111 protein-coding genes, 2 tRNA genes, 1 other RNA gene and 1 pseudogene (2 of these 115 running past the window's edge) are annotated in these 111098 nt (G+C 64.4%); 67 read left to right on the forward strand and 48 right to left on the reverse strand.

From position 1 onward, the window contains the following. A protein-coding gene (locus tag LDZ27_RS04220; RefSeq protein ID WP_244815470.1) for an FAD-dependent monooxygenase crosses the window boundary here: on the forward strand, positions 1-530 show its 3' end. 1219 nt of this gene lie to the left of the window's left edge; the window shows 530 of its 1749 coding nt (coding positions 1220-1749); its start codon lies beyond the left edge, outside the window; the stop codon is at positions 528-530. A gap of 68 nt (positions 531-598) precedes the next feature. Here the strand turns inward: LDZ27_RS04220 and LDZ27_RS04225 are convergent, their stop codons facing one another. The 4 genes from LDZ27_RS04225 to LDZ27_RS04240 all read right to left on the reverse strand — a co-directional run bounded on the left by LDZ27_RS04225 (position 599) and on the right by LDZ27_RS04240 (position 5884). After that, complete coding sequence (locus LDZ27_RS04225; protein ID WP_244815471.1) at positions 599-844, reverse strand: formate dehydrogenase subunit delta; 246 nt, start codon at positions 842-844, stop codon at positions 599-601. A gap of 3 nt (positions 845-847) precedes the next feature. Next, positions 848-3775 (reverse strand): formate dehydrogenase subunit alpha, encoded by a 2928-nt coding sequence (fdhF, locus tag LDZ27_RS04230; RefSeq protein WP_244815472.1) that lies wholly within the window; start codon positions 3773-3775, stop codon positions 848-850. Between the two features lie 70 nt (positions 3776-3845). After that, the gene (locus tag LDZ27_RS04235; RefSeq protein ID WP_244815473.1) at positions 3846-5402 is read right to left on the reverse strand and encodes an NADH-quinone oxidoreductase subunit NuoF; all 1557 of its coding nucleotides are present in this window, start codon (positions 5400-5402) and stop codon (positions 3846-3848) included. Then, complete coding sequence (locus LDZ27_RS04240; RefSeq protein ID WP_244815474.1) at positions 5399-5884, reverse strand: NAD(P)H-dependent oxidoreductase subunit E; 486 nt, start codon at positions 5882-5884, stop codon at positions 5399-5401. The genes LDZ27_RS04235 and LDZ27_RS04240 overlap by 4 nt, the downstream gene beginning before the upstream one ends. Positions 5885-6012: 128 nt before the next feature. Between LDZ27_RS04240 and LDZ27_RS04245 the strand changes: the two genes are divergently transcribed. The 3 genes from LDZ27_RS04245 to LDZ27_RS04255 all read left to right on the forward strand — a co-directional run bounded on the left by LDZ27_RS04245 (position 6013) and on the right by LDZ27_RS04255 (position 8932). Next, positions 6013-7083 (forward strand): substrate-binding domain-containing protein, encoded by a 1071-nt coding sequence (locus LDZ27_RS04245; protein WP_244816035.1) that lies wholly within the window; start codon positions 6013-6015, stop codon positions 7081-7083. A gap of 163 nt (positions 7084-7246) precedes the next feature. Continuing rightward, complete coding sequence (locus LDZ27_RS04250; protein ID WP_244815475.1) at positions 7247-7516, forward strand: hypothetical protein; 270 nt, start codon at positions 7247-7249, stop codon at positions 7514-7516. Positions 7517-7855: 339 nt separating this feature from the next. Then, entirely contained in the window at positions 7856-8932 is a 1077-nt protein-coding gene (locus LDZ27_RS04255; RefSeq protein ID WP_244815476.1) for a glycosyltransferase family 4 protein, read from the forward strand. A gap of 65 nt (positions 8933-8997) precedes the next feature. Here LDZ27_RS04255 and LDZ27_RS04260 read toward each other — a convergent pair whose 3' ends face one another. The 8 genes from LDZ27_RS04260 to ompA form a co-directional block, all read right to left on the reverse strand. Further along, on the reverse strand, positions 8998-11436 hold the full coding sequence (locus LDZ27_RS04260; RefSeq protein WP_244815477.1) for an FG-GAP-like repeat-containing protein: 2439 nt from the start codon (positions 11434-11436) through the stop codon (positions 8998-9000). Positions 11437-11916: 480 nt separating this feature from the next. Further along, positions 11917-12231 carry a hypothetical protein gene (locus tag LDZ27_RS04265; RefSeq protein ID WP_244815478.1) on the reverse strand — a complete coding sequence of 105 codons (315 nt, stop codon included), beginning with the start codon at positions 12229-12231 and terminating at the stop codon, positions 11917-11919. Continuing rightward, complete coding sequence (locus LDZ27_RS04270) at positions 12228-12758, reverse strand: peptidoglycan recognition family protein (protein ID WP_244815479.1); 531 nt, start codon at positions 12756-12758, stop codon at positions 12228-12230. The genes LDZ27_RS04265 and LDZ27_RS04270 overlap by 4 nt, the downstream gene beginning before the upstream one ends. A gap of 197 nt (positions 12759-12955) precedes the next feature. After that, positions 12956-13552 (reverse strand): PAAR domain-containing protein, encoded by a 597-nt coding sequence (locus tag LDZ27_RS04275; protein WP_244815480.1) that lies wholly within the window; start codon positions 13550-13552, stop codon positions 12956-12958. 1222 nt (positions 13553-14774) lie between these two features. Beyond that, positions 14775-15133, reverse strand: a transfer-messenger RNA (tmRNA) gene (gene ssrA, locus LDZ27_RS04280). A 78-nt stretch (positions 15134-15211) separates the two neighbouring features. Next, positions 15212-15976 carry a phosphoglycolate phosphatase gene (gene gph / locus LDZ27_RS04285; protein WP_244815481.1) on the reverse strand — a complete coding sequence of 255 codons (765 nt, stop codon included), beginning with the start codon at positions 15974-15976 and terminating at the stop codon, positions 15212-15214. A gap of 4 nt (positions 15977-15980) precedes the next feature. After that, positions 15981-16679 carry a bifunctional 2-polyprenyl-6-hydroxyphenol methylase/3-demethylubiquinol 3-O-methyltransferase UbiG gene (ubiG, locus tag LDZ27_RS04290; RefSeq protein ID WP_244815482.1) on the reverse strand — a complete coding sequence of 233 codons (699 nt, stop codon included), beginning with the start codon at positions 16677-16679 and terminating at the stop codon, positions 15981-15983. A 209-nt stretch (positions 16680-16888) separates the two neighbouring features. Further along, positions 16889-17554, reverse strand: coding sequence for an outer membrane protein OmpA (ompA, locus tag LDZ27_RS04295; protein ID WP_244815483.1), 666 nt, complete (start codon positions 17552-17554; stop codon positions 16889-16891). A 668-nt stretch (positions 17555-18222) separates the two neighbouring features. Between ompA and gyrA the strand changes: the two genes are divergently transcribed. From gyrA to cysM, 16 genes are all read left to right on the forward strand, one after another. Further along, positions 18223-20889: a DNA gyrase subunit A gene (gene gyrA / locus LDZ27_RS04300; protein ID WP_244816036.1), complete on the forward strand. Its 2667-nt coding sequence runs from the start codon at positions 18223-18225 to the stop codon at positions 20887-20889. A 174-nt stretch (positions 20890-21063) separates the two neighbouring features. Then, on the forward strand, positions 21064-21672 hold the full coding sequence (locus LDZ27_RS04305) for a DUF2059 domain-containing protein (protein WP_244816037.1): 609 nt from the start codon (positions 21064-21066) through the stop codon (positions 21670-21672). 167 nt (positions 21673-21839) lie between these two features. Beyond that, positions 21840-22922 carry a 3-phosphoserine/phosphohydroxythreonine transaminase gene (gene serC / locus LDZ27_RS04310; RefSeq protein ID WP_244815484.1) on the forward strand — a complete coding sequence of 361 codons (1083 nt, stop codon included), beginning with the start codon at positions 21840-21842 and terminating at the stop codon, positions 22920-22922. 88 nt (positions 22923-23010) lie between these two features. Then, positions 23011-24093: a prephenate dehydratase gene (gene pheA / locus LDZ27_RS04315; RefSeq protein WP_244815485.1), complete on the forward strand. Its 1083-nt coding sequence runs from the start codon at positions 23011-23013 to the stop codon at positions 24091-24093. Positions 24094-24152: 59 nt separating this feature from the next. Continuing rightward, positions 24153-25079: a prephenate dehydrogenase/arogenate dehydrogenase family protein gene (locus tag LDZ27_RS04320; protein ID WP_244815486.1), complete on the forward strand. Its 927-nt coding sequence runs from the start codon at positions 24153-24155 to the stop codon at positions 25077-25079. Between the two features lie 9 nt (positions 25080-25088). Then, entirely contained in the window at positions 25089-26393 is a 1305-nt protein-coding gene (aroA, locus tag LDZ27_RS04325; protein ID WP_244815487.1) for a 3-phosphoshikimate 1-carboxyvinyltransferase, read from the forward strand. Between the two features lie 57 nt (positions 26394-26450). Beyond that, a complete protein-coding gene (gene cmk / locus LDZ27_RS04330; protein ID WP_244815488.1) occupies positions 26451-27131 on the forward strand; it encodes a (d)CMP kinase in 681 nt (226 codons plus the stop codon). Between the two features lie 132 nt (positions 27132-27263). Continuing rightward, positions 27264-28997, forward strand: a complete 1734-nt coding sequence (gene rpsA, locus LDZ27_RS04335) for a 30S ribosomal protein S1 (RefSeq protein ID WP_244815489.1) — start codon at positions 27264-27266, stop codon at positions 28995-28997. A gap of 22 nt (positions 28998-29019) precedes the next feature. Continuing rightward, on the forward strand, positions 29020-29349 hold the full coding sequence (locus LDZ27_RS04340; protein WP_008342376.1) for an integration host factor subunit beta: 330 nt from the start codon (positions 29020-29022) through the stop codon (positions 29347-29349). A 290-nt stretch (positions 29350-29639) separates the two neighbouring features. Then, a complete protein-coding gene (locus tag LDZ27_RS04345; protein WP_244815490.1) occupies positions 29640-29933 on the forward strand; it encodes a lipopolysaccharide assembly LapA domain-containing protein in 294 nt (97 codons plus the stop codon). Positions 29934-30012: 79 nt separating this feature from the next. Beyond that, the gene (gene lapB / locus LDZ27_RS04350; RefSeq protein WP_244815491.1) at positions 30013-31188 is read left to right on the forward strand and encodes a lipopolysaccharide assembly protein LapB; all 1176 of its coding nucleotides are present in this window, start codon (positions 30013-30015) and stop codon (positions 31186-31188) included. Positions 31189-31260: 72 nt separating this feature from the next. Beyond that, entirely contained in the window at positions 31261-32664 is a 1404-nt protein-coding gene (locus tag LDZ27_RS04355; protein ID WP_244815492.1) for a UDP-glucose/GDP-mannose dehydrogenase family protein, read from the forward strand. Further along, positions 32630-33607, forward strand: coding sequence for a D-glycero-beta-D-manno-heptose-7-phosphate kinase (gene rfaE1 / locus LDZ27_RS04360; RefSeq protein ID WP_244815493.1), 978 nt, complete (start codon positions 32630-32632; stop codon positions 33605-33607). The genes LDZ27_RS04355 and rfaE1 overlap by 35 nt, the downstream gene beginning before the upstream one ends. Positions 33608-33629: 22 nt before the next feature. After that, positions 33630-34622, forward strand: coding sequence for an ADP-glyceromanno-heptose 6-epimerase (gene rfaD, locus LDZ27_RS04365; RefSeq protein ID WP_244815494.1), 993 nt, complete (start codon positions 33630-33632; stop codon positions 34620-34622). 74 nt (positions 34623-34696) lie between these two features. Beyond that, positions 34697-35056 (forward strand): helix-hairpin-helix domain-containing protein, encoded by a 360-nt coding sequence (locus LDZ27_RS04370; RefSeq protein ID WP_244815495.1) that lies wholly within the window; start codon positions 34697-34699, stop codon positions 35054-35056. 235 nt (positions 35057-35291) lie between these two features. Next, positions 35292-36194: a cysteine synthase CysM gene (gene cysM / locus LDZ27_RS04375; protein ID WP_244815496.1), complete on the forward strand. Its 903-nt coding sequence runs from the start codon at positions 35292-35294 to the stop codon at positions 36192-36194. Positions 36195-36263: 69 nt separating this feature from the next. Here the strand turns inward: cysM and mltB are convergent, their stop codons facing one another. Beyond that, positions 36264-37421: a lytic murein transglycosylase B gene (mltB, locus tag LDZ27_RS04380; RefSeq protein WP_244815497.1), complete on the reverse strand. Its 1158-nt coding sequence runs from the start codon at positions 37419-37421 to the stop codon at positions 36264-36266. A 374-nt stretch (positions 37422-37795) separates the two neighbouring features. Here mltB and LDZ27_RS04385 point away from each other — a divergent pair, with 374 nt between their 5' ends. After that, positions 37796-38719, forward strand: coding sequence for a histone deacetylase family protein (locus tag LDZ27_RS04385; RefSeq protein WP_244815498.1), 924 nt, complete (start codon positions 37796-37798; stop codon positions 38717-38719). On the opposite strand, the gene LDZ27_RS04390 is transcribed toward LDZ27_RS04385, so the two are convergent. Further along, on the reverse strand, positions 38716-39561 hold the full coding sequence (locus LDZ27_RS04390) for a lysophospholipase (RefSeq protein WP_370653390.1): 846 nt from the start codon (positions 39559-39561) through the stop codon (positions 38716-38718). The genes LDZ27_RS04385 and LDZ27_RS04390 overlap by 4 nt on opposite strands. A 113-nt stretch (positions 39562-39674) precedes the next feature. Continuing rightward, on the reverse strand, positions 39675-39824 hold the full coding sequence (locus tag LDZ27_RS04395) for a hypothetical protein (RefSeq protein WP_244815500.1): 150 nt from the start codon (positions 39822-39824) through the stop codon (positions 39675-39677). Between LDZ27_RS04395 and LDZ27_RS04400 the strand changes: the two genes are divergently transcribed. From LDZ27_RS04400 to LDZ27_RS04425, 6 genes are all read left to right on the forward strand, one after another. After that, complete coding sequence (locus LDZ27_RS04400; RefSeq protein ID WP_244815501.1) at positions 39823-40857, forward strand: methionine ABC transporter ATP-binding protein; 1035 nt, start codon at positions 39823-39825, stop codon at positions 40855-40857. The two genes, LDZ27_RS04395 and LDZ27_RS04400, sit on opposite strands and share 2 nt — an antisense overlap. Continuing rightward, the gene (locus tag LDZ27_RS04405) at positions 40847-41500 is read left to right on the forward strand and encodes a methionine ABC transporter permease (protein WP_244815502.1); all 654 of its coding nucleotides are present in this window, start codon (positions 40847-40849) and stop codon (positions 41498-41500) included. The genes LDZ27_RS04400 and LDZ27_RS04405 overlap by 11 nt, the downstream gene beginning before the upstream one ends. 25 nt (positions 41501-41525) lie before the next feature. Continuing rightward, the gene (locus LDZ27_RS04410; RefSeq protein WP_244815503.1) at positions 41526-42323 is read left to right on the forward strand and encodes a MetQ/NlpA family ABC transporter substrate-binding protein; all 798 of its coding nucleotides are present in this window, start codon (positions 41526-41528) and stop codon (positions 42321-42323) included. Positions 42324-42483: 160 nt separating this feature from the next. Continuing rightward, positions 42484-43233, forward strand: coding sequence for an electron transfer flavoprotein subunit beta/FixA family protein (locus LDZ27_RS04415; RefSeq protein WP_244815504.1), 750 nt, complete (start codon positions 42484-42486; stop codon positions 43231-43233). 22 nt (positions 43234-43255) lie between these two features. Continuing rightward, on the forward strand, positions 43256-44191 hold the full coding sequence (locus LDZ27_RS04420; RefSeq protein ID WP_244815505.1) for an electron transfer flavoprotein subunit alpha/FixB family protein: 936 nt from the start codon (positions 43256-43258) through the stop codon (positions 44189-44191). 96 nt (positions 44192-44287) lie between these two features. Beyond that, positions 44288-46078 (forward strand): acyl-CoA dehydrogenase, encoded by a 1791-nt coding sequence (locus tag LDZ27_RS04425; protein WP_244815506.1) that lies wholly within the window; start codon positions 44288-44290, stop codon positions 46076-46078. A 58-nt stretch (positions 46079-46136) separates the two neighbouring features. Here LDZ27_RS04425 and LDZ27_RS04430 read toward each other — a convergent pair whose 3' ends face one another. Next, entirely contained in the window at positions 46137-47429 is a 1293-nt protein-coding gene (locus LDZ27_RS04430; protein ID WP_244815507.1) for a D-amino acid dehydrogenase, read from the reverse strand. 120 nt (positions 47430-47549) lie between these two features. On the opposite strand from LDZ27_RS04430, the gene LDZ27_RS04435 reads away from it, so the two are divergent. Further along, complete coding sequence (locus LDZ27_RS04435; RefSeq protein WP_244815508.1) at positions 47550-48038, forward strand: Lrp/AsnC ligand binding domain-containing protein; 489 nt, start codon at positions 47550-47552, stop codon at positions 48036-48038. 68 nt (positions 48039-48106) lie between these two features. Next, on the forward strand, positions 48107-49246 hold the full coding sequence (locus tag LDZ27_RS04440; protein WP_244815509.1) for a PA0069 family radical SAM protein: 1140 nt from the start codon (positions 48107-48109) through the stop codon (positions 49244-49246). A 10-nt stretch (positions 49247-49256) separates the two neighbouring features. On the opposite strand, the gene LDZ27_RS04445 is transcribed toward LDZ27_RS04440, so the two are convergent. Next, entirely contained in the window at positions 49257-49748 is a 492-nt protein-coding gene (locus LDZ27_RS04445) for an NINE protein (protein WP_244815510.1), read from the reverse strand. Positions 49749-50004: 256 nt separating this feature from the next. On the opposite strand from LDZ27_RS04445, the gene rpsP reads away from it, so the two are divergent. From rpsP to LDZ27_RS04475, 6 genes are all read left to right on the forward strand, one after another. After that, positions 50005-50259, forward strand: coding sequence for a 30S ribosomal protein S16 (rpsP, locus tag LDZ27_RS04450; protein WP_175944588.1), 255 nt, complete (start codon positions 50005-50007; stop codon positions 50257-50259). Between the two features lie 90 nt (positions 50260-50349). Continuing rightward, positions 50350-51102, forward strand: a complete 753-nt coding sequence (rimM, locus tag LDZ27_RS04455) for a ribosome maturation factor RimM (RefSeq protein ID WP_244815511.1) — start codon at positions 50350-50352, stop codon at positions 51100-51102. 28 nt (positions 51103-51130) lie between these two features. Further along, the gene (gene trmD, locus LDZ27_RS04460) at positions 51131-51901 is read left to right on the forward strand and encodes a tRNA (guanosine(37)-N1)-methyltransferase TrmD (RefSeq protein ID WP_244815512.1); all 771 of its coding nucleotides are present in this window, start codon (positions 51131-51133) and stop codon (positions 51899-51901) included. A 130-nt stretch (positions 51902-52031) separates the two neighbouring features. Then, a complete protein-coding gene (gene rplS, locus LDZ27_RS04465) occupies positions 52032-52421 on the forward strand; it encodes a 50S ribosomal protein L19 (protein WP_244815513.1) in 390 nt (129 codons plus the stop codon). A 154-nt stretch (positions 52422-52575) separates the two neighbouring features. Then, positions 52576-53232: a CoA pyrophosphatase gene (locus LDZ27_RS04470; RefSeq protein WP_244816038.1), complete on the forward strand. Its 657-nt coding sequence runs from the start codon at positions 52576-52578 to the stop codon at positions 53230-53232. Positions 53233-53354: 122 nt separating this feature from the next. Then, complete coding sequence (locus tag LDZ27_RS04475) at positions 53355-54293, forward strand: CobD/CbiB family protein (RefSeq protein WP_244815514.1); 939 nt, start codon at positions 53355-53357, stop codon at positions 54291-54293. Between the two features lie 6 nt (positions 54294-54299). Here the strand turns inward: LDZ27_RS04475 and LDZ27_RS04480 are convergent, their stop codons facing one another. From LDZ27_RS04480 to LDZ27_RS04490, 3 genes are read right to left on the reverse strand one after another with little or no spacing between them, the layout of a single operon-like run. Further along, positions 54300-54623: a DUF2007 domain-containing protein gene (locus LDZ27_RS04480; RefSeq protein WP_244815515.1), complete on the reverse strand. Its 324-nt coding sequence runs from the start codon at positions 54621-54623 to the stop codon at positions 54300-54302. Then, the gene (rsgA, locus tag LDZ27_RS04485) at positions 54620-55555 is read right to left on the reverse strand and encodes a ribosome small subunit-dependent GTPase A (protein WP_244815516.1); all 936 of its coding nucleotides are present in this window, start codon (positions 55553-55555) and stop codon (positions 54620-54622) included. The genes LDZ27_RS04480 and rsgA overlap by 4 nt, the downstream gene beginning before the upstream one ends. Continuing rightward, entirely contained in the window at positions 55552-56820 is a 1269-nt protein-coding gene (locus tag LDZ27_RS04490) for a M48 family metallopeptidase (RefSeq protein WP_244815517.1), read from the reverse strand. Before LDZ27_RS04490 ends, rsgA begins: the two co-directional genes overlap by 4 nt. 119 nt (positions 56821-56939) lie before the next feature. Here LDZ27_RS04490 and orn point away from each other — a divergent pair, with 119 nt between their 5' ends. Beyond that, complete coding sequence (gene orn / locus LDZ27_RS04495) at positions 56940-57551, forward strand: oligoribonuclease (protein WP_244815518.1); 612 nt, start codon at positions 56940-56942, stop codon at positions 57549-57551. On the opposite strand, the gene mog is transcribed toward orn, so the two are convergent. Together mog and yjgA are read right to left on the reverse strand one after the other, a co-directional pair. Beyond that, positions 57548-58180, reverse strand: a complete 633-nt coding sequence (gene mog, locus LDZ27_RS04500; RefSeq protein ID WP_244816039.1) for a molybdopterin adenylyltransferase — start codon at positions 58178-58180, stop codon at positions 57548-57550. The two genes, orn and mog, sit on opposite strands and share 4 nt — an antisense overlap. Then, the gene (yjgA, locus tag LDZ27_RS04505; RefSeq protein ID WP_244815519.1) at positions 58152-58772 is read right to left on the reverse strand and encodes a ribosome biogenesis factor YjgA; all 621 of its coding nucleotides are present in this window, start codon (positions 58770-58772) and stop codon (positions 58152-58154) included. The genes mog and yjgA overlap by 29 nt, the downstream gene beginning before the upstream one ends. Positions 58773-58982: 210 nt before the next feature. On the opposite strand from yjgA, the gene pmbA reads away from it, so the two are divergent. Next, positions 58983-60353, forward strand: coding sequence for a metalloprotease PmbA (pmbA, locus tag LDZ27_RS04510; protein WP_244815520.1), 1371 nt, complete (start codon positions 58983-58985; stop codon positions 60351-60353). Between the two features lie 7 nt (positions 60354-60360). On the opposite strand, the gene LDZ27_RS04515 is transcribed toward pmbA, so the two are convergent. Together LDZ27_RS04515 and LDZ27_RS04520 are read right to left on the reverse strand one after the other, a co-directional pair. Next, positions 60361-60858, reverse strand: coding sequence for a dihydrofolate reductase (locus tag LDZ27_RS04515; protein ID WP_244815521.1), 498 nt, complete (start codon positions 60856-60858; stop codon positions 60361-60363). A 104-nt stretch (positions 60859-60962) separates the two neighbouring features. Next, positions 60963-61310, reverse strand: coding sequence for a hypothetical protein (locus LDZ27_RS04520; protein ID WP_244815522.1), 348 nt, complete (start codon positions 61308-61310; stop codon positions 60963-60965). Positions 61311-61835: 525 nt separating this feature from the next. Between LDZ27_RS04520 and LDZ27_RS04525 the strand changes: the two genes are divergently transcribed. Both LDZ27_RS04525 and LDZ27_RS04530 read left to right on the forward strand, forming a co-directional pair. Then, on the forward strand, positions 61836-63215 hold the full coding sequence (locus tag LDZ27_RS04525) for a sigma-54 dependent transcriptional regulator (RefSeq protein WP_244815523.1): 1380 nt from the start codon (positions 61836-61838) through the stop codon (positions 63213-63215). Positions 63216-63352: 137 nt separating this feature from the next. Continuing rightward, a complete protein-coding gene (locus LDZ27_RS04530; RefSeq protein WP_244815524.1) occupies positions 63353-64324 on the forward strand; it encodes a thymidylate synthase in 972 nt (323 codons plus the stop codon). Between the two features lie 60 nt (positions 64325-64384). On the opposite strand, the gene LDZ27_RS04535 is transcribed toward LDZ27_RS04530, so the two are convergent. Beyond that, the gene (locus LDZ27_RS04535; RefSeq protein ID WP_244815525.1) at positions 64385-65128 is read right to left on the reverse strand and encodes a helix-turn-helix transcriptional regulator; all 744 of its coding nucleotides are present in this window, start codon (positions 65126-65128) and stop codon (positions 64385-64387) included. A 142-nt stretch (positions 65129-65270) separates the two neighbouring features. Here LDZ27_RS04535 and LDZ27_RS04540 point away from each other — a divergent pair, with 142 nt between their 5' ends. Next, positions 65271-65411: a hypothetical protein gene (locus LDZ27_RS04540; protein WP_244815526.1), complete on the forward strand. Its 141-nt coding sequence runs from the start codon at positions 65271-65273 to the stop codon at positions 65409-65411. A gap of 21 nt (positions 65412-65432) precedes the next feature. Next, on the forward strand, positions 65433-65951 hold the full coding sequence (locus LDZ27_RS04545) for an acyl-CoA thioesterase (protein WP_244815527.1): 519 nt from the start codon (positions 65433-65435) through the stop codon (positions 65949-65951). A 41-nt stretch (positions 65952-65992) separates the two neighbouring features. Here the strand turns inward: LDZ27_RS04545 and fumC are convergent, their stop codons facing one another. The 5 genes from fumC to LDZ27_RS04570 form a co-directional block, all read right to left on the reverse strand. Continuing rightward, positions 65993-67399, reverse strand: a complete 1407-nt coding sequence (gene fumC, locus LDZ27_RS04550) for a class II fumarate hydratase (protein WP_244815528.1) — start codon at positions 67397-67399, stop codon at positions 65993-65995. Positions 67400-67424: 25 nt separating this feature from the next. Next, the gene (locus LDZ27_RS04555; RefSeq protein ID WP_244815529.1) at positions 67425-69068 is read right to left on the reverse strand and encodes a phospholipase D family protein; all 1644 of its coding nucleotides are present in this window, start codon (positions 69066-69068) and stop codon (positions 67425-67427) included. 372 nt (positions 69069-69440) lie between these two features. Then, positions 69441-70880 carry an MATE family efflux transporter gene (locus LDZ27_RS04560; RefSeq protein ID WP_244815530.1) on the reverse strand — a complete coding sequence of 480 codons (1440 nt, stop codon included), beginning with the start codon at positions 70878-70880 and terminating at the stop codon, positions 69441-69443. A gap of 140 nt (positions 70881-71020) precedes the next feature. Then, positions 71021-71242: an RNA-binding S4 domain-containing protein gene (locus tag LDZ27_RS04565; protein ID WP_244815531.1), complete on the reverse strand. Its 222-nt coding sequence runs from the start codon at positions 71240-71242 to the stop codon at positions 71021-71023. Positions 71243-71264: 22 nt separating this feature from the next. After that, positions 71265-71447, reverse strand: a complete 183-nt coding sequence (locus LDZ27_RS04570; RefSeq protein WP_244815532.1) for a hypothetical protein — start codon at positions 71445-71447, stop codon at positions 71265-71267. A 73-nt stretch (positions 71448-71520) separates the two neighbouring features. Between LDZ27_RS04570 and LDZ27_RS04575 the strand changes: the two genes are divergently transcribed. The 3 genes from LDZ27_RS04575 (at position 71521) to LDZ27_RS04585 (ending at position 74513) form a co-directional block, all read left to right on the forward strand. After that, the gene (locus tag LDZ27_RS04575; protein ID WP_244815533.1) at positions 71521-71934 is read left to right on the forward strand and encodes a hypothetical protein; all 414 of its coding nucleotides are present in this window, start codon (positions 71521-71523) and stop codon (positions 71932-71934) included. Between the two features lie 78 nt (positions 71935-72012). Continuing rightward, positions 72013-72273 carry a hypothetical protein gene (locus tag LDZ27_RS04580; RefSeq protein WP_244815534.1) on the forward strand — a complete coding sequence of 87 codons (261 nt, stop codon included), beginning with the start codon at positions 72013-72015 and terminating at the stop codon, positions 72271-72273. A 113-nt stretch (positions 72274-72386) separates the two neighbouring features. Next, the gene (locus LDZ27_RS04585) at positions 72387-74513 is read left to right on the forward strand and encodes an ATP-dependent helicase (protein WP_244815535.1); all 2127 of its coding nucleotides are present in this window, start codon (positions 72387-72389) and stop codon (positions 74511-74513) included. 2 nt (positions 74514-74515) lie between these two features. Here the strand turns inward: LDZ27_RS04585 and LDZ27_RS04590 are convergent, their stop codons facing one another. From LDZ27_RS04590 to LDZ27_RS04615, 6 genes are all read right to left on the reverse strand, one after another. Continuing rightward, positions 74516-75280 carry a DUF4088 family protein gene (locus LDZ27_RS04590; protein ID WP_244815536.1) on the reverse strand — a complete coding sequence of 255 codons (765 nt, stop codon included), beginning with the start codon at positions 75278-75280 and terminating at the stop codon, positions 74516-74518. A 142-nt stretch (positions 75281-75422) separates the two neighbouring features. Next, positions 75423-75746, reverse strand: coding sequence for an AzlD domain-containing protein (locus LDZ27_RS04595; protein ID WP_244815537.1), 324 nt, complete (start codon positions 75744-75746; stop codon positions 75423-75425). Further along, entirely contained in the window at positions 75743-76423 is a 681-nt protein-coding gene (locus LDZ27_RS04600) for an AzlC family ABC transporter permease (protein ID WP_244816040.1), read from the reverse strand. Before LDZ27_RS04600 ends, LDZ27_RS04595 begins: the two co-directional genes overlap by 4 nt. 159 nt (positions 76424-76582) lie before the next feature. Next, positions 76583-77413, reverse strand: a complete 831-nt coding sequence (locus tag LDZ27_RS04605; RefSeq protein WP_244815538.1) for an AraC family transcriptional regulator — start codon at positions 77411-77413, stop codon at positions 76583-76585. A 77-nt stretch (positions 77414-77490) separates the two neighbouring features. After that, complete coding sequence (locus LDZ27_RS04610) at positions 77491-77979, reverse strand: CreA family protein (RefSeq protein ID WP_244815539.1); 489 nt, start codon at positions 77977-77979, stop codon at positions 77491-77493. Positions 77980-78349: 370 nt separating this feature from the next. Continuing rightward, positions 78350-79042 carry a FadR/GntR family transcriptional regulator gene (locus LDZ27_RS04615; protein WP_244815540.1) on the reverse strand — a complete coding sequence of 231 codons (693 nt, stop codon included), beginning with the start codon at positions 79040-79042 and terminating at the stop codon, positions 78350-78352. A 120-nt stretch (positions 79043-79162) separates the two neighbouring features. On the opposite strand from LDZ27_RS04615, the gene LDZ27_RS04620 reads away from it, so the two are divergent. Genes LDZ27_RS04620 through LDZ27_RS04630 form a run of 3 tightly spaced genes read left to right on the forward strand, consistent with a single transcriptional unit; the run spans position 79163 to position 81884 of the window. Continuing rightward, complete coding sequence (locus tag LDZ27_RS04620) at positions 79163-79906, forward strand: (Fe-S)-binding protein (RefSeq protein WP_244815541.1); 744 nt, start codon at positions 79163-79165, stop codon at positions 79904-79906. Next, complete coding sequence (locus LDZ27_RS04625) at positions 79903-81294, forward strand: lactate utilization protein B (RefSeq protein WP_244815542.1); 1392 nt, start codon at positions 79903-79905, stop codon at positions 81292-81294. The genes LDZ27_RS04620 and LDZ27_RS04625 overlap by 4 nt, the downstream gene beginning before the upstream one ends. 8 nt (positions 81295-81302) lie before the next feature. Then, a complete protein-coding gene (locus LDZ27_RS04630) occupies positions 81303-81884 on the forward strand; it encodes an LUD domain-containing protein (RefSeq protein WP_244815543.1) in 582 nt (193 codons plus the stop codon). Here LDZ27_RS04630 and LDZ27_RS04635 read toward each other — a convergent pair. From LDZ27_RS04635 to fdxA, 4 genes and pseudogenes are all read right to left on the reverse strand, one after another. Further along, positions 81878-82126 (reverse strand): annotated as a pseudogene (locus LDZ27_RS04635) (lipid A hydroxylase LpxO); the annotation flags it as partial. The gene LDZ27_RS04630 and the pseudogene LDZ27_RS04635 sit on opposite strands and share 7 nt — an antisense overlap. A gap of 361 nt (positions 82127-82487) precedes the next feature. Continuing rightward, positions 82488-82563 (reverse strand) — tRNA-Asn (locus LDZ27_RS04640). A gap of 77 nt (positions 82564-82640) precedes the next feature. Further along, positions 82641-82716: transfer RNA gene (locus LDZ27_RS04645), tRNA-Asn, on the reverse strand. A gap of 126 nt (positions 82717-82842) precedes the next feature. Continuing rightward, positions 82843-83166, reverse strand: a complete 324-nt coding sequence (gene fdxA / locus LDZ27_RS04650) for a ferredoxin FdxA (protein WP_244815544.1) — start codon at positions 83164-83166, stop codon at positions 82843-82845. A gap of 273 nt (positions 83167-83439) precedes the next feature. On the opposite strand from fdxA, the gene pncB reads away from it, so the two are divergent. The 5 genes from pncB (at position 83440) to LDZ27_RS04675 (ending at position 89257) form a co-directional block, all read left to right on the forward strand. Beyond that, positions 83440-84630: a nicotinate phosphoribosyltransferase gene (pncB, locus tag LDZ27_RS04655; RefSeq protein ID WP_244815545.1), complete on the forward strand. Its 1191-nt coding sequence runs from the start codon at positions 83440-83442 to the stop codon at positions 84628-84630. Between the two features lie 96 nt (positions 84631-84726). Continuing rightward, complete coding sequence (locus tag LDZ27_RS04660) at positions 84727-85398, forward strand: lactate utilization protein C (RefSeq protein WP_244815546.1); 672 nt, start codon at positions 84727-84729, stop codon at positions 85396-85398. A gap of 47 nt (positions 85399-85445) precedes the next feature. After that, positions 85446-86813: a sodium:proton antiporter gene (locus LDZ27_RS04665; RefSeq protein ID WP_244815547.1), complete on the forward strand. Its 1368-nt coding sequence runs from the start codon at positions 85446-85448 to the stop codon at positions 86811-86813. Between the two features lie 9 nt (positions 86814-86822). Continuing rightward, entirely contained in the window at positions 86823-87803 is a 981-nt protein-coding gene (locus LDZ27_RS04670; protein WP_244815548.1) for a D-glycerate dehydrogenase, read from the forward strand. Next, positions 87800-89257: a DNA recombination protein RmuC gene (locus LDZ27_RS04675; RefSeq protein ID WP_244815549.1), complete on the forward strand. Its 1458-nt coding sequence runs from the start codon at positions 87800-87802 to the stop codon at positions 89255-89257. Before LDZ27_RS04670 ends, LDZ27_RS04675 begins: the two co-directional genes overlap by 4 nt. 9 nt (positions 89258-89266) lie before the next feature. On the opposite strand, the gene LDZ27_RS04680 is transcribed toward LDZ27_RS04675, so the two are convergent. The 6 genes from LDZ27_RS04680 to LDZ27_RS04705 form a co-directional block, all read right to left on the reverse strand. Further along, complete coding sequence (locus LDZ27_RS04680; RefSeq protein WP_244815550.1) at positions 89267-89755, reverse strand: GNAT family N-acetyltransferase; 489 nt, start codon at positions 89753-89755, stop codon at positions 89267-89269. Further along, a complete protein-coding gene (locus LDZ27_RS04685) occupies positions 89752-90027 on the reverse strand; it encodes a hypothetical protein (protein WP_049655276.1) in 276 nt (91 codons plus the stop codon). Before LDZ27_RS04685 ends, LDZ27_RS04680 begins: the two co-directional genes overlap by 4 nt. 72 nt (positions 90028-90099) lie before the next feature. Beyond that, positions 90100-91413 (reverse strand): gephyrin-like molybdotransferase Glp, encoded by a 1314-nt coding sequence (gene glp / locus LDZ27_RS04690; protein ID WP_244815551.1) that lies wholly within the window; start codon positions 91411-91413, stop codon positions 90100-90102. Positions 91414-91569: 156 nt separating this feature from the next. Further along, positions 91570-92124, reverse strand: a complete 555-nt coding sequence (gene mobA, locus LDZ27_RS04695; protein ID WP_370653391.1) for a molybdenum cofactor guanylyltransferase MobA — start codon at positions 92122-92124, stop codon at positions 91570-91572. Between the two features lie 83 nt (positions 92125-92207). Continuing rightward, on the reverse strand, positions 92208-93317 hold the full coding sequence (gene moaA, locus LDZ27_RS04700; protein WP_244815553.1) for a GTP 3',8-cyclase MoaA: 1110 nt from the start codon (positions 93315-93317) through the stop codon (positions 92208-92210). Positions 93318-93536: 219 nt separating this feature from the next. Continuing rightward, complete coding sequence (locus LDZ27_RS04705; RefSeq protein ID WP_244815554.1) at positions 93537-96914, reverse strand: Rne/Rng family ribonuclease; 3378 nt, start codon at positions 96912-96914, stop codon at positions 93537-93539. 935 nt (positions 96915-97849) lie between these two features. Here LDZ27_RS04705 and LDZ27_RS04710 point away from each other — a divergent pair. From LDZ27_RS04710 to LDZ27_RS04725, 4 genes are read left to right on the forward strand one after another with little or no spacing between them, the layout of a single operon-like run. Next, entirely contained in the window at positions 97850-98845 is a 996-nt protein-coding gene (locus tag LDZ27_RS04710) for an RluA family pseudouridine synthase (protein ID WP_244815555.1), read from the forward strand. Continuing rightward, positions 98846-99505, forward strand: coding sequence for an HAD-IA family hydrolase (locus LDZ27_RS04715; protein ID WP_244815556.1), 660 nt, complete (start codon positions 98846-98848; stop codon positions 99503-99505). Further along, entirely contained in the window at positions 99502-99885 is a 384-nt protein-coding gene (locus LDZ27_RS04720; protein WP_244815557.1) for a Rieske 2Fe-2S domain-containing protein, read from the forward strand. The genes LDZ27_RS04715 and LDZ27_RS04720 overlap by 4 nt, the downstream gene beginning before the upstream one ends. A gap of 47 nt (positions 99886-99932) precedes the next feature. Continuing rightward, a complete protein-coding gene (locus tag LDZ27_RS04725; RefSeq protein ID WP_244815558.1) occupies positions 99933-100901 on the forward strand; it encodes a S49 family peptidase in 969 nt (322 codons plus the stop codon). Between the two features lie 4 nt (positions 100902-100905). Here LDZ27_RS04725 and LDZ27_RS04730 read toward each other — a convergent pair whose 3' ends face one another. Both LDZ27_RS04730 and LDZ27_RS04735 read right to left on the reverse strand, forming a co-directional pair. Then, the gene (locus LDZ27_RS04730) at positions 100906-101625 is read right to left on the reverse strand and encodes an SAM-dependent methyltransferase (protein ID WP_244815559.1); all 720 of its coding nucleotides are present in this window, start codon (positions 101623-101625) and stop codon (positions 100906-100908) included. Beyond that, a complete protein-coding gene (locus LDZ27_RS04735; RefSeq protein ID WP_244815560.1) occupies positions 101622-102233 on the reverse strand; it encodes a Maf-like protein in 612 nt (203 codons plus the stop codon). The genes LDZ27_RS04730 and LDZ27_RS04735 overlap by 4 nt, the downstream gene beginning before the upstream one ends. A gap of 385 nt (positions 102234-102618) precedes the next feature. Here LDZ27_RS04735 and LDZ27_RS04740 point away from each other — a divergent pair, with 385 nt between their 5' ends. The 11 genes from LDZ27_RS04740 to LDZ27_RS04790 form a co-directional block, all read left to right on the forward strand. Next, on the forward strand, positions 102619-103239 hold the full coding sequence (locus LDZ27_RS04740) for a DUF177 domain-containing protein (protein WP_244815561.1): 621 nt from the start codon (positions 102619-102621) through the stop codon (positions 103237-103239). A gap of 134 nt (positions 103240-103373) precedes the next feature. Next, complete coding sequence (gene rpmF / locus LDZ27_RS04745) at positions 103374-103553, forward strand: 50S ribosomal protein L32 (protein ID WP_244815562.1); 180 nt, start codon at positions 103374-103376, stop codon at positions 103551-103553. A 139-nt stretch (positions 103554-103692) separates the two neighbouring features. Beyond that, positions 103693-104823 carry a phosphate acyltransferase PlsX gene (gene plsX / locus LDZ27_RS04750; RefSeq protein ID WP_244815563.1) on the forward strand — a complete coding sequence of 377 codons (1131 nt, stop codon included), beginning with the start codon at positions 103693-103695 and terminating at the stop codon, positions 104821-104823. Next, positions 104823-105812: a beta-ketoacyl-ACP synthase III gene (locus tag LDZ27_RS04755; protein WP_244815564.1), complete on the forward strand. Its 990-nt coding sequence runs from the start codon at positions 104823-104825 to the stop codon at positions 105810-105812. Before plsX ends, LDZ27_RS04755 begins: the two co-directional genes overlap by 1 nt. A 131-nt stretch (positions 105813-105943) precedes the next feature. Continuing rightward, the gene (gene fabD, locus LDZ27_RS04760) at positions 105944-106876 is read left to right on the forward strand and encodes an ACP S-malonyltransferase (RefSeq protein WP_244815565.1); all 933 of its coding nucleotides are present in this window, start codon (positions 105944-105946) and stop codon (positions 106874-106876) included. Between the two features lie 11 nt (positions 106877-106887). Then, positions 106888-107628 carry a 3-oxoacyl-ACP reductase FabG gene (gene fabG, locus LDZ27_RS04765; RefSeq protein WP_244815566.1) on the forward strand — a complete coding sequence of 247 codons (741 nt, stop codon included), beginning with the start codon at positions 106888-106890 and terminating at the stop codon, positions 107626-107628. 243 nt (positions 107629-107871) lie between these two features. Beyond that, on the forward strand, positions 107872-108111 hold the full coding sequence (gene acpP / locus LDZ27_RS04770) for an acyl carrier protein (protein ID WP_004197638.1): 240 nt from the start codon (positions 107872-107874) through the stop codon (positions 108109-108111). Between the two features lie 158 nt (positions 108112-108269). Beyond that, a complete protein-coding gene (gene fabF, locus LDZ27_RS04775) occupies positions 108270-109508 on the forward strand; it encodes a beta-ketoacyl-ACP synthase II (RefSeq protein ID WP_244815567.1) in 1239 nt (412 codons plus the stop codon). Positions 109509-109539: 31 nt separating this feature from the next. Then, the gene (locus LDZ27_RS04780) at positions 109540-110004 is read left to right on the forward strand and encodes a protein YgfX (protein WP_244815568.1); all 465 of its coding nucleotides are present in this window, start codon (positions 109540-109542) and stop codon (positions 110002-110004) included. 94 nt (positions 110005-110098) lie between these two features. Beyond that, positions 110099-110698 (forward strand): RNA polymerase sigma factor RpoE, encoded by a 600-nt coding sequence (rpoE, locus tag LDZ27_RS04785; RefSeq protein WP_159836660.1) that lies wholly within the window; start codon positions 110099-110101, stop codon positions 110696-110698. Positions 110699-110782: 84 nt separating this feature from the next. After that, positions 110783-111098 carry the beginning of a sigma-E factor negative regulatory protein gene (locus LDZ27_RS04790; RefSeq protein ID WP_244815569.1) on the forward strand. 338 nt of this gene lie beyond the right edge of the window, so the window shows 316 of its 654 coding nt (coding positions 1-316); the start codon lies at positions 110783-110785; its stop codon lies beyond the right edge, outside the window.

Here is a 111098-nt window from a genome sequence, read left to right on the forward strand (position 1 = left end):
TCAACTATCGCAAAAGCCCGCTCACGCTCGAACGTCTGCTCGACGGCGGCCCGCGCGCGGGCGAACGCGCGCCCGATGCGCGCGTGCATGTGATCGACGGTCCGCTCGGGCGCCTGCCGGGCGTCGGTTGTCTCTACGATCTGCACGATCCCGGCTGCTTTTCGCTCTTTCTGCTCGTGCATCCAGCCGGCGGCGACGACATCGCGCTCGCGCCCGCGACGATCACCGTTGCCCACGCGATGCGCGACGCCACGCTCGACGGCCTCGCGCAATCCATCGAGGCGATCCTGCCGAACGCGGTGCGCATCTGGCGCATCACCGATACGAGCGGCGACGACGCGCAATCGCTCATCGACAACTACGGGCGCACGCGTCCCGCGTTCTATCTCGTGCGGCCGGACGGTTATGTGGCCGCGCGCGGGCGCGCGCCTGCCGATGTTCCCGCGTTTCTGCGCCACTGCGAGACGTGGTTCGGGCAAGAGCGCGCGGGCACGGAAAAGCGCGCCGTCAGCGACTATCCGGAAGAGTAGGAAAAGAAAACGCCCCGACGAAGCCGGGGCGCACAAGGCACGACAGAGAGCACGAAAAAGCGAAAGCGTCAGGCGGTCGCGGCCTTCGGCTGCAAATCCGCCTTGTGCAGGCCGAGCGCTTCGCGCACGATCGGTTCCATCGACGCGCTCGCTTCCGGATTGTCGAGCGCCGTCAGAATCGCACTGCGCATGCGCGGCTCCCAGAAGCGGCGGATATGATCCGCGACGCCATCGACGGCCTCGGCGTGATCCGGCATCGAATCGAAGAACTGGCCGATGCGGTTCGCCATCTCGATGAGGTTATCGACGTCCATGTGTCATTTCCCCGAAGTGGTCGTCAGGTCGCGCATGTTGAGCAACTCCAGTTGCTGCGTGTTGAAGCGCGAATAGTCCTTCTGCCATTGCGACGGCTGTTCCACCGGCATCACCTGCACCGCCGTCACCTTGTATTCGGGACAGTTGGTCGCCCAGTCGGAGGAATCGGTCGTGATCACGTTCGCGCCCGATTCCGGGAAGTGGAACGTCGTATAGACGACGCCCGGCTGCATGCGCTCGGTGACTTTCGCGCGCAGCACGGTTTGCCCCGCGCGCGATTCGATGCCGACCCAGTCGCCCGTCGCGATGCCGCGATCTTCCGCGTCGTGCGGATGAATCTCCAGCCGGTCCTCTTCGTGCCAGCGCGAATTCTCCGTGCGCCGCGTCTGCGCGCCGACGTTGTACTGCGACAGAATGCGCCCCGTCGTCAGCAGCAGCGGGTACTTGCGCGTGACCTTCTCCGGCGTCGCGATGAACTTCGTGATGACGAAGCGTCCCTTGCCGCGCACGAATTCGTCGACGTGCATCGTCGGCGTGCCGTCCGGCGCCTTCTCGTTGCACGGCCACTGGATGCTGCCGAGTTCCTCGATCTTGTCGTAGGACACGCCGTGGAACGTCGGCGTGAGGCGAGCGATCTCGTCCATGATCTCGGACGGATTCGCGTAGTTCATGTCGTAGCCGAGCGCGCGAGAGAGCAGGATCGTCACTTCCCAGTCGGAATAGCCGGCAAGCGGCGGCATCACCTTGCGCACGCGCGAGATGCGGCGCTCCGCGTTGGTGAACGTGCCGTCCTTCTCCAGAAAGGTCGAGCCGGGAAGCAGCACGTGCGCATATTTGGCGGTTTCGTTGAGGAAGATGTCCTGCACGACGATGCATTCCATCGCCGACAGCGCGCCCGCCACATGCTGCGTGTTCGGGTCCGACTGCACGATGTCCTCGCCCTGGCAATACAGGCCCATGAACGTGCCGTGCGTGGCGGCGTCGAACATGTTCGGAATGCGCAGGCCCGGCTCCGGCTGCAACTTCACGTTCCACGCTTCCTCGAAGAGCGCGCGCGTCGCGGCATCGCCGATATGGCGATACCCCGGCAACTCGTGCGGGAACGAGCCCATGTCGCACGAACCCTGCACGTTGTTCTGGCCGCGCAGCGGATTCACGCCGACACCTTCGCGGCCGACGTTGGCCGTCGCCATCGCGAGGTTCGCGATGCCCATGACCATCGTCGAGCCTTGCGCGTGCTCGGTCACGCCGAGCCCGTAGAAGATCGCCGCGTTGCCGCCCGTCGCGTAGATGCGCGCGGCTTCGCGCACTGTCTGCGCGGGCACGCCGGTGATCGCTTCCATCGCTTCCGGCGAGTTTTCTTCCGTGGCGACGAAATCGCGCCATTGCTGGAACGCGCGCGGCTCGCAGCGTTCCGCGACGAACTGCTCGGCGACGAGCCCTTCGGTGACGATCACGTGCGCGAGCGCGTTGATCATCGCGACGTTCGTGCCCGGACGCAGCGCCAGATGATGCGATGCCTTTACGTGCGGCGTATCGACGAGATCGATGCGGCGCGGATCGATCACGATGAGTTGCGCGCCTTCACGCACGCGGCGCTTCAGGCGCGACGCGAAGACAGGGTGGCCGTCCGTCGGATTCGCGCCGATCACGACGATCACGTCCGCCTTTTCGATGGACGCGAACGTCTGCGTGCCCGCCGATTCGCCGATGGTCGTCTTGAGGCCGTAGCCCGTCGGCGAATGACAGACGCGCGCGCAGGTATCGACGTTGTTGTTGCCGAACGCGGCGCGCACGAGCTTTTGCACGAGATACGTCTCTTCGTTCGTGCAGCGCGACGACGTGATGCCGCCGATCGAATCGCGCCCGTACTTGTCCTGGATGCGGCGGAATTCGCTCGCCGCATAGTTGATCGCTTCTTCCCACGACACTTCGCGCCACGGATCGGTGATCTTCGCGCGGATCATCGGCTTCTTGATGCGGTCCTTGTGCGTCGCGTAGCCCCACGCGAAGCGGCCCTTCACGCACGCGTGGCCTTCGTTCGCCTGGCCGTTCTTGTTCGGCGTCATGCGCACGACGGTGCTGCCCTTCATCTCCGCCTTGAGGGAGCAGCCGACGCCGCAGTACGCGCACGTCGTCACGACCGAATGCTCGGCCTGACCGAGCATGATGACGCTCTTTTCCTGAAGCGTGGCGGTCGGGCAGGCGGCGACGCACGCGCCGCACGACACGCATTCGCTTTCCATGAACGGCACGCTTTCGCTCGCGGCCACGCGCGATTCGAAGCCGCGCCCGGCGATGGTGAGCGCGAAGGTGCCTTGCGTTTCCTCGCACGCGCGCACGCAGCGATTGCAGACGATGCACTTCGCCGGATCGTAGGTGAAGTACGGGTTCGATTCGTCCTTCTTGTCCTTCAGATGGTTTGCGCCTTCGTAGCCGTAACGCACTTCGCGCAAGCCGACGACGCCCGCCATGTCCTGCAGTTCGCAATCGCCGTTGGCGGGGCAGGTGAGGCAATCGAGCGGGTGATCGGAGATATAAAGCTCCATCACGTTGCGGCGCAGCGACTGCAGTTTGTCGGTTTGCGTGCGCACTTTCATGCCCGCTTCCACAGGCGTCGTGCACGAAGCGGGATAGCCGCGCTTGCCTTCGATTTCCACGAGACAAAGACGGCACGAGCCCCACGGTTCGAGCGAATCGGTCGCGCAGAGCTTCGGCACGTTGACGCCGGCTTCGATCGCCGCGCGCATCACGGACGTGCCCGCGGGCACGGTGACGGACTCGCCGTCAATTTCGAGCGTGACGTCGACATCGGCGTGGCGCAGCGGCGTGCCGTAGTCGGTTTCGTCGAACGGATCGCGACGTTGCACCGATGCCGCGCTCTTGCACGCGCAGTTGCCCGAGCCGCAGCCGTTAATCGTGTTGGACATTGTTGTCTCCTCTCGGCCGGCTTCGACGCTTACGTCTTGCCCGGCCCCATGCAATGAATTCGCGTCTTGACTAGGCGGCTTTCTGGGCCGGCGTGCGCGGCAGGCCGAAATCCTCGGGGAAATGATCGAGCGCGGAGAGCACCGGGAACGGCGTCATGCCGCCCATCGCGCAGAGCGAGCCGCCGATCATCGTGTCGCACAGTTCGCGCAACAGCGTGATCTGCTTCACCGACGTATCGCCCTCGCGGATTTTCGCGATGACTTCCTCGCCGCGCGTCGATCCGATGCGGCAGGGCGTGCACTTGCCGCACGATTCGATCGCGCAGAAATGCATCGCGTATTGCGCGAGTTCCGCGAGATTCGAGGTGTCGTCATGAATCACGAGACCGCCGTGGCCTACCACCGCGCCGACCTTCGCGTATTCCTCGTAGTCGAGCGGAATGTCCCACTGGCTTTCCGGCAAATACGTGCCGAGCGGCCCGCCGACTTGCACCGCGCGCGCCGGACGGCCGCTCGCCGTGCCGCCGCCGTATTCGTAGACGAGTTCACGCAGCGTCACGCCGAACGCGAGTTCCACGAGACCGCCCTGGCAGACGTTGCCCGCGAGCTGGAACGGCAGCGTGCCGCGCGAGCGTCCCATGCCGTAGTCGCGATAGAACGCCGCGCCCTTCGCAAAGATGATCGGCACGGTCGCGAGCGTGATGACGTTGTTGATGACCGTCGGCTTCCCGTACAGGCCGACGAGCGCGGGCACCGGCGGCTTCGCGCGCACGATCCCGCGCTTGCCTTCGAGCGATTCGAGCAGCGCCGTTTCCTCGCCGCAGACATAGGAACCCGCGCCTTTCGCCACGTACAGATCGAATGCGTGCGATGTGCCGAGCACGCTCGCGCCGAGCCATCCGGCATCGCGCGCGCGGTCGATCGCGCGGTTGAGCGTCGCAATCGAATGCGGATACTCGCTGCGCACGTAGATGTAGCCTTTGGTCGCGCCCGTCGCCACGCCCGCGATGATCATTCCTTCGATCAGCATGTACGGATCGCTTTCCATCACGAGGCGGTCCGAGAACGTGCCGGAATCGCCTTCGTCCGCGTTGCAGACGATGTACTTCTGATCCGCGAGCGCCGCGCGCACGGTCTTCCACTTGATGCCGGCCGGGAACGCCGCGCCGCCGCGTCCGCGCAGGCCGGAATCGACGAGCGCCTCGCAGGCGGCGTCGCCGTTCATCGCGAGCACGTTGCGCAAGCCCTGCAAGCCGCCGAGCGACACGTAATCGTCGATGGAAAGCGGGTCCGTGATGCCGATGCGCGCGAACGTGAGGCGCTGCTGATTCTTGAGGTACGCGATCTCGTCGACGACGCCGACGCACTTGTCATGCGCGCCGCCGTCGATGAACCCGGCATCGAACAGGCCCGCCACGTCTTCGGCTTCCACGTTCGAATAACCGATTCGCCCGCCCGGCGTTTCCACTTCCACGAGCGGTTCGAGATAGAGAAGCCCGCGCGATCCGTTGCGTACGATCTGCACGTCGATGCCGCGCGCTTCCGCAGCGCTGGCAATCGCTTTGGCGACGCCTTCCGCGCCGAGCGCGAGCGCCGAGGAATCGCAGGGAACGTAGATGCGCGTCATGCTGTCACCTCGCTGGCTTGCTTCGCCGCTTCGTACAGGCGGTCGAACTTCTGCGGCGTCATCTTCGCGTGAACTTCGCCGTTGATCGTCATGGCCGGCGACAGCGCGCACTGGCCGAGGCAATACACGGATTCGAGTTCCGTGTCCTCGGCGTGGCCGCTATCGAAGCGGCAGCCCGTGTGTCCCTCGATGTGATCCTTCAGCGCTTCGGTGCCCATGCTGCGGCACGATTCCGCGCGGCAGAGCTGCACCGTCACGCGCGCGGGCGGCGCCGAGCGGAAGTGATGGTAATAGGTGATCGTGCCGTGCACTTCCGCACGCGACAGCGACAACGCGCGCGCAAGCGGAGCGACGACTTCGGCCGGCACGAAGCCGGTTTCGTCCTGGATGGCGTGCAGGATCGTCATGAGCGTCGCGCCTTGCACGGCGTGACGGCTGACGAGGTCTTCCGCTGCGGCGGCGGATAGCGGCGGTTGTGTCATGGGGCTCCTCCGGGGCGTCGGCATATGTTTTGTCGGTGCATATTTCGGTCATATAATCACTAGCGCCGAGCCGGTGAAGGAACAATAGGCGTCGTGATATATCTTGGCAATAGGAAGAGGTAATGCATATGGTGGACGTCGAATGCCGGGCGGAACTGATTCTGCGCGACGCGGATGGCCGCGAAACCAGTCTGAGCGCGGTTGTGCCGCTTTTGCAACTCGTCGCGCAGACGGGAAGCATCGCGAATGCGGCGAGCGCTAAGGGTTTGTCCTATCGGCATGCGTGGGGTCTGCTACGCGAAATCGAGGCGCGGCTGGGCGGCGCGCTCATCACCAAGTCGCGGGGACGCGGCTCCGTGTTGTCGGAGCTGGGCGAGTCGGTGCTGCGCGCGGAGCGGCTTTGCGGCGACCGGCTCGAAGCGCCGTTGCAGGCCGTCGCGAACGATGTCGCGAGCGAGCTGAACCGGCGTCTCGCGGGCGAGGTATCGGACGTTCGCATTCACGCGTCGCACGGCTACGCGGTCGCGACGCTCGTGCGCGCGCTCGGCGAACGGCGCGTGCCGGTGGACATCAAGTATCGCGAGAGCGCGGAGGCGGTGAGGGCGCTCGCGCGCAACGAGTGCGAGCTGGCGGGTTTCCATTTGCCGATCGGCGAGTTTCGTTCGACGTGCGCCGAAATCTACCGGCCGTATCTCGATGCGAACAAGCATCAGTTGATCCGTCTCACGCGGCGCACGCAGGGCCTTTTTCTGCAGAAGGGCAATCCGAAGGGCGTCACCGGCCTGCGCGATCTCGCGCGCAGCGACGTGCGCTTCGTCAACCGTCAGCCGGGCTCCGGCACGCGCATGCTGCTGGATTTGTCGCTGCGCGGCGTCGGCGTCGATCCGGACGTGATCGACGGCTATGCATCGACCGAACTGACGCATTCGGCGATCGCCGCGTTCGTCGCGAGCGGCATGGCCGATCTCGGCTTCGGCGTGCAGCCGGCGGCGCAGCATTTCGGACTCGATTTCATTCCGGTCATCGACGAAGACTATTTCTTCGCATGCGAGCGCGCGCGGCTCGAAGAAGCGCGGCTCTCGACGGTGCTGGGCGTGCTGCGCAGCGCGTCGTTCAATGAGAGCGTCGCGCATCTCGAAGGCTACGATCCGGAGCGCTGCGGCACGCTCGTCGATATCGACGAAGGGCTGCGCGGCTGAGCGCCGAATCCGACAAGCGCGCCTTCTCGAAACGCGCCGTAAGACAGTCGCGGACGAACGAAACGGCTCGTTGCCGCCAATTCGGTTAACCTAACGGCTCTCCATGCACGGCATGGGCGTTCCTCTTTCGTTCCAGACGCGGCCCCGCCGCGCGACTATCGCCATGAAACTTACGCTGCTCGCCACTGCCTCCGCCGCGCTCGCCGCTGGCGCGATCTATCTCGTTCCCGCTGCGTTCGCGCAGAACTCGCCGGGCATTCCAGGCGGGGTGCTGCAAGACCAGTTCCGTATCAACGAGCATCCGCAGATGCCGTTTGCCGCGTCCGCGCCTTCGGACAAATATCAGCGGGGCACCTCCTCGATGCGTCGCCGCGGCGACAACGGCGACCCGGACGGTTGCAACCTCAAGTGCCCGAAAGACGGCAGCAACTAAGACACGAGTTTCATCGCGGCGCGTGCAATGCGCGCCGCTTGTCCCGCATCGCTCCTTTCCCTTCTTCCTTTCGAAACACCGTTCGCCGCCATGTGTGCGCGCCGCCTCACTGCGCGCGCGATGGCGCATGCCGCGACTGAAAATCACTACGCGATGGCCGGGATGAACACGGCCTCGCGGGTAATTTAGCGGGGCGTGTCATCGTCCGGCTGGCCGGTGCGCGCGGCCTTGTTTTTCCACTATCGAAGAAAGAAAACAGGAAGTGCGCGGCCCGCCGATCACGCGACAAGTCGGCGCGCGGCAACGGCGCACTTTCGGATCATCCGAGGGATTGCACAGATGCGAATTCTCCAGGTCGTGCTGGCGCCTCGCCTTTCGGGGGCGGAAGTGCTCGCGAAGGGCGTCGCGATCGGACATCAGCGGGCAGGACACGATGTCTGCATCGCCTCGCTGATGCCCGAGCACGACGACTTCACCCATATCAGCGCGGAATTGCGCGCGCACGGCGTCTCCTGTCTTTTTCCGGCGAAAAACCCGAGCAAGCTCGGACGCCTGCTGTTCCTGCACGGCGCGATCCGGCGCTTCCGGCCGGACATCATCTTCGCGCACGCGACGATTCCCGCGCTCTACGTGCGCATGTTGCCGACGCGCGTGCCGATCGTCTGGGTGATGCATTCGGGCGCGAACGATTTCGCCAACGCCGCGCTGATGCGCGCCGAGCGCCTGCTGTCGAGCCGGGCGAAGGCGGTGATCGGCGTGTCGCAGAAGACCATCGACGACTACGTGAAAGAGATCGGCGCGCATCCGTCGATGATCGTCGTGCCGAACGGCGTCGATGTCTCGCGCTTCGCCGACGACGCTGGCCCGCGCGCGCCGGTCGCGGGCAAGCAGATCGTGCAGGTGGGCCGCTATATCCCCGAGAAAAACCAGTTGCAGACGGTCGATGCGTTCGCGCACGTCGCCCGCGCCGATCCCGAAGCGCGTCTGATGTTGTGCGGCGTGATCGAGAATCTGGCGTATCACGCGGCGGTCGTCGAGCGCGTCGCGAAGCTCGGGCTGAATGAGCGCGTATCGATCGAAGGGCCGAAGCAGAACGTCGCGGAGATCCTGCGCGCATCGAGCGTGTTCGCGATGCCCTCGCGCTTCGAGGCGCACAGCATCGGCTTTCTGGAGGCGCTCGCGTCCGGCATTCCGGTGGTCGCGAATTCGATCGCGTCGTTTGCGTTCGCGGGCGGCTTTCCGTCCGTGCAACTGCTCGATACGAGCGATACGGACGCCTACGGCCGCGCGCTCCTCGATGCGCTTTCGCAGTCGCGCGCCACGCGAGCGCTGCACGGACTGACGCTGCAAAGCACGGCGGATCGCTATCTCGCGATCGCGCGCGACGTATTGAACGTGCGCGTCGGGCTGACCTGATCGACTTCTGATCGACTTCTGATCGATGACAAAACGCGCCGCCCGATATTCGAGCGGCGCGTTTTTTATTGCGGGTTCCAGTACGCGAGCGTCTTGATCCAGAGCGATTCGGAGAACAGCCCCGGCAGATCGCCCCAAATCCGAACCGGACCGAGCCTGAACGACGTGTCGAAGTCGTAGCCCGCGATGCTCGGCGCGCCGCCCGTGTAATAGAACTGCTTGAGAAGCGCGTTGGCGCGTTTGAAGAGCATCAGCGTCGCGTGGTTGTCGTGGTCGTTGCGGCGGATGAGCGCGGGCATCGAATCCGCGTACGACGTGTCGTGAAGCGTCGCGCTTTCCTGCGCGGGGCCGAAGCGCGCGCCGCCCTTCACTGTAAAGACGCGCGTGCTCGCGGAATCGGCGCACGGCGCGAGGATCGCGAGATCGTCGATGCCGTCGCCGTCGATGTCGCCCGAAGCCACTTTCACGCGCGCGGCCTGAAACTGCGGGTACACGTTCGTGCGATAGCGCGCGTTGAACGCGTCTCCCGTGCTCGCGAAGGACGACAGCGCGAGCGCGCCATCGACGTCTTCCATCGCGATGAGCCCCGCATGCGGCGACCCGGCGACGCGTGCGGGCAGAAAGCGGGCGCTCGCATCCAGTTCGCGCGCCGCGAGCCAGAGCGCGGGCGCGCTGCCGGTCGAAGCCGTCGAAGCTGTCGAAGCTGTCGCGCCCGCCGAAGCGATCACCCACAAGTCGAGTCCCGCGTCCTTGCGCTTTTGCGCGATCAGCACGTCGGCGCGGCCATCGCCGTTAAAGTCGCCCGCGACGTATTGCTGCGCGGTGTCCGGCGTGAAGGCGGCGCTCGTCTGGAACCACAGGCGCGGCGCTTCGAAGTGCGTGCCCGCGCTGCGCAGAAGCCAGAACGCGGTGCCGCCATCGCGCGGCGTGACGGCCATCAGATCGGCACGGCCGTCGCCGTGGAAATCGCCGAGCAGAAAGCGCGCGTTCTCGAAACACAGCGTGTCGGCCTGACAGGTGGGCGCGGTTGCCTGCGGATCGAACGGCACCGCGTTGAGATACCACGGCGCGGCTTGATCGATGCGCGACATTTCCCCGACCCAGACGTTGAAGCCCGGCCCGTCCTTGCGACGCTGCACGTAGACGGTGCTGTCGCGGCCCGTGCCGCGCACGTCGCCGTAGAGGGCGCCGTCCTGCCGCGTGTCGGTCCAGACGGTTTTCGGCGACGGCGACCATCGATCCTTCGCGGTCAGGAGCGCGCAGCGGCCGGCGGCGGGCGCGCCGTCCTTTTCGCCGAGGCAGTGATTGAGCGGCGTGTACACGAAGCCGAAGTCCCACGGCGTCCAGTGCTGCGACGCGCGCGTCGCGTCGCACGCTTCCTCGACGAGGCCGGAATCGCGCTCGGCGATGCACGCGCGCGTGGCCGCGTTGACGAAGAGCGCGTCGTTCTTTTCACCGGGCGTCGCGGGCAATTGCTGCCAGAACCAGTTCTGCGATGCATCGCCCGAACAGGCGGCGAGGCGCGGCGCATTCCCGGCGCCGCCGGATTCGAGGCATCGGCTGGAATATTCGTTGACGAGTTGAAACGGCTGCAACTGGAAGTCCGGGCCGGCGTCGCTCGCGCGCGCGGTGCGGAAGTATCGGCGCGCGACCCAGTTGCCGTCCCACATGTATTCGCCGAAGACGTGGCCGGCGTCGTCGCCGTCGACGGAAAAGTAGCTGCCGACGACGTCGCGCTTACGAAGCGTCTGCGCGGCGTCGAGATTCTTGGGCAGGCCGCCCGTGGGATAGGTGACGTGATAGCCGATGGGCAAGTCGCGCCCGAGGCTCTGCGCGACGACGCGCGTGATGCGCGCGGCGTAGATGTGATCCGGATGCTCCATGAACGCAACGGTATCCGGATTGAGCGTGTAAATCTCCGTGGCTTGCGCGAGGATGGCGCGCAGGCTCGCCGAGAGCGACGCGCGGTCGTAGGTCGTCGGGCCGGTGCCATCCGCGTGCAGCGGATACGTCGTGAGCGTTTCTCCGCGATCCCACAAGAGTCCAAGCGGCACTTTTCCGCCGCGCACGCCGCCGCCGGGCAAGCGCAGTTCGAGCAGCTTGACGCGCGGCTGCTGCGCGAGCACGAGCTGGTGCACGGGCTTGCCGGCGAACATGACGGTCGATTCGCGCCACCGGTCGGGCACGCCGGCCATGCGGGCATAGGCGAGCTTGGTGCCTTTCTCGCGCAGCAGCACGTAGTCGAACTTCGCGCCGTTCGCGCCGCCGACGAGGTGGACCGTGGTCACGCACCAGCCGGCGTCGAGCTTGTCGCTGATGCCGGGATTGACGAAGAGCAGGTCGTCGTCCAGATGCGCGACCACGGTGACGAGCGTACCGGCGCGGCAATCCGGCGAAACGGGCGCCGATGCAGCGCGGGCGTGGGCAGGCAGGAAGAGGGCAGACGCGGCGCAGACGAACGCGAACGATGTGCGAATCGTGTTGATCCATCTGTTCTTGTACATGCTTTTCCCGTAGCCGAGAGCCGGTCAGAGATAAAGCTGAAGATTGCCGGGGTATCGCCGACGCGGTCGGTTGCCGAGCGAACATGTATGGAGGATGGAGCTTTGGCTTGCGGCAGGCGGATCGCGCGCTCCGGATTCCTGACCCGCAGCAACTTATTCGGATGGCTCCGATTCGACGCGCACGCAGCGGCATCTATTCTCTCGGCGTAGCTCGCGTCGTCTCTGCCGCAGCTACGTCTCTCAAGAATGTTTGCCCCGCTTCGTGCGGGGCTTTTTTTGCGGGCGTTTTCCGTGCTTGGTTTTCGGCGCGCAAAAGAAAAAAAACCCGCGACGCTTGCGCGAATCGCGGGCCGATGGACTAAATGATGAACCGGAAACGGTATTGGCAGACAGACTACTCGAAAGAGCAAAGATTCAATCACACAGAATTGAATCCGGTGACGCGGCGATTACGTTGCCTAAAATTCGGCGCGGAGGGTTCTACAGATAGTCGGGAATCGCCTCTTTACATTTATCCAGCGATTGTGTGCTATTAGCGGTGATGCCGAACCGATACTTGCAATAGTCGGAAAAAGCGGCGCGATCAGCACGGCGCAATTGGTCGATTGGCACGTCATCACCTTCGTTAGCAAAGGGGTCGTAAAATTCCATCTGCAACGTAGGATATTGCTTGACAAAGAAAGTCGTCTGCACCCCTTCGTCAAGGTAAGACTTGACATAGCCCGTATACATGACCAGTGTAATGACGACGCACGCCGCCAAAAGCAGCCCCAGATACTTTCTCGTTGCTTTCACGGCGCGCTCAGTCCTGTCGTTCTCCGAAGTCCTGCAACGAGCGACAGGCCTACGTTGCCTGGACAAATCTTGCCTTCTCCTAGTTGACCAGGAAATTCGCGATGGCCGCCGAGCGTGGTAATGTAGAAGAAGTCCCGCAGAATGTCGATAAATCGATGGACGGATTGCTTCTGCTCATCGGGTACTTGGGGATGGTTGTTCAAGCCGATTGCGTTCAAAAATTTTCGAACTTTGGCGACGCGATCACCCCCTTCTTCAGGATCCGTCAGATTTTCCATTAGCAGGATGCCAATTACGCCAGTGTTGTAGTTATGTAGATTTTCGCCCTTGAATCGAATATCCCGGCCCTCGAAAATGTTGCCAAAACAATCGCGGGCGTAGTGATATCCGATATCGTCACTCGGCGCAACGCTTTTTCCCATCTGCATGTCTTGAATCTCTTGCAGTTGGAGAGCGGCAGGACCGCAAGAGAAACTGCGCCCCGCATGGTGAATGGCGATCATGCTGTAGTCCCAGTCGTTAGTCATACGCTCCGAACGATTTTTGTGCGCAGCCCAATCCGACCGTTCCACAAAATTCATGCCGCCTTGACGAACACGATTGATAATCGCCTGCCGAGTTGCGGCTCGATTATTCACAGAGATAGATATCGCGCTGCCCTGCTATCTCCAGTCGCCGAACGAGTCGATGTCCAATGGCCAATGTTGTAATCTGCGGCCATATACTACGCCCTTGTCCCCGGTTTGAGTTCGCGTTTCGGTGACGAGAAAACGACGTGCAAGTCGATAATGCTCTCGCCGTCTGTGTCAATCTTTGCGTACCCGCTCGCGTCCGTTTTGCCGAATCGTTCGATTCCTGCTACGCGAGCGACGAAACTCTGGTTGCACAGCGGCTCGCCAGTAACGCTGTCCTGCACATAGAACCAACTCGTATGCTTGCCTTCACCGCCAACGTGCTTGGCAGTGTCTGTGGTTGCCGCTGAGTTAGCCGCATTGGCTGCACTCTGCGACTTGGCGCCGAGGCTCTCGGCCATGTCGTCATACCAAGCCTCGCCAGCGAGCATAGCGAAGATGCGCGGATGCTCGGAGCAACCGCACACAACTACATCGTCATGGGCTGCAATTTCGCTCGTAAAGAAGTTCATGCGACGCGGCCCGCCATCCTTGGCGATGTATCCGGTAGTTTTGCAGACCGGACAGTAAGCCGCGCCGTCAATGAGTGCGACTTGGTGGCCGTGAACGAGAAACTGCGGTCCGTCGTAAGAGCAAATTTCGCCATCGTTGTCGAGCTTATCTCCGACAACCGCTATACGACGCATCATGTCCGATCCTCGTAATGCATTTTGTTATGCTTGATTATTGGCATGTATTTCAAGTCCTGTTTTAGATGCTCACCCGGCTTGAGCGGCATCGTAAGCATACGAGTGGCGCGAGGGCGCACAACAGGGCTCAGACGGACAAATGTCGAATTCAACGAATTTTGACGGCATCGGAAAGCAGCACTACGGGGTTTTCTCGTGTGCTGTGAAGTCTGGCGCCTGGTTGCGCCGGAACAGGCTTGGCGGATCGTCATTCTCAACCTGCGACGCCTGCGCAATAGAGGCGAAGCGTTAGTTGGACTCCGCCCGCTCCTGACCAAAGCGGGTCGGTGCTTTCGTTCGCCTATGGCGGGACGTGGAGGGGAACGTGAAAGGAGCCGGTTAGTGGTTTGAGGCTCCGGTCCGCTAATCTTGTCACTATTCCCGCCCGTTTCTCTTCAGGGGGCGGCTTCGGGCTCGAATCGTCCTCACCGTCACCGGCGCGGTCAAGATAGAACGTCGGATTAGTCAAACGTCAAACGAGCGCTAGAGGCAATCGCTCGACGGAGCAAACCCTTTGCGACGGACAGGCCGCACGGCTGGATGCGATCGAATTGAGACTGTCGACAGCGCGGGCGAGCGCCAAGCTGTCAATGCAGCTTTTTTCAGGCCGCTCGCGCCGCGTTTCGTCGGATGTACGCCGCCGAACAGCGGCTAATGAATGAACTCGTTGACAGCGGCTCGTGCCGAGGATCAGCGCCCGGACATAGATAGCGGCAAGGACTCGCTGTGCGCGTTTTCTAGTCCGTGAATCAGACCGCAATTCGCGCCGTCGCTTTGCTGCGGTTTCCGTATTCACGGTGGCCGAGCAAGCGCGCCGCCTAACGATCGCGAGGCAGACGCGCCCGGCACTCGCGCAGCAGTGCAGTCAGGCGGCGCGTTCATCTCGCCAGTGCGCCGAATGCATGCCATGCGTGCGCCCGCTGAGTGAGGCAATGAGCTTGCCAACGTCACTGCACGGCCCCGTCGCCCTTTCCGCGAACTCGACCTGGAGCGATGCCCAGAATCAACGCCGCCGCATACGTCAACGAGAAGGTATCCGAGATCCTGCAAAGGTCGATTCGTCCATCCGGTTGTATCGAGCGTCCGAAGTAAAATCTTCCGGCCGATGATGGGCTATTGGATGAGCTAAAAGAAAAAAGCCCGCGTAAGTCACTGAGACCTACGGGGCTTTTTTTCCAAAAGTTGGTGGAGGCGGCGGGAATCGAACCCGCGTCCAGAAGCGCTCTACGACCAGTTCTACATACTTAGTTCTGTCTTTTGATTTAACCGCAACGACGCGGACGAACACGCTGCGTTACGGCGATTCACTAAATTTTCGACTCGGGCGTCGTGACGCCACCAAAGCTTATCTGACGTATATGACCTCTCGTGGTATTGCTACCCTAACCCGTCAGCGAATTAGTGAGAGGACGGCTAGCCCTTAGGCTGCCAGTGCGAACGTATCGTCGTTTGCAGTTACGTTTTTCCCATTGATTAACGAGGTGACGGGTCCTCGGTATGCCCTAGCCGCTTCGCAACCCCTGTCGAAACCAGGTCGCCCCCAAAGCGAAGTGAAATTATCCCACAAAGAGCCGCATGAGGCGAACGGCGTCGTTTTCAACACGCCTTTGCGCTCGTGAGCTACGCAATGTCGCGCAGCAGATGCTGCAACTCTTCCGGCGTATCGACGACGTGATCCGCGTGCCATCGGCGCGGCGGAATATCGTCGCCGCAATAGCCGTACGCGGCCGCGACCGTGACCATTCCCGCGGCAAAGCCGGCCTGCACGTCCCGCAGATCGTCGCCGACGTAGACGATGCGCTCCGGCGCGACATCCAGCAGTTCCGCCGCATGCAGGAGCGGCGCGGGATGCGGCTTCGAATGCGGCGTCGTGTCGCCGCACACGAGACAGCCCGCGCGCGTGTCGAGCCCGAGCAACGCGACGAGCGGCGTCGCGAGCCGCGCGACCTTGTTCGTCACGATGCCCCAGCGCACGCCGCGCGCGTCGAGTTGATCGAGCAACTCGGCGATGCCGGGAAAGAGCGTCGTCTCGATGCACAGATCCGCTTCGTAGTTGGCGAGGAACTCCTCGCGCATCGACGGGAATTCGTGATGTTCCGGGCCAATCTCGAACGCGCCGCCGAGCAGACCGCGCGCACCGGCCGACGCATACGGGCGCAACGCCTCGAGCGGGCGCATCTCGAGACCGCGGTCGTGGCGCATCTTGTTGACGGCTGCCACGAGGTCGGGCGCGGTGTCGGCGATGGTGCCGTCGAGATCGAACAGCACCGCCTGACAGAGACCCAGCGAGCGGCCTTCGGCGGCGCGTTGGGGCAGGGGAGTCGGATCGTCCGGCAGAGGCTTGGTCTGGATGATGCCCGTTTCGTCTTGATCTTCCTGGTTCATCGCGTCACGCTTCCCGGCGGCAAGCCATCATGTAGTTGATGCTCGTGTCGGTCGAAAGACCGAAATGCTTCGAAATCGGTCGATACGTGATGCCCTTGATATCGACGGGCAAAAGCGACGCGGTGCGCGCGAAGGTCGCAAGCTCCGATGGCTTGATGAAGCGCGCGTAATCATGCGTGCCGCGAGGCAGCATTCGCGCGATGTACTCCGCGCCGATCACCGCGAAGAGATAGGCCTTGGCGTTGCGGTTCAGCGTCGAGAAGAACACCCAGCCGCCCGGCTTCACCAGCGCGGCGCAAGCGGCCACGGTGCCAGCGGGGTTCGGTACGTGTTCGAGCATTTCCATGCAGGTGACAATGTCGTACGACGCCGGCTCGCGGGCCGCCAGTGCCTCGGCCGCGATTTCCTCGTAAGCGACTTCGACGCCGCTTTCCAGGCTGTGCATATCGGCGACGCCCAGCGCGTTCGACGACAGGTCGATGCCCTTGACCGTCGCGCCGCGCGTTGCCATCGATTCCGACAGGATGCCGCCTCCGCAGCCGATGTCGAGGACACGCTTGCCCATCAGATGCGCGTGCGCGTCGATCCAGTCGAGCCGGACGGGATTGAGTTCGTGCAGCGGCTTGAACTCGGCGTTCGGGTCCCACCAGCGATGCGCGAGCTCGCTGAATTTCTGCAGTTCGTGGGGATCGACGTTGGTCATGACAGAGAGCCCTTGCGAAAGACGTGAATCTTGAATCGGTTAGGACCGAGTATATAGGCGCTCAGGTGGACCGGCAAAAGGCGCCGCGCGCCGGTCCACCGGCATGCGCAAGAAAGCGAGCGAAATCTGCGCGGCAAGCGCGACATACGTGCGAAAAAAAACCCCCGCCGAAGCGGGGGTTCGATTCTGCGGCAAACAGCCGGTGCTGCTTACTGCTGCGGCTGACGCGTCGTGCCGACAACTTCGACTTCCACGCGACGATCCGGTGCGAGGCAGGCGATGAGTTGCTTGCGGTTGCGCTGCTGGCAGCTGTTCTTCGTGACCGGGTCGCGCTTGCCCTTGCCTTCCGTATAGATACGGTTGGCTTCGATGCCCTTGCTGACCAGGTAAGCCTTCACAGCCTGCGCACGGCGCAGCGACAGACGGTCGTTGTACTTGTCCGAGCCGATGCGGTCCGTGTAACCCGTTGCGACCACGACTTCCAGGTTCAGCGCGCCGATCTTCGATGCCAGATCGTCCAGCGCGGTCTTGCCGGCCGGCTTCAGAACTGCCTTGTCGAAGTCGAACAGGGCGTCGGCCTGATACGTGACCTTCTGCGTCGTGATTTGCGGAGCCGGAGCCGGCGGCGGAACGACTGCCGGAGCCGGGGCTTGCGCGACCAATGCGCCATCGCACTTCGCGTTAGCCGTTGCCGGGGTCCAGAACGCGTCGCGCCAGCACAGTTCGTTCGTGCCGTTCATCCACACATACTCGCCCGTGCCGTTCACCCAGTTGTCATTCACGGCTTGTCGCGAGGCCGGCACCGATTGCGCTGAGGCCGATGCAGCCATAACTGCGGTAGCTGCAATGAACGCGAGCTTTGAAAGTTTATTCATATTTCTCCTCTCGAAATTGAGATTACCGCAGGTTTACTGCGAGCCTGTAGACGAAGACAAGTCATACATTGCTCGAAGTATAACATTCCCGCGGAACAAAACGCTTTGTATAGACTTCGAGCAGTGTCTGACTTTGTGCGTTGGCATTTTGCCATATCGTTCCCTTGCAACGATAAAAATATCCCCGCACCCAGCCCGCCCGCAACCTTATGTGGTGCCTCCGCAACAAGAAAGGGACAGGAGGCGAACGCAGCTCGAAAACGCGTCGGCAAAGCGCATTTCGCGTGCCCGAACGCGCTTCTTTCACATGTTCCATCGCCCGTGCTCAGCGCCGAGCGAAACGGTGAGGCGGCATGATAGCCCGCCGTCATGACGAAATGACGGAAATCGTTCCCCAGTTTTTGTAAGTAATTGGTACGAGCTTGCCGTGCACTCGTCGGAGAGCGACGACCGGGCTTTTCGCGCCACCAACACTATGTATACGTACCGCGCCGGGCGCGCAGGGTGCGCGTGGTAGAATCTCCCGATGCGCTGCGTTCGCAGCGCAGCAGCGTATCGGCTACGCGCCTGGCCGGCGCAGGTCGCGCGGCCGGCGGGCGAAAAGTCGCAATCTCGCGAGCTCCCGAACGCGCTGCCGTGTCGCTGCTGCACAGTTCAAGACACGGATAATGGATCAATTCGCCAAAGAGACTCTGCCTATCTCCCTCGAGGAGGAAATGCGCCGTTCGTATCTCGACTACGCGATGAGCGTAATCGTCGGGCGCGCGCTTCCCGATGTCCGCGATGGCCTGAAGCCGGTGCACCGTCGGGCGCTGTACTCGATGCACGAACTGAACAACGACTGGAACCGCGCCTACAAGAAGTCGGCGCGTATCGTCGGCGACGTGATCGGTAAGTACCATCCGCACGGCGACGCTTCCGTGTACGAAACCATCGTCCGCATGGCGCAGCCGTTCTCGCTGCGCTACATGCTGGTGGATGGCCAGGGCAATTTCGGCTCCGTCGACGGCGACAACGCCGCGGCCATGCGCTACACCGAAATCCGCATGGCGAAGATCGGCCACGAACTGCTGGCCGACATCGACAAGGAAACCGTCGACTTCGGCCCGAATTACGACGGCAGCGAAAACGAGCCGCTCGTTCTGCCGGCGCGCATTCCCAATCTGCTCATCAACGGCTCGGCCGGCATCGCGGTCGGCATGGCAACCAACATTCCGCCGCACAACCTGCGCGAAATCGTCGATGCCTGCCTGCATCTGTTGAATCATCCCGAAGCTACGGTCGACGAACTCATCGAGATCGTGCCCGCGCCGGACTTCCCGACCGCCGGCATCATCTACGGCGTCGCGGGCGTGCGCGACGGCTACCGGACGGGCCGCGGGCGCGTCGTCATGCGCGCGGCCACGCACTTCGAAGAAATCGACCGCGGGCAGCGTCAGGCCATCATCGTCGACGAAATTCCGTATCAGGTGAACAAGCGCACGCTGCTCGAGCGCATCGCGGAACTCGTCAACGAGAAGAAGATCGAGGGCATTTCCGATATCCGCGACGAATCCGACAAGAGCGGCATGCGCGTCGTGATCGAACTGAAGCGCGGCGAAGTGCCGGAAGTCGTGCTGAACAACCTGTACAAGCAGACGCAGTTGCAGGACACGTTCGGCATGAATCTGGTCGCGCTCGTCGACGGCCAGCCCAAGCTGCTGAATCTGAAGGAAATGATCGAGTGCTTCCTGTCGCATCGACGGGAAGTGCTCACGCGGCGCACTGTATACGAACTGCGCAAGGCGCGTGACCGCGGACATGTGCTCGAAGGTCTCGCCGTGGCGCTCGCGAACATCGACGAGTTCATCGCGATCATCAAGGCCGCGCCGACGCCGCCAATCGCCCGGCAGGAACTGATGAACCGCCCGTGGGATTCGTCGCTCGTGCGCGAAATGCTCACGCGCGCGGAAACCGAGGCGTCGGGCGGGCGCATCGCGTATCGTCCGGAAGGGCTCAATCCGGCTTACGGTCTGCAGGAAGACGGTCTCTACAGACTGTCGGACGTCCAGGCGCAGGAAATTCTGCAGATGCGCCTGCAACGCCTGACCGGGCTCGAACAGGACAAAATCGTCGGCGAATACCGCGAAGTGATGGCGCAGATCGCCGACCTGCTCGACATCCTCGCGCGGCCCGAGCGCATCCGTCAGATGATCGTCGACGAACTCGGCCAGGTGCGCACGGAGTTCGGCGACGACCGCCGCTCGCGTATCGAGATGAACGCGACCGAGCTCAACACCGAAGACCTGATCACGCCGCAGGAAATGGTCGTGACCATGTCGCATTCCGGCTACGTGAAGTCGCAGCCGCTGTCGGAATACCGCGCGCAGAAGCGCGGCGGGCGCGGCAAGCAGGCCACGCAGATGAAGGAAGACGACTGGATCGACACGCTCTTCATCGCGAACACGCACGATCACATGCTGTGCTTCTCCAACCGCGGCCGCGTGTATTGGGTCAAGGTCTACGAAGTGCCGCAGGGCTCGCGCAATTCGCGCGGCCGTCCGATCGTCAACATGTTCCCGCTGCAAGATGGCGAGAAGATCAACGTCGTGCTGCCGATCAAGGAGTTCTCGGCGGACAAGTACGTGTTCATGGCGACCGCGCTCGGCACCGTGAAGAAGACGCCGCTCGAAGCGTTCAGCCGTCCGCTCAAGAAGGGCATCATCGCGGTCGGTCTCGACGAAGGCGACTACCTGATCGGCGCGGCGATCACCGACGGCGCGCACGACGTCATGCTGTTCTCGGACTCCGGCAAGGCGGTGCGTTTCGACGAGAACGACGTCCGCGCAATGGGCCGCGAAGCGCGCGGCGTGCGCGGCATGCAGCTCGAGGAAGGCCAGCAGGTCATCGCGCTGCTGGTTGCCGGCGGCGAGAACCAGTCCGTGCTGACGGCAACGGCGAACGGCTTCGGCAAGCGCACGCCGATCAATGAATACACGCGCCACGGCCGCGGCACGAAGGGCATGATCGCCATCCAGACTTCGGAGCGCAACGGCAAGGTCGTCGCGGCGACGCTCGTCGATTCCGAAAGCCAGATCATGCTGATCACGACTTCGGGCGTGCTGATCCGCACCCGCGTTTCCGAAGTCCGCGAAATGGGCCGCGCAACTCAAGGTGTTACACTCATCAGCCTTGACGAAGGAACCAAGTTGTCGGGACTGCAGCATATCGCCGAGGCCGAGGCTGACGCCGAACTCGACGAAGCCGAAGCAGCCGCGAACGGCTCGGCTGCGGCACTGGACGACGCGCCGGACGACGCACCGGGCGACGACGGCGGTGAAGGCCAGGGTGCCTGATATTTTTTGTGTCGCCGGTTTCTCGTTATCGCTTTTGTCAACCCGAATTGGTTAAGCTGCGCGACGTGAGCTGAATGACGGCGCTGCGCGCGCTTTGAAGCGCGGCGCCGAACGCCCAGTGAAGGCGCAGGCTCGCGGCCGGTACGGTTTGGATATTTTCTACAGGGAGTAATGATGCAAGGACGTTTCAAGCAGTGGATGTTGCTGGCCGCTTTCGTGCCGACTTTCGCGATGGCTCAGTCGCTCCAGAATCAGGCGCCGAACCAGGCGGCGGCGCCGGCCGCAGCAGCACCGGTTGATCCGGCCAAGCAAGCCGCGATCAAGGATCTGCTCGATGCCATCGACGCGCAAAAGCTCGTCGGCGCCATCGGCAACAGCGCGCAAATGCAGGCGAAGCAGCTCGTTCCGGCGATCCTGTCGGACGCGCTGTCGGAAAACAAGTCGCTGAACGACAAGCAGAAGCAAGCCGCTGTTCCGACGCTGCAGAAGAACGCAGTGCCGAAGCTCGTCGACTCCGCGGGCCAGGTGTTCGCAACCGACAACTTCCGTCAGGACGCAATGAAGGCTCAGTACGACGCCTACGCGAAGTACTACTCGACCGACGAAATCAAGGACCTGACGAACTTCTACAAGAGCCCGACGGGCCGCAAGTTCATCCAGGTGCAAGACCAGGTTGGCCGCGACGTCGTGAATGGCCTGATGCAGAAGTACATGCCGCAAGCCATCAAGGCGACGCGTTCGCAAGCCGATCAGGAAGTGGCGAGCGTCAAGCCGGGCAAGTAAGCACCACGCAGGCGTTTGCTGGGAATCCGCTCGCGGGGCGCGCCGCCTCGCGCATTGGCGGGTTTTCAGGACAATGCGATAATTGGCTGTTTGCGCGCAAGCGCAAGCAGCCATTTCTTTTTGGCGCGCGTCATTCTTATGGCCGCGCCTGCATTCGGGACCCACAGATGCGCGTGTTCAATTTCTCCGCCGGGCCGGCTGCCATGCCGGAAGACGTGCTGCGCCAGGCCGCCGACGAAATGCTCGACTGGCACGGCAGCGGCATGAGCGTGATGGAGATGAGTCATCGCGGCGCCGAGTTCATGTCCATTCACGAAGCGGCGCTCACCGATCTGCGCGAGTTGCTGAACGTGCCAGCGTCGCATCGCATTCTGTTTCTGCAGGGCGGTGGCATTGGCGAAAACGCCATCGTCCCGATGAATCTGCTCGGCGCGAAGAAGACCGCCGACTTCGTCGTGACCGGCTCGTGGTCGAACAAGTCGTTCAAGGAAGCGCAGAAATACTGCACGCCGCACATCGCGGCCACGGGCAAGACGGAAGCGGGCTACACGCGCGTGCCGGCGCAGAGCGAATGGCAGCTCTCGGACGATCCCGCCTACGTGCATCTGTGCACGAACGAAACCATCGACGGCGTCGAAGCCTTCGAGATTCCCGATCTCGGCGATATCCCGCTCGTCGCGGATGCGTCGTCGCATATCCTCTCGCGCCCGATGGACGTCGCGAAGTACGGCGTGCTCTTCGGCGGCGCGCAGAAGAACATCGGCATGGCGGGCGTGACGGTCGTGATCGTGCGGGAAGACCTGCTCGACCGCGCGCTGCCCATTTGCCCGTCCGCCTTCGAATGGAAGACGGTCGCGGAAAACAACTCGATGTTCAACACGCCGCCCACGTACGCCATCTATATCGCCGGGCTGGTGTTCAAGTGGCTGAAGAAGCAGGGCGGCCTGCAGGCGATCGAAGCGCGCAACGTCGAAAAGGCGAAGCTGCTCTACGACGCGATCGACGCCAGCGATTTCTATGTCAACAAGGTCGAGCGGCGGAACCGCTCGCGCATGAACGTGCCGTTCTTCCTCGCGGACGAATCGCGCAATACGGATTTCCTGGCCGGCGCAAAGGCGCGCGGTCTGTTGCAACTGAAGGGCCACAAGTCCGTCGGGGGCATGCGGGCATCGATCTACAACGCGGTGCCGGTCGAGGGCGTGAAGGCGCTCGTCGACTACATGAAGGAATTCGAGCGGACGAGCGCATAAGCGGCGCCCGTCGAGACGCACGGCGATACGCTCGTCGACTGTACGAACGAATTCGCTCCTTTAACCGCATTCGCTCAACAAGCACCGCATGGACGACGATCTCAATTCAAGACTCAAACCGCTGCGCGAGCGCATCGACGCGCTCGACGCGCAACTCATCGCGCTGCTGAACCAGCGCGCATCCGTCGCGCTCGAAGTCGGCGAGGTGAAGAAGCATTTCAATGCGCCGGTGTTCCGGCCGGAGCGCGAGATGCAGGTCATCGCGCGACTGCAGGCGATGAGCGAGGGCCCGCTCGCGGCCGAGCACATCAGCGCGATCTGGCGCGAGATCATGGCGGCGAGCCGCGCGCTCGAGCAGACCATCCGCGCCGCGTTCCTCGGGCCGGTCGGTACATACAGCGAGCAGGCGATGTTCGAGTACTTCGGCCATTCGATCGAAGGGCTGCCGTGTTCTTCCATCGACGAAGTGTTCCGCTCGGTCGAGTCGGGCGCGGCGCAGTACGGCGTCGTGCCGGTCGAGAATTCGGCGGAAGGCGCGGTGTCGCGCACGCTCGATCTTCTGCTGCAGACGCAACTTCTCCTTGGCGGCGAACTTGCGCTGCCGATCCATCACAATCTGCTGACCGCTTCGGGCACGCTCGAAGGCGTGAGCCGCGTCTGCGCGCATCCGCAGGCGCTCGCGCAGTGCCAGCGCTGGCTGTCGGCGAACGCGCCGCATCTCGAGCGTCAGGCCGTTTCGAGCAACGCGGAAGCCGCGCGCATGGCCGTCGCCGACCCGACCGTCGCGGCCATCGCCGGCGATCGGGCCGCGACGCATTACGGCCTCGGCGTCGTGTACTCGCAGATTCAGGACGATCCGCATAACCGCACGCGCTTTGTCATCATCGGCAAGCAGCCGACGGATTCGAGCGGCTTGGACCAGACTTCGCTCATCGTCTCGGTGGCGAACGAGCCGGGCGCGGTGTTCAAGCTGCTCGAGCCGCTCGCGAAGCACGGCGTGTCCATGACGCGCTTCGAGTCGCGGCCCGCGCGCATCGGGACGTGGGAGTATTACTTCTACATCGACGTCGAGGGGCATCGCGACGATGCGCCCGTCGCCGCCGCGCTGGACGAACTCGGGCGCAAGGCGGCGTTTCTGAAGATTCTCGGGTCGTATCCGCGCGCCCGGTAAAATTCGCGCTTTCAGCCGTTTGGTTCCCGCGTCGCGTGACGCGCTTTTTTCGGTGTCCCGTGGCCGCGTTCACTTTCAATAAACTGGTTGTTTTCGGCGTCGGCTTGATCGGCGGGTCGCTCGCGCGCGCGCTGCGCGAACGGGCGGGGCTGGCGGGAAGCGTCGTCGGCGTGGGGCGCTCGGCGCAGTCCGTTGCGCGCGCCGTCGAACTCGGCGTGATCGACGAAGCCGCCGCGCTCGATGATTCCGCCGCGCTCGCCCGCGCGCTGCGCGGCGCCGATGTCGTGCTGCTCGCCGCGCCGGTCGCGCAGACCGGGCCGCTGCTCGCACGCATCGCGCCGTTTCTGGACGCGCACACGCTCGTCACCGATGCCGGCAGCACGAAGAGCGACGTCGTCGCGGCGGCGCGCGCGGCGCTCGGCGAGCGCGTCGCGCAGTTCGTGCCGGGGCATCCCATTGCGGGGCGCGAATCGAGCGGCGTCGATGCCGCGTTGCCCGACCTGTACGTCGATCGCAACGTCGTTCTGTGTCCGCTTGCCGAGAATGCAGCCGACGACGTCGAGCGCATCGCCGCGATGTGGCGCGCGACGGGCGCCGCCGTGCACCGGATGAGCGAGACGCAGCACGACCGCGTGTTCGCGTCGGTGAGCCATCTGCCGCATGTGCTGTCGTTCGCGCTCGTCGAGCAGATTCTCGAAGCGCCGGACGCGCAGCTGAAATTTTCGTTTGCCGCGGGCGGGTTTCGCGACTTCACGCGCATCGCTGCGTCGAGCCCCGAAATGTGGCGCGACGTCTGTCTCGCGAACCGAGCCGCGCTGCTCGCCGAACTGGACGCGTACACCGACGTGCTCGCGCGTTTTCGCGCGGCCATCGACGCATCGGACGGCGCGGCGCTCGAAGCCGCGTTCGCGCGCTCGCGCGTCGCGCGCAAGGAATGGCAGGAACGCGGCGGCATCAGGATTCCCGGCGATTCCGCCGCGAAATAAGGACACAGCATGGAACATCTCGATCTCGGACCCTTCGCTCGCGCGCGGGGCACGGTGCGGTTGCCCGGCTCGAAGAGCATTTCGAACCGCGTGCTGCTGCTCGCCGCGCTCTCGACGGGCGAAACGGCGATCACCAATCTGCTCGATTCCGACGACACCCGCGTGATGCTCGCCGCGCTCGAAGCGCTCGGCGTCGCGCTCAGGCACGAGGGCGAGCGCGTGATCGTGACGGGCACGGGCGGCGCGTTCCCGTCTAAATCGGCGGAACTCTTTCTCGGCAACGCGGGCACGGCGGTGCGTCCGCTCACGGCGGCGCTCGCGGTCAACGGCGGCGAATATCGCGTGCACGGCGTTCCTCGCATGCACGAGCGACCGATCGGCGATCTCGTCGACGGCTTGCGGCAGATCGGCGCGAACATCGACTACGAACAGAACGACGGATTCCCGCCGCTCGGGATTCATCCGGCGAAGATCGTCGTGGACAAGCCGATCCGCGTGCGCGGTGACGTGTCGAGCCAGTTCCTCACCGCGCTGCTCATGACGCTTCCGGTCATCGAAGAGCGCAGCGCGCCGGTGACGATCGAAGTCGAAGGCGAACTCATCTCGAAGCCGTACATCGAGATCACGGTCCGGCTGATGGAGCGCTTCGGCGTCACGGTCGAACGCGACGGCTGGGCGCGCTTCACGGTGCAGGCGGGCGCGCGCTACCGGTCGCCCGGCTCGATCATGGTCGAAGGCGATGCGTCGTCGGCCTCGTACTTTCTGGCGGCGGGCGCACTCGGCCACGGACCGGTGCGCGTGGAAGGCGTCGGGCGGTCGAGCATTCAGGGCGACGTCGGGTTCGCGGACGCGCTCAACCGCATGGGCGCGAACGTCATGATGGGCGACGACTGGATCGAAGTGCGCGGCGTCGAATCCGACGACGGCAAGCTCGCGCCCGTCGACATGGATTTCAACCTCATTCCCGACGCCGCGATGACCATCGCGGTGGCCGCGCTTTTTGCCAACGGCACGACCACGCTTCGCAACATCGCGAGCTGGCGCGTGAAGGAAACCGACCGCATCGCCGCCATGGCGACCGAGTTGCGCAAGGTCGGCGCGACGGTGGAAGAGGGCGCGGATTATCTCGTCGTCACGCCGCCGGCGAAGCTCACCGCGAACGCCGCGATCGACACCTACGACGATCACCGCATGGCGATGTGCTTTTCGCTGGTGAGTCTCGGCGGCGTGCCGGTGCGCATCAACGATCCCAAGTGCGTCAACAAGACGTTTCCCGATTATTTCGACCGCTTCGCGTCGCTCACGAGAGCCTGAGCCGCGAATGCGTTCGACTCTGACTACAGCAACAACGGGCCGCGACGGCCGCATGCAATGAAACCGACTCGTCCTTTCGACCCCACTCCAGTAATCACCATCGACGGGCCGACGGCGTCGGGCAAGGGCACGGTCGCGGCAGTCGTCGCGGCCACGCTCGGCTTTCATCTGCTGGATAGCGGCGCGCTGTACCGGCTCTCGGCGCTCGCGAGCATTCGCTACGGCATCGACAACGCGGACGCGGCCGCGCTCGCCAACCTCGTCGACGACCTGCACATCACGTTCCGCGAGGGATGCGCGCAGCTCGACGGCGTCGATGTCTCGGGCGAGATCCGCGCCGAGGAAGTCGGCAATCGCGCGTCGGCCATTGCCGTGCATCCGGAAGTGCGGCAGGCGCTGGTTGCGCGGCAGCGGGCGTTTCGCAAGCGTCCGGGCCTCGTCGCGGACGGCCGCGACATGGGTACGGTCATCTTTCCGGACGCCACCCTGAAGGTCTTTCTTACCGCGAGCGTCGAGGCGCGCGCGGCGAGACGCCATAAGCAATTGATGCAAAAAGGCTTTTCTGCTAATATGGATGACTTGCTGCGCGATTTGCGCGAACGCGACGCCCGCGACACGAACCGGGCCGCCGCGCCGCTCAAGCGCGCAGCGGACGCGAGAACGCTGGACACCTCCGGTTTGTCGATCGATCAAGCGGTCGAGCAGATCATCGGCTGGTACGGCGAATTGCGCGAATAGTCACAGCTTGAGTAGGGCCGGCAATCGCCGGAAGTTTGGTGTTCCGCCGGAATGCGGAGCGTGTGTTAAACCCTTTAACCCCGTATGGCGTTGCGCTTCACCGGTTCAATGTCGAACCACCGCGCAAAGGCCGTGCAAATATCGATTTTTATGTCCGACCTGCAAACCTCCACCCCGAATACCGAATCTTTCGCGGCTCTGTTCGAAGAGTCGCTGACCAAGCAGGACATGCGCGCCGGCGAAGTGATCTCCGCCGAAGTCGTGCGTGTCGACCACAACTTCGTGGTCGTGAACGCTGGTCTCAAGTCCGAAGCCTATATTCCGCTCGAAGAGTTCCTGAACGACGCGGGTGAAGTGGAAGTGCAGGCGGGCGACTTCGTTTCCGTCGCGATCGACGCGCTGGAAAACGGCTATGGCGACACCATCCTGTCGCGCGACAAGGCGAAGCGTCTCGCTTCGTGGCTGTCGCTGGAAAAGGCGCTGGACAACAACGAACTCGTGACCGGCACGATCACCGGCAAGGTAAAGGGCGGCATGACCGTGATGGTCAACGGCATCCGCGCGTTCCTGCCGGGTTCGCTCGTCGACACGCGTCCGGTCAAGGACACGACGCCGTACGAAGGCAAGACGCTCGAATTCCGCGTCATCAAGCTCGACCGCAAGCGTAACAACGTCGTGCTGTCGCGCCGCGCCGTCATCGAAGCGACGCAGGGCGAAGAGCGCGCGAAGCTGCTCGAGACGCTGAAGGAAGGCGCGATCGTCGAAGGCGTGGTCAAGAACATCACCGATTACGGCGCGTTCGTGGACCTCGGCGGCATCGACGGCCTGCTGCACATCACCGACATCGCATGGCGTCGCGTGCGTCACCCGTCGGAAGTACTGTCGGTCGGCCAGGAAGTCACCGCGAAGATCCTCAAGTTCGACCAAGAGAAGAACCGCGTTTCGCTCGGCATCAAGCAACTGGGCGACGATCCGTGGGAAGGCATCTCGCGCCGTTACCCGTCGGGCACGCGTCTGTTCGGCAAGGTCACGAACATCACCGACTACGGCGCATTCGTCGAAGTGGAATCGGGCATCGAAGGCCTCGTCCACGTGTCGGAAATGGACTGGACCAACAAGAACGTTGCGCCGTCGAAGGTTGTTCAGCTGGGCGACGAAGTCGAAGTCATGGTTCTCGAAATCGACGAAGACCGCCGCCGTATCTCCCTCGGCATGAAGCAGTGCAAGCCGAATCCGTGGGATGACTTCAGCCGCAACTTCAAGAAGGGCGACAAGATCAGCGGCGCCATCAAGTCGATCACCGACTTCGGCGTGTTCATCGGTCTGCCTGGCGGCATCGACGGTCTCGTTCACTTGTCGGACCTGTCGTGGTCGGAAACCGGCGAAGAAGCCGTCCGCAAGTACAAGAAGGGCGACGAAGTCGAAGCCGTGGTTCTGGGCATCGACGTCGAGAAGGAGCGCATTTCGCTCGGCATCAAGCAGCTCGAAGGCGATCCGTTCAGCAACTTCGTCGCGATCAACGACAAGGGCGCAATCGTCGACGGCGTCGTGAAGTCGGTCGATCCGAAGGGTGCGGTCGTGACGCTGTCCGGCGAAATCGAAGGCTATTTGCGCGCTTCGGAAATCGCACAGGACCGCGTGGAAGATGCGCGCAACGTGCTGAAGGAAGGCGACAAGGTCAACGCGATGATCATCAACATCGATCGCAAGTCGCGCGGCATCAACCTGTCGATCAAGGCGAAGGATTCGGCCGAGCAGCAGGAAGCCATGCGCGGTCTGCAAGCTTCGGACTCGAACGCCGCCGCGACCGGCACGACCAACCTCGGCGCGCTGCTCAAGGCCAAGCTCGACGGCCAGAACAGCTAAGCCCTAAAGGCATTGCTGCAGTATGACCAAAAGCGAATTGGTCGCCCAGTTGGCGTCGCGATTTCCGCAACTTGTTCTTAAAGATGCGGACTTCGCGGTGAAGACGATGCTCGATGCGATGTCGGAGGCTTTGGCCAACGGTCATCGCATCGAGATTCGCGGCTTCGGCAGCTTCGGGCTCAACCGTCGTCCGTCGCGCGTCGGGCGCAATCCCAAGTCGGGCGAGAAAGTGCTGGTGCCGGAGAAGTTCGTGCCGCACTTCAAGCCGGGCAAGGAATTGCGCGAACGTGTCGATGGCCGCGCGGGCGAGCCGCTGAAGGCGTCGAATGACGACGATGCAGACGATCTCTGATCGGCGTATCGGTAGCGACAGTCATCCGCGCTTGCGCGCAGACACCGTCGCAACGTCCGGCCACGAGGCAATCGACCAGAGAAGCACCCTTCGGGGTGCTTTTTTTTCGTCCGGCGCGCGCGGGTTTCTCGCGCGGACGTTCGGTAGCGCACACAGGCCCGGGCGCGTGGGGCCAGGTCGGTGTCCCCGACCAAAGGCATCCATTACAATACCGGCACTTTCACCGGGTTATCACGTAGGCCCGACCGCGACGGGAAGGCCGCGGGGTGCACCGCTTTTGCGAGACCTACATGAAATTCATCGTTTGGCTGATCCGCGTTCTGGTGTTCGTGTTGCTGCTGGTCCTGGCGCTTGCCAACACGCAGACCGTCACACTGAATTTCCTCGCAGGTTACGCCTGGACCGCACCGCTGATTCTCATCGGTCTCGCGTTTTTCGTCGTGGGACTGGTTGCGGGGCTTGTCTCCGCCGTCCCCGCGCTGGTTCGCCTGCAGATGGAAAACGGGCGTCTGAAGCGCGAAGTGCGCGTCGCGCGCGAAGCGCCGGTCGTCAAGGAAGACCCGCCGATGCCGCCGCTCATCTGACGCGCGTGTTCGGACAGCCGTCCGCGCGCTCACTGGCTGCCCGAAAGCAGACACCTAACCGACTCAACGACAATAACGCATGGATCTCGACTTCTGGTGGCTGCTCGTCATCCCCGTGGCCTTCGCGCTCGGCTGGATGGCATCGCGCTACGATCTGAAAACGCTGCTATCGGAGAATGCGAATCTGCCGCGCTCGTACTTTCGCGGCCTCAATTTTCTGCTGAACGAGCAACACGACAAGGCGATCGACGCGTTCATCGAAGTGGCCAAGCTCGATCCCGAAACAATCGAGCTTCACTTTGCGCTCGGCAATCTGTTTCGTCGGCGCGGGGAGACGGACCGCGCGATCCGCGTGCATCAAAACCTGTTGAGCCGCGCCGATCTGCCCGCCGCCGAACGCGATCACGCGCTCTACGAACTCGGTCAGGACTTTCTCAAGGCCGGACTGCTCGACCGCGCGGAGGAAACGTTCCGTTCCCTGGAAGCGGGCGAATACTCGCTCGGCGCACAGCGCGCGCTTCTCACCATTTACGAAATCGAGAAGGACTGGCCGAAGTCGATATCGACCGCGGAACGTATCGAAAAGATGGGCGCGCCGTCGCTGCATATGGAGATCGCGCATTTCCATTGCGAACTCGCGCAGGAAGCGTTGCAGCGCAAGAATCTGGACGACGCGCGCGCCGAACTGAAGCTCGCGCTCGCGTCGAACCCGGACAACGTTCGCGCGACGATTCTCGCGGGCGATGTCGAAGTCGCCGCCGGAAACGTCGAAGCCGCGATCGGGGGCTGGAAGCGCGTCGAGGCGCAGAACGAAGCGTATTTGCCGCTCGTCGCCGAAAAGCTGATGAAGGCGTATGCCGCGCTCGGGCGCAAGGATGAAGGCGTGGACTTGCTGATCGATTACGCGACGCGTTATCCGTCGAACGATCTGCTCGATGTCGCCTATAAACACGTTCAGGAACTGCGCGGCCTCGACGCGGCGCACGCGCTCGCGCGCAGGCAAATGCAAAGCGCGCCGAACCTCGCGGGCATGACGCGCCTGCTCGAAGCGCAAGAAGCGACCGCCGAGGAACCGCGCCGGGGCGAGCTCGAACTGATGAGGACGCTCGTCAGGCAGCGCACGAAAAATCTGCCGCGCTACACATGTCAAACGTGTGGATTCCGCGCGCGCCTATTCTATTGGCAATGCCCCGGCTGCAGCGGCTGGGAAACCTACGCGCCGCGACGCGTCGAACCCATCACGAGTTCAGTCTGATCGCGCGCATTCGCGCGGGCGCACTGCTTCAGCATTCATCATCGCCGCACCCTTAGGAACCCACGGAGAGCTATGAAAGTTACCATCGTCGGTACGGGTTACGTCGGTCTTGTGACCGGCGCGTGTCTGGCTGAAATCGGCAACGACGTTTTCTGCGTCGACGTCGATCCGCGCAAAATCGAAATTCTCAACAGCGGCGGCGTGCCGATTCACGAACCCGGCCTCCAGGAAATGCTCAGGCGCACGCGCGCTGCCGGCCGCATCCAGTTCTCGACCGACGTGAAGGCGAGCGTCGAGCACGGCGACATCCAGTTCATCGCGGTCGGTACGCCGCCCGACGAGGACGGCTCCGCGGACCTGCAATACGTGCTCGCGGCCGCGCGCAACATCGGCCGCCATGCGAACGGATTCAAGGTCGTCGTCGACAAATCCACGGTGCCCGTCGGCACGGCGCTGCAGGTCGCGCGCGTGCTCGACGAAGAACTGAAGTCGCGCGGGCTCGACCATTCGGACGCGCACGGCTTCTCCGTCGTGTCGAACCCGGAGTTCCTGAAGGAAGGCGCGGCCGTCGACGATTTCATGCGTCCGGACCGGATCGTGATCGGCATCGACGACGACGAGGCCGGCAATCGCGCGCGCGAGATGATGAAACGCCTCTACGCGCCGTTCAACCGCAATCACGAGCGCACGCTGTACATGGACGTGCGCTCCGCCGAATTCACGAAATACGCCGCCAACGCGATGCTCGCGACGCGCATCTCGTTCATGAACGATCTCTCGAATCTCGCCGATGCCGTCGGCGCGGACATCGAATCCGTGCGTCGCGGAATCGGCTCGGACCCGCGCATCGGCTATCACTTTCTCTATGCGGGCTGCGGCTATGGCGGCTCGTGTTTCCCGAAGGACGTGCAGGCGCTCGTGCAGACGGCGCGCGAAAACGGGCATCGGCTGCGGATTCTCGAATCGGTCGAAGCCGTCAACAACGCGCAGAAGGAAGTGCTCGTCAACAAGATCGTCAAGCGCATGGGCGAGGACCTGCGCGGGCGCACGTTCGCCGTGTGGGGGCTCGCGTTCAAGCCGAATACCGACGACATGCGCGAGGCGTCGAGCCGGCGCCTCGTCTCCGCGCTGCTCGAACGCGGCGCGACGGTGCGCGCATACGATCCCGTCGCGATGCCGGAAGCCGAGCGCGTGTTCGCGCTCGATCTCGCGAACCGCGCGGACGACATGCGGCGTCTGCATCTCGTCGGCACGCAGCATGAAGCGCTGCGCGGCGCGGATGCGCTCGTCATCGTGACGGAGTGGAAGGAATTCAAGAGCCCGGACTTCGGGCACTTGAAGAGCGAACTGAAGATGCCGGTCATCTTCGACGGTCGCAATTTGTATGAACCCGAAGCGATGGCCGAATTAGGCATCGATTATTTTGCAATAGGACGTCCCCATGTCGAACTCGACGGCAATGGCGGCCGGCAATAGCCCGGCCAGTATCCCAGTGGTGCCGCGCGCCCGCATTTGCGCGGCGCGCGTGCTCGTGGTCGGCGATGTGATGCTCGACCGCTACTGGTTCGGCGACGTGAACCGGATCTCGCCCGAAGCGCCCGTGCCCGTCGTGCACGTCCAGAAGAAAGAGGACCGTCTCGGCGGCGCGGCGAACGTCGCGCGCAACGCGGCGGCGCTCGGCGCACAGGCGGGCCTGCTGTGCGTCGTCGGGCACGACGAGCCGGGCGAGCGCATCGTCGAATTGCTCGGCGAGAGCAAGGTCGCCGCGCATCTCGCGCGCGACCCCGAACTGCTCACGACCATCAAGCTGCGCGTGTTGTCGCGCCAGCAGCAACTGCTGCGCGTCGATTTCGAGAACACGCCGAATCACGAAGTGCTGCGCGTCTGCCTCGAACGCTTCGCCGAACTGCTGCCGCAGCACGACGTCATCCTGATGTCCGACTACGCGAAGGGCGGCCTCACGCACGTCACGCAGATGATCAGCGACGCACGCGAGGCCGGAAAGCCGGTGCTCGTCGATCCGAAGGGCGACGACTGGGAGCGCTATCGCGGCGCAACGCTCATCACGCCGAACCGCGCCGAACTGCGCGAAGTGATCGGCCAGTGGAAGTCCGAAGAAGACCTGCACGAGCGCGTCACGAAGCTGCGCGAGGAACTGGACTTCAGCGCGCTGCTGCTGACGCGATCCGAAGAGGGCATGACGCTCTTCAGCGACGGCCAGGTCCTGCACAATTCGGCCGAAGCGCGCGAAGTGTATGATGTCTCGGGCGCCGGCGACACCGTCATCGCGACGGTCGCGACCATGCTCGGCGCAGGCGTGCCGCTCGTCGATTCGATCGCGTATGCGAACCGTGCGGCCGGCATCGTCGTCGGCAAGCTCGGCACGGCAACCGTCGACTACAACGAACTCTTCGCCTGATCCTACCCCTTACCACTTCGCCATGACTTTCATCGTTACCGGGGCGGCCGGCTTCATCGGCAGCAATATCGTCAAGGCGCTCAACGAGCGCGGCGAGCATCGCGTGATCGCGGTGGACAACCTCACGCGCGCGGACAAGTTCAAGAATCTCGTCGATTGCGAGATCGACGATTATCTGGACAAAACCGAGTTCGTCGAACGCTTTCGGCGCGGTGACTTCGGCAAGGTGCGCGCGGTCTTTCACGAAGGCGCCTGTTCGGACACGATGGAAACCGACGGCCGCTACATGATGGACAACAACTTCCGCTACAGCCGGGACGTGATGGACATCTGTCTCGCGCAGGGCGCGCAGTTCCTGTATGCGTCGTCGGCGGCGACGTATGGCGGCTCGAGCCGTTTCGTCGAAGAGCGCGAAGTGGAAAAGCCGCTCAACGTCTACGGCTACTCGAAGTTCTTGTTCGATCAGATCGTGCGGCAGACGCTGCCGAAGGCGGGCAGCCAGATCGTCGGCTTCCGCTACTTCAACGTGTATGGGCCGCGCGAGACCCACAAGGGGCGCATGGCGTCGGTCGCGTTCCACAACTTCAACCAGTTCCGCGCGGAAGGCAAGGTCAAGCTCTTCGGCGAATACAACGGCTATGCGGCGGGCGAGCAGACGCGCGATTTCGTATCCGTCGAAGACGTGGTGAAGGTCAACCTGTACTTTCTCGATCATCCGGAAAAGTCGGGCATCTTCAACCTCGGCACGGGACGCGCGCAGCCGTTCAACGACATCGCATCGACGGTGGTGAATTCGCTGCGTGCGCTCGAGGGCGAGGCGGCGCTCTCGCTCGCCGAACTGGTGCAGCGCGGGCTGATCGAGTACGTTCCGTTTCCCGATGCGCTGCGCGGCAAGTATCAGTGCTTCACGCAGGCGGACCAGACGCGCCTGCGCGCAGCCGGTTACGACGCGCCGTTTCTGACGGTTCAGGAAGGCGTCGATCGCTACGTGCATTGGCTATTCGGCCAGCTATAAACGCATTCGAAGTCTCTCTACACTGGGTCTCGCGGTCGGCACTGTTCGCCGGCCGGTTCTTCTGGAGACTCAGTATGTTCAAGCAAGCCCTCTCAACGATCGTCGCGCTCGCGCTCACGCTTTCCATCGGCTCGGCGCTGGCGGCGGTCGACGTCAATACCGCCAATTCCGATGCGCTGCGCGGCATCAAGGGTATCGGCCCGGCGAAAGCGAAAGCCATTCTCGATGAACGTCAGGCGCACGGTCCCTTCAAGGACGCGGCCGATCTCGGCGCGCGCGTGAAGGGCATGGGCGGCAAGACCGTGCAGCGCCTCACGGCCGAAGGCTTAAGCATCGGCGCGTCGACGAAAACGGCTGCGGCGGCGCCGAGCGCCGTCGGCGCAACGCCGGTCTCGTCGTCGCCCGGTTCGAAGCCGGTGGTCGTCAAGAAGTAAGCGGTGCGGCGCCTCGCGCGCCGCCACGACGGGTTTCTTCGCTCCTTCAGCCTCAGCATGATTTGGCTCCCGCAGTGTTTTCGCTGCGGGTTTTTTGCGCTGCGGCACGGTAGCCATCCGTGCATGAGGGGCGAGCGGCAGCCAAAAGACCGGTGGGCTACAATCGATGAATCCCATATCAAAATCTCGCGACGGCTGCCCTTTGTGGTCTGCGGGAATCGAATCCGGTCCGCTTATGGCTTACATGACTATCGAAGACACGATCGGCAATACGCCGCTCGTGCAACTCGTCCGCGTCGTGGACGATGAAATCCGCAGCCGTAACAACGTGGTGCTCGGCAAGCTCGAAGGCAATAACCCGGCGGGCTCGGTGAAGGACCGCCCGGCATTGTCGATGATCAGGAAAGCTGAAGAGCGCGGGCGCATCAAGCCGGGCGACACGCTGATCGAGGCGACGAGCGGCAACACCGGCATCGCGCTCGCGATGGCGGCGGCCGTGCGCGGTTACAAGATGGTGCTCATCTTGCCGGAAGACCTGTCGATCGAACGGCGGCAGAGCATGGGCGCCTATGGCGCGCAGATCATTCTTACGCCGGTCACGGGTGGCATGGAGTACGCCCGCGATCTCGCGGATCAAATGCAGCGCGATGGCCGCGGCATCATCCTCGATCAGTTCGCGAACCCGGACAATCCGCTTGCGCACTACGAAACCACGGGCCCGGAACTCTGGAATCAGACCGAAGGCCGCATCACGCACTTCGTGTCGTCGATGGGCACGACCGGCACCATCATGGGCGTTTCGCAGTATCTGAAAGAGAAGAACGAGAAGATCGAGATCATCGGTGCGCAGCCGGAAGAAGGTTCGCGCATTCCGGGCATTCGTAAGTGGCCCGAGGCGTACATGCCGAAGATCTTCGATCGCAGCCGCGTGGACCGCACCGAAAACGTGAGTCAGGCCGCGTCGGAGGCGATGGCGCGCAGACTCGCATCGGTGGAAGGCATTTTCGCGGGGATTTCGTCGGGCGGCGCGTGCGAAGTGGCGCTGCGCGTCGCGCGTCAGGTCGAGAACGCGACCATCGTCTTCGTCGTATGCGACCGTGGCGACCGCTATCTGTCGACGGGCGTGTTTCCCGCCTGAAACCAGCGCGCATAAAGAAAAACCCCGGTTCGTCGTCTCGACCAACCGGGGTTTTTCATGTGAGCGCTTTTATTGGACGGCGTCGCCCGCTGCCATGCGCGCCTTCACCGCCTCGCCCAGCTGATACACCGCGAGCGCATAGAAGAAGCTGCGGTTGTAGCGCGTGAGCACGTAGAAGTTCTTCAGGCCGAGCGTGTATTCGGTGGCGCGGCCGGGCGTCGGAAGATCGACGACGGTCAGCGGCGTGCCTGCCTCCGCGCCGATATTCAGACCCGGTTCGGTCAGCAGCATGCCGGCCTTCGTCAACTGCGCGAGCGACCAGTGCGGCTCCGGCTGACCATCGGCGGCGGCTTGCGCGATGCCCTGGCTGCCTTCGTCGCCCGCAATGCGCCACACGACCGGACGGCCCGGCTCCCAGCCGTTCTGCTTCAGATAATTGGCGACGCTGCCGATGGCGTCCGCCGGACTCGTGCGCAGATCGATGCGGCCGTTACCGTCGAAATCGACCGCATACTGCACGATGCTGCTCGGCAGAAACTGCGGAATGCCGATGGCGCCGGTGTACGAGCCGAGCACGGTGGTCGGGTCGATCTGCGAATCGCGCGTCCACACGAGCAGGTCTTCGAGATTCTTGCGGAACGTCGCCTGGCGCTCCGCGCGATTCGGCGTGTTCGGATAGTCGAACGTGAGCGTCGTCAGCGCGTCGAGCGCGCGAAAGTTGCCCATGTACCTGCCGTAGATGGTCTCCACGCCGATGATCCCGACGATCACCTCGGGCGGCACGCCGAATTGCGCGGACGCGCGCTGCAGCGCCGCCTGATTCGCGCGCCAGAACTTCACGCCCGCGTTGATGCGGACCGGCTCGATGAAACGCGACTGATACGCGCGCCAGTTCTTGAGCGACGGCGTGGGCGAGGGCAGCACGAGCTTCACCGCGGTCGCGGAGTAGCTCACGCGATTGAACAGATCGTGCAGCGCGGACGGATCGAAGTCATAGCGCGCGACCAGATCGTTGATGAACGCATCGACATTCGGATTGTTCGCGTAGCGCTGCGGCACGATCTCTTCTTCGAACACCTGCCCTTGCGGCGTCGCGGTCTGCGGCTGCTGCGACTGCCCAAAGGCGCTGTTGCCGGACAGCACGCCGATCGCGCAGAGAAGAGATGCGACGAACGCGCGCGTCAGCGGCCTGAAGGTGGAGTCGAGCGTGGCAAACTGAAATGTCATAGTGTGCGTGATTGGGCGATATGGAGCGATGCCGGATGTCTTGCGCGCCGAGTGCCGCCGGGTGACATCGTGCGCAGCGCGTGCAACGACTCTCAGTGAACGCGATTGCCTGCAACAAGCCGGAAATCGTTCCCTGGAAGGCTGCCGCAGCGTCGGGGCAGTATAACCGACACCCCCGCCGACACCCCCGCCGACACCCCCGCCGACACCCCGCCGACACCCCGCCGACGTCCCGCGCGCGCAAGCCCGATGCCCGCTGGCGGCGCGGGCGTGCAAAAGGGTGTGGTAACTTAACGTCAAATGCGCGGCGCGGGAATCGCGTATGACGAAAAACGACGAGACGAGCGCCGACGACAGCGGCACTGCGAGACACCATGGCCACCGGCTTCTATTCCCACTCCGACTGCCTCCAGCACGACAACGGCCAGTGGCACCCCGAGTGCGCGGCGCGCCTTCAGGCAATCGAAGACCAGCTCATCGCGAGCCGCATCGATACGTTCATCGAACGTGAGGAAGCGCCGCTCGCCGATGAAGCCGACCTCGCGCGCGTGCACACGCAGGCCCATATCGACTACATCAAGAGCCGCACGCCCGAGCACGGACGAAGCGAGCTGGACCCGGATACGTCGATGTGCCCCGCTTCGTATCGCGCGGCGTTGCGCGCGGCGGGCGCGGCGATCGCGGCCACGGATGCCGTCATCGAGGGGCGCTACGACAACGCGTTCTGCAGCGTGCGTCCGCCCGGCCATCACGCGGAGCCGGCGCGCGCGATGGGCTTCTGTCTCTTCAACAACGTCGCGATCGCCGCGCGTCATGCGCTCGACGTGCACGGCCTTCAGCGTGTCGCCGTCATCGACTTCGACGTGCATCACGGCAACGGCACCGAGGCTGCCTTCACCGGCGACCCCCGCGTGCTGATGTGCAGCTTTTTCCAGCATCCGTTCTATCCGTTCAGCGGCGCGGACAGCCACGCCCCGAACATGGTCAACGTGCCGCTGCCGGCGCGCACCAAAGGCATGGCGGTGCGCGAAGTCATCGACATGTTGTGGCTGCCGCGCCTGGACGAATTCAAGCCGCAGATGCTGTTCGTCTCGGCGGGCTTCGACGCGCATCGCGAGGACGATCTCGGCAACATGGGTCTCGTGGAGGACGACTACGCGTGGATCACCGAGCAGATTCGCGCGGTGGCGGAGCGGCATGCGCAAGGGCGCATCGTGAGTTGTCTCGAAGGCGGATACAACCTGTCGGCGCTCGGGCGCAGCGTCGTCGCGCACCTGCGCGCGCTCGCGCAAATTTAAGCGCCGCGCGCGTAGTCGGCGCGCACGCGCGTCCAGTCGATCAGCGCGCGAATCACGCGGTCGCGGTCGAGATCGTTCAGCGTCTCGTGATAGCTGCCTTCATAGATGGCGAGCGTGGCGTCGGCGGAGCCGGCTTGCGCCTCGAACTCGCGGCTTCCCGCGGGATCGCAGATGGCGTCGGCGGAACCGTGGAAGATGAAATAGGGCAGCGCGATGTCGCCGCGCCTGGCCGCGATGCGCTCCATCGCCGCGAGAATCTGGGCGCCCGTGCGCGCGACGATGCGTCCGTGATGCACGAGCGGATCGCGCCGATACGCCTCCACGACGCCCGGCGCGCGCGACAGCAGCGCGGGATCGATCTCGAACGCGGGCCGGCGCGGCCACACCGTCCCAACGATGCGCGCGAGCTTCTCCTTCCAGCGCGGCATGTCCGTGCCCGGCCGCAGCGCGGGACTCGACAGAATCAGGCCGGTGAGCGCGCGCCCGGACCCGCGTTCGGCGGCGTGCAGCGCGGCGATCGTGCCGCCCATGCTGTGGCCCATCAGAAAGAGCGGCGTATTCGCGGGCGGCGTGGCCGCGCATGCTTCCAGCAGGACTTCGGCATCGTCGAGATAGTCGTTGAACACGCGCACGAACGCCCGCTCGCCCGACGACTTCCCGTGCCCTCGCAAATCGACGGCAATCAGTTCGATGCCCGCCGCGTTCAGCGCGAGCGCGAAGGCGTCGTACCGTCCGCCATGCTCGCCGAGTCCATGCAAAAGCGCGATGCGCGCGTCTGGCGGCGCGTCGCCGGCGGGTTTCCAGCGATGCAGGAACAGCTCGACGCCTCGCCGTGTCGTGATCGTGCTCGTCGAATAAACGTTGCGTGGCATTGCGGTTCAAATTTCCTTCGGTAATTAGACGATCCGAATTCATTATTAAACAGAATGATGGACGTCCTGTAAAATCACGCTTCTCAAAAAGCGGCAATCGAGAAAGCGGCAATCGAGAAAGCAGCAAGCGAGAAAGCGGCAATCGAAGCGGCAACACATTGAGCGGCGGCCGGCTGCGCGGGTGCAAACCCGGCGAAGCCTTCCGCCGTTTGCATTTTTAAAGATCGGCGCATGATCGAAATTCGAAATCTCTCGCAGCGCTTTGCGGGGCCCCGGGGCTGGGTCGAAGCGCTGCACAACGTCAATCTGACGATTCCCGCCGGCGAAGTATTCGGCATCATCGGGCGAAGCGGGGCGGGAAAAAGCACGCTGGTGCGGACCATTAACCTGCTGACGCGGCCAAGCGAGGGCAATGTCATCGTCGATGGACGCGACCTGACCACGTTGCGCACCGACGACCTGCGCGCCGCGCGCCGCGACATCGGCATGATCTTTCAGCACTTCAATCTGCTGAGCTCGCGCACGGTGTTCGGCAACGTCGCGCTGCCGCTCGAACTCGCGGGCAAGAGCCGCGCGGACATCGAAGCGGCCGTGCTGCCGCTGCTCGATCTCGTCGGCCTGACGACGCACAAGGACAAATATCCCGCGCAGATCAGCGGCGGGCAGAAGCAGCGCGTCGGCATCGCACGGGCGCTCGCGAGCAAGCCGAAAGTGCTGCTTTCCGACGAAGCCACGTCCGCGCTCGATCCGGAAACCACGCGCGCCATTCTCGACTTGCTGCGCCAAATCAATCGCGAGCTGGGTCTCACCATCGTGCTCATCACGCACCAGATGGAAGTCATCAAGCAGGTCTGCGACCGCGTGGCCGTGCTGGATGCGGGGCGCGTCGTCGAGGAAGGCAAGGTTGTCGATGTCTTCATGCAGCCGCATCACGAAGTCACGCGCGCGCTCATCGGCGATGTCATCGCGCACGAACTGCCGCCTGCGCTCAAGGCGCGCGTCGTCGAGCGGCTGAAGACCGGCAGCGGTCATCTGCTGCGGCTCGCGTTCACCGGCTCGGGCGTCGATCAGCCGATTCTCTCCGAGACGATCCGCCGCTACGAACTCGACTTCAACATCCTGCACGGTCAGATCGACGAGATTCAGGGTCAGGCATTCGGCTCGCTCGCGGTGCTGGCGGGCGGAGAGCCGGCGAAGGTCGCGGAAGCGATCGCTTTTTTGCGCTCGCAAGGCGTCGTGGTGGAGGAGCTTTCCCATGTTGAGTGAAATGTTCGACATGTTCGTGCAGTCGTTCTGGGAGACGCTGATCATGGTCGGCATCTCGGGACTCATCGGCGCGGCGCTGGGCTTGCCGCTCGGCGTGCTGCTCTATCTGACCGATCGCGACGGCGTGCTGCGCAACATGGGCGTGAATCGCGTGCTGGGCGGCCTCGTCAATGCGGTGCGCTCGACGCCGTTCATCATTCTGCTCGTCGCGGTCATTCCGTTCACGCGGCTCGTCGTCGGCTCGTCCATCGGCACGGCGGCGGCCGTCGTGCCGCTGACCATCGCGGCGGCGCCGTTCATCGCGCGGCTCGTCGAAACGGCGCTGCGCGAAGTGGATCGCGGCCTCATCGAAGCGGCGCAGGCGATGGGCGCGACCACGAGCCAGATCGTCTTCAAGGTGCTGCTGCCGGAATCGCTGCCGGGCGTCGTCGCGGGACTGACGATCACGTTCGTGTCGCTCGTCGGCTACTCGGCGATGGCGGGCGCGATCGGAGGCGGCGGCCTCGGCGATCTCGGCATCCGCTACGGTTATCAGCGCTTCCTGCCGGAAGTGATGCTGACTGTCGTCGTCATTCTCATCGTCTTCGTGCAGCTCGTGCAGTCGTTCGGCGACTGGCTCGTGCGCCGTCTGAGCCACAAATAACCACATCGAAAAGAAAGGTCAGCACATGCAACGTCGATTCATCCTGAAGTTCGCCGCGGCGCTCGGCGCGGCATCGCTGTTCAGCGCGGCCGCGCACGCGGACGACAACGCGATCAAGGTCGGCGTGACCGGCGGCCCGCACGCGCAGGTCATGGAAGTGGTGAAGCAGGTCGCCGCGAAGAACGGCCTCAAGATCACCATCGTCGAATTCTCGGACTACGTGCAGCCGAACGCGGCGCTCGCCGCCGGCGATCTCGACGCGAACAGCTATCAGCATCAGCCGTATCTCGACGCGCAGGTGAAGGACCGCGGTTACAAGCTCGTGAAAGCGGCCGATACGGTGACGTTCCCGATGGGTATCTATTCGAAGAAGCTCAAGTCGCTCGCGGAGTTGCAGAACGGCGCGCGCATCGCGGTGCCGAACGATCCGACCAACGGCGGGCGCGCGTTGCTGCTGCTGCAAAAGCAGGGCTTGATCAAGCTGCGCGCCGACGCCGGCCTGAAGGCGACGCCGATCGATATCGTCGAGAATCCGAAGAAGCTGAAGATCGTCGAGCTGGATGCGGCGCAAATCCCGCGCTCGCTCTCCGATGTGGACGCCGCCGCCATCAACACCAATTTCGCGATGGAAGCGGGCCTGAAGCCGAAGTCCGACGCCATCGCCATCGAAGATCCGCACGGACCGTATGCGAACATCATCGCGATCCGCGCCGCGGACAAGGACAAGCCGTGGGTCGGCAAGCTGGTGTCCGCGTATCACTCGCCGGAAGTGAAGCAGTTCATCGAAGGCAAGTACGCGGGCGCGGTGATCACCGCGTGGTGAGCTTCGGGTTTTCTAGGATGGAAACCGAACGACCGTTCTATAAAATTCGGCGTATACCTATTGCACCCTGACGCAGCCTGTCCGTTTCGGGGGGAAGACGCGAACGCGCCCCTCGTATAATGACGCTGGGTTGACGTAATCGTAACTTTGGAGCGTGTGCATGAAAATTCTGGTGCCAGTGAAGCGCGTGGTCGACTACAACGTGAAGGTCCGCGTGAAGTCGGACAACACGGGCGTCGATATCGCCAACGTGAAGATGTCGATGAACCCGTTCGACGAAATCGCCGTGGAAGAAGCGGTGCGACTGAGGGAAGCGGGCGTAGCCACCGAAGTGATCGCGGTGTCGTGCGGCGTCACGCAATGTCAGGAAACGCTGCGCACGGCGCTTGCCATCGGCGCGGATCGCGCGATTCTCGTCGAATCCGCCGAAGAACTGCAGCCGCTCGCGGTCGCGAAGCTGCTGAAGGCGCTCGTCGATCAGGAAAAGCCGGAGCTCGTCATTCTCGGCAAGCAGGCCATCGACGACGATTCGAATCAGACCGGCCAGATGCTCGCCGCGCTCGCGGGTCTGCCGCAGGCGACGTTCGCATCGAAGGTCGTGGTCGCGGACGGCAAGGCCACCGTGTCGCGCGAAGTCGATGGCGGCGCGGAAACGCTGTCGCTCAAGCTGCCCGCGGTCGTCACCACGGACTTGCGCCTGAACGAGCCGCGCTACGTGACGCTGCCCAACATCATGAAGGCGAAGAAAAAGCCGCTCACGACCGTCACGCCCGCCGATCTCGGCGTCGATGTCACGCCGCGTCTGAAGACGCTGAAAGTGACCGAGCCGGCCAAGCGCAGCGCGGGCGTCATGGTGCCCGACGTGAAGACGCTGGTCGAAAAGCTCAAGACCGAAGCCAAGGTGCTTTGATCGACAGATACGCGGAGAAGACATGACGATTCTGGTAATTGCGGAACACGACAACGCGTCGATCAAATCGGCGACGTTGAACACGGTCGCGGCAGCGGCCAAGATGGGCGGCGACATTCACGTGCTCGTCGCCGGCGCGAACGCGCAGGGCGCGGCGGATCAGGCCGCGAAGATCGCGGGCGTCGCGAAGGTGCTGCTCGCCGATGCGCCTCAACTGGCCGAAGGTCTCGCCGAGAATGTCGAAGCGACGGTGCTGAACGTCGCGAAGGATTACTCGCACATCGTCGCGCCGGCGACGGCCTACGGCAAGAACGTCGCGCCGCGCATCGCGGCGCATCTGGACGTCGCGCAGATCAGCGACATCACCGCTGTCGTCAGCGCCGATACGTTCGAGCGCCCGATCTACGCGGGCAACGCCATCGCGACGGTGCAATCGGCCGATCCGATCAAGGTCATCACCGTGCGCGGCACGGGTTTCGACGCGGTCGCGGCCGAAGGCGGCAACGCATCGGTGGAGAAGATCGAAGCCGCCGCCGACGCGGGCCTCTCGCAGTTCGTGAGCCGCGAAGTGACGAAACTCGACCGGCCGGAACTGACGAGCGCCCAGACCATCGTTTCGGGCGGGCGCGGGCTTGGCAGCGGCGAGAACTACACGCATGTGCTCGAACCGCTCGCGGACAAGCTCGGCGCGGCGCTCGGCGCATCGCGCGCGGCGGTCGATGCGGGTTATGTCCCGAACGACTATCAAGTGGGACAGACGGGCAAGATCGTTGCGCCGCAGTTGTACGTGGCGGTCGGCATTTCGGGCGCGATTCAGCATCTGGCCGGCATGAAGGACAGCAAGGTGATCGTCGCGATCAACAAGGACGCCGAAGCGCCCATCTTCAGCGTCGCCGATTACGGGCTCGTCGGAGATCTGTTCGCGGTCGTGCCGGAACTGGTGAAGGAACTCGGCTGATCGTGTGCGTCGCGAGCGGCGCATGCACATAAGAAGAACGAAGGGCGCGACATCCGTTGCGCCCTTTTTGCATCGGGAAACGAAAGAGGAGACACAATGAGCTACCGCGCGCCCGTCAAGGATATGTTGTTCGTCATGAAGGAACTGGCGGATATCGACAGCATCGCCGCGCTGCCCGGCAACGGAGACGGCAGTTTCGATACCGCGCAGGCCGTCGTCGAAGAAGCCGCGCGTTTTTGCGGCGAGGTGCTCGCGCCGTTGAACGTGACGGGCGATCGCAATCCGAGCGCGTGGTCCAACGGCGAAGTCGCGACGACGCCCGGTTTCAAGGACGCGTTCCGTCAGTTCGGCGAAGGCGGGTGGCAAGGCATCGTGCATCCGGCCGAATTCGGCGGGCAGAATCTGCCCAAGTTGATCGCGACCGCGTGCATGGAAACGCTGAACTCGGCGAATCTTTCGTTCGCGCTGTGTCCGTTGCTGACGGACGGCGCGATCGAAGCGCTGCTCACCGCAGGCAGCGACGCGCAGAAGGCGCGCTATCTGCCGAAGTTCATCGAAGGCGTCTGGACGGGCACGATGAACCTCACCGAGCCGCAGGCGGGCTCCGATCTCGCGCTCGTCCGCACGCGCGCCGAGCCGCAAGGCGATGGCACGTACAAGCTCTTCGGCACGAAGATCTTCATCACCTACGGCGAGCACGACATGGCGGAGAACATCGTCCATCTCGTGCTGGCGCGCACGCCGGACGCGCCCGAGGGCGTCAAGGGCATCTCGCTTTTCATCGTGCCGAAATTTCTCGTCAACGAAGACGGCTCGCTCGGCGTGCGCAACGACGTGCATTGCGTGTCCATCGAGCACAAGCTCGGCATCAAGGCGAGCCCGACGGCGGTGCTGCAATACGGCGATCACGGCGGCGCGACCGGTTATCTGATCGGCGAAGAGAATCGCGGGCTGGAATACATGTTCATCATGATGAACGCGGCGCGCTTTGCCGTCGGCATGCAGGGCGTGGGCATCGCGGAGCGCGCGTATCAGCAGGCGGTCACGTATGCGAAGGAGCGCGTGCAGAGCCGTCCGGTGGACGGTAGCGCGAAGGAAGCGGTGACGATCATCCATCACCCGGACGTGCGCCGCATGCTCGCCACGATGCGCGCATACACGGAAGGCGCGCGCGCGCTGGCTTACGTTGCCGCCGCGCATAGCGATTTCGCGCACGTGCATCCCGACGAAGCGGTGCGCGAGCGTCATCAGGCGATCTACGAGTACCTGGTGCCGATCGTGAAGGGCTTCTGCACGGAAATCTCGGTGGACGTCGCGAGCATCGGCGTGCAGGTCCACGGCGGCATGGGTTTCATCGAGGAAACGGGCGCGGCGCAGCATTATCGCGATGCACGCATCCTGCCGATCTACGAAGGCACCACCGCGATTCAGGCCAACGATCTGATCGGCCGCAAAACCGTGCGCGATGGCGGCGCGGTCGTGCAGGCGCTTCTCGCGCAGATCGACCAGACCATCGCGGCGCTCGCGGAAAAGCAGGGGCAGCCGTTCATGTCGATGCATCGGCATTTGAGCGCGGCGAGCCTGTCGCTCGGGCGCGTCGTCGAGTTCGTGATCGCGAAGTTCAGGAGCGATCCGAACGCCGTGTTCGCCGGCAGCGTGCCGTATCTCAGGCTCGCGGGCATCGTGCTGTGCGGCTGGCAGATGGCGCGCGCGATGCTCGTCGCAGAGGCGAAACGCGCGGACGACGAGGCGTTCTATTCAGCCAAGATCGCGACGGCCGGGTTCTTCGCGGAACACATTCTGTCGCTCGCGCCCGGCCTGGAGGCGGCGATCGTCAGCGCCAACGGAAGCCAGGGCGTGCTCGCGCTGAGCGAAGATCAGTTCTGAAAACGGCGACGGCGCCTCGGGATCGAGGCGCCGTCGTTCGTTCGCGCGGTCGGGAAAATCAGACCTTCGCGTAGGCCGGTCGCGTGTTCACGCCGACATCGCCCAGATAGCGATGCACCGAAAGGTCGTCGGCGCGAATCGCGGGCTGCCTGCCGGACATGAGATCGGCGAGCAGCTGCCCGGAGCCGCACGACATCGTCCAGCCGAGCGTGCCGTGGCCGGTGTTCAGGAAGAGGTTCGGCACCGGCGTGCGGCCGACGATGGGCGTGCCGTCCGGCGTCATCGGGCGCAGGCCCGTCCAGAAGCTCGCGCGCGCGGTATCGCCGCCCCCGGGGAACAGGTCGTTCACGCACATTTCCAGCGTCTCGCGGCGCGCCGCTTTCAGCGTCTTGTCATAGCCGACGATTTCCGCCATACCGCCCACGCGGATGCGATCGTCAAAGCGCGTGATCGCGATCTTGTATGTTTCGTCGAGCACGGTGGAAACCGGCGCTCGCGCGGCATCGACGATGGGCGCGGTGATCGAATAGCCCTTGAGCGGATAGACCGGAATTTTGATGAGATCGCCGACGAGCTTCGGCGAATACGAGCCGAGCGCGACGACATATGAATCGCCCTGAACCAGTTCGCTGCCGCACTGCACGTCGGCGATGCGGCCGTTGTGCGTGCGCAGCGCGTCGATCGGCGTGTTGTAGCGGAACTTGACGCCGAGCGCTTCGGCCATCGCGGCGAGGCGTGTCGTGAACATCTGGCAGTCGCCGGTTTCGTCGTTCGGCAGGCGCAGGCCGCCCGTCAGCTTGTGCGATACGGCCGCGAGCGCCGGCTCCGCGTTCGCCAGTCCCGCCGCGGACAGCAGTTCGAACGGCACGTTCGCTTCTTTCAGCACGGCGATGTCCTTCGCGGCGCCATCCAGTTGCTGCTGCGTGCGGAAAACCTGCAGCGTGCCGCCAGTGCGGCCTTCGTACCGGATGCCCGTGTCCGCGCGCAGCGCCTGGAGACAATCGCGGCTGTATTCGGCGAGGCGCACCATGCGGCCCTTGTTCACCGTGTAGCGTTCCTGCGTGCAGTTGCGCAGCATTTGCCACATCCACTGCAACTGCGTTGCCGTGCCGTCGAGCCGGATGGCGAGCGGCGCGTGCTTTTCGAACATCCATTTGACGGCCTTGAGCGGCACGCCGGGCGCGGCCCACGGCGACGCATATCCCGGCGAAATCTGCCCCGCGTTCGCGAAGCTGGTTTCGAGCGCGGGGCCGGCTTCGCGGTCGATGACCGTGACTTCGTGGCCCGCGCGAGCAAGGTAATACGCGCTCGTCACGCCGACGACGCCGCTTCCGAGAATAACGATTCGCATGAAATCTCCGGTTTCGATGAGCCGGCGCGCGATGAACTGTCCGGCTAGTGTTATCGCCTATATTATTGAGTTGCAGCCAGTTTTAGTTATTGTATTTGGCGGATTTTCAGGAAGAAGGCAATGAGAACGCAGCGCAATCCTGTCAGAACACTCGACAAACTCGACCACAAGATTCTTTTGATTCTTCAGCAGGACGGGCGCATCGCGATGAAGGATTTGGCGGAGCGCGTCGGCCTTTCGGTGACGCCTTGCATCGAGCGCGTGAAACGCATGGAACGCGACGGCGTCATCACCGGCTATTACGCGCGCGTGAACCCGGTGCCGCTGGGCGCGGCGCTGCTCGTTTTCGTCGAGATCACGCTCGATCACAAAAGCGGCAATATGTTCGAGCAGTTCCGGCGCGAGGTGCAGCGCATCCCCGAAGTGCTCGAATGCCACCTGGTTTCGGGCGATTTCGACTATCTGATCAAGGCGCGCATCGGCGAGATGGCCGACTACCGGAAGCTGCTCGGAGACATCCTGTTGCAGTTGCCGGGCGCGGTGCAATCGAAGAGCTACGTGGTGATGGAGGAGATCAAGGAGACGCTCACGATACCCGTGGACGTTTGAAACTTTCCTTGCGGCGGCGAGCCGATACTGTATATTTATACAGTGTCAACGAGGATTCCCTTGCCGCAATGCCTACGCCGGACGATGAATTCCCCGTCGCGCCGCCTTCGCCGCTGAAGGGGCGCGGCGCAGTCACCAATATCCAGGGACGCTACGAGAAAGACGAGCGCGAGCGCGTCGACGACGGCTGGACGCACGAAACCGCCGACGAAGAAGGCGCGCCACCGTTGCGCACGCAAGTGTTCGAGGAGCGCGCCAAGAGCATTCTCACGCGCAACAACTCGCCGGACATTCCGTTCACGGTCTCGCTGAACCCGTATCGCGGTTGCGAGCACGGCTGCATCTACTGCTTCGCGCGTCCGACGCACAGCTACCTCGGCTTGTCGCCGGGGCTCGATTTCGAAAGCCGCATCTACGCGAAGGTGAATGCCGGCGAGCTGCTCGAGCGCGAATTATCGAAGCCGAACTATCAGCCGGACTCTATCGCGCTCGGCGTGAACACCGATGCATACCAGCCGGTCGAGCGCGATCTCCGGCTCACACGGCGCGTCATCGAAATTCTGCACGACTGCGGGCATCCGTTCGCGGCCATCACGAAGTCGTCGCTGATCGAGCGCGACATCGACCTGCTCGCGCCGATGGCCGAGCGCAAGCAGTTCATGGCGGCGATCACCGTCACCACGCTCGACGCGGATATCGCGCGCACGCTCGAACCGCGCGCGGCGACGCCATCGCGCCGGCTGCGCACCATCCGCGCGCTCGCTGACGCCGGCATTCCGGTGGGCGTGAGCATCGCGCCGGTGATTCCGTTCGTCACCGAGCCGGACCTCGAGCGCGTGCTCGAAGCGTGCGCGGAGGCTGGCGCGACGACCGCGAGCTATATCGTGCTGCGCTTGCCGTGGGAAGTCGCGCCGCTCTTCAAGGACTGGCTCGCGGCGCATTTTCCGGATCGCGCCGACCGCGTGATGAGCCGCGTGCGCGACATGCGCGGCGGCAAGGACTACGACTCCGACTTCGCCACGCGCATGAAGGGCGAGGGCCTCTGGGCGGATATGCTCAAGCAGCGCTTTCGTCAGGCGACGAAGCGCCTCGGGTTGAATCTGCGCAATCGGGGCATTCTGGACATGTCGGATTTCCAGCGGCCCGCGCGCATCGAGCCACCGCGCCGCGCGGAGGCGAAAGGCAGCAATCAGCTGGACCTGTTCTGACGCGGGACCTCTATTGGGAGAGCGTCTTCGCCGCCTCGACCTGGCCTTCGAAGTAAGTCTGGAACGTGAGCGCGAGGCCCGTCATCAGCAGGAAAGCGCCGACCAGAAGCGAGAAAATCACGACGAACACGACCGTCCATCCCGAGCGGCTCTGACGATCGGTGTGCGCGTTGAACTGCGCATCCCACTTGGCGTCCGGGCGCAATCCATAGACGATGGCCGAGAGAAACGCCGCCAGCAGCGATACCGCGCCGGGCACGGCGAGCGCCCAGCCGAGCGCGGACGTGCGCTCGGTCGCCGCGAGCAGCAGATATCCGAAGGCGCCCATCACGATGCCGACGATGTGCGCCCAGCCGTACTTGTCGCGCATTCCATACAGATAGAAGCGGTGCAGGCCGATGCTGCCGAACAGAAAGGCGAGCGCCGCGGTCAGCGTCTTGGAGCGGAAATACGGCGGGTTCGGCCTGGGACCGGAATGCGTGGCGACGGACGGGGAAGTCATCAGCGAAAGCGTGGAAGAGGGTTGGCGGCCAAACAGAAAAACGAAGGAACGGCGCGCAATCCGCTATTTTACGACGCGCGCCGAACGGGCAACAGGACGACGCACTGGCGGCACGGCAGCGTTTCGCGCGCTTCCCCTAATCTCGAAAAGCGCGCGCGGTCAGCAAAAAATGCGTTAAGTGTTTGTTAGGGCTTCGGTTTCCCGTTATAATCGCGTGTTCTGGTAGTTCCGAACCCCGGTTTTCAAGGATTTCAGCATGGTCATCATCCGCTTGGCTCGTGGCGGCTCGAAGAAGCGCCCGTTCTACAACATCGTCGCAACCGATTCGCGTAGCCGCCGTGACGGCCGCTTCATCGAGCGCGTGGGTTTCTACAACCCGGTCGCCACCAAGGGCGAATCGCTGCGTATCGCTCAAGATCGCCTGACCTACTGGCAAGGCGTCGGCGCGCAACTGTCGCCGACCGTCGAGCGTCTGGTCAAGCAGTCGAAGCAAGCTCAGCCGGCTGCTTAAGTCGATTGGCGGACCGACGCTGCGCCTTGTGCTGCAAGGCGCGTTCTGGGTCGCCAAGTCGTCCGAATTCTGCCCAAAAAAGGTTAGCTGATGCCCGCGCGTGATCCCCAAAACGGCCACGATTCCGGTTCCATCAGTCAGCCGAAGCCGGGGCAAGAGGAAACTGCCGCCACGTTTGGCGCGTTCGTCCGCAAGCCGGGCGCGCGTCGCGTGGCGGCCGGCGTTTCCGGTACTTCTGGCGCCTCCGGCGCTCAGACGCCGTCGCAATCGGCGGGCGGCATCGAGCCGGTGGAGCGTCGTCTGCCGGACGATGCGGTCGAAGTCGGTTTCATCGCGGACGCCTACGGACTGAAGGGCTGGGTCAAGGTCACGCCGCACGCGCACGGCAAGTCGGGCGGCGACGCGCTGCTCACGGCCAAGCGCTGGTGGCTCGTGAAGCGGGGCGACTGCAAGGCCGTAACGTCCTTGCAGTCGAAAGTGCACAGCGATTCCATCGTCGCGCGCTTGTCCGGCTGCGATGACCGCGACGCCGCGCTCGCGCTGAAAGGGCATACGGTGCACGTCGCGCGCAGCGACTTCCCGAAGCTCGACGACGAAGACGAGTTCTACTGGGTCGATCTGATCGGCCTCGATGTCGAGAACGAAGCAGGCGTGGCACTCGGCCGCGTCGCCGACATGATCGACAACGGCGCGCATTCCATTCTGCGCGTGGCGTATCCGGCCACGGGGAAGGATGGCAAAGCCTTCACCGGCGAGCGGCTGATTCCGTTCGTCGGCGTGTACGTCAAGACGGTGGATCGGGCGGCGAAGCGTATCGTCGTCGACTGGGACGCCGACTATTGAACATTTTCGGCAGAAAACGGAGAGGGCGATGCAGTTCGATGTCGTAACGCTCTTTCCCGAGATGTTTCGCGCACTGACCGACTGGGGCATTACCAGCCGGGCGGTGAAGCAGGGACGGTTCGGTCTGCGCACCTGGAATCCGCGCGATTTCACCACGGACAACTATCGCACCGTGGATGACCGGCCTTACGGCGGCGGCCCTGGCATGGTGATGCTGGCGCGTCCGCTGGAAGACGCGATCGGTGCGGCGAAGGCGGCGCAGCGCGAGCAGGGCATCGAGAACGCGCGCGTCGTGATGATGTCGCCGCAAGGCGCGAAGCTCGACCACGATCGCGTGATGCGGTACTCGCAGGAACCCGGCCTCGTGCTGTTGTGCGGCCGCTATGAGGCGATCGACCAGCGTTTGATCGATCGCGTGGTGGACGAAGAAGTGAGTCTCGGCGACTTCGTGCTGTCGGGCGGCGAACTGCCCGCCATGGCGCTGATGGACGCCGTCGTGCGCCACTTGCCGGGCGTGCTGAACGACGCGCAATCGGCGGTGCAGGACAGCTTCGTCGACGTACTGCTCGATTGCCCGCATTACACGCGCCCCGAGGAATACGAAGGCATGCGCGTACCGGATGTGCTGCTCGGCGGCCATCACAAGGAAATCGACGCCTGGCGCAGGCGCGAAGCATTACGCAACACGTATCTGAAGCGGCCCGACCTCATCGGTCGGGCGCGAAAAAGCAGGATGTTGAGCCGTGCCGACGAGGCATGGCTTGCAGAACTCGCGAAGCCGGCATCGAAGCCTGAATAGACTTCGGGCCGGCAAGCGGGACACAGGGGGCGCGGGCTCACGCCGGCGCCTGAAGCAAACCCATCCTCTACCGGGGCCTCTCACGCAATTGAGGCACACAACTCCGGCAAGATGGCACAAGGAGTCAGTAATGAATCTGATTGAGCAACTCGAGAAAGAAGAAATCGCGCGCGCGCTCGGCGAGAAGACCATCCCCGACTTCGGTCCGGGCGACACGGTCATCGTCAACGTGAACGTCGTCGAAGGTACGCGCAAGCGCGTGCAGGCTTACGAAGGCGTCGTAATCGCGAAGCGCAACCGCGGTCTGAACTCGAACTTCATCGTCCGCAAGATTTCGTCGGGCGAAGGCGTCGAGCGTACGTTCCAGACGTACTCGCCGCTGCTCGCGAGCATCGTCGTCAAGCGTCGCGGTGACGTTCGTCGCGCGAAGCTGTACTACCTGCGCGAGCGTTCGGGCAAGTCGGCTCGTATCAAGGAAAAGCTGTTCACGAAGGATCGTGCCGCCACCGCTGCCGAGTAAGCACTCAGCAACGAACGTCGCACTGGAAAAGGCACCCCTCGCGGGTGCTTTTTTCTTTGGTGTGGTCAAATCGTAGTCTCGACATTCAGCCTTAGACTTCAGACCCGTGTCCACTGGTAAGACATCGACTCCACGCATTCTCGAACCCGAACAGATGCCCGTCGTCTCCACCGGCGACGCCATGCCGCGCATTGCGCCCGAGCGCCTGACGCCGGACGGCCTGCGCGCGCGTTTCGCGAGGCAACTCGACTGGACGCAGGAGCCGCCCGAGCAGCGCATCAAAGCGATCGGCGGCGATCCGCGCGTCGCGTCGGTGCTCGTGCCGCTCGTCGTGCGGGAGGGCGGACTGACAGTGCTGCTCACGCAGCGCGCCGACCATCTGTCCGACCACGCGGGACAAATCAGCTTTCCAGGCGGACGCCGCGAGCCGGAAGACGCCGATGCCGCCGCCACCGCGCTGCGCGAGGCGCGCGAAGAAGTCGGTCTCGACGCAAAACACTGCGAAGTGATCGGCGCGATGCCCGACTATCTGACCGGCACCGGTTTTCGCGTGACGCCGGTCGTCGCGCTCGTGTATCCGCCGTTCACGCTGCAAGCGGACACGAGCGAAGTCGCCGATATCTTCGAAGTGCCGCTCGCGTGGCTCATGAACCCGGCGAATCACGAAGTGCGCGTGTTTTGCTGGGAAGGCGGCGAACGTCGTTTTTTTGCCATGCCGTACACGCCGGGCGAAAGAAAGGCGCCGTATTTCATCTGGGGCGCAACGGCCGGCATGTTGCGCAATTTCTATCGCTTTCTCGCCGCCGAATAGCAAGCCATTTCGGCGCGCGCGACACGCGCGCGAAGCGCCTCGCGACCGATCGTACAAAACGCGCGGGGCGCTGTGCTATCGTTACGCGAAACTCGAATCAACCGACTGTTTCGGCGCTTCGCATGACTTTTTTTTCCGTATTGCTGGCTCTCATCATCGAGCAAGTGCGCGCGTTGTCGCCGCACAATCCGGTTTCGGCGTTGCTTCACTACCATGCGGAATCCACTGCGCATGGTTTCGATGCCGGCAAGCAGAAACACGGCATCGTCGCGTGGCTGGTCGTCGTCTTGCCGTGGACGCTTGCGGTCGGACTCGTCTACTACGTGCTTTACCGCATCAACTTCGTTCTGGCGTTTTTGTGGAACGTCGTGGTCGTGTACTTCACGCTCGGCTTTCGCCAGTTCAGCCACTATTTCACCGACATTCACCTCGCGCTCAATAACGACGACGTGCCGCGTGCGCGCGAAGTGCTCGCCGAGTGGACGAAGCTCGATACCGTCGATATGCCTGTCAGCGAGATCGTGCGCCATACGCTCGTTCACGCGGTGATCGCGTCGCATCGGCATGTATTTGGCGTGTTCTTCTGGTTCCTGATCCCGATCGGTCCGGCCGGCGCGGTGTTCTATCGCATCGCGGAGTATCTTGCGCGCGCGTGGGCCGTGCCGAGCGCCGAGCGCACTGCGGAGTTCTCGTCGTTCGCGCAGCGCGCGTTCTTCGTGATCGACTGGATTCCGACGCGCCTCACCGCAATGGGCTTCGCGATCGTCGGCAACTTCGAGGACGCCATCTATGCATGGCGCAATCACGCACGCCAGTGGCCCGATTCGAACGACGGCGTGCTGCTCGCGGCGGGCAGCGGCGCGCTGGGCGCGCGTCTCGCGGGGCCGCTCGCGGAGCCGCTTTCCGTGGAAGCGCTTGCCGTGGGCGATGCCAGCCCGCTGCCGGTCGGCGACGACTGCACGCCGCGCACGCTGCAATCGGCGGTCGGGCTCGTGTGGCGCGCCGTCATCCTGTGGATGCTGCTGCTTCTGATGCTGACCATTGCCGTGTGGCTGGCCTGAGCTGCGTCAGTCGTCGAGCGGGTCGCGCTCGGTCCCGCACTTCCAGCAGACCGTGAACTGCGGCTCCAGCCTTTCACCGCAATGCTTGCATGTCCAGGGCCGGGCGTTCGCGTCCGGGCCTTTTTGCGCGCGCTCCAGAAGACGCCGCGCCAGCGACTCGTCGCGCTCGTCGACGATCCATATCTCCGGCGCGCACTGATCCGCCGGAATCTCGCCCATTGCGCCGTTCAGATAGCGGTTATGCAGCTCGCAGGGCACGCCCGCGGTCGCCAGCACGTTCACCCAATGTTGAGCCGTGATGAGGTTGGGCGCGCGCGTGAGCTTTTTCATCGAACGATCTGGCTGGCTTCGTGAACGAGCTGTGCATAGAGCGCGTGGCGTTCGGGCCTGATCTTGCCTGCTTCGACGGCTTCGAGCACCGCGCACCCCGGCTCCTGCAGATGATGGCAGTTATAAAAGCGGCAGTGGCCGAGATAAGGCCGGAAGTCGGCGAACGCGCGCTCGAGCTGGCCTTCGGACAGGTGATGCAACCCGAATTCCTGAAAGCCCGGCGAATCGATCAGCGAGCCGCCGCCCGGCAGCGCGTAGAGCCGCGTGAACGTCGTCGTATGACGGCCGCTATTGAGCGCGGACGAAATCTCGCGCGTGGCGGCATCCGCGTCGGGAACGAGCAGATTCACGAGCGTCGATTTGCCCATGCCGGACTGCCCGAGGAGAATCGTCGAGCGATCTTTCAGACGCGCGTCGAGTTGAGGATGCACCTCGCCCGGCTGCGCCTTTGCGGACAACTCGATCACGGTGTACCCAAGCGCCCGATACGGCGCGAGACGTTCCCGCGCGAGGGGCAACGCGTCCTTGACGTCGATTTTGTTGAGCACGATGAGCGCATCCAGCCCATGCGCTTCAGCCGCGATCAGCGCGCGTCCGAGCAGGTCTTCGCTGAAGTGAGGTTCGGTCGCGAGCACGATCAGCAGTTGATCGAGATTCGCGGCAAAGAGCTTCGACTTGAACTGATCCGAGCGATACAGCAGATTGCGCCGCTCGCCAATCTCGACGATCACGCCCTGATCCGCCGACGACTGCTCGTAGATCACGCGATCGCCGACAGCGACTTCGCTCTTCTTGCCGCGCGGAAAGCACTGAAGCATGGCGCCGCCGTCCTCGGGCGTGACGAGATAGTGGCGGCCGTGCGCGGCGATCACCGTGCCGCCGAGCCGCGCACCGGACGACGCGCCGCTCTTGCGGCCGGTTCGCGTCGTCATGCGGCGTGCTGCATCAAACGGTCGATGCGCTGCGACGCGGGCGGATGCGAATAGTAGAACGCGGTGTAGAGCGGATCGGGCGTGAGCGTGGACGCGTTGTCTTCGTAGAGCTTCACGAGCGCGTTGACGAGATCCTTCGGATCGGTCTGACTCGCGGCGAAGGCGTCCGCTTCGAACTCGTTCTTGCGCGAGGTCAGGCTACCGAGCGGCGTGATGAAGAACATGAAAACGGGTAGCACGAGCATGAAGAGAACGAGCGCAAGCCCGTTATTGCCGCCGATGAGCGACGGCCGCACGCCCAGCCCCTCGTAGAACCAGACGGTCTGCACGAGCCAGCCGAGCAGCGCGAGCATCGCGAGGCTGATGACGAACATGACGACCATCAGCTTGAGCACATGACGGCGCTTGAAGTGGCCGAGCTCGTGCGCGAGAACCGCTTCGATCTCGCTGCCGGACAAGCGCGCGAGCAGGGTGTCGAAGAACACGATCCGCTTGGCCGCGCCAAAGCCGGTGAAGTAAGCGTTGCCGTGCGCGGAACGGCGGCTGCCGTCCATCACGAAAAGGCCCTTCGCGGCGAACCCGGTGCGCGACATGAGGTTTTCGATGCGCGCGCGCAGCGCCTCGTCCTTCAGCGGCTCGAACTTGTTGAAGAGCGGCGCGATGAAGGTCGGGTAGATGATCATGGCGAGCAGCTGGAACGCGACCCAGACCATCCACGTCCAGAGCCACCAGAACGCGCCGGCGCGATCCATCAGCCAGAGCGTGAGCAGCAGAAGCGGCGCGCCGACGATGACGCCGATCAGCGTGCCCTTCACCAGATCGACGAAAAAGAGCTTCTTCGACATGCGGTTGAAGCCGAACTTCTCTTCGATGACGAAGTGACGAATGTAGTCGAACGGCAGGTCGATGAGGCTCGTGATCGCGACGACCGACGCCACCAGCGCGATCTGTCCGAGGTAGCCGCGCCCGAGCGAGTCGGTGATGGCGTTGTCGAGCGCCTGCACGCCGCCCAAAAGCGTGAGCGCGACGAGCACGACGGCGCTCGTCACCACTTCGATCATCGTGAGCCGCGTGCGCTCGACGGTGTAATCCGCCGCGCGCTGATGGGCGGCCAGCGGGATCGTGCCGGTGAACTGCGGCGGGACATCGTTGCGATGCGCCGCGACATAGCGGACCTGGCGCGATGCGAGCCAGAGCTTGGTCGAGACCATCGCGACGAGGGCGACGACGAAGATCGTCGAGAAAGCGAGCGAGAGGTGGGTCATCCGCGAATTCCGATTGAACTATGCGAGAATTATAGGTTCTTGGCCGTGCCGCCGTTGTCACAACATGCCATCGTCCGGACGGCGGGCGCGCGGCCTCATCTTCTTCTCAGGCAGCGTTCATGACCGACTCATCCCAGCGTCCCGACAGTCCCGACACTTCAGAACTCGCGCGCAGCGACATGAACCTCGTGTGGCTCGACATGGAAATGACCGGACTCGATCCTGACAACGACCGCATCATCGAAATTGCGGTGGTCGTGACGAATTCGACGCTCGATAAGATGGTCGAAGGCCCGGTGCTCGCCATCCACCAGACGGACGAAGCGCTCGGCCGCATGGACGAGTGGAACCGCAACACGCATGGCCGCTCGGGGCTGACCGAGCGCGTGAAGGTATCGACGGTGGACGAAGCCGAAGCCGCGCGGCAGATTCGCGAGTTTCTCGGCCAGTACGTGCCGCCGGGCAAGTCGCCGATGTGCGGCAATTCCATCTGCCAGGACCGCCGTTTCATGGCGCGCTGGATGCCGGAACTGGAGACGTTCTTCCACTACCGCAATCTCGACGTCAGCACGTTGAAGGAGCTGTGCCGCCGCTGGCAGCCGGCCATCTACAAGGGCTTTCAGAAGCGCGCGATGCACACCGCGCTCGCCGATATCCACGAATCCATCGACGAACTGAAGTACTACCGCGAGCACTTCCTGATTCCGTCGGCGGCCAACGGCGCTTCCTAAACTTTCGGCGGGCGGATGGCGCTTTTCGGGCGGAACGCGGCGACCACTTCCGGCTGCGTCTCGACATACGGCCCGCCGATCAGATCGATGCAGTACGGCACCGCCGCGAAGATGCCGGGCACCCGGCTCTTGCCTTCGGCGTCCTTCAGGCCTTCGAGCGTTTCGCGGATCGACTTCGGCTGCCCCGGCAGATTGATGATGAGCGCGGCGTGATCGCTGGTCTCGCGGATCACGGCGACTTGCCGCGACAGGATCGCGGTCGGCACGAAGTTCAGGCTGATCTGGCGCATCTGCTCGCCGAAGCCGGGCATCGGCTTGGTGGCGACAGCGAGCGTCGCTTCTGGCGTCACGTCGCGGCGCGCGGGGCCGGTGCCGCCGGTCGTGAGCACGAGGTCGCAGCCGAGCGTATCGACGAGTTCGACGAGCGTCGCGGAAATGGTCGCGGCGTCGTCCTGAATCAGCCGCGTTTCTGCACGCCACGGTGAACTCAATGCCTCGCTGAGCCACGCTTCGAGCGACGGCAAGCCCTTGTCCTCATACACGCCTTGCGACGCGCGATCGCTGATCGACACCAGCCCGACGATCAATTCATCCGGATGGTTACGCTTCGTCGCCGGCTTCGTCGTCATCGCGGTCATCCTCGTCGCCTTCGGTGTCTTCGTCGTCTTCCACGCCCGCCGCGTTCTTGATCCACTGGAACAGCTCGCGGTAATAGCGCGGCGGCTTCTGCTGCTGGCGTTCCTTGCGCGCGTTGCGAATGAGCGTGCGGCCTTCCTGCGGATCGACGCCCGGATGTTCGCGGATGAATTCGGTGAGCGCGGCGTCGTCGGCGAGCAGTTGTTCGCGGGCGCGCTCGATCCAGTGCAGGCGCGCGGTTTCCGCCTTGTTCACGCCGCGATGCGTGTCGAGCGCGGTGCGCAGCGCGGCGATCTCGCCCTCGGAAAGCGAGCGCATGACGCGCCCGACATACTGCAACTGGCGGCGTTTGCCTTCGTGATCGGTGATGCGGCGCGCTTCGCGCACGGCGTCGTCGAGGGCTTCGGGCATCGGCATGCGCTTGAGCGCGTCCTTCGGCAGCGCGATGAGCGCTTCGCCCAGTTCCTGCAACGCGTGCATTTCGCGCTTGAGTTGGGATTTGCTCGGGCGGTCGTAGGCCTGATCGTCGGTGTCGCGGGCCTGGCCGCCGGCGTCGATCGGTTGGATGCGGGTTTTACGGTTCATCCCGACATTGTAGCTTCTCGTTTGCGCGGCATCGGCTGCTCTCTGGCCGGTGAAGGCACGCTGTCCTTGCTATGATCGCGTGACGGGCCGACGCGCGGGCGCACGCTCGCCGCCCGGCCGGCATCGACACATCGCACGACCGTGAACGACACGCAGGAGCGCTACGCCGCTTCAGCTTTCGCAGTCAACGAAAACCCAAGGCAACGACACATGGCAGCAGACATCGACGTCAAGCAGCGCTATTTCCCGCATACGCAAGACGAACTGAAGGAGATCGCCTCCGACATCCTGCGCTACGCGAAGGAACTGGGCGCGAGCGATGCCGCCACCGAAATCTCCGAAGGCGATGGCCTGTCGGTGAACGTGCGGCGCGGCGAAGTGGAAACCATCGAGCACAACCGCGACAAGATGGTCGGCGTGACCGTGTTCATCGGCAAGAAGCGCGGCAACGCGAGCACCGCGGACTTCACGCGCGAAGCGCTGCGCGACACGGTCGCGGCGGCGTACAACATCGCGCGATTCACGGCCGAGGACAGCGCAGCCGGTCTCGCGGAAGAAGAGCTGCTCGAGAAGTCGCCGCAGGATCTCGATCTGTATCACCCGTGGGACATCGACGCCGAAGAAGCGGCCGAAATCGCGCGCCGCGCCGAGGCCGCCGCGTTCGCGGTCGACAAGCGCATCACGAATTCCGAAGGCGCGAGCGTATCCGCGCAGCATTCGCAGTTCGTGCTCGCGACGTCGCGCGGCTTCATGGCGGGCTATCCGTATTCGCGGCATTACATCGCGTGCGCGCCGATCGCGGCGAGCGGGCGCGACATGCAGCGCGACGACTGGTACACCTCCAGACGCGATGCCTCACAACTCGCCGATCCCGAAGCGGTCGGCCGCTACGCCGCCGAGCGCGCGCTCGCGCGCCTGAACGCGCGCAGCCTCCATACGCGCAAGTGCCGCGTGCTTTTCGAAGCGCCGCTCGCGGCGGGCATCCTCGGCGCGTTCGTGCAGGCGGTGAGCGGCGGCGCGCTATATCGCAAGACGACGTTTCTCGTCGACAGTCTCGGCAAGCCGGTGTTCGCGCCGCATATTCAAATTGTCGAGGATCCGCATGTGAAGGGCGGCATGGGCAGCGCGCCGTTCGACGAGGAAGGCGTTCGCACGCAGCGGCGCAGCGTGGTCGAGGACGGCGTCGTGCAGGGCTATTTCCTGTCGACGTACTCGGCGCGCAAGCTCGGTATGCAGACGACCGGCAACGCCGGCGGCTCGCACAATCTCACGATGACGAGCACCGGCACGCAGCCCCAAGACGACTTCGAGGCGATGCTGAAAAAGCTCGGCACGGGCCTCTTGCTCACCGAACTGATGGGGCAGGGCGTGAACTACGTGACGGGCGACTATTCGCGCGGCGCGTCGGGGTTCTGGGTCGAGAACGGGCAGATTCAGCACGCCGTCGAAGAAATCACCGTGGCGAGCACGCTTCAGGAGATGTTCCGCCATATCGAGGCGATCGGCGCCGATACCGTCGTGCGCGGCACGAAGGCGATCGGCTCCGTGCTCATCGAACGCATGACGGTCGCCGGTCAGTGAGCGCGTGCTATGCGCGCCGCTCGTAGGTGACGAACGCGAAATCGAAGGTGTTCGGCGGCGCGGCGCGGTGCGTCTCGCGTGATACCTCGCGCCACAACGACGCGTCCGGCGCGGGAAAGCGCGTGTTGCCGTCGAAGTCGGCGTCGATCTCGGTGACGATCATCTTGGCGGCGCGGCCGATCGCATCGGCGTACAACTGGGCGCCGCCAATCAGGAAGGCTTCGGTGGCGCCATCGGCGGCCGCCAGCGCGAGCGCATCGTCGATGCTCGTCACCGTGTCGCAGCCTTCGTAGCGCCGCCCGGCATCGCGTGTGACGACGATGTTGCGACGTCCCGGCAAGGGCCGCCCGATCGACTCGTGCGTTTTGCGCCCCATGATGATGGGCGCGCCCATCGTCGTGCGTTTGAAGAAGGCGAGGTCTTCGGGCAGGCGCCAGGGCAATTGGTTATCGCGTCCGATCACGCCGTTGCGCGCGCGGGCGACGATGAGAGTCAGCGTCGTCATGAGAGTCGGGAAAGAAAGCGGCATGCGCCGCCAGAGCGGGCCCCGATTCTAACCGACGCGCGCAGCGTGCCGCCCGCGCCCGCGGCGTCTCTCGATGCAACGGGTCAGGCTTCGGACGAATCGTCGGCGGCGTCGCGCATTTCCGGGGCCGCGTCGGGCGCGACTTCGTCCCATAGCGTGACGCTCGGGCTTGCACCCGGGGAACGCCACCATGTGTACGAATCCCGCCGGGCCAGCGACCAATCGGAAGCGCCGGGCGCTTCGCCTTCTTTCCATTGCGCAACGGGGACCGCTTCGAGCGGTAAATAGTTATCCAGTGCCATCTCGATGACGAAGATTATCGGGTAATTTATTCCGGCGCCCGAATTGTCGAAATAAAACGCCTGTCCGTTCAGTACAAATGACGAAGCAATGAATCCAGGCGATTCCCCGAAGCGGGGTCCCCGGCGCAAAAGTCCGCAGAAGTTATTACCGCGAAACTCAGCGGCCTTCTAGCTAAATGCGTGCCATTCGCGCCTGCGCCTTATGCAGCAAGGTCTCGCGAAGAAAGCCTCGGGACCCTCGTCCAGAAAGGCCCGAAAACGTTTCACGCATGAAACGCGGCACGAGAAAAACATGAAGTTCAGGCGAAACCGGTATAAGCTTTCGTCGTATTAAAACTGCGGACCCGGCATTTTATAATCGCGTGAGCACTTCTTTCCGAGCCATATCCAGCAAGGTTTTGTGGCTAATCGGCAAGCCGTGACGATAATTGTTTTCGGTGGTTCTGGGTTATAGTAGTCTCTCTGAAGCGGCGCACAAACAAACAAAAAGGGTTTCGCGGAAAGGGTACAGGTGTGACGTGCACCGTGTTCCCGGGGGCAACGTATCGAATTGCAAGTCCGTCCGCAGCACATGCGAGGGCAACGAATTCTGCATGTAGCGAGAGCCTGAACTACGCGACCTTTTCAACGAACGTTGAACCAAGGATCTGAATAATGGACGTCGCTCGGCGGCAACTCATCTATGTGACTCGAGATCCCAGCGAGACGCTTTGCGCGTGTTTCGAGGAACGCGGCTGGCAGATCGAGATCGTGGCGAGCGCGCGCGACACCCGCAAGGCGTTGCGCAGCGACCTGGCAGTGGGCGGCCTGCTCGATCTGTCGAGTCACTTCGAATCACACGAACTGGTGGCGTTCGAATCGTCGCTCACCATGACGAACGTCGGCTGGGTGGCCGCAACGGTGCCCGGCCAATTGGAAGACGCCGCCGTGCGGCGTCTGATCCGCGACTATTGCTTCGACTATGTGACGGTGCCGACGTCGAACGACCGCATCGTCGATTCCGTCGGCCACGCTTACGGCATGGTCACGCTGCACGACGCAGCTTCGAACGATGCGCGCACGGAAGGCCGCGCCGAAGGCGAAATGGTCGGCTCCTGCGACGCCATGCTCGCGCTCTTCCGCTCGATCCGCAAAGTCGCGATGACCGACGCGCCCGTGTTCATCTCGGGCGAATCGGGTACCGGCAAGGAATTGACGGCGGTCGCCATCCACGAGCGCTCCGCGCGGCGCGACCAGCCGTTCGTCGCGATCAACTGCGGCGCGATTCCGGCGCACCTGCTGCAATCGGAGCTGTTCGGCTACGAGCGCGGCGCGTTCACCGGCGCGAACCAGCGCAAGATCGGCCGCGTCGAAGCGGCCAACGGCGGCACGCTGTTCCTCGACGAAATCGGCGACTTGCCGCTCGAAAGCCAGGCGAGCCTTTTGCGCTTCCTGCAGGAACGCAAGGTCGAGCGGCTCGGCGGCCACGGATCGACGCCGGTCGATGTCCGCATCATTTCGGCCACGCACGTCGACATGCAGACCGCGATGATCGAAGGGCGTTTTCGCGCGGACCTGTATCACCGCCTATGCGTGCTGCAGATCGACGAGCCGCCGCTGCGCGCGCGCGGCAAGGATATCGAACTGCTCGCGAAGCACATGCTCGACCGCTTCAAGAAGGACGCGAGCCGCCGTCTGCGCGGCTTTTCGCCGGACGCGATCGCCGCCATCCACAACTACGGGTGGCCCGGCAACGTGCGCGAACTCATCAACCGCGTGCGTCGCGCGATCGTGATGTCGGAAGGGCGGCAGATTACCGCGCGCGATCTCGAACTCGGCGAATACGTGGAAGTCGCGCCGGTGTCGCTCGCGCAGGCGCGCGAGGCGGCGGAGCGGCAGGCGATCGAACTCGCGCTTCTCCGTCATCGCGGACGTCTGGGCGATGCCGCGCACGAACTCGGCATTTCGCGGGTGACGCTGTATCGGCTGCTGAGCGCGCACGGCATGCGCCATATCGAAGTCGATGCCCCGTCGGAACACGCGACGCGCGGCTGATTCCCGCATCGATATCCTCACCGCAACGGGCGCCGCAAGGCGCCCGTTCTTCTTTGCGCGGACCCGAACCGGCGCGCCTGCCCGCTTGGTAAAATCGCTCTTTCGCGTGGCGCGTGCCCGCATTGAAGGAACATCGAATGAAACAGTATCTCGAGCTCGTCCAGACGATCCTCGATACCGGCACCTGGCAGGAAAACCGCACGGGCATCCGCACCATCGGCATTCCCGGCGCGATGCTGCGCTTCGATCTTCAGGAAGGTTTTCCGGCCGTCACGACGAAAAAGCTCGCGTTCAAATCCGCGATCGGGGAAATGGTCGGCTTTCTGCGCGCAGCGAAGAGCGCCGCCGATTTCCGCGCGCTCGGCTGCAAGGTGTGGGACGCGAACGCCAACGAAAACCCGCAGTGGCTCGAGAATCCGTACCGCCAGGGCCCGGACGATCTCGGCGACGTCTACGGCGTGCAATGGCGCAAGTGGCCGGCGTACAAGCTGATCGACGCCGCCGCGGGCGACCAGATCGCGGATGCCACCAATCGCGGGTATCAACTGCTCACGAGCTTCGTCGAGAACGGGCGCGAGCAGGTGCTGCTGTACAAGGCCATCGACCAGTTGCGCCAGTGTCTCGACACCATCATCGAGCGGCCGACGGACCGGCGCATCCTGTTTCATGCGTGGAATCCGGCGAAGCTCGACGAAATCGCGCTGCCCGCGTGCCACCTGCTGTATCAGTTCATCCCGAACGTGACGAAGGGCGAGATTTCGCTGTGCCTCTACATCCGCAGCAACGATGTCGGGCTCGGCACGCCGTTCAACCTGACCGAAGGCGCGGCGCTGCTGCATCTCGTCGGGCGGCTGACGGGCTACACGCCGCGCTGGTTTACGTACTTCATCGGGGACGCGCATATCTACGAGAATCAGCTCGACATGCTTCAGGAACAATTGAAGCGCGAGCCGTATCCGCTGCCGCAGTTGATCATCTCCGACCGCGTGCCGGACTACGCCGCGACGAAGCGTTACGAGCCCGAGTGGTTAGAGAAGATCGAGCCGAAGGATTTCGCGCTCGAAGGCTACCGGCATCACGATCCGATCAGCGCGCCGATGGCCGTCTGATCCTTCCATCGGCAACGAAAAAATAAGCGCGCGGCTCCGGTCGCGCGTTTTCGTTTGCGGCTAGCGTTCGGACAGAAACCGTTCGAAGTGCTGCCGGCCCGCTGGCGTCACGCGCAGCACGCGCCGCTTCGCCGTGTGCTCGATCCATCCGTGCTGCTCGCACGCATCGAGGAAAGCCGCGCCGAGCGCGCCGCCCAGATGCGGGCGCCGCTCGCTCCAGTCGATGCACGTACACGCGAACCGCCGCCGCCGCGCTTTTTGCTCCGCCAGATCGATGCCAAGCTGCGCAAACGCCTGCGCGCCTTCGGGCGTGGCGTCGAGCGCGGAAGGCCCGCGTATCTCGCGCTGTTCGTTTGCAGCCGCGAGCCAGTTACGCGCGAGCATGCCGTCGAAGAGCCGCACGGCCAGCTCGCCCGCGAGATGGTCGTAGCAGGTGCGCGCATAGCGCATCTCGAGCGGCACGGCGCTCGCGGGACGCTCGGGCGCGCGCTGCGGCGCGCTCGCGCGTGCGAGGTGCGCAAGCGCTTCGATGGCTGCGGCAATATCGGCGCTGGCGATCCGATAGTACCGATGCCGTCCGCTCACTTCGAGCGCGAGCAGGCCGCCTTCGGTGAGCCGCGCGAGATGGCCGCTCGCCGCCGACGGCGACAGTCCCGCGATCATCGTCAGCTCTCCGGCGGGGCGCGCGGTGCCGTCCATCAGCGACCAGAGCATCGCGGCGCGGCCCGGATCGGCGATCAGCGCGCCGATGCGCGACAGGCCGGGAAAGTGCCGGCAGCGGGAATCGTCGAGGGCGGGGTTCATGGCGGTCTCAGCCTGCAAAGCGAGGATGCTTCCACTTTATCGCGCGCGCAGAATCGACGTTTCACCGTCACCCGAAATGTCGATGCAGGCGCGCGGCGCTAGAATGGCCGCTCGCACTTTTGACGCAGCAGAGGAACTTCGCATGTCCAGGCTCACCTTTTCCGCCGCGCTCGTCCTTGCCGTTCTGTGCGCGGGCTGCGCGGGCGCGCCGTCGTCGGCGGGCGGGGGCGGCAGCATCACGATGTACGGCACCATCGATCAGGGCGTGACCGTCCACAACTAACCTTCACCGCTGCGAGCCGCCATGAACACGCCGATCACGCCGATCACGCCACCCCGCCAAGGCCGCGCCGAAACCACGTTCCGCTTTCTCGCCGAGCCGAGTTCGGTCAATTTCGGCGGCAAGGTGCACGGCGGCGCGCTGATGAAGTGGATCGACGAAACCGCCTACGCGTGCGCTGCGATGTGGTCCGGCCGCTACGCAGTCACCGTAAGCGTCGGCAACATCCGTTTCAGGCGGCCGATTCTCGTCGGCAATCTCGTCGAATTGCGCGCGCGCGTGGTCGTGACGGGGCGCACCAGCATGCATATCCATGTATCGGTGCATGCCGGCGATCCCAAAGTCGGCGAGCTTGCGCAGACCACCGACTGCCTGATGGTCTTCGTCGCCGTCGACGAGAAGGGGCAGCCGACGCCCGTGCCCGCGTTCGTGCCGGCATCGGAAGAAGAGCATCGCCTCGCCCGATACGCGATGGACGTCAAGGACGCGCTCGACGCGATCGTCGAACTGAAGCCGGAAGAGGTCGCGGCGGGCAAGGTCTGACCCGCCGCGCGTCGCGGAAAGGGAAAGGCAGAGAAAGGCGCTTATGCGCCCCCGACCATGTCGTGCGGCTTCACCCATTCGTCGAACTGCGCTTCGGTCACATGCCCGAGCGCGAGCGCGGCGGCCTTGAGCGTCGTGCCTTCCTTGTGGGCCTTCTTCGCGATTTGCGCGGCCTTGTCATAGCCGATATGCGGATTGAGCGCCGTCACGAGCATCAGCGATTCGTTCAGCAGGCTGTCGATGCGATCCGTATTCGCCTCGATGCCGACCGCGCAGTTGTCGTTGAAGCTCTGCGCGCCGTCCGCGAGCAGGCGAACCGATTGCAGCACGTTATGCGCGATCATCGGCCGGAACACGTTCAGTTCGAAGTTGCCGCTCGCGCCGCCGATATTCACGGCGACGTCGTTGCCGAACACCTGACAGCAGAGCATCGTGACGGCTTCGGATTGCGTCGGGTTGACCTTGCCCGGCATGATCGAACTACCCGGCTCGTTCTCCGGAATCGAGAGTTCACCAAGCCCGCAGCGCGGCCCGCTCGCGAGCCAGCGGATGTCGTTCGCGATCTTCATCAGGCTCGCGGCCACGGTTTTCAGCGCGCCGTGCGCGGCGACGAGCGCGTCGGCGGCGGCCATCACCTCGAACTTGTTCGGCGCCGTCTCGAAGGGCAGGCCGGTGAGCGTGCCGATCGCCTGCGCGACCTTCGTCGCGAATTCCGGATGCGCGTTGAGTCCGGTGCCGACCGCCGTGCCGCCCTGCGCGAGCTGATACAGATGCGGCAGCGTCGCCTCGACGTGACGGATGCCCTGATCGAGTTGCGCGACGTAGCCCGAGAACTCCTGACCGAGCGTGAGCGGCGTCGCGTCCTGCAAGTGCGTGCGGCCGATCTTCACGATGTCCGCGAACTGCTTCGACTTCTTGTCGAGCGTCTCGCGCAGCGTCTTCAGCGACGGCACCAGATGCTTGACGATCGCATACGCGGCGGCCACATGCATCGCGGTCGGGAAGACGTCGTTGGACGACTGGCCGCGGTTCACGTCATCGTTCGGATGCACGAGGCGTTCTTCGCCGCGCGGGCCGCCCATCAGCTCGCTCGCGCGATTCGCGATCACCTCGTTCAGGTTCATGTTGGTCTGCGTGCCGGAGCCCGTCTGCCAGACGGCGAGCGGAAACTCGTCCGGATGCTTGCCCGCGATGATTTCGTCGGCGGCGGCGATGATCGCCTGCGCCTTTTTCGCGTCGAGCACCTTCAGTTCCTGGTTCACCTCGGCGGCGGCGCGCTTGACGATGGCAAGCGCGGTGATCAGTTCCGGCGACTGCTTCTCGGTCGAAATCTTGAAGTTCTGCAGCGAGCGCTGCGTTTGCGCGCCCCACAGCTTGCCGTTCGGCACGGCGATCTCGCCGAACGTGTCCTTCTCCATGCGTACATCGCCCTGCGCGTCCTGTGTCATGGCCTGAAGTTCCTCGAGAAGTTGGTCAAAGCTGCTTGTCGACGGGCAGCAGCATGAAGAGGCCCGTCATCGCGTTTCGGTAGAAGCCGGCCTCGGGATCGAAGTTGTACGTGACCGTGCCGATGTCTTCCTGACTCGTCCAGACGAGACCGGATTGCGGCGCACCGGTGCGCCGCAATTCCTCGGTCACCGCCGCGCTCGCCAGTTCGACGCGCCAGCTCGCTCTCGGCGAGATGCCGCGCTCGAAGAGGCGCGCGGCTTCTTCGGCGATCGGCTTGCTGTGGATCACGAGCGCGAGTTCGGTGTTGAGTTGCGCCGAGCGTGGATCGAGATTCATCGAGCCGATGACGAGGATACTCCGATCGACCACATACGCCTTCGCGTGCAGGCTCGCGCGCGAACTCGATCCGAAGAGTCCGGCGGGCGGCCGGCCTTCGCCTTCGGGCTGCAAGGGCTTGAATTCGTACAGTTCGACGCCGCGTTCCAGCAACGGAATGCGATACGGCGCATAGCCCGCCTGGACCGCGACGGCATCCGTTGCCGCAAGCGAATTCGTGAGCACCGCGACGCGCACGTGACGTTGCGAAGCGTCGCCGAGCGCCTTCACGCCGGCGTCGTGCGGCACGAAGTACGGCGACAGAACGAGGAATTCGCGCTGCGCCTCCTTGAGCAGTTGCGCGAGCCGCGTCATCGGCGGGCTCTTGTAGTCGTCGCGCGGATGCTCGATTTTCGACGGCGAATCCGCTTCGAACTCCGCCGGCGCCCAGACCAGACCCATCTCGCCGCGCGCTATCTGCTGCGCGAGTGGCGTTGCGTTCAGCGGTTTCGCGTTCAGCTGATCGGCCTCTTGCCGCCAGTGAGCGCGCAGGTCTTCGCGCGTCTTGTCGAGATCGGCGGGATCGAACTTTTGCTTGTTCAGCGCGCTCAAGGGGTAGGCGAGCGTGCTGTTCCAGTATTCGTCGAAGCTCGCGGAAATCTTGTGCGTGACGGGGCCGGCGGCGAACGCGTCGATGTCGCGGAACTGCAGCGTCGGGCTCGCGTTGAAGTACTCGTCGCCGAGATTGCGGCCGCCGACGATCGCGATCTGGTTGTCCGCGATCATCGCCTTGTTGTGCATGCGGCGCGTGAAGTGATCGAGATTCGTGAAGAAATTCTGCGTGCGCTCGTAGAAGCTGCGCTGCGCGCTTCCGTAGGGATTGAAGACGCGAATCTCGATGTTCTCGTGCGAGTTCAGCGCCGCCATGATGCGGTCGATGTCCTTGAAGTTCAGATCGTCGACGAGCATGCGCACGCGCACGCCGCGATCCGCCGCATGGAGCGCGGCGCCGAGCAGCAGCTTGCCGGTGTTGTCCTCGTTGGCGATGTAGTACTGCATGTCGAGCGTCTTCGTCGCCGCGCGCGCGAGCGCGATGCGCGCCTGCAGCGCGTCCTCGCCGGTCGGCAGAAGGCGCACGGCGGACTCGTCCGGATGCTGCTTTTCGAGCGGCCCGAGCGCGTCGGCGAGCGGCGTCGCGTCGGTCGCGGCGAGCGCGTGCGTCGCGGGCCGGTCGAACGCGGTGGCGGGCGGGCGCGTCGCGCATCCGGCGCATCCCGCGCACAACGCGGCGGCCAGCGCGAGCGCGGCCTGCCGGCCCGGCTGCAACTTGAATCGCGACGCGGTTGATGCCATCCGGTTTCGAACGCGCGCGACTTTCCCTGATGCTGTGAACATTCCCCGGTTTTGCGGCACTTCGCTTCCTCTTTTTGCTTGTTTTGGACTCGGCTGGATCTGACGCCAGCGCTTTCTCGGGATCGCAGTCTGATCGGCGACGCAGCAAGGAACGTTCTCGCCGATGCGACCGTCTCGAAAATATTCTAGGGGAAATCGACTGCGGGCCGGGAAGTGAACAGCGGAGCGATCGACGGACGAAAAAAAGCCCGCTCGGCAGAGCGGGCCGTAACCCCTGTTACTGGAAAAGTCTCAAGGAGGAGACGAGTTCATCCTAACAACGCGCCGCTTTGAGACCAACCAAGGATTCATGCTTTGCATATGCGCCCGAGTTTAGGCGGGGCTGCGCGGCGCGGTCTCGACGCGCTCGCCGGCGTGATCGCCGCGCGCTTGTACGAGCCGCCTGCTAATGCGATGAAAACGCAGCGTCATCAAAACGGCGACGCTCGCGAGTCCGGCGGCGAGGCCCCACCACAAGCCCTTCGCGCCCAGCTCGAAGTGAAACGCGAGCACATAGCCGGTCGGGAATCCGACGCCCCAGTAGCCGAACGCGGCGGCGAGCATCGGCACGCGCGTGTCCTTCAGACCGCGCAGGCAGCCCGAGCCGACGGTCTGCATGCCGTCGACGATCTGGAACACCGCCGCCACGCCGAGCAGCGACGCCGCGAGCGACACCGTGCGCGCATTCGCGGGATCGTCGAGATGCAGATACAGGCCGACGATCGCGTGCGGCGCGGTAATCAGCACGAGGCCCGAGCACATCATGAACCCGACGCCGAGCGCGATCGCGACGAAGCCCGCGTGACGCGCCGCCACCGGCACGCCCGCGCCCGCCCAGTAGCCGACGCGCACGTTGGCCGCCTGCCCGATCGCGAGCGGCACCATGAACGCCACGGACGCCACGTTGAGCGCGATCTGATGCGCGGCGAGCGGCGCTTCGCCGAGCGTGCCGACCATCATCCCGGTCGCGAGAAAGAGCGTCGATTCGACGCCGTAGGTGATCGCCACCGGCCAGCCGATGCCGAAAAGCTCGCCGAGCAGCGGCAGATGCGGACGCGCCGCCGCGACGAAATGCCGGTAGCGCGGCCGCAGATGCAACAGCGCGACGAGCGAGAGCGCCGTGAGCCACACAGTGATCGTGGTCGCCGCCGCCGAACCGACGAAGCCTTCGCGCGGCAGGCCGTAAGCGCCGTGAATCAGCCCGTAGTTGAGAAAGCCGTTGACGAACACGCCGCCGATGGACACCCACAAAAGCCGCTTCGCCGCACCGATGGCCGGCAGAAACGCGCGCATCATCCCGATGCCGATGAGACTGCCCGGCGTTCCCCAGCGCAGCACGGCGCAGTATTGCCCGACGTTGTGCGCGAGCGTCGCCGGTTCGTGGAAGGCGAGCAGAATCGCCTCGGCGTAGCTCAGCAGCACGAACGCGGGCACCGCGAGCAGCACCGAAAGCACGAGTCCCGTCCAGTAGATGCTCGGCACGCGGTCTTCGGCATTCGCGCCGCGCGCATGCGCGACCGACACGCTCACCGATGTCAGCACGCCCTGCAGCAGCGTCACGACGACAAAGAAGAGATTGGCGCCGAGACCGCCGGCCGCGAGCGAGTCGGGGCCGAGCGAGCCGAGCAGGATCGTGTCGGTGACGCCCATCGCCATCTGCGAAAGCTGCGCGATGGCGAGCGGCGCGGCGAGACGCGCCGTATCGACGGCGTGACGGGAAAGAGTCGGCGGTCCCGAATGCGCGCGTTTCGCGCGCGTGATGTGCGATTGCATGATCGAGGGAAAAGGGCGACGAGAGGCGGGCCATCGCCCGGCTGAAACCTGAACGAAAGACGACTAGCTCATTGCCTTGCGCGCGGCATGTCGATGACGCGCCGTGTTATGCCGGGTAATCGATGGCGCAGACCACGCGGTTATTTCGGCGCGCGCACGCGGATCTTCTGGCCGTCGAGCATCACGACTTGTCCCGCGCGTATCTTGCAGGTCTTGCGCAATTCGACGTGGCCGTCGACGGTGACGTCGCCCATCGCGACGCGCGCCTTAGCCGAGCCGCCGCTGTCGGCCAGGCCCATCAGCTTGAGCAGATTGTGAAGTTCGACGTAGTCGCCCGTAAGGGTGAACTGGAGTTGCGGCATGGCGGGCGAAAGCGCAAAGACCTCAATGATAAACCAGCGCCCGCGCGGTTTCGGGCACGGACTCTGCTCCGGCAGCCGGGGACCGCGTATCCGTCGTGCGCAGGCAGATGTAGCGAAGTGCAACGGTCGGTAACAGTGACTGAATGCGCGAAACTCGCCCGACGATCGCCAGGTCTTTACGTTTGATCGATGCAGCTTCGGTCATCTACTAATCGACAAGAGTCGCGCGCATCGCCGATGTCAGGCGCTCGCCGACGTCACCCAGAGAGGACTAGCTCATGACTAAGGCTCGAATTTTGATGATCGGCGCAGCGTTTGCCGCCCTCGCAGCCACCGGCGCACAAGCGCAAACCGCCCAGCCGATGCAGGCCGCGCCCGGCGCCGGCGCGCAGGGCCAGGTGTCCGCGCAGGCACAGCCGATGAACCCGCCGCCGCAGAACGTCGTCGCGCCGGCATCGCCGGATCCGCTCGTGCAGAAGCGCAACGCGGATGCGCAGGCGAACGCCGAATATCGCGCGTCGAAGAAGGAGTCGAAGGCCGAAATGAAGGCCGCACGCAAGGACGCGAAGGCGCAGTACAAGGAGCAGGTCCGCAACGCGAAGATCAATCGCAAGGCAGACAAGGAAGCCGCGAAGGACGACCTGAGCGCCGCCGCGGATCACACGCCGAAGGATGAGGGCCAGCAGCACTGACCGGGCGCGCCGCGAAGCCGCATCGGGCTTCGCGGGCAATAGCATCGTAAAAGCATCGATAAAAAGACGGAGGACGCCATGAACCGACGCACCCAAGCCATGCTGGCCGCGCTCGTCGCGGGAATGTTCGCGAGCGCGAGCGCCGTATCGTTCGCACAAACGACGAGCGATGCCCCGACGACTCACGCCGACAAGAAGGCCGCGAAGAAGCAGGCCGAAGCCGACCACGATGCGGCGCTCGCGCAGGCGAAGGCCGACAAGAAGAAAACGAAATCGCAATCGGAAGCGAACGAAGCCGCCGCCGACGCGAAGGTGAAGGACGCGAAGAAGGCCGACTAGACCGGCGCTGCGTTCACGTTGCGGCCCGGAAATCGCGCGCTTCGGCAAAGACTTGCGTGCGCGGGTTGTATGGATATACAGTGTGCGTCACTCTTTTTGACGCTCGCGTTTCCGTGCTTACCCTTCCAGACGACACCGCCACCGCCGACGACGCGTCCTCGCCGCACGTCGCCGCTTACCTCGCGAAGCTCAACGACGCGCAGCGCCGGGCCGTCGAATTCGGCGTGGACGAGCCGGGGCGCTGCGGCGGGCCGCTGCTCGTCATCGCGGGCGCGGGTTCGGGCAAGACGAACACGCTCGCGCATCGCGTCGCGCATCTGCTCGTCAAGGGCGCCGATCCGCATCGCATTCTGCTCCTGACGTTTTCACGCCGCGCGGCGCTCGAAATGACCCGGCGCGTGACGCGCATCGCGACTCACGCACTCGGCAGCAAAAGCGCCATCGCACAGGGATTGACGTGGTCGGGCACGTTCCACGGCGTCGGCGCGCGCCTGTTGCGCGATTACGCCGATCTCATCGGACTCGCGCCGTCGTTCACCATCAACGACCGCGAAGACTCCGCCGATCTCATGAACCTCGTGCGGCACGAACTCGGGCTGTCGTCGAAGGAAAAGCGCTTTCCGGCGAAATCGACGTGCTTCGCCATCTATTCGCGCGTCGTGAATACGGGCGCGTCGCTCGCGACGGTGCTCGACCAGTCGTATCCGTGGTGCCGCGAGTGGGAAGCGGACCTGAAGCGCCTCTTCGCCGCCTACGTGAGCGCGAAGCAGACGCAAAGCGTTCTCGATTACGACGACCTGCTGCTCTACTGGTCGCATCTCGCGGCCGAGCCGCAGATCGCGGCGGATCTCGCGAGCCGCTTCGATCACGTTCTCGTCGACGAATATCAGGACACGAACCGCCTGCAAGCCAGCATTCTTCTCGCGATGAAACCGGACGGGCGCGGCGTGACCGTCGTCGGCGACGATGCGCAGTCCATCTATTCGTTTCGCGGCGCGACGGTGCGCAACATCCTCGACTTCCCGCAGCACTTCGACCCGCCCGCCGCGACCGTCACACTGGATCGCAACTACCGTTCGACGCAGCCGATTCTCGAAGCGTCGAACGCGGTGATCGGTCTTGCCAGCGAGCGCTACACGAAGGATCTATGGACCGACAAGGCATCGGCGCAAAAGCCGCGCGTCGTGTCCGTGGCGGACGAGGCTGATCAGGCGCGTTATGTCGTCGAGAAAGTGCTGGAGGCGCGCGAGGCGGGCATGAAGCTCAAGTCGCAGGCCGTGCTGTTCCGGGCGGCGCATCACAGCGCGACGCTCGAAATCGAGCTCACGCGGCGAAACATCCCGTTCGTGAAGTTCGGCGGGCTGAAGTTCCTCGATTCCGTGCATGTCAAGGACGTCCTCGCCGTGCTGCGCTGGGCCGAGAATCCGCGAGACCGCGTCGCGGGTTTTCGCGTCGCGCAACTGCTGCCGGGCGTCGGGCCGGCCATCGCCGGGCGTCTGCTGGATAGCGTCGCTACAGCCGGGCGCGCATCGAATGCTATCGCTGCGTTCGGTGCGCCCGCGCGCGCGAGCGAGGACTGGCCGCGCTTCGTCGCGCTGATGGGCAAGCTCTGCGGGCGCGAGTCGCCGTGGCCCGCCGAGTTCGAGATGGTCCGCCGCTGGTACGAGCCGCACCTCGAACGCAATCACGAGGACGCGGCGATCCGCATCGGCGACGTGCTGCAGATGGAAAGCATCGCGTCGACGTATCCGACGCGCGAGCGCTTTCTCACCGAACTCACGCTCGATCCGCCCGACGCGACGAGCGACGAATCCGGCGTGCCGCTCATCGACGAGGACTATCTGATTCTCTCGACCATCCATTCCGCGAAGGGCCAGGAGTGGCGCAACGTGTTCGTGCTGAATGGCGTCGACGGCTGCATTCCGTCCGATCTCGGCACGGGCAGCGACGAGGAAATCGACGAAGAGCGCCGTCTGCTCTATGTTGCGATGACGCGCGCGAAAGAAGACCTGCACATCGTCACGCCGCAGCGCTTCTATGTGCACAACCAGACGAATCTCGGCGACCGCCACGTCTGGGCGCAGCGCACGCGTTTCATCCCGCCGCATCTGATGCCGAATTTCGAGGCCGCCGCGTGGCCGCCCGCGCCGGTCGTGACCGCGCCGACATCGTCGGGCCTGGCTGCGGCGGCGAAAGCCAAAATCGACATCGCCGCGCGGCTCAAAGGCATGTGGGACTGAAGCTAGCGCTGCGCGCGTGAGGCGCGAGGCATCCGCGGAGAATGCCCGAACACGCTGCGCAGCCACGCGGCAAAGCGCGTGAAGCCGTCATACGGCTCTTCGACGAAAAGCTCGGGCCGCAGCGAACGCAGGTATTCGAGCAACTGCTGCGCTTCCTGCTTTTGAATCGATCCGTAGAAGATGCCGAGCCGCAGCAGGCAGCGCAATTCGCCGAGCTTCTCGCGCGCGTTCGAGCCGACATTCGTTTCCACCGCGAGCTTCGCTTCGAACACGCGCTGGCGCAGCGAATCTGCGAGCCGCCACGCGGGCGTCTGCATCTTCTCCTCGACGTCGCGGATATCGGCCGCCGCCGATTTGATCTGCGAGGCGAGCACGTCCACCTGAGCGACATCGCCCTTTGCTTCCGCGACGATGGCCGCCGCCCATTCGCGCGACGCCTTCAGGAGGTCCTCGGCGTTCCAGTCCGAGCGGATCGCGAACGCGAAGCCGTGTTCCGCCGCCTGACGGATCAGAATTTCGACGACATCCGGGAATTCCTTGTCGAGCGCGCGCTTGGCCCACGCGTACTGGCCGTGCGTGAGCATGCGCTGCACGGCCTGTTCCGTGAGCGGCGTATCGTTGTCGAGCAGCTTCGCGCGCAGGAAGTCCTCGAACGACGGCGTGACGAACTGCGGGTCGAGCTTGAGCGACAGGCGCAGGAACGCCTCGAAGTCGCGATGCAGCGAAGCGATCGTCTCGTCGCGCAACGAAAGGGTGATTTGACGCATGTCGGTTTCCGGTTCCGCCCGTCGTTCGTCCGACGGCGGGAAATGCCTGCGGCCTCGCGCGTGGGCGGAGGCCGTTCGTTTCAGATATCGGCGCGCGAACCGGAAACTTGAGGGCTTTTTGAAAGCCGCACTGAGCAAACGGTTAGCGCAGCACGACGAGCTGCCAGATGAAGAAGACTGCGAGCGACACGGCGATCGTCAGCAACGCGCGGCGTGTGAGCGCACACACGACGATGGCGACCGCCGCCGCGATCAACTGCGGATTGCGCCACGTCAGTTCGGCGCCGCTGCCGTGCGGCGAGACGGTCATCGGCACGATGATCGCGGTGAGCACCGTCACCGGCACGAAGCCGAGCGCGCTGCGAACGACAGGCGCGAACGTGAGCCGTTCGCCGAGCACGAACACGGCGGCGCGCACGAGATACGTCACGAGCGCCATGCCGAGAATCAGGACGACGTAGTTCATTGCGCGCGCTCCTTCGCGCGCTTGATGCGCGGCTTTCTTCCCTCGACGACACTCAGCGCAATGCCGACGCCGACGCCCGCGAGCACCGCCGCGAGCAGCCCGAGCTTGTACGGCCAGCCCTGCCACGCGAACGACAGCACGCCCGAGGCGAGCGCCGCCGCGAGAAAGCGCAGCGCGACGAGTTGCGGCACGATGATCGCGATGAACGTCGCGACCATCGCGAAATCGAGTCCGAGCGACTTCAGCCCCGGAAACGCCGCGCCGAAGAAGAGGCCGACGAGCGTCCACGCCTGCCAGTTCAGATACATCGCGAGGCCGGAGCCGAGGAAATAGTGCGGGCCGGTCTCGCCGGGCGCGCGTTTCTGATAATGCGTGTACGCGACCGCGAACACTTCGTCGGTCAGAAGGCCGGCGAGCGCCCAGCGCCAGCGCGCGGGCAGATGCGCGACATAGGGCGCGAGCGTCGCCGAATAGAGAACGTGCCGGAGATTGACGACGAACGTCGTCGCCCAGATCACGACGAAGCTCGCGTTCCCCGCGATCATGCCCGCCGCGATGAATTGCGCCGACCCGGCGAAGACGACGAGCGACATGAGCTGTCCGTGCCAGAGCGCGAGCGGGCTCGCGGTGACGAGCGTGCCGAAGATGACGCCGAAGGGCGCGGCGCCGACCATCATCGGGATGGTGTCGCGCGCGCCCGCGGCGAGTTCTCGAAAAGCGTTGCGGGGCGATGCGTTCAAGGTGTCCTCCTGTTGCGCGGAGGATAGTCGATTGCCGCACGCGCGGCTTGTACGTTCTTGCGGCGGCTTTCGTGGCTCGGTCCGGCCCGGTTCGATTCAGGCCCGCCAGCGCCCCGGCGCGACGCCGAATGCGCGCTTGAAATGCCGCGTGAAATGGCTCTGATCGGTGAAACCGCAGGCCGCCGCGATATCCGCGATGGACGCGCCCCCGCGCAACGCCGGCAACGCGCGCGCGATGCGCAACTGGTTGCGCCACGCGTGCGGCGCAAGACCCGTCTCGCGCGTGAAAAGCCGCGCCGCGTGAAACGCCGACAGGCCGACCGCGCGCGCGAGTTCGGCGAGCGTGACCGGTGCGAGCAGATCGTCGGCGAGGCGCGATTTCATCGTGGCGACGCGGGCGGCGTCGGCGGCGGGCGGCGCGGGTGAAGGGCGATCGAGCGCGTGACGCGCGAGCAGCGTGGTGAGTGCATCGACGAGGGCGGTTTCGGCGGCGAGCGGATCGGCGCCATGTTCGACGCCTTCGAGCGCACGATGCGCGGCGACGAGCCGGCGCGCGAGATCGTCGTCGTGGATGATGCCCGGCGCGAACCACGGCGAGGCGGCGCGCGGCGCGATCTCGCGCGCGAGTTCCTCGACGAAAGCCGTCGGCAGATAGAACACGCGATAACGCCAGCCCGCATCGACGGCCCGCGCGCCCGTATGCACTTCGCCGGGATTGATGACGGGCACCGTGCCCGCCTCGGCCACGTAACGCGCACCGCGATAGTCGTAGCACTCCGCGCCCGCTTCGATGACCGGCACCGTGTACGCGTCGTGCCAGTGCGGGGTGAACGCGTGGTCGTAATACTCGGCGGTGACCATGTCCGCGTCCGGCACGAGGGGCGAGCGCCAGTAGCGCGCGGCATTGCGAAAGCGTGGGGCGTTCATCGGTCGGTCGCGCGCTGGGGCGTTCTTCCGGGCGGATCGATTAGTCTACGACATCGTTGCGCGCGACGCCGCGCGCATCACTTCACCGGAATCGCCGTGCCTTCGGGCACCGGCACGGCCGTCACGCTGTTCTTCCCGCTGCCGCTCGCGATGCGGTCGCTGTAGGTCAGATACACGAGCGTGTTGCGCTTTGCATCGACGATGCGCACGACATGCAGCGTCTTGAAGATGAACGACATGCGGTCCGTGAAGACATCGGTCTTCTGCTTGAGCGGTTGCGCGATCTTGATGGGCGCGACCTGACGGCATGCGATGGACGCCTCGGTCGGATCTTCGGCGATGCCGAGCGTGCCCTTCACGCCGCCCGTGCGCGCCCGCGACACATAGCACGTCACGCCGCTGACGAGCGGATCGTCGTAGGCTTCGACGCTCACGCGGTCCGATCCCGTCAGACGGAAGTTGGTGTTGACGCTCGCGATTTCCTCTGCATGCGCGAGAGACGCGCCGAGTGAAAGAGCGAGCGATGCAAGCGATGCAAGCGAGGAGAGGAGGGTGGCGCGTTTCATCGGAATCCTTCGGAAAAAAGAAAAGGGCGCCGTATTGTAGCGACGCCCTTCGTGGCTTCCGTTGCTTCTGCTGCTATTGCCGTGTGCGGCTGGCGCATCAATGGAAGATCAGATAAAGGATCACCAGCACCACGACCGGCACACCGAGCAGCCATCCGAGCAGGTAAGGCATGTCGTCCTCCTTGCGCATGTTGTTGTTGACGGTTCCAGTATCGGCTGCCCGCGCGCCGCGCGTTAGCCGTGTGCGTCCGAAATCGCTGTAGGCGTAGTCCTATCAGCTATCACGGCGGCGTTACGGATTGGTCATGCCATCATCGGAAACGCGGCCGCGCGCTTTCTTCGCCGGGCGGTCGCGATAGAGCGCGCGCACTTAGTCCAGATGCGCGCCTGCGCACTCGCGCGCACGCGGTGGATCGCGGCCGACGATCGCATCGAGAATCGCGCGGTGCTGCGCGAGCAGATCGGCTTCGACGCCTTCTTCGTAATCGACGAGACGGTGAGAGCTGAGCATCGATTCGCGCATCACTTCGTTGAGGCCATGCATCACATGCGTCAGCGCGACATTGTGCGTGGCGTCCGCGATGGCGAGATGGAACGCCGCGTCCTTTTCCGCGATGCGCGCGCTTTTGCCGGCGACCGCGCTCGCGAGCGCATCGAACGCAGCGGCGATGCGCGCGAGATCGGCCTCGGTCGCCCGCTCGGCGGCATACGCGGTCGCGAGCGTTTCGAGGCCGTGGCGCAACTCGAGGACATCGGCGCTTGCGTTCGGCTGCTGTTCGAGCAGCGCGGCAAGCGGATGCGAGACGAGCGGCGCCGTCACATCCGAGACGACGAAACCGCCCCGCGCCACCGCGCGGATGAATCCGTCAGACTCCAGACGAATGAGCGCCTCGCGCAGCGACGGCCGCGAGACGTTCAACTGCTCGGCGAGATCGCGTTCGGCGGGCAGGCGCTGGCCGGGCAGCAGCGCGCCATTCGAAATCAGCGCGCGAATCTGGCCGGATACGACATCGGAGAGGCGCAGGCGAGCGTAGGAATGCGCTTGGACGGGCTGGAAAGTCATCGTTGGGAATGCGACGCCGGGAAAGGCTTTGGATTACCCTAGTTTGACACGAAAGCACTGCGTCCTTAGAGTCTTGGTCAGACCACGCTGACCAACATGCGGTTTCTCCCCACTTCTCCCATGAAAGTAGCTCTCTTCGTCCCCTGTTTCATCGATGCGTTTTATCCGCAAGTCGGCATCGCCACGCTCGAATTGCTGGAGCGGCTGGGCGTCGATGTCGACTATCCGCAAGACCAGACGTGCTGCGGCCAGCCGATGGCCAACAGCGGCGCGCACAAGGAAGCGGCGGGCGCCGAGCGCGTGTTCGCGCGCAACTTCGCGGATTACGACTATGTCGTCGGACCGTCGGCGAGTTGCACGCATCATGTGCGCGAGCATTTCACGGCCATCGAGCAGACGAGCGCGGTGCAAAAGGTCCGCAAGAGCACGGTTGAACTCGTCGAATTTCTGCACGACGTGCTGAAGGTGCGCGACTTTCCGTGGGCCGACTTCCCGCATCGCGTCGGGCTGCACAACAGTTGCAGCGCGGTGCGGCATCTGCGCGAGACCTCAAATTCGGAAGTGGCCGGCACGCCGTTCTCGAAGCCGCGCGCGCTGCTGGAACGCGTGAAAGGCATCGAATTCGTCACGCCCGCGCGGCCCGACGAATGCTGCGGCTTCGGCGGCACGTTCTCCGTGACCGAGGAAGCTGTGTCGGTGCGCATGGGGCAGGACAAGGTGCGCGATCACATCGGCGCGGGCGCGGAATATATCGTCTCGGGCGACATGTCGTGTCTCATGCATCAACAGGGATGCGCCGAGCGCATGAAGCTCGACGCGAAGTTCATTCACATCGCGCAGGTTCTCAACGGAGCGCGGGCATGACGAAGACCGTTCGCATCGACCACGCGAAAGCCGCGGGCGCGTTCCTGCAAAAGCCCGATCACGTCGCGTTCCACGACAAGCGTCTCTGGGACTTGCGCTCGAAGCGCGATGCGCAGGCGCACGGCATCCCCGAATGGGAGACGCTGCGCGAGCTGGCATCGGGCATCAAGGAACATACGCTCTCGAATCTCGCGGACTACATCGCGCAATTCGCGGATCAGGCTGCAAAGAACGGCGTGGTCGTCCATTTCGCGGCGAACGCCGAAGAGCACAACGCGCTCGTCCACAAGCTGATGAGCGAGCGCGGCATGACGACGCTCGTCAAGAGCAAGTCCATGCTTACCGACGAATGCTATATGCGCGACTATCTGGAGCCGTGCGGCATCACGGTGATGGAAACCGATCTCGGCGAGCGCATCCAGCAGCTCGATCATCAGGACCCGAGCCATATGGTCGTGCCGGCCGTGCACAAGCTGCGCGCGGACGTGGCCGAACTCTTCGGCAAGACGATCGGCACGGACCCGAACAACAGCGACATCCACTATCTCGCGGAAAGCCAGCGCATGCACACGCGGCCGTACTTCGTGCGCGAGAAGACCGCGGGCATGACGGGCTGCAATTTCGCGGTGGCCGAAACCGGCACGGTCGTCGTCTGCACGAACGAGGGCAATGCGGATTTGTCCGCGAACGTGCCGCCGTTGCATATCGCGTCGATCGGCATCGAGAAGCTGATTCCGACGATCGCCGATCTCGGCGTGTTCGTGCGCATGTTGTCGAGAAGCGCGCTCGGCTCGCCGATCACGCAGTACACGTCGCATTTTCGGGCGCCGCGGCCGGGCACGGAGATGCACTACATCCTCGTCGATAACGGCCGCTCGGAGCGGCTCGCGCTCGAGGACTTCTGGTATTCGCTCAAATGCATCCGCTGCGGCGCGTGCATGAATACGTGTCCGGTGTATCGGCGCAGCGGCGGGCTGTCGTATGGCGGAACGTATTCCGGGCCGATCGGCGCGATCATCAATCCGACCTACGATCTCAAGCGCTACAGCAGCCTGCCGTTCGCCTCGACGCTCAATGGCAGTTGCACCAACGTCTGCCCGACGAAGATCAACATTCACGAGCAGATCTACAAGTGGCGCGAGGTGATCGCTCAAAAGCACGAAGTGCCGTTCGTGAAGCAGGAAGTGCTGAAGATGGCGGGGCGTCTGCTCGCGAGCCCGACGCTTTATCGTGCGAGCGTCGCGTCGCTCGGCGGCGCGCTCAAGCGGCTGCCGAACTTCATGCTGTACAACCCGCTCAACATCTGGGGCCGCCAGCGCGAGTTGCCGGATGCGCCCAAAGAGACGTTCCACGAGTGGTACAGGAAGAACCGCAAATCCGCCAAATGAGCCACGCCATGACGACTCGCGAAGCCTTTCTCACGAAGATCCGCGCGGCGCAGCCCGCCTCGCGCCCGCGTCCCGACGTGCCGATTTTTCCGTCGCCCGAAGGCGATCTCATGACGCGCTTCATCGCCGCGCTCACCACGATGGGCGGCACGTCCGCGCACGCGCACAGTCTCGACGAAGTGAGGGAGATGATCGCCGCGCGCTTCGGCAGCGATGCGGTCGTGGCGTCGGCGGTGCCGGGCATCGAAGGCACGCGGCCGCTCGCGCCCGACACGGCGCCGGCGTCGCTTCAGGATATCGACGTGGGCGTGGTGCGCGCTCGCTTCGGCGTCGCGGAAACTGGCTCGGTGTGGTTCAGCGAGCAGGAATACGTCGTCAATTCGATCGGCTATCTCGCGCAGCATCTCGTCGTTTTGCTCGACCCGGCGCAGCTCGTCGATGGCTTGCAGCAGGTGTACCGCCGGCCCGATTTCAAGTCCGCGCGTTATGCCGTGCTGGTCACGGGACCGTCCGCGACGGCCGACATCGAGGGCGTGCTGATTCGCGGCGCGCAGGGCGTGCGCTCGCTCACTGTCGTTTGGATTCAGTAGCGCCAGAAGATCGCCACCGTGATGCCGCCGGACAGCAGCCACTTGACGATGTAGTGGACGGTCCGGTTCCACGCCCTCAGGCGCTTGCCGACGAGCCGTATCGAACAGAGATGCTTGAACGCGCGATTGAGCGCGCCGGTGCGGTCGCCGATTTCGTTGGGCGACGCCGCCGCGAGCACCGGAAAGCCGCCGACCGCGTTGTTCACTGCCTGCGCCCAGCGATGTTTCGTCGGCCGCTCGAGAGCGATGGCTGGAGATATGTTCACGGGGGACATGAACATCGAGTGATCGGACAAGTTGCCTGAAAAATCCGTGGCGGACTTTCCCGCGCCAATGCATGCACGCCGCGCACGCGATGAAAACGAAGAGACCGAGCCAGCGCATCCATTGCGCCTTTCACGGTGCACGCCGCCGATGCATTACATCTCGAAACTATACAAACGCTTATCAAACGCGCGCTCGGATGACGCTCGGCTTTGCCGTTTCTAAAGGAAGACGAATTCGCGATTGCAGCGGATGCGTGTTTCTATGGCACGTTTAAAAAGCGCATGCAAAAATGCAAAAAGCCCAACTCGAATGAGTTGGGCTTTTCGCTTAATGCTTTGGCTCCCCGACCTGGGCTCGAACCAGGGACCTACGGATTAACAGTCCGGCGCTCTACCGACTGAGCTATCGGGGAACATCTACAACAATGAAACCGAGTAAAAAGCCCAGCGGTTGACTGGGCTTTACTGAACCTCTTTGCCGGAACCTTCTTGGCTCCCCGACCTGGGCTCGAACCAGGGACCTACGGATTAACAGTCCGGCGCTCTACCGACTGAGCTATCGGGGAACATCTACAGCAGAGAAGCGGAATTATAGGGAGCGTCTCCTAGGCTGTCAACGCTCAATCTTCATTCCAAACACCTTTTTGCACCCAGGCGAACTCGTCCTAAGTGCACTCATTTGAGCGGACGCTTCAACGCTCGAGCAGATTGAGCTTGTCCTTCACGTCCTTGAATTCGTCCGATTCGGGCAGCGGCGCCTTCGTCTTGGTGATGCTCGGCCAGTTACGCGAGAGTTCGGCGTTCAGTTCGGTGAAGTGTTGCTGATCGCCAGGCACATCTTCTTCGGCGTAGATCGCATTGACCGGGCATTCGGCCACGCACACGGCGCAGTCGATGCACTCGTCCGGATCGATCGCGAGAAAGTTGGGACCTTCGCGGAAGCAATCCACCGGGCACACGTCCACGCAATCGGTGAACTTGCACTTGATGCAGCTTTCGGTCACAACGTGAGTCATTCAAGCTCCTGCATGCGGAATTCGTGGAGACGGCGACCGGCTGGCGGCATGCGCCACGGCGGGTTCGCGCCTAAACGCATATTGTAGCGTAACGGTAAAAACGGGCGCGAGCGCCGCGCGGCGCGCCTTATATCGATTCGCAATGTACGTATGCCGAACGGCTAAAAGGGCGCGCATGCCCGTGACGGCGCGCGCATTCGGGTAACATGGCTCAAAGGCACGCCGCGAGAAGACGGCGCGCGGTCTCATCGCTTCGATGCTCCAGTCAGGACCATGATCATCAATTCGCTGCTCGATACCGATCTCTACAAATTCACGATGATGCAGGTGGTGCTGCATCATTTCCCCGCCGCGCATGTGGAATACCGCTTTCGCTGCCGCACGCCGAATGTCGATCTGGTGCCGTACATCGACGAAATCCGCGACGAAGTGCGCCAGCTCTGCAATCTGCGCTTCAGGGAAGAAGAGCTCGACTATCTGCGGCGCATGCGTTTCATGAAGAGCGATTTCATCGACTTTCTCGCGCTCTTCCATCTGAACGAAAAGTCCATTCGCATCTCGCCATCGCCAAAGAACAACGGCGAGATCGACATCATGATCGAAGGGCCGTGGCTGCATACGATCCTTTTCGAGATTCCGGTTCTCGCCATCGTCAACGAGGTCTATTTCCGCAACACGCAGCGCACGCCGGAATATCAAACGGGGCGCGAGCGCCTGCGCGACAAGATCAAGCTGCTCGCCACGCCGCCCGAGTATTCGGATTGCAAGATCGCCGATTACGGCACGCGCCGCCGCTTCTCGAAGCAATGGCACGAGGAAGTGGTGCTGACGCTCACGGAACGGCTCGGCGAGCAATTCGCCGGCACGAGCAACGTATTCTTTGCGATGAACCTCGGCCTGCGCCCGCTCGGAACCATGGCGCACGAATACCTGCAGGCGTGTCAGGCGCTCGGCCCGCGCCTGCGCGATTCGCAGATTTTCGGCTTCGAGATGTGGGCGAAGGAGTATCGCGGCGATTTGGGCATCGCGCTGTCGGATGTGTACGGCATGAAGGCGTTCCTGCGCGACTTCGACATGTACTTCTGCAAGCTCTTCGACGGCGCGCGCCACGACTCCGGCGACCCGTTCGACTGGGGCGAGCGTCTCATCAGGCATTACGAAGAAAACCGCTGCGACCCGCGCACGAAGGTGCTCGTCTTTTCCGACGCGCTCGACATTCCCAAGGTGCTGCAACTCTACGAACGTTTTCGCGGGCGCTGCCAGCTCGCGTTCGGCGTCGGCACGAATCTCACGAACGATCTCGGCTATCAGCCGCTGCAGATCGTCATCAAAATGGTTCGCTGCAACGGCCAGCCGGTGGCCAAGCTCTCCGATTCTCCCGGCAAGAACATGTGCGACGACAAGGCGTATCTCGCCTATCTGCGTCAGGTTTTCGGCATCGAGCAGCCGGTCGAGGAAAGCTGAACCGTGCGCGCGGCCTATGCCATTCGGCCAGGGTTCGCGCTCGAAGACCGGCCGATATAATTTTTCTTCACGCATCACGCTCAACCGGACGGCACCATGGACACATCGGCCGCGCGCCGCAATATTCTCGCGCGCATACGCAGCGCACAGGGCAGGCGAGGCGCGCCGACCGCAGCCGAACGCGCCGCCGCCGAAGACTACGTGGCGCATCATCCCGCTGGCCCGCGCCCGCCGCTTCCCGTCACGCGCGACGAACTGATTGCGCGTTTCCGTCTCGAAGCCGAGCGGCTCGCGACCACGGTCGCCGAAGTCGAGACGCTCGCGGACGCGCCCTCCGAAGCCGCGCGCTATCTCCACGCGCTCGATCTTCCGTCCGATGCCGTCGCGTGGCCCGCGCTTGGCGATCTTCCGTGGGCGCAAGCGGGCATTCAGGTGTCGCTGCGCAAGCCGGCCGACGCGGATCTCGTCGGCATCACGGGCTGCTTCTGCGCCACCGCCGAGACGGGCTCGCTCGTGCTGCTTTCCGGCGCGGACACGCCTGCATCGGGCGCGCTGCTGCCGCAGACGCACATCGCCATCGTGCCGGCCTCGCGCATCGTCGCGGCACACGAGGACGCCTTCGCGCTGATGCGCGCTGAACGCGGCGAACTGCCGCGCGCGGTCAACTTCGTGTCGGGGCCGTCGCGCACCGGCGATATCGAGCAGACCATCGTGCTGGGCGCGCATGGGCCGTATCGCGTGCATGTGATCGTCGTGCGGGGAGCGTGAGCATAGTGCGGCGTTTGTTTCTCGGTTTTTCGTTGCCGCTTTGCGCGATGTCCAGTGCTTCTGCCGCGCCGTTGGACGGCGCGTCCATGTCCGCTGCGTGGGGCATTCCGTTCGTCGGCATTCTGCTTTCCATTGCCATCTTTCCGCTCGTCGCGAAGAAGGTGTGGCATCACCACTTCGGCAAGATCGCCGCAGCGTGGGCGCTCGCGCTGCTGGCGCCGTTCGCGTGGGCGTTCGGCATGGACGCCGCGTTCGGCATGCTCGCGCACGCCATGCTCGCAGAGTACGTGCCGTTCATCATCCTGCTGGCGGCGCTCTACACCGTGGCGGGCGGCGTGTGCGTGCGCGGCAACCTGCACGGCTCGCCGCGCGTGAATACCGCGCTGCTCGCGCTGGGGACCGCGCTTGCGAGCGTCATGGGCACCACGGGCGCGGCGATGCTGCTGATCCGTCCACTGCTGCGCGCCAACGACAACCGCAAGCATGCCGTCCATGTGGTCGTGTTCTTCATCTTTCTGGTGGCGAACGCGGGTGGCTCGCTTTCGCCGCTCGGCGATCCACCGCTCTTTCTCGGCTTTCTGAACGGCGTCGGCTTCTTCTGGACGACGCTGCATCTCGCGCTCCCGATGCTCTTCATCTGCGGCGTGCTGCTCGCGCTGTTCTATGCGCTCGACAGCCACTACTGGCGCACGAAGGAGGAGCAAGGGCGCGCGTTTCTCGATCCGACGCCGGACACGCCGCGCCTCTTCATCGACGGCAAGGTGAACTTCGTGCTGCTCGCGCTCATCGTCGCGCTGGTGCTGATGAGCGGCGTGTGGAAGCCGGGCGTCGAATTCGACGTGCTCGGCACGCACGTCGCGCTGCAAAACGTCGTGCGCGATGGGGCGCTCGTGATCGTGCTCCTTGCATCGCTCGCGCTCACGCCGAAAAGCGCGCGCGCGGGCAACGCGTTCGACTGGGCGCCGATCGAGGAAGTCGCGAAGCTCTTCGCCGCCATCTTCGTGACCATCGCGCCGGTGATCGCGATTCTGCGCGCGGGCGAGGCGGGCGCGTTCGCGGCCATCGTGCATGCGGTGTCGGATGCGAACGGCAAGCCCGTGGACCTCGCGTATTTCTGGGCGACAGGGCTTCTGTCATCCTTTCTCGACAACGCGCCGACCTATCTCGTCTTCTTCAATCTCGCCGGCGGCGACGCCCAGGCGCTCATGACCACCGGCGCCACGACGCTTGCGGCGATCTCGGCGGGCGCGGTCTTCATGGGCGCGAACACGTATATCGGCAACGCGCCGAATTTCATGGTGAAGGCGATCGCGGAGTCGCGCGGCATCCGCATGCCGGGCTTCTTCGGCTATCTCGGCTGGTCGTGTGCCGTGCTGCTGCCGCTTTTCGCCGTCTCAGGCTGGCTATTTTTCTAGGAGCAATCGATGAAGAAAGTTCTTGTCGCGCGTCCCACGTTTCCCGATGTCATCGAGCGTCTGAAGCAGTATTTCGAAGTCGATGTGAACGAAGGCGAAGTGCTTCCTCAGGACGAATTCGCCCGCCGTCTCGCCGACAAGGACGGCGCGTTCACCGCTGGCGACGTCGTCGGCGAGAAGGAACTCGCGGGCGCGCCGAACCTGAAAGTCGTGGCGAACATGGCGGTCGGCTACAACAATTTCGACATGCACGCCTTCGACGCGCACGAGGTCCTCGGCACCAACACGCCGAACGTGCTCAACGAAACCACTGCCGATTTCGGCTGGGCGCTGATGATGGCGGCGGCGCGGCGCGTCACCGAGTCGGAGCACTTTCTGCGCGCGGGCAAGTGGAACAAGTGGTCGTTCGATTCGTTCCTCGGCGTGGATGTCTACGGCTCGACGCTCGGCGTGATCGGCATGGGACGCATCGGGCAGGCGCTTGCACGCCGCGCGCGCGGCTTCGACATGCGCGTGATCTATCACAACCGTTCGCGCGTCGCGCCCGAGATCGAAGCGGAACTGAACGCGGAGTATGCGTCGAAGGAGGACTTGCTCAAGCGCGCGGATCACGTCGCGCTGGTCGTGCCGTACTCGAAGGAAAGCCACCATACGATCGGCGCGGCCGAAATCGCGCTCATGAAACGCACGGCCACGCTGACGAACATCGCGCGCGGCGGAATCGTCGATGATGCGGCGCTGATCGAAGCGCTGCGCGATAAGCGCATCGCCGCGGCGGGCATCGACGTGTTCGAAGGCGAGCCGAATTTCAATCCCGACTTTCTCGCGCTCGAGAACGTCGTGCTGACGCCGCATATCGCGAGCGCCACGGAAGCCACGCGCCGCGCGATGGCGAACCTCGCCGCCGACAATCTCATCGCCGGTCTTGGCGAAGGCCCGCGCGCCGGCAATCCGCCGAACGCGATCAATCCGGGCGTGCTCAGAAAATGATCGAACTGCTGGCCGGCGCAGTCGCCGTCTTGGCGATCGCCCTCGTAATCGCGTTGATCGCGCTCTTCGCCGCGACGCGGCGAGCGGCGAACATCGATATCGACGAGGAATTCGCCGCGCTCACCGACCGCGTCAACGACATGGGCGAGGCGCACGCGCGCGCTCAGGAGCGCCTCGAACGCGGCTTGCGCGGCGATATCGCCGAGAACGCGCGCGTGTCGCGCATGGAATCGCAGGGCGGATTCGCGCAGTTTCATCAGACGCTCGCGACGCAACTGGCGAGCACGTCGAGCGTGCAGAACGCGCAGTTCGACGCGCTCGCGCAGCAGCTCGCGCAGCAAAGCCAGCAGGCGCGCGACGATCAGGGCAACGCGCTCAAGCGCTTCGCCGATTCCATGACGCTGCATCTCGCGCAGCTTTCCGAGGCCAACGATAGGCGGCTCGGTGAAGTGCGCGCGACGCTCGAAGCGCGTCTCAAGGACATCGAAGCAAACAATGCGGCGAAGCTCGAGGAAATGCGCCGCACGGTCGACGAAAAGCTGCACGCGACGCTGGAGCAGCGACTCGGCGAATCGTTCAGGCTGGTGTCGGACAGGCTCGAGCAGGTGCATCGCGGGCTGGGTGAAATGCAGTCGCTCGCGGCGGGCGTCGGCGATCTCAAGAAGGTGCTCACGAACGTGAAGACGCGCGGCATCTGGGGCGAAGTGCAGCTCGAATCGCTGCTGGAACAGCTACTGACGCCCGATCAGTACGCGAAAAACGTCGCGACAATTCCGAAGAGCAGCGAGCGCGTGGAGTTCGCCATCCGACTGCCGGGCCGGCATGACGCGCCGGGCGTGGCCGGTTCATCGGGCGATGTCGCGACGCCCGTGTGGTTGCCCATCGACGCGAAGTTTCCGCGCGAGGACTACGAGCGTCTCATCGACGCGCAGGAGCGCGCGGACGCGGTTGCGGCGGAAGAGGCGTCGCGCGCGCTGGAAGGGCGCTTGCGGGCCGAGGCGCGCGCCATCGCGCAGAAATACGTCGCGCCGCCGCATACCACCGACTTCGCGCTGCTTTTCCTGCCGACCGAAGGCTTGTACGCGGAAGTGCTGCGCCGCCCTGGACTCAGCGACTTTCTGCAGCGCGAGTATCGCGTGACGGTGGCCGGTCCGACGACGCTGACCGCGCTGCTCAACAGTCTGCAGATGGGCTTCAGGACGCTTGCCATCGAGAAGCGCTCGAGCGAGGTGTGGCAAGTGCTCGGCGCGGTGAAAACGGAGTTCGGCAAGTTCGGCGACGTGCTCGCGAAAACCAAGGCGCAACTCGAAACCGTCACGCGCTCCATCGAAGCGGCGCAAACGCGCACGCGTCAGATGGGCAAGCGCCTGCGCGACGTGGAGGCGCTGCCGCATGAACAGGCGGCGGGACTGCTCGGCGATGCATCGTCGCCCGAGAGCGACGACGAACTTTAGACACCGGCCTCAGGCCGCGCCGCTGGCGAGGCGTTCGAGCGAATCGCCCGTGATTCGCACGACGCGCCAGTCCGGCAGCACGGTCGCGCCCATCTTCTCGTAGAAGTCGATCGCGTTCTGGTTCCAATCCAGCACCGACCACTCGAAGCGCCCGCACTGACGCTCGACGGCGAGCGCGGCGAGCTTTTTGAGCATCATCGTGCCGAGGCCGCTGCCGCGCAGCGCGGGCCGCACGTAGAGGTCTTCGAGATAGAGACCGCGCTTGCTGAGAAACGTCGAGAAGTTATGGAAGAAGAGCGCATAGCCGACGACTTCGCCCGCCTGTTCCGCGACGAGCGCCTCGGCTGCCGGCCGCGCCCCGAAGAGCGCATCGTGCAGGCTGGCTTCGGTCGCGACGAACAGGTGCGTGAGCTTCTCGAACTCCGCGAGCTCGTACATCAGGCCGAACAGCGCGCCGATATCGGCGGGCGTGGCCGGGCGGATCGACGCGGCGCTCATGCTTCTTCCGGCGCGTCGGACAGCACGATTTCGATGCCGCCGAAACGCGACGCCACCCAGTTGTACGCGTGACACGCGATCCACAGCAGGACGAAGCCGAGAATCGCATTGAGCAGCAGCGCGCTCGTGACCGTGCTCACTTCGACCGAGCCGTATCGCACGAAGGCGACCACGACGCCAAGCAGCACGATCGGCACGCTGAACGTGAGGTACACGAGAATCAGCGCCTTCGCGGTCTGTCCCGGTGCGATGGATGAGATCTGCTTTTTCATGGAGGGAGAACCCCGTCTATCGATAGTAGGAATGGTTGTCGCTGCGGCGTCGCGCATGGGTCGGTTGCTCCGTCAGATGAGGCCGTTGAACGGCACGATGTTGACTTGTTCGCCCGCTTCGATGTCGGCGCGATCGTGTTCGAGCACGATGAAGCAGTTCGCTTCGCTCATCGAACTGAGCACGCCCGAACCTTGCGGGCCGGTCGTCACGACGCGCCACTCGCCCGCAGCGTCGCGCGTGGCGATGCCGCGCTGGAACTCCGTGCGGCCTGCGCGCTTGCGGATGCGCTCGATGCACGTCGCGCCGATGCGCAAAGCCGCCTCGGGCGTCGCGCCAGACATCGCAAGAAGCGCCTCGCGCACGATGAAGTAGAACGTCGCCATCACCGCGACCGGATTGCCCGGCAGCCCGAAAAAGAGCGCCGGCTTGCCCGTGCCCGCGCGCGGCCCCGACCACAGGCGGCCGAACGCGAGCGGGCGGCCGGGGCGCATCGCGATCTTCCAGAATGCGACGTCGCCGAGCGAACTCATCAGCTCGCGCGTGAAGTCCGCGTCGCCGACCGACACCCCGCCCGAACTGATGACGACATCCGCTGCTTCCGTCGCCTGACGCAGCGCCTTCTCGAGCGACGCGCGATCGTCGCGGACGATGCCGAGATCGAACGTATCGACACCGAGCCGGCGCAGCATCGCGAAGAGCGTGTAGCGGTTGCTGTCGTAGAGCGTGCCGGGCGCGAGCGTTTCGCCGACGGAGCGCAGTTCGTCGCCCGTCGAAAAGAACGCGACGACGAGGCGCTTCCTGACCGCCACTTCACCGATGCCGAGCGATGCGAGCAGGCCGAGATCGGAAGCCCGCACGATGCGGCCCGCGCGCAACGCCGGCTTGCCGCGCGCGAGGTCCTCGCCCGAGAGCCGCCGGTTCTGGCCCGCGTTCACGGCGCGTCGCGAGAAGCGAACGGCGTCGGCCTCGCGCGTAACGAGTTCCTGCGGCACGACCGTGTCGCAACCGGCGGGCATCAGCGCGCCCGTCATGATCCGCACGCACTCGCCCGCGTTCGGCTCGCCCGCGAAAGGCTGCCCGGCGAGCGCCGTGCCCGCCACGCTCAGTTGCAGCGTTTCGGGCGCGGACGCGAGCGCGGCGCCTGCGAACGCATAGCCGTCCATCGCGGAATTGTCGAAGGCGGGCACGTCGATGGGCGACACGACGTCATCGGCGAGCACGCGGTCGAGGGCATCGAAGAGACCGACGCGCTCGACCCGTTCGACGCGCGCTTCCTGCTCTCGCGGCATCGCCCATTGACGCACGATTTCCTGCGCAGCTTCGACGGGCAACGCGTTCGGGTCGTACTGAGCGACGCAACCGGACAGTGGCTTGGACGTGGTCATGAATCGGAGTGAGGTGCGGCGAGCGCTGCGCAAAGAGTCGGCTGCGAGGCCGCGTAATGAGGAACGCCGGATTGAGGAACGCCGGATTGAGGAACGCCGGATTGAAGGACGCCGGATGCTGACGCGCGATGTCGTGAAAGCGCCGTGGTTCCCGGACTACCGGCGCTCCAGATCGGCGAGCTGGCGCAAATCATTGATATTGTAAAACGCGCGGTCATCGTGAAATGGCACTTGCACCGCCTTGTGGCGCGCGTACCACGCGCGCACTTTGCGCTCGCCGGACGCGAGCGAGGCGTCGAGATCGTCCGCGAGCGAAGTCCGCATGAGCGCGAAAACCGGATGCGCGATGCGCTCGCCCGCCGCCTCGACGGTCACCGCATAGGCGATGTCCGCGCGCGCCTCATCGAGCGCCTGCGCGAGCCGCGCGCCGAGGTGTTCGTCGACGAATGGCGCGTCGCACGGCGCAGTCAGCAGAAACCCGGTCTGCGCGATGCGCAGCGCCGCCGCGATGCCCGCGAGCGGGCCGGGATAATCGGCGAGCGTATCGGCGATCACGCGAGCGCCGAAGGGCGCGGCCAGTTTCGCGTAGGCGTCGGCGTTGCGGTTGGCGCTCAAAAGCATCGCGCCGGCCTGAGGTGTGAGCCTGCGCAGGACGTGCAGCGCGAGCGGTTCGCCGCGAAACGGCTGCATGCCCTTGTCGACGCCGTCCATGCGCGAGCCGCGTCCGCCCGCGAGAACGAGTCCGGTGATGTTCGTAGAAAGCAGGGCGGCTGCGGTCACAAGTGGGATGCTCTTCAGCCGCCGATGTAGGACATTTCGACGCGCGGCGCGTCGTCCCGCGAAGGCGCCGACGCGCTGCCGCGCAATTGCGAGTAGCGGTCGCCGCGCGCTTCCCAGATTCGGGCGATGGCGGTCGCGATGGCATCGTCGCTTGCGCCGCTGCGGATCAGGCCGCGCAGATCGTGGCCGGCCGTCGCAAAGAGGCACAGATACAGCTTGCCTTCGGTGGAGAGGCGCGCGCGCGTGCACGAGCCGCAGAAGGCGCGCGTCACGCTCGAAATCACGCCGATCTCGCCGCCGCCGTCGCGATAGCCCCATCGCTGCGCGGTTTCGGCCGCCGTGTGCGCTTCGAGCGGCGCGAGCGGAAAATGCCCGGCGATGCGCTCGACGACTTGCGCCGACGGCAGCACTTCGCTCATGTTCCATCCGTTCGACGCGCCCACGTCCATATATTCGATGAAGCGCAGAATCATGCCGCTTCCCTTGAAGTGGCGCGCCATCGGGACGATTTCCTCGTCGTTCGTCCCGCGCTTGACCACCATGTTGACCTTGATCGGCGCGAGACCGGCGGCCTGCGCAGCCGCGATGCCGTCGAGCACGTCCGCGACGGCGAAGTCGGCGTCGTTCATGCGGCGAAAGAGGGCATCGTCGAGCGCGTCGAGGCTCACGGTGACGCGCGTCAGCCCCGCGTCCTTCAGCGACTGCGCCTTGCGCGCGAGCAGCGAACCGTTGGTGGTGAGCGTGACATCGAGCGCGCGGCCTTCCGGCGTGCGCAGCAGCGCGAGCCGCTCGATCAGAAATTCGATGTTCTTGCGCAAGAGCGGCTCGCCGCCCGTCAGCCGGATTTTCTCGACGCCATGTGCGACGAACACCCGCGCGAGCCGCTCGATTTCCTCGAACGACAGCAGCGCGGAGTGCGGCAGAAACGCGTAATCCTTGTCGAAGACTTCGCGTGGCATGCAGTAGACGCAGCGGAAGTTGCAGCGGTCCGTCACCGAAATGCGCAGATCGCGCAAGGGGCGCGCGAGCGTGTCCGTCAGCAGCCCGGTTGGCGACGACGACGCGCCGCCGGAGAAATCCGGTATCGCGCTGACATCGGCGAGGGGAATGATGCGTCGGGACATGGTGGCTCGTGCTCGGCTCGAAAGGTGCGCAATCGTGCGCAATTCGGATGCGCAATCGCTCTATTTTAGCGGAAGCGCGCTTATTCGGCCCGTCGCGCCGGGGGCGGCTCGCTCGGTTCCAACCAGTGACGGCACAAAAAAAGCGCCATCGAGTTGTCTCGATGGCGCTTTGCTCACTGCATCGCGCGTCGCCGCGCGGGTTGCGCTTCAGTTCGCGCTTTAGTTCGCGCTCTTGCCGGTTTCGACCTGCTGCATCGGCGCGGTGTCGAGCGGCGGAAGCGGCTTGCGCTCGCGCGGCGCGCGGGCCGGCGCCGGCTCGCGCGCTGCGGCGGCGTCGGCTTCGCGCAGCTTGTCGGCATCGGTGTTGACCCAGACGAGGCCGGCCGTCTCCAGCATCGGCTTGAGCGCTTCGGGCGTCGTCGCCGATGCAGCCGGCGCACGCGCGACCGCCGCGGTCTTGACCGGCTCGGATTCCACCGCGACTTGCGGCTGAATCGTCACTTGCGGCTTCGCGACCGGCGCGGCTTCGGGCTGGACCGGCTCAAGCGGCTGGATCGGCTCGATCGGCTCAAGCGGCTCGACTGCCGTCGCTGCCGGCGTCGAAGCGACGGCTGCCGTTTTCACCGGCTCGGAGACCTGAGCGGCTTCGTTGGCTTCGGCGCTTTCGGCGGCTTTCACGGGCTCCGCGGCTGCAGCCGGCTTCGGCTCTTGCTCTGCGACCGGTGCGAACGGATCGGCAACCTGCGTCGACTCGATCTTCGGCGACGCCCCGAACGGATTCTCGACGGCCGGCGCAGGCGCGGGCTTCGCGAAAATGTCGGGCGCGGGCGCCGCTTCCGGCTTCACTTGCGCGTCTGCTTCAGCCTTCGCCTCGGACACATCCGCTTGCGGGGGCGCTTCGACCGGCGCGATTGCCTCAGGCTTCGCGTCGCCGATTTGCGCGACCGGCTGCTCATGCGGCTGCTCATGCGCTTGCTCAGCGGCAGGGCGCGTCTCGCGGCGCGCAGCGGCTTCCTGCGCGGCTTCGGCATCGAACACGCCGGCTTGCGCGGACATGCTTTCAGCGGCGCCTTCGGCTTCGGCGACATCGGCTGCATGGTTGACGGTCATGCCTTCCTCGTCGCGATCGCGGCGGCCACCACGACGGCCACGGCGGCGGCGACGGCGCTCCTCGCCCTCACGCGCGGCGGCGGACAGGTCGGCGGAGGCGGCGTCGATGCCTTGCTGCGTGACATCGGCATCCAGTTGCGGCGTCTCGACGATGTCGGATGCAACCGTCTCGCTTTGCGTCAGCGCTTCGACTGCGGCTTCCGGCTGGGCCTTGCGACGCTCGCCGCGTTCGGGGCGTTCCGTCCGCTCGGCGCGTTCGCCACGTTCCGGGCGTTCGGCACGTTCGCGTCGTTCCTGACGCTCTGCCGCTTCGGGACGGGCAGCGCGCTCTGCGTTCCGCTCCTGCCCGCGATCGCGTGCTTCGCGCGGTTCGCGAGCCTCGCGCGGTTCGCGTGCTTCACGCGGCTCGCGGGTTTCACGTGTTTCGCGCGGTTCGCGAGCCTCACGCGGTTCGCGTGCCTCGCGCGGTTCACGCGCCTCACGCGGCTCGCGTACTTCGCGCAACTCGCGGCCTTCGCGCGCATTGCGTCCTTCGCGTTCCTCGCGGCGCGCGCCCTGGCGCGCTGCGCCATTACCGCCCGCCGACGCGCCCGCGGTACCCACCGCCGCGCCTTCGCGACCGGCGCCGCCGCGACGATTCCGGTTGCGATCGCCGCCGCCCGCGCGTTCGCCGCGCTCGGCGCGCTCACGCTGCGGACGCGCCGCCGGTTGCGCTTCGACCGGCGCGGGCGCCGGCTTCACTTCGGGCTGGATACCGAACAGATTCTTGATCCACGCGATGAAACCGCCGCTCGCCGGCACAGGCGCCGGAGCGGGCGCGGGCGCGGCTTCGACCGGTGCGGGTTTCACCGGCGCGCTCGGCGCCGGCTTTTCGGGCGTGATGCCCTTCACAGCCGCTTCCTGCTTCGGCTTCACTTCCTCGGTGCGCTTGCTGTAACCCGTTTCGGATTCCAGTTCGCTCGCCGCTTCGACGGCCATCTTCCACGACGCGCGCGGGTCGTCGAGGCGTGCATCGTCGTGACGCAGCCGCTCCAGCTTGTAATGCGGCGTCTCCAGATGCTTGTTCGGGATCAGAACGACGGCGACCTTGAAGCGCGACTCGATCTTGTTGATCTCCGAGCGCTTTTCGTTGAGCAGGAAGGCGGTGACTTCGACCGGCACCTGGCAATGGATCGCCGCGGTGTTTTCCTTCATCGCTTCTTCCTGAATGATCCGCAGCACTTGCAGCGCGGACGATTCGGTGTCGCGGATATGGCCGGTTCCATTGCAACGCGGGCACGTCACATGGCTGCCCTCGGAGAGCGCCGGACGCAGACGCTGACGCGACAGTTCCATCAAACCGAAGCGCGAAATCTTGCCCATCTGCACGCGGGCGCGGTCGTGCTTCAACGCGTCTTTCAGGCGTTGCTCGACTTCGCGCTGGCTCTTGGCCGATTCCATGTCGATGAAGTCGATCACGATCAGCCCGCCCAGATCGCGCAGGCGAAGCTGGCGCGCCACTTCGTCGGCGGCTTCGAGATTCGTGCGCGTCGCGGTTTCCTCGATGTCCGCGCCCTTGGTCGCGCGCGCCGAGTTCACGTCGATGGCGACGAGCGCCTCGGTGTGATCGATCACGATCGCGCCGCCGGAAGGCAGCGGCACCGTGCGCGAGTACGCCGTTTCGATCTGATGCTCGATCTGGAAGCGCGAGAAGAGCGGCACGTCGTCGTGATAGCGCTTCACCTTTTGCAGGTTGTCGGGCATCACGATATCCATGAAGGCGCGCGCCTGATCATGGATTTCGGTCGTGTCGATGAGAATTTCGCCGATATCCGGCTGGAAGTAGTCGCGAATCGCGCGGATGACGAGGCTCGATTCGAGATAAATCAGCATCGGCTGGCCGGCGACGCCGCTCTGCGACGCGGCTTCGATCGCGCGCCACAGTTGCATCAGGTAGTTCAGGTCCCACTGCAGCTCTTCAGCCGTGCGGCCGATGCCCGCCGTGCGCGCGATGATGCTCATGCCTTCCGGCAATTCGAGCTGCGCCATGGTTTCGCGCAGTTCCTGCCGCTCGTCGCCTTCGATGCGGCGCGACACGCCGCCGCCGCGCGGGTTGTTCGGCATCAGAACGAGATAGCGGCCGGCGAGCGAGATGAACGTGGTCAGCGCCGCGCCCTTATTGCCGCGCTCTTCCTTCTCGACCTGAACGATCAGTTCCTGGCCTTCGCGGAGTGCATCCTGAATGCGCGCGGAGCGCATATCGACGCCGTCGCGGAAATACTGGCGGGCGACTTCCTTGAACGGCAGGAAGCCGTGGCGGTCCTCGCCGTAGTTGACGAAGCAGGCTTCGAGCGACGGCTCGATGCGGGTGACGACTCCCTTGTAGATGTTGCCTTTGCGCTGTTCGCGCCCGGCGGTTTCGATGTCGATATCGATGAGCTTCTGCCCATCGACGATGGCGACGCGGAGTTCTTCCTGCTGCGTCGCATTGAACAGCATGCGTTTCATTGAACGGCTCCAGAGCGGCTATGCCGTCCCTCGTCTTGCGAATCGCCGCCGGTGAATCGACATCGGGCGCGCGAAGCGGGAGGGCGGACATGCCGCGCTTATTGTGTGTTGTCACAAAGCACGCTGGAGCGGGACATCTGGCGGGAGAATTGCCGAAAGCGGGCCTCGATCCGACGAACGCGGCGGCCGGGCCATGGGGCACATGCGACAACGGAAGGCGCGCAGGGGCGATGCGGCCCGCGGTGAGGACGAACGGCGGCGCTCGGGATTCCGCGTCTCAAAATGGACGCGCCGAACCCGCTGCGCTCTTCATACAGAGCCTTTTTCCTCCCGACGGCGACCGCGAACGGAAGAGCGGTAGCGGTATCTCTCGACACCGGCGCAAACCGGCGTGACCCGGCGCGATGCTTCGTTACCGATCTTCGTTGTCGCGTACATGCCGCGCGGCTGCCGCGGGCAGATTGCCCCGCCGGCTTGCCGTGTCTCGCCTCGTTGCGACGCTTGTTTCGCGCCTCGCGCTTCGCCGGAATCAGCGCAGCAGCGAGTTGCGTCGCCAGTTGTTCGCAAATCGGCGAGCGCCGGTGTGCCGTCTTCGCCCCATGCTCATGGCAGGGCTGAATCGGGCAGCCCCCGGATTCAACGCCGGGGTGTCACCGCTTCTCGCCGATAAAATTCTTTTTGACCAGAAATCCGTTACCGATCGGCGATCGACCCGACCGAACGCGCCTGTGGGCGCCGTCCCTGCCGGTGATATCGCCGTGCGTGCAACTCGTTGCTCATTTACCGGGCGAGCAACCGGCCCTGGGCGCAAGTAAAATGATGGTTTATCGCTTGCACCGTGCTTGCACCTTTACAGTCTGATCAATCGTGGCGGAGGCTCGTTCTCATCGAGAGATTGCCGCCGCCCTTCAGGCTGCTCGCAAATTATATTCAGAATGAATGAGTTAGGCAAAATATCCCATAAACAGGTCGCAAGCGAGCAAGTGTCGATGATCGAAGTCGACGAATCCGCCGCCGGTCAGCGTATCGATAATTTCCTGTTGCGCGTCTGCAAGGGCGTGCCCAAGAGTCATATCTACCGGATTTTGCGCAGCGGCGAAGTGCGCGTGAACAAGGGACGCATCGACGCCGCATATCGGCTGGAACTGGGCGATCTCGTGCGCGTGCCGCCAATCCGCACCGCCCAGGCGGACGAAGTGCCGGTTTCGTCGAACGCGCCCGCAGCCGAATTCCCGATTATTTTCGAAGACGATCATCTCATCGTCATCGACAAACCTTCGGGCGTCGCCGTGCATGGCGGCAGCGGCGTCGCGTTCGGCGTCATCGAGCAGTTGCGCAACGCGCGGCCGCACGCGAAGTTTCTCGAACTGGTGCATCGGCTGGACCGCGAAACGTCCGGCGTGCTGATGCTCGCCAAAAAGCGCGCGGCGCTCGTCCATCTGCACGAGCAGATTCGCGAAAACCGCGTCGATAAGCGTTATTACGCGGTCGGTCACGGACAATGGCCGAGCGACTGGGGCCGGCGGCGCATCGTCAAGGCGCCGCTGCACAAGTACGTGGCGGCGGACGGCGAGCGGCGCGTGCGCGTGCAGGAGAACGGCTTGCCGTCGCATACGGTCTTCAATCTGATCGAGCGCTGGGGCGACTACGCGTGGGTGGAGGCCGAACTCAAGACCGGCCGCACGCACCAGATTCGCGTGCACATGCAGAGCATCGGCCTGCCTATCGCCGGCGACGCGAAATACGGCGACTTCGCGCTCAACAAGGAACTCGCGCGGCCGAACGCGATGCCGTCGCTCAAACGCATGTTTCTGCACGCGTTTCGCCTCAAAATCACGCATCCGGCGACGGGCGCGCCGCTGCAGCTCGAAGCGCCGCTGCCCGCCGAATGCCGGCGTTTCATCGAACAACTCAAAAACCGCGAGACATAAATGGCCCGGCAGCAATTCGATTTGATCGTCTTCGACTGGGACGGCACGCTCATGGATTCGACCGTCCACATCGCGCGCAGCATTCAGGCCGCGTGCCGCGACCTCGGCCTGCCGGTTCCCGCCGACGAATCCGCGAGTTTCGTGATTGGCCTCGGGCTCAAGGACGCGCTGCAAATCTGCGCGCCGACGCTCGATCCGAAGGACTATCCGCGCCTCGCCGAGCGGTATCGCTTCCATTTCCTGACCACGGGCCAGCAAACCGAACTCTTCGGCGGCGTGCGCGAACTGCTGCAGGAACTGCGCGACGAAGGCTATTTCCTGGCGGTCGCGACGGGCAAGAGCCGCGTCGGGCTGAACCGCGCGCTCGATCAGTCGCGGCTCACGAGCCTCTTCGACGGCACGCGCTGCGCCGACGAAACCTTCTCGAAGCCGCATCCCGCGATGCTTCAGGAACTCACGCGCGAACTGGGGCAGGATTTGTCGCGCACGCTGATGATCGGCGACACCACGCACGATCTGCAAATGGCCATCAACGCGGGCGCAGCGGGCGTGGGCGTCGCTTACGGCGCGCATCCGGCGGATTCGCTCGCGGCGCTCGAGCCGCGCTTTTGCGCGGATAGCGTCGCGTCGCTCGCCGGCTGGCTGCGGGAGCACGCATGAGCGATGCAGGCAACGCGGTGCGCGTGTGCGCGTCCGATGAACTCGTCGACGGCGGCGCGGGCGTGCGCATCAACGCGAAGGAAGCGAGCGGCGAGGCGGTCGTCTTCTTCGTGCGTTTCGACGGCAAGGCCTACGGCTATCTGAACCGCTGCGCGCACGTTCCGATGGAACTCGACTGGGCCGAAGGCCAGTTCTTCGAAAGCTCGGGGCTTTATCTGATGTGCGCGACGCACGGCGCGATCTACGAGCCGGACACCGGAAAGTGCGTCGGCGGCCCGTGCCGCGGCGCGCGGCTCCGGCCCGTCGCGGTCGAAGAACGCGAGACGCCGGAAGGCCGCGCGGTCTTCTGGCTGCCCGACGACACGCTCAGCCCCGCCTGATTTCCCTTTTTCTTTTCTGACCCGGCTTCACGACCGGAAGACCACGCATGTCCGACAACCTTTCGCCCAATCCGCGCCGCGACGACCACTGGGAACGCGACGCGCTCGAGCGCATTGCGCTCGCCGCCATCCGCGAGCAGCGCGCCGCGCGCCGCTGGCGCATCTTCTTTCGCTTCGTCTTTCTCGCGGTCATCCTGCTGATCGCGTGGGGCGTGTTCGATTTCACCGGCGATCGCGTGACGAAATCCGGCAAGCACACCGCGCTCATCGACATGCAGGGCGAGATCGCCGCGAACAGCGACGCGAGCGCCGACAACATCGACGCCGCGCTCGAAAGCGCATTCGAGGACGAAGGCACGGCGGGCGTGATCCTGCGCATCAACAGTCCGGGCGGCAGTCCGGTGCAGGCGGGCATCATCAATCGCGACATTCGCCGGCTGCGCGCGAAGTATCCGAAGACGCCGCTCTATGTCGTCGTCGACGACATGTGCGCGTCCGGCGGCTATTACGTCGCGGCGGCGGCGGACCGGATTTACGTCGATAAAGCCAGCATCGTCGGGTCGATCGGCGTGCTGATGGACGGTTTCGGCTTCACCGGACTCATGGACAAGCTGGGCGTACAGCGGCGCATGCACACGTCAGGCGCGAACAAGGGCGCGTTCGATCCGTTTTCGCCCGAAACGCCGCAAATGACCGCGCACGCGCAGGACATGCTCGACCAGATTCACGCGCAGTTCATCGACGCCGTAAAAGAGGGGCGCGGCAAGCGCCTGAAGGACGATCCGGACCTGTTCTCCGGCATGTTCTGGACGGGCGAAAAGAGCGTGGCGCTCGGCCTGGCCGACGGCTTCGGCGACGCCGACTACGTCGCGCGCGAAGTCATCAAACAAACCGATATCGTCGATTACACGCAGAAGGAGAGCATCGGCGAGCGCGTGGTGCGTCGCTTCGGAGCCTCCGTGGGCGATGCCGCCGTGCGCGCGCTCACGCTCGGCGGCAAGCTGCAATTGCGCTGACGCGCTACGACGCGAGCAGCAGAAAGATCGCCGGGCGCTTGTGCAGGTCCGGCGCGGCCTGCTTTTTCCAGTCCGCCGCCGTGCGCGTGACGATGGTTTCGCCGGCAAGTGTCAGATCGACGGCCACGCAGATCAGCGTGGAAGGCGCGCACGTCGCGACGAGCGTGTCGAGCATCGCGCGATTGCGGTACGGCGTTTCGATGAAAATCTGCGTCTGGTTCGCCTTGCGCGACAGTTGTTCCAGTTCGCGCAGGCGCTTGCCGCGCTCGCCGGCATCGACGGGTAGATAGCCGTTGAACGCGAAGCTCTGGCCGTTCATGCCCGAGGCCATCAGCGCGAGCAGAATCGAACTCGGCCCGACGAAGGGCACCACCTTGACGCCGCGCGCGTGCGCGCGCCGCACGAGCAGTGCGCCCGGATCCGCGACGGCGGGGCAGCCGGCTTCAGAGACGAGGCCCGCGTCGGCGCCCGCGAGAATCGGCGCGAGCAGTTTGTCGATCTCGGCGGGCGGCGTGTTCACGTTCAGTTCGCGAATCTCGATTTCCTGAATCGGCCGTTGCGTGCCGACTTTCTTGAGAAACGCACGCGTGGTTTTCGCGTTTTCGCCGATGTAATAGCCGAGCGCCGCCGCCTGCGCGCGCACCGGCTCCGGCAGAACGTGCGCGAGCGCGGCGGCGTCGCCTTCGCCGAGCGTGTTCGGAATCAAATAGAGAACGCCGCTCATGCCGCCCCCAGCATCGGAAAACGCACGGCGCGCAGCATCTTCGCGAGCGCGATGAGCGGCAAGCCGATGAGCGCGGTCGGGTCGTCGGACGCGATCGCGTCGAGCAGCGCGATGCCCAGACCCTCGGATTTCGCGCTGCCCGCGCAGTCGTAGGGCGTTTCGGCGCGCAGATACGCTTCGATTTCGGCGTCGGAATAATCGCGGAAGCGCACGCGCGTGACGATGTCGGCGGATTGCACGTCGCCCGTGCGCGCGTCGAAGAGGGCGAGCGCGCTGTGAAACTCGACGCTGCGGCCGCGCATCGACCGAAGCTGCGCGACGGCGTTTTCGTGCGTGCCCGGCTTGCCGATCTGACGGCCATCGAAGGTCGCAACCTGATCGGACCCGATGACGAGCGCGTTGCCCGCATCGGCGATGCGTTGCGCGGCCGCGCGCGCCTTCGCAATGGAAAGCCGCACGGCGGTGGCTTCGGGCGTCTCGCCGGGGAGCGGCGTTTCGTCGATATCGGGCGAAACGACGTCGAACGGAACGCGCAGGCGTTCGAGCAACTCGCGCCGATACGGCGAACTGGACGCCAGGACGAGGCGCGGTGAGGTGGGAATCGGCATGGAAAAATCAGGGACGGTGGAAGAAAAACGACGCGTCGCGCGCGCAGCCTTAACTATTTGACTCGAAAGAACAAAGACTATATGATTTTGGGCTTTTCATCGCCTGGTCAGCTTCGCTTTGGCTGATGAGCTTTGCGAGCTCTAGAGTTCGCGCCGACGCTCAAAGAACCTGAAGCAATCTGTACGAACGCAGGACGATGCAATTCGGGCAAGCCACGCCTGCCTTTCGGCGGCGGCCGGTGCATACTTGCACCGTGGCACATCCGGCAGAATGCGGCTAAAACGTGGCGCATTGCACGTCAGCATTTCGATGCAGGCGCCGGCCCGATAAAACTGAATTGCGCTGAAAAGCACGTATAACGCACGGCATGAGGCAGGAGCGCACATGACTCAGAATCCTGGCAAACCTGCGAGCCCCGCCGATCTGCGCGCGCTCGACATTTACGACTTCGCCGAGAACAAACGGCAGGCGGCCGGCGCGCTGCGCGTATCGCAAATGCCGCGCATGTTAGCCGAAGTGCCGGCGGAAGCGCCAGAGGACGACACGGTCTTCACCTGGCAGGGCGAGGGCTCGACCCAGCCGGAATTGCAGGACGACGGCACGGAAGCGCCGCAGCCTTATCTGCGCCTCGCGGTGCATGGCTCGGTGTGGCTGACGTGTCAGCGCTGTCTTTCGCCGTATTCGCAGCATCTCGACGTCGACGCGACGTACCGGATCGTGGCGACGGAGGAAGAAGCGGACGAATATCCGCTCGACGAAGATGAAATCGAAGTGATCGTCGGCTCGCGCCAGTTCGATCTCGTCGACTTGATCGAAGAAGAGTTGTTGCTTTCCTTGCCGCTCGTGCCCAAGCACAGCGTCTGTCCCGAAGTGCACGAGAGTCTGCTTTCGGGCAGCGTAGAGGGCGAGGCCGAAGAAAGCGGCGAGGAAGAAGCTGAGAAACCGAATCCGTTTGCCGTTCTGGAGAAGCTCAAGACGAGCGGTCCGGAGGGCAAGAAGCATTGATGGTGCAGTGGGGCGCAGTTAGGCCGCACGCAATCTCCCGCTTCGAGCGGTGGTCCGGGAAGGCCGGGGTTCCTTCGCGAACGCGGAGGCTGGCCGCCCTGTGTTAGAATTCGCAAAATTTTTCTGGAGTAATCATGGCAGTTCAGCAAAACAAGAAGTCGCCGTCGAAGCGCGGCATGCACCGTTCCCACGACTTCCTCTCGACGGCGCCGCTGGCTGTCGAGCCGAGCACGGGCGAAGTGCATATGCGCCACCACGTGAGCCCGAGCGGCTACTATCGTGGCAAGAAAGTCGTCAAGACGAAGAACGACTAAGCGTTCGTTCCGCGCTTTGCTGCGTGTGCATCGCCGCTTCGCGGTGGTTCGCGCCTGGCACGCCGTTGACACTTTCCCGGTACGACAAGAAGGCGGCATTTCACTGCCGCTTTTTTGTGCCTGAAATTCGTCGCTTTCCATGACCGTAAAGATAACCATTGACTGCATGGGAGGCGACCACGGTCCGGCCGTGACCGTTCCCGCCGCTGTCAATTTCGTGCGCTCGCATCCCGACGCGCACCTGATGCTCGTCGGCATCGAGCAGGCGATTCGCGCTCAACTGAAAAAGGCCAAGGCGCAGGACGAGCCGCGCCTGACCGTGGTCCCCGCGACCGAAGTCGTCGCGATGGACGACCCGGTCGAGGTCGCGCTGCGCAAGAAGAAAGATTCGTCGATGCGCGTCGCGCTCAACCTCGTGAAAGAGGGCGAGGCGCAGACCTGCATTTCAGCCGGCAATACCGGCGCGTTGATGGCCGTGTCGCGCTACGTGCTGAAGACGCTCGCGGGCATCGAACGGCCGGCCATCGCGTTCGCCATGCCCAGTCAGAAGGGCTATACGACCGTGCTCGATCTGGGCGCGAACGTCGATTGCGAGCCCGAGCATCTGCTCCAGTTCGCGGAGATGGGCCACGCGCTCGTATCCGCGATCGAAGGGCGCGAGCGGCCGACCATCGGGCTGCTCAACATCGGCGAAGAAGTCATCAAGGGCAACGAAACGATCAAGCGCGCGGGCGAGCTGCTGCGCGCGAGCACGCTCAACTTCTACGGCAATGTGGAAGGCAACGACATCTACAAAGGCACGACCGATGTCGTCGTGTGCGATGGCTTCGTCGGCAACGTCGCGTTGAAGACCTCCGAAGGTCTCGCGAAGATGCTCTCCGACATGATCAAGGAAGAGTTCACGCGCTCGTTCTCGAGCAAGCTGATCGCGCTCGTCGCGATGCCCGTGCTCAAGCGCTTCCGAAGGCGCGTCGATCCCGCGCAATACAACGGCGCGGCGCTGCTCGGACTGCGCGGCCTGGTCATCAAAAGTCACGGTTCCGCGGAAGCCTACGGCTTTGAGTGGGCGATCAAACGCGGGTATGATGCCGTCAAAAATGGCGTGCTCGAGCGCCTCGTGCGCGCGATGGAAGAGAATGCGCAGCCCGCGCCCGACGCCGGCACGAGCGCAACCGCTACGGATGCATCGGCCAGTGCGCCCGCACCGCAGCCGAACTCCTCGCCAAACCCGCCGGACGCGTCCGGCACCGCGCTACCCACGAAGGCATAATGGCTCAATCCAATCTCTACGCTCGCGTGCTGGGCACCGGCAGCTATCTGCCGTCCGAACGCATCACGAATCAGGCATTGGCGGACCGTCTCGCGCAGCAGGGCGTCGAAACGAGCGACGAGTGGATCGTCGCGCGCACCGGCATTCATGCGCGGCACTTCGCGGCTCCGGATCAGACCACCAGCGATCTCGCGCTGATCGCATCGCAGAAGGCCATCGCGGCGGCGGGCATCGATCCGCAGTCGATCGACCTCATCATCGTCGCCACGTCCACGCCGGACTTCGTGTTTCCGAGCACCGCCTGTCTCTTGCAGAACAAGCTGGGCATCAAGAACAACGGCGCGGCAATGGATGTGCAGGCCGTCTGCTCGGGCTTCGCGTATGGCATGGCCACGGCAGACAGCTTCATCCGCAGCGGCATGTATCGCACCGCGCTCGTCGTCGGCGCGGAAACGTTTTCGCGCATTCTCGACTTCAAGGACCGCACCACCTGCGTGCTGTTCGGCGACGGCGCGGGCGCGGTCGTCCTGCAGGCGTCGGAAGAGCCGGGCGTGCTGGCGAGCGCGCTGCATGCGGACGGCAGCTACGCCGACATTCTCTGCACGCCGGGCAACGTGAACGGCGGCATCGTCAGCGGCAGCGCGTTCCTCCACATGGACGGGCAGGCGGTGTTCAAGCTCGCGGTCAACGTGTTGGAGAAGGTCGCGATCGAGGCGCTGCAGAAGGCGCGCCTCACGCCGCAGGAAATCGACTGGCTCATTCCGCATCAGGCGAATATCCGCATCATGCAGAGCACGGCCCGCAAGCTGCATCTGCCGATGGAACGCATGGTCGTGACGGTCGGCGATCACGGCAATACCTCGGCGGCATCGATTCCGCTCGCGCTGGACGTCGCCGTGCGCGACGGCCGCATCAAGCGCGGCCAGAACGTGCTGATCGAAGGCGTCGGCGGCGGCTTCACCTGGGGCGCGTCGGTCTTCCGCTATTGATACGTTCATCCATCACCCTCTACTAATCTGCAACTGATCCTCTTCACGACAGCCGCCGTGCGCCGCACGATCGCGCGGCCGGCGCGCAGGGCGTGAAGACACTCGGATCATTCCAATCCAACGAGGACGACATGAAATTCGCGTTCGTTTTCCCCGGTCAGGGCTCGCAATCGATCGGCATGCTCAACGCCTTCGCCGATCACGCCGTGGTGCGCGAGACCGTACAGCAGGCATCTGATGCGCTCGGCCAGGATCTCGGCAAGCTGATCGCAGAAGGCCCGGCCGAAGAACTCAATCTGACGACGAATACGCAGCCCGTCATGTTGACGGCGGCTTACGCGATCTATCGCGTGTGGGAAAAGGAAACGGACCTCGCGCCCGCGCTCGTCGCCGGCCACAGCCTCGGCGAATACACGGCCCTCGTTGCGGCGGGCGCGCTCGCTTTCGCGGATGCCGTGCCGCTCGTGCGCTTTCGCGCGCAGGCCATGCAAAGCGCGGTGCCGGTCGGTGAGGGCGGCATGGCGGCGATTCTCGGCCTCGACGACGACACCGTGCGCGCGGTGTGCGCCGAGGCTTCGTCGGCGGGTGTCGTCGAAGCGGTCAACTTCAACGCGCCGTCGCAAGTGGTGATCGCGGGTGCGAAGGCGGGCGTCGAAAAGGCGTGCGAAGTCGCGAAGGCAAAGGGCGCGAAGCGTGCGTTGCCGCTGCCCGTGTCGGCGCCGTTTCACTCGTCGCTGCTCAAGCCCGCGTCCGACCAGTTGCGCGACTATCTCGCGAAGGTCGAGATTCAGGCGCCGCGCATTCCGCTGATCAATAACGTCGACGTGGCGAACGTCTCCGAACCGGCTGCGATCAAGGACGCGCTCGTGCGCCAGGCCGCGGGCCCCGTGCGCTGGGTCGAATGCGTTCAGGCGATGGCGCGCGAAGGCGTCACGCACGTCATCGAATGCGGGCCGGGCAAAGTGCTGGCAGGTCTCACGAAGCGCATCGACGGCAATCTGGTCGGCGGCTCGATCTTCGATCCGGCATCGCTCGAAGAAACGCGCAAACTGATCGCTGGATAAGAGAGAACCACATGAACTTGGACAATCAGGTAGCCATCGTCACGGGCGCGTCGCGGGGCATCGGGCGTGCGATCGCGCTCGAACTCGCGCGGCAGGGCGCAACGGTCATCGGCACGGCGACGAGCGAAAGCGGCGCGGCGGGCATCGGCGACGCGCTGGCGCAGGCGGGCGGCAAGGGCCGTGGCGCGGTGCTGAACGTGAACGACGCGGCAGCGGCCGATGCGTTCATCGACGCAACCGTGAAGGAATTCGGCGGCCTCGGCATTCTCGTGAACAACGCGGGCATCACGAAGGATCAACTCGCGATGCGCATGAAAGACGACGAATTCGACGCCGTCATCGACACCAACCTGCGCGCCGTGTTCCGTCTCTCGCGCGCCGTGCTGCGCCCGATGATGAAGGCACGCGGCGGGCGAATCATCAATATCACGTCGGTGGTTGGCAGCTCGGGCAATCCGGGGCAGGCGAACTACGCGGCGGCGAAGGCCGGCGTCGCGGGCATGACGCGGGCGCTCGCGCGCGAGATCGGCAGCCGCGGCATCACGGTGAATTGCATCGCGCCGGGATTCATCGACACCGACATGACCAAGGTCCTGCCGGAAGAGCAGCGCACGGCGCTCACGGCGCAGATTCCGCTCGGGCGGCTCGGCAGTCCCGACGATATCGCGCATGCGGTGGCGTTCCTGGCGTCGCCGTTCGCCGGCTACATCACGGGCACGACGCTGCACGTGAACGGCGGCATGTACATGTAATAGGCATTTCGCCGAAATTCGCTTAATATCCGCGCGGCAGACGGGCGCGCAAAATGCTCTGACGGGCATGCGCGTTCCGCCGAAAGCGCGGCAGCAACGAACGATGCGCCCCGTGCCGCCAGCGCTCTTGATGAAGCGCAGCGGGCGGCGGCGCACGGAACTGACGCGCCGTATTTTGCGGGTACAAACCTGATAAAATGCGCGCACTCGTATTTTTGAACTTTTATTCCCTCGGAGGGCTGCATGGATAACATCGAACAGCGCGTGAAGAAGATCGTCGCCGAACAACTGGGCGTGGCGGAAGCCGAAATCAAGAACGAAGCATCGTTCGTGAACGACCTGGGCGCTGACTCGCTCGATACCGTCGAACTGGTGATGGCGCTGGAAGACGAGTTCGGCATGGAAATCCCCGATGAAGAGGCCGAAAAGATCACCACGGTTCAGCAAGCGATCGACTACGCTCGCGCCAACGTCAAGGCTTAAGGCCGGACGCGCCAGCGACCCGTCGCTCTTCGAGATTGAAGCAGCGTCGCTGCAGGGACCGCGCTGTTGACCGATTTAACAGCCACAGGGCACACAGGGCGGTTTCCTGTGGCCGCTGTGGCTTTTGCTTTTTGTCATTCTATGGATAAGGGGTTACCGTGAGCCGTCGTCGAGTTGTTGTTACAGGCCTTGGGCTCGTGTCGCCTGTCGGCAATACCGTTGCCGACGGCTGGGCCAATCTGGTGGCGGGCAAGTCGGGCATCGCCAACATCACGAAGTTCGACGCCGCGAACTTCTCCACGCGTTTCGCGGGCGAGGTGAAGGGCTTCAGCATCGAAGACTACATGCCCGCCAAGGAAGCGCGTCACATGGATACCTTTATCCATTACGGCTTCGCAGCGGGCGTCCAGGCCATGCAGGACAGCGGCCTCGAAATCACCGGCGACAATGCGGAGCGCGTGGGCGTCGTGGTCGGCTCGGGCATCGGCGGGCTGCCGATGATCGAAGTCACGCAGACGGAACTGCTCAATCGCGGTCCGCGCCGCATTTCGCCGTTCTTCGTGCCGGCGTCGATCATCAACATGATCTCCGGACACCTGTCCATCCGCTTCGGTCTCAAAGGCCCGAACCTGTCGATGGTCACGGCCTGCACGACCGGCCTGCACTGCATCGGCGAGGCGTCGCGCCTGATCGAATACGGCGACGCCGACGTCATGATCGCGGGCGGCGCGGAAGCCACGGTTTCGCCGCTCGGCATCGGCGGCTTCGCGGCGGCGCGCGCGCTCTCGCAGCGTAACGACGATCCGGCGACCGCCAGCCGTCCGTGGGACACCGACCGCGACGGCTTCGTGCTCGGAGAAGGCGCGGGCGTCATGGTGCTCGAAGAATACGAACACGCGAAGGCGCGCGGCGCGAAAATCTACGCGGAAGTCCTCGGCTACGGCATGAGCGGCGACGCCTATCACATGACTGCGCCGCCGGAAGACGGCGACGGCGGCCGCCGCGCGATGGTCAACGCGCTGAAGAACGCGAAGGTCAACGCGGACGAAGTCAACTACGTGAACGCGCACGGCACGTCGACGCCGCTGGGCGACATCGCGGAAACCATCGGCATCAAGCGCGCGCTCGGCGATCACGCGAAGAACGTCGTCGTGAACTCCACGAAGTCGATGACCGGCCACCTGCTGGGCGGCGCGGGCGGGCTCGAATCGGTGTTCACCGTGCTGGCCGTGCACAACCAGATCTCGCCGCCGACCATCAACATCTTCAACCAGGATCCGCAGTGCGACCTGGACTACTGCGCGAACACCGCGCGCGAAATGAAGATCGATGTCGCGGTGAAGAACTCGTTCGGCTTCGGCGGCACGAACGGCTCACTCGTCTTTAAGCGTCATTGAGCACGGTGCGCTCGTCGGGACGGGGATTGCGATGACGGGCGCGCTTGAAAATCGGCCGCATCGGGAAGCCGGCACGCCGCCGCGCGTTCCGATGCGGCCGTCGCGTTTTCTGCTCGGTGCGCTCGGCGCTTTCGTCGCGGTGGCCGGCGCGGCAGTCTTCAAAACCGTGTTCGCGCGGTTCGGGCTTCTTCACGCGACGGTCGCGTCGCTCGCGTGCGTCGCCGGGCTCGCGCTTGCGGCGGTGCGCTGGACGCGCCGCCAGCCGGTCGCCATCGGCCTGCACGCAGACGGGCTGACCGTCTGGGAGCGCGCGGGAACCTCGCAGTACCGGCGCATCGTCGGTTGCGCGCAGTGGGGCGGGCGGCTGCTCACGCTTTCCTTGTCATCGGAAAAAGGCGGCGCGCAAACGCTCGTCGTCGCCGCGGATTGCCTCGATCCCGACACCTTCCGCCAGCTTTGCGTGCGCGCCCGCCGCGCAGCGGGCGCGTACCTGTAACGACTGTAACGGTCGATGAGCACTCGGGATAACGCGAAGTCCATAACGCTACAATAGCCGTCCGCGCAACAGCCCCAAGTCAAACGGATTCCAGGTGAGCGAAAAAGAAATCGACCAAGTGCTGGTCGAACGCGTGCAAAAGGGTGACAAAGCCGCGTTCGAACTGCTGGTCGCCAAATACCACCGCAAGATCATTCGACTGATCTCGCGCCTCGTGCGCGACCCTGCAGAAGTCGAGGACGTCGCCCAGGACGCCTTCATCAAGGCCTACCGCGCGCTGCCGCAGTTCCGGGGCGAATCCGCGTTCTATACCTGGCTGTATCGCATCGCCGTCAACACCGCGAAGAACTACCTCGCGACGCAGGGACGCCGCGCTCCCACTTCTACCGAAGCAGATGCGGAAGAAGCGGAAACTTTCTCCGACGCCGACCAACTAAGGGATATCAACACGCCCGAGTCGATGTTGATGAGCAAGCAGATCGCTCAGACGGTCAACGCTGCCATGGCGTTGCTGCCCGAGGAACTGCGCACCGCCATCACGCTTCGGGAAATAGAAGGATTGAGTTACGAGGAAATCGCGGAGATGATGGACTGCCCGATCGGCACCGTCAGATCGAGAATTTTTCGTGCTCGGGAAGCCATTGCGGCAAAATTGCGTCCGTTGTTGGACACTCCCGAAGGCAAGCGCTGGTAAGGCGGCGAAAACCTCGGGGCAGGGACGCGATATCTGGGTTAGTTGGTGTCACTACGGGGTGGTATCAAAGGATTGAGGAGCATCATGGTGTCGGTCTCGGTGCAATCGGAAGCAAATGCGCGCGCAAATGCACAGGCGAATTCGCGCGGCGAGCGCATGTCGGCGTTCGCCGACGGCGAATCGCTCGACGAAATCGGAAATATCAGCCAGTTTCTCGCGGGACTGACAAGCGCGGACCGCGCCGTCTGGTCCGACTATCACCTGATCGGCGACGCCTTGCGCTCGGACGATCTCGCCGAAAGCCCGGCGCGCAGCAGCGCGTTCATGGCGTCGTTCTCGGCGCGTTTCGAAGCCGAAGCGCATGTGCTCGCTCCGGCGGCGCTTCCCGCAGCGGCGGCAA

Source organism: Caballeronia sp. Lep1P3, assembly GCF_022879595.1.
Taxonomy (GTDB): domain Bacteria; phylum Pseudomonadota; class Gammaproteobacteria; order Burkholderiales; family Burkholderiaceae; genus Caballeronia.

What these genes read in the sequence shown, in the direction of transcription:
- LDZ27_RS04780 (WP_244815568.1), top strand. Translation starts at nt 109,540, where the DNA reads ATGACGGGCGCGCTTGAAAATCGGCCGCATCGGGAAGCCGGCACGCCG.
- LDZ27_RS04730 (WP_244815559.1), bottom strand. Translation starts at nt 101,625, where the DNA reads ATGAGCGGCGTTCTCTATTTGATTCCGAACACGCTCGGCGAAGGCGAC.
- LDZ27_RS04425 (WP_244815506.1), top strand. Translation starts at nt 44,288, where the DNA reads ATGAGCTACCGCGCGCCCGTCAAGGATATGTTGTTCGTCATGAAGGAA.
- rsgA (WP_244815516.1), bottom strand. Translation starts at nt 55,555, where the DNA reads ATGACGACGCGAACCGGCCGCAAGAGCGGCGCGTCGTCCGGTGCGCGG.
- LDZ27_RS04405 (WP_244815502.1), top strand. Translation starts at nt 40,847, where the DNA reads ATGTTGAGTGAAATGTTCGACATGTTCGTGCAGTCGTTCTGGGAGACG.
- LDZ27_RS04660 (WP_244815546.1), top strand. Translation starts at nt 84,727, where the DNA reads ATGGACACATCGGCCGCGCGCCGCAATATTCTCGCGCGCATACGCAGC.
- LDZ27_RS04270 (WP_244815479.1), bottom strand. Translation starts at nt 12,758, where the DNA reads ATGACTAACGACTGGGACTACAGCATGATCGCCATTCACCATGCGGGG.
- yjgA (WP_244815519.1), bottom strand. Translation starts at nt 58,772, where the DNA reads ATGAACCGTAAAACCCGCATCCAACCGATCGACGCCGGCGGCCAGGCC.
- LDZ27_RS04740 (WP_244815561.1), top strand. Translation starts at nt 102,619, where the DNA reads ATGACTCAGAATCCTGGCAAACCTGCGAGCCCCGCCGATCTGCGCGCG.
- LDZ27_RS04385 (WP_244815498.1), top strand. Translation starts at nt 37,796, where the DNA reads ATGGCCACCGGCTTCTATTCCCACTCCGACTGCCTCCAGCACGACAAC.
- cysM (WP_244815496.1), top strand. Translation starts at nt 35,292, where the DNA reads ATGGCTTACATGACTATCGAAGACACGATCGGCAATACGCCGCTCGTG.
- LDZ27_RS04685 (WP_049655276.1), bottom strand. Translation starts at nt 90,027, where the DNA reads ATGAAAAAGCAGATCTCATCCATCGCACCGGGACAGACCGCGAAGGCG.
- LDZ27_RS04605 (WP_244815538.1), bottom strand. Translation starts at nt 77,413, where the DNA reads ATGAACGCCCCACGCTTTCGCAATGCCGCGCGCTACTGGCGCTCGCCC.
- serC (WP_244815484.1), top strand. Translation starts at nt 21,840, where the DNA reads ATGCGCGTGTTCAATTTCTCCGCCGGGCCGGCTGCCATGCCGGAAGAC.
- rplS (WP_244815513.1), top strand. Translation starts at nt 52,032, where the DNA reads ATGAATCTGATTGAGCAACTCGAGAAAGAAGAAATCGCGCGCGCGCTC.
- LDZ27_RS04435 (WP_244815508.1), top strand. Translation starts at nt 47,550, where the DNA reads ATGAGAACGCAGCGCAATCCTGTCAGAACACTCGACAAACTCGACCAC.
- LDZ27_RS04560 (WP_244815530.1), bottom strand. Translation starts at nt 70,880, where the DNA reads ATGCAATCGCACATCACGCGCGCGAAACGCGCGCATTCGGGACCGCCG.
- plsX (WP_244815563.1), top strand. Translation starts at nt 103,693, where the DNA reads ATGACCGTAAAGATAACCATTGACTGCATGGGAGGCGACCACGGTCCG.
- LDZ27_RS04515 (WP_244815521.1), bottom strand. Translation starts at nt 60,858, where the DNA reads ATGACGACGCTGACTCTCATCGTCGCCCGCGCGCGCAACGGCGTGATC.
- LDZ27_RS04245 (WP_244816035.1), top strand. Translation starts at nt 6,013, where the DNA reads ATGGTGGACGTCGAATGCCGGGCGGAACTGATTCTGCGCGACGCGGAT.
- LDZ27_RS04600 (WP_244816040.1), bottom strand. Translation starts at nt 76,423, where the DNA reads ATGATGGTCGGCGCCGCGCCCTTCGGCGTCATCTTCGGCACGCTCGTC.
- mobA (WP_370653391.1), bottom strand. Translation starts at nt 92,124, where the DNA reads ATGGACGGCGTCGACAAGGGCATGCAGCCGTTTCGCGGCGAACCGCTC.
- LDZ27_RS04490 (WP_244815517.1), bottom strand. Translation starts at nt 56,820, where the DNA reads ATGACCCACCTCTCGCTCGCTTTCTCGACGATCTTCGTCGTCGCCCTC.
- LDZ27_RS04250 (WP_244815475.1), top strand. Translation starts at nt 7,247, where the DNA reads ATGAAACTTACGCTGCTCGCCACTGCCTCCGCCGCGCTCGCCGCTGGC.
- ubiG (WP_244815482.1), bottom strand. Translation starts at nt 16,679, where the DNA reads ATGACCAACGTCGATCCCCACGAACTGCAGAAATTCAGCGAGCTCGCG.
- ompA (WP_244815483.1), bottom strand. Translation starts at nt 17,554, where the DNA reads ATGAATAAACTTTCAAAGCTCGCGTTCATTGCAGCTACCGCAGTTATG.
- glp (WP_244815551.1), bottom strand. Translation starts at nt 91,413, where the DNA reads ATGACCACGTCCAAGCCACTGTCCGGTTGCGTCGCTCAGTACGACCCG.
- LDZ27_RS04620 (WP_244815541.1), top strand. Translation starts at nt 79,163, where the DNA reads ATGAAAGTAGCTCTCTTCGTCCCCTGTTTCATCGATGCGTTTTATCCG.
- LDZ27_RS04475 (WP_244815514.1), top strand. Translation starts at nt 53,355, where the DNA reads ATGACTTTTTTTTCCGTATTGCTGGCTCTCATCATCGAGCAAGTGCGC.
- fumC (WP_244815528.1), bottom strand. Translation starts at nt 67,399, where the DNA reads ATGACACAGGACGCGCAGGGCGATGTACGCATGGAGAAGGACACGTTC.
- LDZ27_RS04680 (WP_244815550.1), bottom strand. Translation starts at nt 89,755, where the DNA reads ATGAGCGCCGCGTCGATCCGCCCGGCCACGCCCGCCGATATCGGCGCG.
- moaA (WP_244815553.1), bottom strand. Translation starts at nt 93,317, where the DNA reads ATGTCCCGACGCATCATTCCCCTCGCCGATGTCAGCGCGATACCGGAT.
- mltB (WP_244815497.1), bottom strand. Translation starts at nt 37,421, where the DNA reads ATGACATTTCAGTTTGCCACGCTCGACTCCACCTTCAGGCCGCTGACG.
- LDZ27_RS04525 (WP_244815523.1), top strand. Translation starts at nt 61,836, where the DNA reads ATGGACGTCGCTCGGCGGCAACTCATCTATGTGACTCGAGATCCCAGC.
- LDZ27_RS04555 (WP_244815529.1), bottom strand. Translation starts at nt 69,068, where the DNA reads ATGGCATCAACCGCGTCGCGATTCAAGTTGCAGCCGGGCCGGCAGGCC.
- LDZ27_RS04715 (WP_244815556.1), top strand. Translation starts at nt 98,846, where the DNA reads ATGGCCCGGCAGCAATTCGATTTGATCGTCTTCGACTGGGACGGCACG.
- LDZ27_RS04225 (WP_244815471.1), bottom strand. Translation starts at nt 844, where the DNA reads ATGGACGTCGATAACCTCATCGAGATGGCGAACCGCATCGGCCAGTTC.
- LDZ27_RS04595 (WP_244815537.1), bottom strand. Translation starts at nt 75,746, where the DNA reads ATGAACTACGTCGTCCTGATTCTCGGCATGGCGCTCGTGACGTATCTC.
- LDZ27_RS04415 (WP_244815504.1), top strand. Translation starts at nt 42,484, where the DNA reads ATGAAAATTCTGGTGCCAGTGAAGCGCGTGGTCGACTACAACGTGAAG.
- fdxA (WP_244815544.1), bottom strand. Translation starts at nt 83,166, where the DNA reads ATGACTCACGTTGTGACCGAAAGCTGCATCAAGTGCAAGTTCACCGAT.
- LDZ27_RS04735 (WP_244815560.1), bottom strand. Translation starts at nt 102,233, where the DNA reads ATGCCGATTCCCACCTCACCGCGCCTCGTCCTGGCGTCCAGTTCGCCG.
- LDZ27_RS04340 (WP_008342376.1), top strand. Translation starts at nt 29,020, where the DNA reads ATGACCAAAAGCGAATTGGTCGCCCAGTTGGCGTCGCGATTTCCGCAA.
- LDZ27_RS04615 (WP_244815540.1), bottom strand. Translation starts at nt 79,042, where the DNA reads ATGACTTTCCAGCCCGTCCAAGCGCATTCCTACGCTCGCCTGCGCCTC.
- cmk (WP_244815488.1), top strand. Translation starts at nt 26,451, where the DNA reads ATGAAACCGACTCGTCCTTTCGACCCCACTCCAGTAATCACCATCGAC.
- LDZ27_RS04625 (WP_244815542.1), top strand. Translation starts at nt 79,903, where the DNA reads ATGACGAAGACCGTTCGCATCGACCACGCGAAAGCCGCGGGCGCGTTC.
- acpP (WP_004197638.1), top strand. Translation starts at nt 107,872, where the DNA reads ATGGATAACATCGAACAGCGCGTGAAGAAGATCGTCGCCGAACAACTG.
- lapB (WP_244815491.1), top strand. Translation starts at nt 30,013, where the DNA reads ATGGATCTCGACTTCTGGTGGCTGCTCGTCATCCCCGTGGCCTTCGCG.
- LDZ27_RS04575 (WP_244815533.1), top strand. Translation starts at nt 71,521, where the DNA reads ATGACTAAGGCTCGAATTTTGATGATCGGCGCAGCGTTTGCCGCCCTC.
- LDZ27_RS04480 (WP_244815515.1), bottom strand. Translation starts at nt 54,623, where the DNA reads ATGAAAAAGCTCACGCGCGCGCCCAACCTCATCACGGCTCAACATTGG.
- pncB (WP_244815545.1), top strand. Translation starts at nt 83,440, where the DNA reads ATGATCATCAATTCGCTGCTCGATACCGATCTCTACAAATTCACGATG.
- LDZ27_RS04540 (WP_244815526.1), top strand. Translation starts at nt 65,271, where the DNA reads ATGTCCAGGCTCACCTTTTCCGCCGCGCTCGTCCTTGCCGTTCTGTGC.
- LDZ27_RS04705 (WP_244815554.1), bottom strand. Translation starts at nt 96,914, where the DNA reads ATGAAACGCATGCTGTTCAATGCGACGCAGCAGGAAGAACTCCGCGTC.
- LDZ27_RS04675 (WP_244815549.1), top strand. Translation starts at nt 87,800, where the DNA reads ATGATCGAACTGCTGGCCGGCGCAGTCGCCGTCTTGGCGATCGCCCTC.
- LDZ27_RS04570 (WP_244815532.1), bottom strand. Translation starts at nt 71,447, where the DNA reads ATGACCGAAGCTGCATCGATCAAACGTAAAGACCTGGCGATCGTCGGG.
- LDZ27_RS04420 (WP_244815505.1), top strand. Translation starts at nt 43,256, where the DNA reads ATGACGATTCTGGTAATTGCGGAACACGACAACGCGTCGATCAAATCG.
- LDZ27_RS04545 (WP_244815527.1), top strand. Translation starts at nt 65,433, where the DNA reads ATGAACACGCCGATCACGCCGATCACGCCACCCCGCCAAGGCCGCGCC.
- LDZ27_RS04565 (WP_244815531.1), bottom strand. Translation starts at nt 71,242, where the DNA reads ATGCCGCAACTCCAGTTCACCCTTACGGGCGACTACGTCGAACTTCAC.
- rpsP (WP_175944588.1), top strand. Translation starts at nt 50,005, where the DNA reads ATGGTCATCATCCGCTTGGCTCGTGGCGGCTCGAAGAAGCGCCCGTTC.
- aroA (WP_244815487.1), top strand. Translation starts at nt 25,089, where the DNA reads ATGGAACATCTCGATCTCGGACCCTTCGCTCGCGCGCGGGGCACGGTG.
- LDZ27_RS04235 (WP_244815473.1), bottom strand. Translation starts at nt 5,402, where the DNA reads ATGACGCGCATCTACGTTCCCTGCGATTCCTCGGCGCTCGCGCTCGGC.
- mog (WP_244816039.1), bottom strand. Translation starts at nt 58,180, where the DNA reads ATGACGACGAAGCCGGCGACGAAGCGTAACCATCCGGATGAATTGATC.
- LDZ27_RS04530 (WP_244815524.1), top strand. Translation starts at nt 63,353, where the DNA reads ATGAAACAGTATCTCGAGCTCGTCCAGACGATCCTCGATACCGGCACC.
- gph (WP_244815481.1), bottom strand. Translation starts at nt 15,976, where the DNA reads ATGAACCAGGAAGATCAAGACGAAACGGGCATCATCCAGACCAAGCCT.
- rpmF (WP_244815562.1), top strand. Translation starts at nt 103,374, where the DNA reads ATGGCAGTTCAGCAAAACAAGAAGTCGCCGTCGAAGCGCGGCATGCAC.
- LDZ27_RS04355 (WP_244815492.1), top strand. Translation starts at nt 31,261, where the DNA reads ATGAAAGTTACCATCGTCGGTACGGGTTACGTCGGTCTTGTGACCGGC.
- pmbA (WP_244815520.1), top strand. Translation starts at nt 58,983, where the DNA reads ATGGCAGCAGACATCGACGTCAAGCAGCGCTATTTCCCGCATACGCAA.
- LDZ27_RS04665 (WP_244815547.1), top strand. Translation starts at nt 85,446, where the DNA reads ATGTCCAGTGCTTCTGCCGCGCCGTTGGACGGCGCGTCCATGTCCGCT.
- LDZ27_RS04755 (WP_244815564.1), top strand. Translation starts at nt 104,823, where the DNA reads ATGGCTCAATCCAATCTCTACGCTCGCGTGCTGGGCACCGGCAGCTAT.
- LDZ27_RS04240 (WP_244815474.1), bottom strand. Translation starts at nt 5,884, where the DNA reads ATGACACAACCGCCGCTATCCGCCGCCGCAGCGGAAGACCTCGTCAGC.
- LDZ27_RS04720 (WP_244815557.1), top strand. Translation starts at nt 99,502, where the DNA reads ATGAGCGATGCAGGCAACGCGGTGCGCGTGTGCGCGTCCGATGAACTC.
- LDZ27_RS04400 (WP_244815501.1), top strand. Translation starts at nt 39,823, where the DNA reads ATGATCGAAATTCGAAATCTCTCGCAGCGCTTTGCGGGGCCCCGGGGC.
- fabG (WP_244815566.1), top strand. Translation starts at nt 106,888, where the DNA reads ATGAACTTGGACAATCAGGTAGCCATCGTCACGGGCGCGTCGCGGGGC.
- LDZ27_RS04445 (WP_244815510.1), bottom strand. Translation starts at nt 49,748, where the DNA reads ATGACTTCCCCGTCCGTCGCCACGCATTCCGGTCCCAGGCCGAACCCG.
- LDZ27_RS04275 (WP_244815480.1), bottom strand. Translation starts at nt 13,552, where the DNA reads ATGATGCGTCGTATAGCGGTTGTCGGAGATAAGCTCGACAACGATGGC.
- LDZ27_RS04255 (WP_244815476.1), top strand. Translation starts at nt 7,856, where the DNA reads ATGCGAATTCTCCAGGTCGTGCTGGCGCCTCGCCTTTCGGGGGCGGAA.
- LDZ27_RS04590 (WP_244815536.1), bottom strand. Translation starts at nt 75,280, where the DNA reads ATGCGTCAAATCACCCTTTCGTTGCGCGACGAGACGATCGCTTCGCTG.
- LDZ27_RS04470 (WP_244816038.1), top strand. Translation starts at nt 52,576, where the DNA reads ATGCCCGTCGTCTCCACCGGCGACGCCATGCCGCGCATTGCGCCCGAG.
- LDZ27_RS04440 (WP_244815509.1), top strand. Translation starts at nt 48,107, where the DNA reads ATGCCTACGCCGGACGATGAATTCCCCGTCGCGCCGCCTTCGCCGCTG.
- LDZ27_RS04535 (WP_244815525.1), bottom strand. Translation starts at nt 65,128, where the DNA reads ATGAACCCCGCCCTCGACGATTCCCGCTGCCGGCACTTTCCCGGCCTG.
- LDZ27_RS04260 (WP_244815477.1), bottom strand. Translation starts at nt 11,436, where the DNA reads ATGTACAAGAACAGATGGATCAACACGATTCGCACATCGTTCGCGTTC.
- LDZ27_RS04630 (WP_244815543.1), top strand. Translation starts at nt 81,303, where the DNA reads ATGACGACTCGCGAAGCCTTTCTCACGAAGATCCGCGCGGCGCAGCCC.
- trmD (WP_244815512.1), top strand. Translation starts at nt 51,131, where the DNA reads ATGCAGTTCGATGTCGTAACGCTCTTTCCCGAGATGTTTCGCGCACTG.
- fabD (WP_244815565.1), top strand. Translation starts at nt 105,944, where the DNA reads ATGAAATTCGCGTTCGTTTTCCCCGGTCAGGGCTCGCAATCGATCGGC.
- orn (WP_244815518.1), top strand. Translation starts at nt 56,940, where the DNA reads ATGACCGACTCATCCCAGCGTCCCGACAGTCCCGACACTTCAGAACTC.
- gyrA (WP_244816036.1), top strand. Translation starts at nt 18,223, where the DNA reads ATGGATCAATTCGCCAAAGAGACTCTGCCTATCTCCCTCGAGGAGGAA.
- LDZ27_RS04370 (WP_244815495.1), top strand. Translation starts at nt 34,697, where the DNA reads ATGTTCAAGCAAGCCCTCTCAACGATCGTCGCGCTCGCGCTCACGCTT.
- rfaE1 (WP_244815493.1), top strand. Translation starts at nt 32,630, where the DNA reads ATGTCGAACTCGACGGCAATGGCGGCCGGCAATAGCCCGGCCAGTATC.
- LDZ27_RS04305 (WP_244816037.1), top strand. Translation starts at nt 21,064, where the DNA reads ATGCAAGGACGTTTCAAGCAGTGGATGTTGCTGGCCGCTTTCGTGCCG.
- LDZ27_RS04725 (WP_244815558.1), top strand. Translation starts at nt 99,933, where the DNA reads ATGTCCGACAACCTTTCGCCCAATCCGCGCCGCGACGACCACTGGGAA.
- LDZ27_RS04430 (WP_244815507.1), bottom strand. Translation starts at nt 47,429, where the DNA reads ATGCGAATCGTTATTCTCGGAAGCGGCGTCGTCGGCGTGACGAGCGCG.
- LDZ27_RS04410 (WP_244815503.1), top strand. Translation starts at nt 41,526, where the DNA reads ATGCAACGTCGATTCATCCTGAAGTTCGCCGCGGCGCTCGGCGCGGCA.
- rimM (WP_244815511.1), top strand. Translation starts at nt 50,350, where the DNA reads ATGCCCGCGCGTGATCCCCAAAACGGCCACGATTCCGGTTCCATCAGT.
- LDZ27_RS04610 (WP_244815539.1), bottom strand. Translation starts at nt 77,979, where the DNA reads ATGAAACGCGCCACCCTCCTCTCCTCGCTTGCATCGCTTGCATCGCTC.
- rfaD (WP_244815494.1), top strand. Translation starts at nt 33,630, where the DNA reads ATGACTTTCATCGTTACCGGGGCGGCCGGCTTCATCGGCAGCAATATC.
- fdhF (WP_244815472.1), bottom strand. Translation starts at nt 3,775, where the DNA reads ATGTCCAACACGATTAACGGCTGCGGCTCGGGCAACTGCGCGTGCAAG.
- LDZ27_RS04395 (WP_244815500.1), bottom strand. Translation starts at nt 39,824, where the DNA reads ATGCGCCGATCTTTAAAAATGCAAACGGCGGAAGGCTTCGCCGGGTTT.
- pheA (WP_244815485.1), top strand. Translation starts at nt 23,011, where the DNA reads ATGGACGACGATCTCAATTCAAGACTCAAACCGCTGCGCGAGCGCATC.
- LDZ27_RS04580 (WP_244815534.1), top strand. Translation starts at nt 72,013, where the DNA reads ATGAACCGACGCACCCAAGCCATGCTGGCCGCGCTCGTCGCGGGAATG.
- LDZ27_RS04670 (WP_244815548.1), top strand. Translation starts at nt 86,823, where the DNA reads ATGAAGAAAGTTCTTGTCGCGCGTCCCACGTTTCCCGATGTCATCGAG.
- LDZ27_RS04345 (WP_244815490.1), top strand. Translation starts at nt 29,640, where the DNA reads ATGAAATTCATCGTTTGGCTGATCCGCGTTCTGGTGTTCGTGTTGCTG.
- LDZ27_RS04710 (WP_244815555.1), top strand. Translation starts at nt 97,850, where the DNA reads ATGAATGAGTTAGGCAAAATATCCCATAAACAGGTCGCAAGCGAGCAA.